This is a genomic window from Fundidesulfovibrio terrae (genome assembly GCF_022808915.1).
GTDB classification, from domain to species: domain Bacteria; phylum Desulfobacterota; class Desulfovibrionia; order Desulfovibrionales; family Desulfovibrionaceae; genus Fundidesulfovibrio; species Fundidesulfovibrio terrae.
The window spans coordinates 512513-625122 of record NZ_JAKZFS010000002.1 but is presented as its reverse complement, the minus strand read 5'-3'; the positions used below and the strand labels follow the sequence as shown (position 1 = coordinate 625122).

The following is a 112610-nucleotide window of genomic DNA, read 5'->3' as shown; positions in this document are numbered from 1 at the left end:
CGGCCTCGGCGCAGAAACGGTCCAGATCCTCGCGCTCCATGCCGTAGAGCTTGTTCTCGAAAATGGTGTTGTAGGCCCAGCGTCCGGTGAACCCGATCTTGCCGAAGGCCTCGCCGACCACCATGCGCCCGTGGCTGGAATCGGCCGAGGCGTACCCCTTGTTGGGATCGAAGGGCAGAGCCCACTCGGCGGTGTCCTCCACGAACACCACGTCGTGCCCCAGGCGCGCGAGCCCCTCCAGGTAATGCATGAACATCCACACCTGACCGCCCAGGGGGAAGCTCACCACGTAGCCGCCGACCACGATTTTGAGCTTGCGCATTCTTTACGAACCCTTTTTCATGATGGATTTGGACTGCGCGGCGGTCTGCTGCTTCTTCAGATCGTCCATGAGTTTCGCGCCCTCGCGCGCCGTCACCACGGGGATCTTCTGTTCGTCCACGAAAGCGCACACGGCGTCGAGGCTCTCCGCGGGGTAGGGTTCCCACCCGATGTTCTCGCCCACTCCGTGGAAACAGAACACGACCCAGCCCCCGTGCTCCAGGGAATGGTCCTTGATGATGCGGATGAGCGACTGGGCCGAATCCTTGGTGTGGACCATGAAGCGCTTGATGGCGAAGGGGTCGAAGGAGCCGGGCCGGTTGTCGGAATCGCGGCCGGTGCAGGCGCGCGAGTAATAGCGCCGGCTGATGACCTCCACGTCGTCGGTCCAGTAGTTGTGCGGCGCGACATACGTGTCCACCTTGAAGCCAAGCTCCGTCAGGATGCGCTTGGAATCCTCCATCTCGCGCTGGTAGGAGCCGGCCCTGATGCCAAGCGTGGCGGGGTCGCCGCTCCTGAAAGGGTGCACGTGCAACTCAGCGATGGTCAGGTCGAGCCAGTAGGTTCCGGGTGTGGCCCGCAGCTGTTCCAGGTTCTCGACTTCCTTGAGGGGCTTGCCGTCCTGGAAGAGCGCGGCCACGCGATCATAGTCGTATTGCGCCTGGTAGTGATCGGGATCGTTCTCGTCCAGGCGCCATCCGGTGATCACTTCCTGCTCGAGGGTCTTGGGAATCTGGACGGGACGGCTGTGGGTCATGCTGTGGGAGGCGATCTCCCAGCCGCTCTTCTCGAGCTCGCGAACCTGGTCCAGGCTCATGTAGTCGCTGTTGCCCGAGAGCATCCTGTTCACGACGATGGCGGCCGTGGCCAGCTGCCCCCGTTTCTTGAGGATCGGTAAGGAATACGTATAGTTGGTCACGATGCCGTCATCGAAAACGAACGTGACCATTCCCTTGGGCAGGCGCTGCTCTCCGGCGTAGAGCTGCATTGGAAAGGCGCAAGCCGCGCCCATTGCGGCCAGAGCCCCGAGAAAACTCCGTCTGTTCATGCAAATGAACCCCTCAAATCCGTACTCCCCCGCCCTGACACACGATCATTCCGCGAGACCACGCAAGCAAGGACCGGGCCATCCCGGTCGTCCCCTTCGCCCACTTGTCTTCGCGCGCGCCGGAACGGACCCTTTATAGGAAATGAGCCCCAAAATCAAACCGTCCACCCGGGCCCGGGCACGCAAATTGCCCACTCCGGATGAAAAAACCGTAACCGCCAAGCCCTTGACCACATCCCACAACCTGTTAGGAGCCCCTTCTCGGAGGTTCGCATGCACACTCCCAGACTCGCCGCCCTGCTCGCAGCCTGCCTGCTCGTCACCCTGGCCGCTGCGCAGGCCCGGGCCGAGGCCAAGCACTTTTGGGCCTCCCAGCGCCATTTCGAGGAGCTGGCCACCAAGGCGGCCACCCTGGCCGCGGACATGGACGCTCCCGGCGAAAAGAACGCCTGCAACTATTTCACAGCCACCGCCATGACCTACGCCGTACGCGCCCACGCCATGGCCCAGCTCTCAGACGTGGCCGCCCAGGTGAGCCTTCCGGGCGACAAGGCCCTGCTCCGGCAGAAGCTGGCCGAAACCCGGTCCTACGCCGACAGCTTCATCGAGGGCGATCTCAAAGTCATCGAGAGCCTGGCCTCGACCAGCAAGAACTCCCGCATCCGCGAAATCGGCTTGCGGCTGGCCAACGAGCTGCGCGTGTTCGAACGCAACTTAGCGGCGGCAGTTGGAAAGAACTGATCCCAAGGGGCAGTGTTTCGAAGATAGGATGGATTCGCGCCTGCGCAAGGGGGGGCTCCCGGCGGCCAAAGGAACTGGGGCCCTCTGGGCTCCCGCTCAGTGCGGGCGGGCTAGCGCGAAAGCCCCGGTCCGGCGATCCAGACGCCCAGCGCGCGGTAATCCTTGATACCCGACGTCAGCGGGAAATACAGCCTGGACGCGGTCAGGAAGACGCGCTCCCCGGACTTCACCGCGTCCCTCCCGATTTCGAAGGACGCCTCGCGCCCGGTGGAGGCGTCGAAGACCTTCTCCCAGAGCACCCTGCCCCTGGCCGACAGCGCCACCCGCACGGGCCGCGTGGTCATATCCGGATGGGGCACCCCCGCCGTGAACCGCCACGGCCCCTCCCCCCGCAGAAGAAACGAGGATGCGCCGGAACTCCACAGCACCTCACGCCCGGACACGACCTCCGGCCCCGAGAGCCCCTGGACGTCCTGGGAACCGGGCGCGGGGTAGGCGTCAAGTCCCAAGCGCGCCGCCATGGCCGCGAATCCGGCGTTGGAGAGGTTCAGGCCAAGCGCCGCCAGCACGGCCAGGGCCACGGCCCGCCCGGCCCGGCGCTCGGTGAAATCTGCGATCCAGCCGCCATGGGCGTCCTCCAAGCGCAGGCACCAGGCCAACACCACGAAGAACAAGAGCCACACCGCCGGGATGTAGATCATCTCCTGGAAGAAGCCGAAACCGTGGAAGGCGGCCAGGGAAAAGAGCGCCGCCAGGCTCATGGCGTCGGCCCGGAGCCGGTGGGCGCGCAGGGCCAGCTGGGCCGCCCGAAAGGCCAGGAAAACCCAGGCCGCGAGGCCCAGGAGGCCCGCTCCGGAAAAAATCTGGATGAACAGGTTGTGGGTGGCCTCGAACATCTCGGCATCGCGGGGAATCTCCCGGGCCATGCGCCCGGCCGGGGCATCCATGAGGTGCGGATAATGCCAGGCGTACGTCTCGTAGCCCATGCCGGACACGGGGGACTCAAGCCCGATCAGCACGCCGCTCTTGAACACCAGCGGGCGCGGGGTCTCGGAGAATTTCTCCAGGCGCTGGGCGATCATGGTGGCCAGGGGGAAGTTGAGGAGCGACACCCGCGTGGCGGACAAGGCCCCGTACACCCCCACCCCCACCACGGCCACGGCCGCGAGCCCCAGAAGCGCGCCCTTGGCCATGCGCCGGTAGTCCAGCGAGAACAGGTCGAAGCCTCCCGTGGCGGCCACCACGCAGCCCATGGCCAGCACGCCCGAGACCAGCCAGGCCGCCCGGGCCATGGTGAGCACCATGGCCGCCAGGGCCACCGCCAGCAGGGCGAAGAGAAACCAGCGGCCACGCCCGCGCCCCAGAAGAAAGAGCAGCGGGAATCCCACGCAGACGTATTCCGCGAACCAGCCGGGGTTCAGAAACAGCGAGGTGAGCCGGTCGCTCATGGCGTAGGCCGTTCCGCGAGCCAGGAAGTATTCCGCCAGCCCGAAGGCCAGGGCGGCCGGGATGGAGGCGGCTACGCCCCGGGCCATGGCCATCAGGGGTTCGTCTTCGCGCGTGCGCGAGAGCTCCCAGGCGAACAGGGCGTAGAGCGCCAGCCGGTCCAGGGCGGCCACGGCGTAGAAGGAGCTGGCGGCCACCGAGTAGGCCAGCATCCGGGCCAGCCCCAGAGGGCCTGTCTCGCGCAGGGCGGAGGCCATCTCGCCGAAAGGAAGGAGCGGCAGCCCGGCCAGCATCACCCCCACGAAGCCCATGAGCCACAGCCGAAGCGGCCCGAAGCCCTCGGCCGGGCGCCTCTCGCCGGTATCCAGCAGCAGGGCCAGGGCGGCCACGCTCACCAGGAAGTGCATCACCTGGGCATGGGCCGAGTAGGACTGGAATCCGAAAAAGGGCAGCGACGCGCCCAGGGCGGCAAGCACCAGGGGCAGGGACCTGCGCCACAGGCAGACGGCGCAGGCCAGGGGCACGGCCAGGGCGAACAGCTTGGCGCGCCCGCCCATGTCCCAGAGGAGCATGCCGGACATGGTGGCGTTGGCCGCCAGGAAGACGATCTTGGACGAAAAAATGGCGCGCTGAAATTTCATGCAGGGGCCTTCTAGCCCAGTCGCTCCCAGAAATCGAGCACGGCCTGGCGCTGAGGCTCGAGCCCGTAGGCGGTCGCCGTGGCGGCCAGGGCCCGGCGCACCCGCGCAAGCTCCTCCCCGCCCCGCTGCCACAGTTCCAGGGCGTTCTCCAGGGCCAGGGCCGCACCCATGACGTCGTTGTCGGGCACGAAGAAGCCGTTGCCCTCCCAGGGGACCGGGTCCATGGGGCACGGCGGGACGTAGCCGCCCGGTTCGCCCCCGGAAGCGCCGCCTGGCGGCGCGGCCTGGCGCATGTAGTCCCAGCCGCCAAGTCCCGCGAATCCGGCCGGGATGGCCCCGCTGGCCATGGCCTCCAGGGGCGGCAGGGGGCAGCCCTCGGGAAAGCCCGTGGCCAGGAAGGCGTGGGATCGGGCCAACGCCTGGGCCACTCCCTGGCGGTCCAGGCCGCTTATCTCGACCCACTCGGGGGAGAAGCGCCCTCGGGCGCGGATCACGGCCCGCACCTGGTCGGCCAGCGCCTTGTTTTTGCGGGGCATGTAGGCCACGGCCAGGGTGTCCGGCTTGGCGGACGGGGCCGAGAACACGTCCAGGTCGATGCCCGGGCGCAGGATGGGCGCGGTAGCGCCAAGGCTCTGCCCAATGAACCAGGCCACGGGTCGGGACACCGCCAGGAAGGAGACGTCAAGCGAGCGCCACTCCACGCCCGGGGGCAGGCCGGTGAACAGGTAGGCCCAGTTCTGCACATACACCAGGCAGCGCGCCCCGGCCCGAAGCCCGGGGGCGAGCGCGTTCACCCACCCTTCCGGCACAACCCAGACGTCGCCGCGCGTGAGCCCTGCCCGGTCGAAGTCGAGCTCCGGCACGCCCTCGCTGTCGGGACGCCAGCCGGAGCGCTCGCGCAGCACCAGGGACACGTCGCGCCCGGCCTCGCGCAGCACAGCGGCCATGCGGCACAGCACGGCCACACCTCCGGCGGCCTTGCGCACGGGGGGGATGAAAAAGAGGGTTCTCGCTGGTCCTGCTTGCATCTTGTCACACCGCCTTGATACGGGCTAGAGAACGGATAAATACCGAACATGCCGCCAAAGGGGCCCCATCATGCACGAAAGCGAGCACCCAGGCCAGACCTCGCCCGACCCGGCCGACCCGGCGGATCTGGACACCCGCATCCCCACCCTTGGCCCGGCCAAGATTCCCAACCCGCGCAAGAATTCCCTGTTCGTGGATGATGAGCAAGGGGTTTCGGTGAACATCCTGCGGACCGTCCACGGCAAGGCCCCCCGCACCGCCGTCATGGAGCAGGCCGGGCCGCGCAGCCACATCTATTTCGACCCGCCCAAGACGAAATGCGCCGTGGTCACCTGCGGCGGGCTCTGCCCCGGCATCAACGACGTTATCCGCTCCATCGTGATGGAGGCCCACCACGGCTACAAGGTGTCCTCGGTGCTGGGCGTCCGCTACGGGCTGGCCGGATTCATCCCCAAGAACGATCCGGACGTGGTGGATCTCACCCCGTCCTACGTCGCGGACATCCACGAATTCGGCGGCACTGTGCTTGGCACCTCGCGCGGCCCGCAGGACCCCCAGGACGTGGTGGACGCCCTGGAACGCCTCAACGTGGGCGTGCTCTTCATGCTGGGCGGGGTGGGCACCATGCGCGCGGCCCGGGCCATCCACGAGGTCATCGCGAGACGCAGCCTGCGCATCGCCATCGTGTGCATCCCCAAGACCGTCGACAACGACATCCACTACGTCTCCCGCACCTTCGGCTTCGACACGGCCGTGGAAAAAGCCATCGAGGCCATCCGCTGCGCCCACATCGAGGCCCTGGGCGTGCCCTACGGTATCGGCGTGGTGAAGCTCATGGGCCGTGAATCCGGGTTCATCGCGGCGGCAGCGGCGCTCTCCATCAAGGAGGTCAATTTCGTGCTGGTGCCCGAGCAGGCCTTCGTCCTGGACGGACCGGGCGGCTTCCTGCCGGAGCTCGAATCGCGGCTGAGAAGGCGCGGCCACGCCGTGGTGGCGGTGGCCGAGGGGGCCGGGCAGCACCTGCTGCCCCAGTCCGGGCTCACGGACGCCTCGGGCAACACGGTGCTGGGAGACATTTGCGGCCTGCTGCTTTCACGCATCAAGAGCCACTTCAAGGACGTGCTGCCCGTCACCGTGAAATACATCGACCCCAGCTACATCATCCGCTCTGTCCCGGCCGGGGCCGCCGACCGGGCCCACTGCAACATGCTGGGGGCCATGGCGGTGCACGCGGGCATGGCGGGCAAGACCGGGCTCATGGTCAGCCCCCTGCACGAGGTGCCGGCGCACATCCCCCTGCCCCTGGTGACGGCGGGGCGCCGGCAAATGGACCTTCAGTCGAGCTTCTGGCAGCAGGTGATGGACTCCACCGGCCAGAGCCAGCCCAAGTCCTGCTGAGGCTCGCTGTCGAGCGGCGCCAAGCGGGGGCGGAGATGGCTCCGGGGGCCAAACGCTTAAGCCCGGGCCCTCCGGGGACCGCCCTTGACCCAAGGCGCGCTCCAGAGTAGCAGGGGCGCACCATATCCGGCCGTTACGGAACTACGGTGCAAATCCGTGGCGGTCCCGCCGCAGTAAGCGATGACGAAGCCCGAAACGCCACTGTCCCTTGGGGATGGGAAGGCCGGGCCGAGGATGACCCGCGAGCCTGAAGACGGACGGCCGGAACCGTTTCGCGGATTGGACCCATGGTAAAGGCAATCCCTTGACCTTCCTTTCGAAGGCCAAGGGATTTTTTATTTGCGCAACTCAACCGATTCAAAGGACATATCATGCGCGACGCCTTCGACGCCCTCCTCGCTCGCATCTCCCCCGTGGACGCCTCCCTGGCGCCCAAGGCCCAGGCCCATCTGGACGACCTCACCAAGCCCCAGGGCAGCCTCGGCCGCCTGGAAGAGATCGCCAAGAAACTCTTCCTCATCGGAAACGGCCAGCCCCCGAAGGTGGATCCGGCCGTGATCTTCACCTGCGCAGGGGACCACGGCGTGGCCACCGAGGGCGTGAGCCTCTTCCCCCAGGAAGTCACCCGTCAGATGGTGCTCAATCTCGTGAACGGAGGCGCGGGCATCAACGTGCTGGCCCGCCAGGCCGGGGCAGAAGTGACGGTGGTGGACGCCGGAAGCGCCGGCGGAACCTATCCCGAACACCCGCGCCTGGTGCAGGCCAAGGTAGCCCCGGGCACGGCCAACATGGCCAAGGGACCGGCCATGACCGAGGAGCAGTGCCTCAAGGCCCTGTTGCTCGGCGTCCGGCTGGCGGACGAGGCGGCCCAAAAGGGCTGCAAGGCGCTGGGCACAGGCGACATGGGCATCGCCAACACCACCCCTTCCACGGCCCTGTACAGCGCCTTCCTGGGCCTCGAGCCCCAGGGCATCACCGGCCCCGGCACCGGCTTGGACGCAGGCGGCGTGTCCCGCAAGGCGGCCGTCATCGCCAAATGCCTCGAGGTCAACCGCACGGCGGTGGAGTCCAAGGACCCGCTCAAGATACTGGCGGCCCTGGGCGGCTTCGAGATCGCCTGCATCGCGGGCCTGATCCTGGGCGGCGCGGCCAACAAAATGGCCGTGCTGGTGGACGGGTTCATCTCCACGGCGGCCTTCGTGGCGGCGGCTTCCTTCGTCCCGGCCGTGGCGGACTACTGCTTCTTCAGCCACGCCTCGTCCGAACCGGGACACCAGGCGGTCATGCGCGCCCTCGACGCCAGGCCGGTGCTGGACCTGGACCTGCGCCTGGGCGAAGGCACGGGCGCTGCCCTGGCCCTCATGATCCTGCGGGCCTCGGCCGCCATCTACAACGAGATGGCCACTTTCTCCCAGGCCGGAGTGAGCACGGCGGACGCCTAGACGGCACTCGACAAAGGCTCCGGGCGGGCATATATGCTCTAAAGGGCGGCCGGGCTATCCGGCCGCCCAAGGCGATCCCCTGGAGCCCGGTCATGAACGACAACCTGGTTCACATCGCCACCTACGACGGGCTGGTGCATTCCCCGGACGCTCTCACGGCGCATCCGGCGGGAGATCCGTTCGCCCAGCCCCCCGGACACGTCATCATCCCCACCCCGCCAGCCGACCAGGTGATCCACGTCATCCAGGAAGGCATGGTCGGCCACGTCATCAACGAACTGGTTTGAATACGGCCCCGGACGGGACCGTTCGGACAAGGGCGCGACGCCCTATCTTGGGATCGCGGCCAGCCCCACGGCCGTGAACGACCACATGGACATGCCCCACATGACAAGTCCCGCCGCCCAGAGCGCCGGGGTGAGCCGCCCGAAGCCGTCGCGGCAGCGCACCATCACGCAGGCGGCCATGCCCAGGATCGGAAAGAGATAGCGCCCCTGGGCCTGGAAGTCGTTGTTCCAGGAGTGCCACACCGACTGGAAGATGGTCAGGGCCGCAAACAGCGCCAGCAGCCCGGCCAGGACCCGCCCCTGCGGCCCCGCCCGCAAGAGCGCGGCGAACAGGACGAGAGCGAACACGTCCAGGGCCCAGGCCATGTAGCGGTAGAAGATGAGCGGGGCTTCTATGTCCATGGCCCCGTACTTGCCGAAGGCGCTGCGGAAGGTGAAAATGTGCCACTTCCACTCGCCGGTGAACATTTCCGTGAACGTGACGCCCTTGCTGCGCATGCGCGAGCCCCAGAACCCCCCCCCCTTCTCCAGCGTCGAGGGCTTGAACTCCTGCGGGGCCACCTGCTCGGCCACCTTGGCCGCCGCGTCCGGGGGCTGCTGGCGTTCGATCCAGACGTTCGCCCCGTAGCGCAGGCCGAACACCGCCGCCGCCAGGGCCAGGGCCAGCCCTGCCTGACGCAGGGTCACGGGGGACGCCACCCTCCCCGGCCAGGCAATCACCACCCACAGGCACAGGAAAAAAGCCAGAAAAACGTAGTAGTTCTGCTTGGATATGGCCAGGAGCCCAAGCGTCAGCCCCAGGCCCGCCAGACGCCCGGCCTGGGACCGCTTCGGCCCGAGCCCCGGCCCGTCCTCCAGCAGGCGCGCCAGGAACCAGGCCGCGATGAATGTAAGCGCAAGGGGCAGAGCGTCGCCGTTGAAATAGCTGAACACGTACCAGACCTGCGGCGAGATGAAGAGCGGCAGGAACCCCACGCGGGCTCGTCCCGGCAGACACCAGCTCAAGACCGCCAGCAGGGCGAACAGGGACACATTGAACAGGCGCAGGGACAGGTAGTCCGACCCGGCCAGAGGCTTGACCGCGCGGGCGAACTTGCCCGCGAAGAAATAGACCGCGTCCAGTTGGTTCAGGTAGGACACGCCGTAGTTGCTGTAGGCCCCGGCCGCGCGTTCGTCTCCTATTTTCGGGGGGTCCCAGTACTCCATGTAGTACTGCCCCGCGCCCACGTGGTCCTTTTCGTCGGGGTGCGCCCTGTAGGCGCTCACCAGGGCCATGGCCGCGACCACGGCCAGAGTGGTGGCAGTCACCAGGAACCAGAGGACATCGCCCCAGGGCGCGAAGCGGAAAGGGAGTCCAGAGGGCGAAGCCCCTTGGCCGCCGGAGGCTCCCCCCACGACCATCCCCTCTCCCACTATGCCTTCACTCCGGCCCCATAAACAGCAGCCAAAATCTCCGCGCCGCCCTGGGCCAGCACATCCTCGGCCACTTCGACGCCCAAAGTGCCGGCTTCCACGCGCGGTCCCGAACGCTCGGCCCGGATGATCTTCTTCCCGTCGGGATCGGCCACCAGTCCGGTCAGCGTGACCATGCCTCCCTCCACGCGCCCGTAGGCCGCGATGGGCACCTGGCAACCGCCCTCCAGGCGGGCCAGGAAGGCCCGTTCGGCGGTGACGGCGTCTCGGGTCTCCATGTGGTCCAGGAAGGCCGCGAGGTCCTGGGTGCGCTTGTCGTCGGCGCGGTACTCCAGGCTGAGCGCGCCCTGGGCCACGGCGGGGATGAACTGCGGCGGGGCCAGGCGGGCCATGCGCGGGGTGGTGATGCCCAGGCGGTTCAGCCCCGCTGCGGCCACCACGATGGCGTCGTACTGGCCGTCCATGAGCTTCCCTACCCGGGTGTCCAGGTTGCCTCGCAGCATGCGGATGTCCAGGTCCGGACGCACGGCCAGGAGCTGGGCCTGGCGGCGCAGACTGGAGGTGCCCACGGTGGCTCCCCGGGGGAGCTCCTCAAGGCTCGAATAGGAGGTGCTTAGGAGCATGTCCGCGAAATCCTCGCGCTCGGGAATGGGCCCCAGGGCCAGTCCCTCGCGGCGCTCCACGGGCACGTCCTTCATGGAGTGCACGGCCAGGTCGGCCCGGCCGTCGGCCAGGGCTTCCTCGATCTCCTTCACGAACAGGCCCTTTCCGCCCACCTTGGCCAGGGGGACGTCCAGGATCTTGTCGCCCTGGGTCTTGAGGACGAGCAGCTCCACGGCGAGACCGGCGTGGCGGGATTCCAGCAGCGACTTGATGTGATTGGCCTGCCACAGGGCCAGCTTGCTGCCCCGGGTGGCGATGGTGATGGTCATTTGCACGTGGCGCAACTCCCGCCCGAGCATCCGGCGCATCCGCCGCCACCGGAGGGCGCGGGCACGGTACCGCCCTGGTAGCCGCCGGGGTTGTGTCCGGCGGTGTGGCGGCAGGCGCTCATGAGCTTGTGGGTGTTGTCCGAGGAGCACTTGGGGCAGGCGGGCGCCTGGTCGCCAAAGACCAGCTCCTCGAATTCGCAACCGCATTGTTCGCAGCGGTATTCGTAGATCGGCATGTCGAAAACTCCTTCAAGCGCGGTATCAGACCGTCGCGTCGAGGTAGGGTTTGAGCTCCACGACGGCCTCGAACAGATAATGGTCGGTCAGCTTGCACATGAGGTGGCCGCAGGCGATGTGAATCTCCTGGATGAGGGCGGTCACGGTGTGCGGCACCAGGATGGCCAGGTCGCTGAACTGGACGATCTCGCCGTTCTTGCCGGTCAGGCCCACGGTGGTCAGGCCCTTTTCGCGCGCCAGGCGCATGGCGGCCACCACGTTTGGGCTGTTGCCGGAGGTGGTGATGCCCACCAGCACGTCCCCGGGCCGTCCCAGGGCCTGCACCTGCTTGGCGAAGACCTGGTCGAAGCCGTAGTCGTTGCCAATAGCGGTAAGTATGGACGTGTCGGTGGTCAAGGCGATGGCCGGAAGCGGCGGACGCTCCAGTTGGAAGCGGTTGACGAACTCGGCCGCCAGGTGCTGGGCGTCGGCGGCTGAGCCCCCGTTGCCGCAGAAGAGTATCTTGCCGCCCTTGGCCAGGCACAGCGCCAGGGTGCGTCCGGCGGCCACCACGGTCTGGGCGTTCTCGTTGAAGAACAACTCCCGCAGCCTGGTCCCTTCGCCGGCGTAGTCGAGCACGAGCTCCAAGGCATCGCTGGACATGGTGGAATCTCCTGGGGTCATCGATCCGGCGGGGCAAAGTAACGGAAACGACCGGGGAACACAACGCCGGGCAAATGTTCTGGCGGATGTTGCGTTGCGAAGCAATCCAGGGTACTTACCTCCATTGTTTTTTTCCAGACCCGTACGTCGCGGGACGCCAAGTTTATAGATGCCAGCAGGCGTTGGGCTGCAAGAGTGTTGTTCCGCAAAGCGGAACGACGCAACGTGAGAGTTCCGCTCAGCGGAATGCGGCACTTTTGAAGGTCCGCTCAGCGGAACGCAGTCTTTTTTGCAATTTTGTACTTTTTTTTCGTTGCCGATTGCGCTATTTCAAAGCCGCTACGCGACGCGTGGCTTTGTGTTTTGGGGAGATGCCCGGCATGGGCCGTCACGCCAACCCTAACCACTGGAGCGGTCAATGAAAAAACTCCTCGTTGCCTTGCTTGTCGCGGCCTTCGCCTTTCCGGCGGCCGCCTTTAGCGCCGACACCATCAAAATCGGCTTCAACATCCCGCTGACCGGCGACATCCCCAAGGTCGGCGAGATGAGCAAGGACGCCGCCGAGATGCTGAAGGAAAAGATCAACGGCGCTGGCGGCCTGGAAGTGGGCGGCAAAAAGTACATGCTGGACTTCGTGTACGTCGACAACGAGGCCAAGCCTGAATCCGCGGTCAACGCGGCGCTCAAGCTCATCGAGGGCGAGAAGGTGCTGGCCATGGTCGGCCCCCAGGGCTCCGGCCGCGCCATCCCCGCCGGCGAGATCGCCAACAACAACAAGACCGTCATGATGTCCGCCTGGTCCACCAACCCCAAGACCACTCAGGACCGCCCCTACGTGTTCCGCGCCTGCTTCCTGGACGACTTCCAGGGACCCGTGGCCGCCAAGTTCGCCACCGAGCAGCTCAAGGCCAAGACCGCCGCTGTGCTGTACGACGTGGCCTCCGACTACCCCAAGGGCCTGGCCGAGTTCTTCAAGAAGGACTTCGAGAAGCTGCACGGCGCCGGCTCCGTGGTGGCCTTCGAGACCTTCACCACCAAGGACGTGGACTTCTCCGCTCAGCTGACCAAGATCCTCAAGGCCAAGCCCGACGTCCTGTTCACCCCCCAGTACTACAACGAGGTCCCGCTGATCGTGAAGCAGGCTCGTGAGCTGGGTTACAAGGGCCCCATCCTGGGCTCCGACTCCTGGGGCTCCGCCGAGCTCATGGCCCTGTGCGGCGACGACTGCAAAGGCCAGTACTTCGTGACCCACTACGCCGCCGCCGGCGCCAAGGGTGCCACCAAGGAGTTCATCGACGCCTTCAACGCCAAGTTCAAGCAGATCCCCGACGACGTTGGGGCGCTTACCTGGGACGCCACCGGCATGGTTCTGGCCGCCATCAAGAAGATGGGCGCCATCTCCGGCGACCTGGCCAAGGACCGCACCGCCCTGCGCGACGCCATGGCCACCATGCGCGACTTCGACGGCATCACCGGCAAGATGAGCTACGACGGCAAGACCGGCGACCCCGTCAAGTGCGCCGTGATCGTCAAGATCACCGACAAGGGCGAGTTCGCTTTCCACGAATCCGTCTGCCCGTAGGCGACAAGGTTCCAAGGGCGCGGAAGGGCACACCTTCCGCGCCCGTCTCTTCGTTCCGGACTTCTTGTGGTCTTCAATTAACAAGCCTCGGGACAGGTCATGCTCGACACCGTCATCCAACAGGCGCTCAACGCCTTGCAGCTGGGAAGCTACTATTCCCTCATCGCCCTGGGCTACTGCCTGGTCTACGGCGTGCTGCTGCTCATCAACTTCGCCCACGGCGACATCTTCATGGTGGGGGCCTACATCGCCTTCTTCGCCGCCACATTCTTCATGGGCCAGCATGCGCTGATCCCCCCGGCCTCGCCCATCTCGGTGAAGCTGGTCTTCGCGGGGTTCTTCGCGCTGATCCTGACCGCCGCGCTCTCCTTCGCCATCAAGAAGAAGCCGCAGGCGGCGGGCCAGAAGAGTTACAGCTACCCGGCCACCCTGGCGGGCATCTTCATCGCCTTCACCGCCATCGTCTACGTCTGGGGACAGGACATCAAGCTCGATACCGGAGCCGACAAGCTCATGGTGTTCGCGGCCACCCTGCCCCTGACCATGGTGCTGACCTCGGTGGTGGGCGTGTTCATCGAGCGCGTGGCCTACAAGCCGCTGCGCCTCAAGGGTGCCAACCGCCTCTACGTGGTCATCACCGCGCTCATGATGGGCATCATCCTTGAGTACGGCAACCTCTCGCTCCTGGGCGCCAACAGGCTGTCCTTCCCTACGCTTCTGCCGCGCGTCATCTTTGACGTGGGCGAAGCCAAGATTTCCATCACCAAGCTCTCGGCCATCCTAGCGAGCTTCCTGGTGTTTTCCCTGCTGCAGTGGATCGTCACCCGCACCAAGCTGGGCATGGCCATGCGGGCCGTGTCCTACGACAAGTTCGCGGTGCCGCTCATGGGCATCCCGCTGGACGCGGTCATCGTGTTCACCTTCTTCCTGGGCTCCTCCATGGCCGGGCTGGCGGGCCTCCTCTACGCCATGAACTTCCCGGTGCTGGACCCCTTCATGGGCGCGCTGGTGGGCTGGAAAGCCTTCGTGGCCGCGGTGGTGGGCGGCATCGGCGACATCCGGGGGGCCTTCGTCGGCGGCTTCCTGCTGGCCTTCCTGGAGGTCATCGTGGCGGCGGTGTTCAGCTCCGAACTGCGCGACCTGATCAGCTTCACGATCCTGCTGGGCATCCTCACCTGGAAGCCCACCGGGCTCTTCGGCAAACCCAAAACCACGAAGATATAGCCATGGGAAACCGCATTACCGTACCTACGGCGCTTTGCGCCCTGCTCCTTCTCATGGTTGGCATGACCCAGGTCGGACTGCTCGGCCAGTACGGGGTTTCCTTCCTGTGCACCATGGGCATCTTCATCATCCTGTCCGCCAGCCTGAACCTGGTCAACGGCTACATGGGCGAGTTCTCCTGCGGCCACGCGGGATTCATGGCCGTGGGAGCCTACGCCTCGTCCATCGCGGGCGTGTTCCTCTTCGTGCCCGACAAGGTGTTCGGCCAGCCCTGGCTGCCCGTGAGCCTGGCCCCCTGGGCCTTCCCGCTCATCCTGGCCGTGGGTTTCGCGGCGGCGGCCATTGCCGGCCTGGTGGTGGCCATCCCCTCGTTCAAGACTCGCGGCGACTACCTGGCGGTCATCACCCTGGCGGCCGCCTACATCATCAAGAGCGCCATCGAGAACGTGGAGGCCGTGGGCGGCCCGCGCGGGTTCTCGGGCATGGGCAAGATCGTGCAGGGCATGGACGCCGTGGCGGGCATCCCCTGGATGCTCTTCTGGATATTCCTGGGCGTCGTGTTCGCCGTCTGGTTGTTGCGGCGCTTCGTGTACTCCACTTACGGCAAGGGCGTCATGGCCATCCACCAGGACGAAGTCGCCGCCGAGATCATGAGCGTGAACACCAACAAGATGAAGCTCATCGCCTTCATGCTCTCCTCGGGCCTAGCGGGCCTGGCGGGCGGGCTGTACGCCTACCAGATCAGCTTCGTGAACCCGGCCTCGTTCACCATCCTGCGCTCCACGGAATGCCTGGTAATGGTGTACCTTGGCGGCATGGGGTCGCTGACCGGCTCGGTGCTCTCGGCCATCGTGTTCGCCATCATGCTGGAGTTCCTGAAGCCCCTTGAACAGCTCAAATGGGTGGCCATTCCGCTGCTGCTCATCCTGCTCATGCAGTTCAGGCCCGAGGGCATCATGGGCAACCGCGAGCTCTCGGACGTGTTCCCCAAACTCAAGCGCTTCTACAGGTTCAAATAGCCATGGCCCTGCTCGAAATCAAAGATCTCACCCAGCGTTTCGGCGGGCTCATCGCGGTCAACGACTTCGAGGTCAGCCTCGAAGGCCGCGAGCTCAACGCCCTCATCGGCCCCAACGGAGCGGGCAAGACCACGGTGTTCAACCTGGTCAGCGGCTTCTACCAGCCCAGCTCCGGCTCCATCACCATAAACGGCGTGAACACCAAGGGCATGAAGCCCCACCAGGTGACCGCCCTGGGCGTGGCCCGCACCTTCCAGAACATCCGGCTCTGGAACGACATGACCGTGCTCGACAACATCCGGGTCAGCCAGCACTACCGCCTGGGCTACTCCCTGATGGACTCGCTCCTGCGCACGCGCCGTTACGCCGACCGCGAGCGGGACATCGAGCACACGGCCATGGAACTCCTGGAGTTCATGGGCATGAAGGACTTGGCCAACGAGTTCCCGCCCAACCTCTCCTACGGCATCCAGCGCAAGGTGGAGATCGCGCGCGCCCTGTCCACCAAGCCCAAGCTGCTGCTGCTGGACGAGCCCGCGGCGGGCCTGCCCTCCACCGACGTGGTGGAGCTCATCAAGCTCATCGCCTGGATCCACAAGGAGTTCGACCTGGCCATCTGGATGATCGAACACCAGATGACCGTGGTCATGAGCCTGTGCCAGTGGATCAAGGTCATCGATTTCGGCGCCACCATCGCCGAAGGCAACCCCGAGGACATCCGCAACAACCCCACCGTCATCAAGGCGTACCTGGGAGACGAGGCCATCTGATGCTTTCCGTCAGCAATCTCAAGGTCAAATACGGCAACATCGAGGCCCTGCACGGCGTATCCTTCACCGTGAACAAGGGTGAGATCGTCACCCTCATCGGGGCCAACGGCGCGGGCAAGACCACCACGCTACTCAGCATCGCCCGCCTGGGGCCCCCCGAAGGCCCCAAGGTGATCCAGGGCGACATCACCTTCGACGGCAAGAGCCTTCTCTCCGTGCCCGCGCACCAGGTGGTGGCCGACCTGCACATGGTGCTTGTGCCCGAGGGGCGACACATCTTCGGCAACCTCACGGTCATGGACAACCTGACACTGGCCACCTATGCCCGGCAGGACAAGGACAAGCTCCCCAAGGACCTGGACTTCGTCTTCGAGCTGTTCCCCCGCCTGGGAGAGCGCCGCAAGCAGCGCGCCGAATCGCTCTCGGGCGGCGAGCAGCAGATGCTGGCCGTGAGCCGCGCGCTCATGAGCGGCGCGGAGTTCATCCTGCTGGACGAACCCAGCATGGGCCTGGCCCCGCTTCTCATGTACGACATGTTCCGCACGCTCAAGAAGCTCAACCAGCAGGGCATGACCATCCTCTTGGTCGAACAGAACGCCCGCCTGGCGCTGGACTTCGCGCACCGGGGCTACGTGCTGGACACGGGGCGCATCGTGGCGGAAGGACCCTGCGACGAACTGCGCGACAACCCGGAAGTGAAGAAGGCCTACCTGGGCGGCTAGCGCCCGGGGCGCTGTTTGCCCGGAGCACCGGCCTGGGTGTCGGCGCGAGCACTGGCCGGGGCATCCTCCTGTTGCGCTCGGCCGGGACATCCGCCATTATGGCGTCATGACTTCAGGACCCGTGCGGGCAGGCATGTCCGCGCGGGCCTCACCCGACAACCGCACCGGGCGCGGCCCATCCGGCGAAACATGAAGAACCAGGAACCACGCAGCGCAGCCACCGCGTCCTTCGCCCCCATGGGGCGCATCACGGACGAACAGTGCGTCAGCCTCATCGGCATCGCCGGGGCGGGCAAGTCCACCCTGGGCAAGGCCCTGGCGGAGCGCCTGGGCTGGGCGCACCTGGACACCGACCGGCTCATCGAGGCCACCTGGGGCCAGCCTTTGCAGTCCATCATGGACGAACGGGGCCTCAAGGGCTTCCTGGCCGTGGAGGAAGCCGTGGTGTCCACGCTTGGGGTCAAGCGCACGGTTGTCTCCACGGGCGGCAGCGTGGTGTACAGCAGGGCGTGCGTGGAGCGGCTCAAGTCGCTTGGGCCGGTCATCCACTTGCGCATCGAGCTGGACACCTTCCTGGACCGCGTGCAGGGCGCCACGGGACGGGCCTTCGTGCGCCCGGACGGGCGCAGCCTGGCCGACGTGTACGCCGAGCGAGAGCCGCTGTACCTGGAAGCCTGCGATTTCCACGTCTCCACCGACGCGGCAGGCCTTGACGAGTGCGTGGAGACGTGCGCCGGAAAGCTTGCGGAGATGCTGCGCCCGGACTAGGTTAGCCTGCCCGCCTCCTCCTGCCTGGATATACCCTTTCCGGAATCTACGGCTTCGCGCCCACCTCCCCCACCAGCATCGGAAGAAATATTGACAAAGACAACCAGAAGAGCGTAATCATTTCGGAACTTTAACTGTAAAATCGCAGAAGGCCCGACAATGAATAAACTCTCCTGGCTGTTTTTGCTGCCCTGCCTTCTTTTTACCGCCTGCAACCCCTACCAGTACCACTACAAACCAGTCGAAAACGGTACGGCCGGGGTGGATTATGACCTTTGCGACACCGCCAAGATTGAACAAATTGGCAAAACGCAGGATCTCCAGGCGGAAATGTTCAAGAAAGGCTATATGCTGATCGGTTATTCAGCCTTCAACATCGACCAGGCTCCTATGTTCTACCTTGAAAACCAAGCCAAGCAAGTCAAAGCGTGCTTGGCGCTGGTGCAGAAACAGTACACCCACACCGAAAACGGCTACATCCCTATTACGGACTACCATCAGGGACAACAGTTTACCCTGAATACGACTGGATCTGCCACGGGAAATTCTACGTATTACAACAAAAACAATACCCAGATTGGAAGCAGAAATTCTACCTACGGGTACAACAGCACGACAACGGTCCAAACCCCCGACTATACGACGACGACCTTGATGCCGTACCAACAACGGATGCATGATTTCATAGCCTCGTTCTGGGCCAGGATGAGGCCCTCCCGGATCGGAATACTTCCGAGCAAGATCCCTGACGAGACCAAGCTCAAGCTCAACATCGAAAAAGGTGTCCTGGTCCGGGCCGTGCGTGACGGGTCAGCCGCCGAAACCGCCGGATTCATCGCCGGGGACATCATCGTCGGCTATAATGACGGCCCCTTCGTTTCCGACGACGACCTGGCCAGTTACCTCAAGAACAACATGGACCAGACGCTCAGTTTCACCGTGCGCAGGTTGGACAAGGAGCTGAAGAAGTCCCTGACGCCGGCACCGGCTGGGCAATAGCCTCCCCTCCTCCAGGACACGAAACGCCCGGCTGCGCAACGGCCGGGCGTTTTTGTTTTCCGCGCCCCCCGATTGGTGTATGATGCGCGCACCCGGGCCGTTCTCGCAGTGCGTGGCGCCTCTCCGGGCTGCCCCACAGGCGCGAAGGGAGGGCGTGCAGAGCGCGCTGGGCGAGGGCCAGGACGACCCGAGATAACCCTTTGGCCGCCGGAGGCTTCTTCCCATGCGAACCGTCATCCTCGCCCTGGCCGTCGTTTTCCTGACGGCGTCCCTCTGCCCGGCGGCCACGCCCTCTCCCGACGCATACTCCGCCATGAAGACCCAGCTTCCCACATACATCCGCAAGGAAATGTCGCTCAACTCGGTCAAGGGCCTGTCCATCGCCGTGGTGGACGGCCAGCGGGTGGTCTGGTCGCAGGGATTCGGCTACGCCGACGAGGCCGCGAAGGTCCCGGCCGGTCCGGACACGGTCTACCGCGCCGGGTCCATCTCCAAGGTGGTCACGTCGATGCATGTCCTGCAACTGGTCCAGGCCGGGCGCCTGGGGCTGGACGACGACGTGCGCGCGCACGTGCCTGAATTCTCCATCCGCAACAGGTTCGCGGACACGCCCCCCATCACGCCGCGCATGATCATGAGCCACCATTCCGGGCTGCCCACGGACGTGGTGGCCGGCATGTGGGCCGAGCACCCCATGACCCTCGCCGCGTACATCCCGACGCTTGCGCGAGAGTCCATGGCCAGCCCCCCGGCTACCGAGTGGCGCTACTCCAACGTGGCCTTCAGCCTGCTCGGGCGCATGATCGAGAACATCGAAGGCCGCGATTTCGCCGAGGCCATGCGCCTGGGACTCCTCGAGCCGCTTGGCATGCGCGACTCCAGCTACGTGCTGACCGCGCCCCTGGCCCGGCGCTTCTCCACGGGCTACCGGGGGGGCAAGCCCGCCCCGAGCCCCACCCTGCGCGACCAGCCCACGGGCTCGCTCTACTGCACCGTGGAGGACCTTTCCCGATTCATATCCGCCGTGCTCGCGGACGGCGCGGGGGTGATCCCCCCGGATGGCCTGCGCGAAGCCCTGCACGCCCCGTTCGAGGGCCTGCCGCTGGACTTCGGCCACCGCCAGGGCCTGGGTTGGATGCTCTCGGGCCTCACCCTTGCCGACGGACGCCCCGTGGCCTGGCACGGCGGCACGGCCATCCCTTTCCAGGCTTTCCTGGCCGTTGAGCCCGACCTGAAGCTCGGGGTGGCCATCTTGGCAAACTCCGAGGAAGCCTCCCGCTTCGCGTCCACCCTGGCCGTCAAGGCCCTGGACATGGCCATGGAGGCGAAGACCGGACAGGGCGCGCCGTTCAAGCCCAGGCCCAAGGCGCCCAAGGCGGCGGACGTACCCCGGGAGGAACTGGCCGGATACGCCGGAAACTACGCCACGCTGGCGGGGCAGCTGGGCTCCGTATGGCTGGACGGCGGCGACCTCAAGATGTGGCTGTGGGACCGCACCGTGGACCTTCTGCCTTTGGGCAACGGGAAGTTCCTTCCCCGCCAGGAGGCCCTGTTCGGGCTGGCCACGCGGGCCATGCCGGAACTGTCCTTCGAATACCGGACGGTGGACGGGCGCGAGGCCCTGGTCCTCTTCGGCCATCCCATGCCTCTCCCCTTCGAGAAGATTCCCCACCGGACGGTGCCGGAGGCATGGCTTCGCAGGCTCGGCGCGTACTCCACGGACGCCCCCGGCGAGGGCATCTGCTACAAGGGCATCGAACTGGCCCTGAAGGACGGCCTGCTGACGGCGGCCATCACCGTATCCACGGGAGTCGAGGGAGCCCCCACGGCCAAGGCCGTCTTCCCCCTGGTCCCCGTGTCGGACGACGAGGCCGTGATCGGCGGCATGGGCACGGGGACCGGCGCCGTGGTGCGCGCCGAAGGGGGCGGTCTTTACCACTCCGGCTACGATTTCAGGCCTGTGCGGTAGCTGCTGCTTCGCGGAAGGGGGCCTCAATCCCAGGCGTCGGGCAGGTTCCTGACCGCCAGGGGCGCGAAGAACTCCCGCGCGGCCTCCATGAAGGCCCCTGCTGCCGGGGAGAGCCAGCGGTCCTCGTGGCGCGTGAGCACCACCTTGGCCGTGAGCGGCTCCCCGGCCCAATCCAGGAGCACCAACCCGCCCCGCTCCACTTCGTCACGCACGCTGAAGGCCGGGACCACCGACACCCCGAGCCCGGCCATGACGCAACGCTTGACGATCTCGACGCTGGAGCATTCCACCAGCCCGCCGAGCCCCACGCGGGCCTCGAGCAGGGCCTCCTCGATGAGCCTGCGGGCGCTCCAGACGTAGCGGGTCAGGAACAGGGCCGAACCGGCCAGGTCCGACGGAGACACGCTGGCGCGGCCGGCGAAGCGCGACCCGGGCGGGGCGATCACCGCCAGTTTCTCCCGGCCGAGGACCTCCACGCGCAAGCTCGCGGACACGAAGGGCTCCCCCACCAGCAGGGCCAGGTCTGTTGCGCCGTGGCGCAGGTCGTGGGCCAGGTCCCGGCGCGAGACCGTGCTCAGGGAGAGGCGGACCTCGGGGAAGCGTTCGCGGAACCGCGGCAGCAGGCTTGGCAGGCAGTGGATGCCCAGGCTCTCGGAGATACGCACGGAGAGTTCGCCCACGCCCGCTCCCGAGCGGGAGAGGAGTCCGCGCGTCTCGGCCTCCAGGTCCACCATGCGCCGGGCGTGGTGCAGCAGGCGCTGCCCCAGTTCGGTCAGAAGCACCGAACGCCCCACCCGGTCGAAAACCGGCGCGCCCAGTTCGTCCTCCAGCGCCTTGATCTGGACCGTCACGGTGGAGGGGGCCAGGTGCAGGGACTCGGCGGCCTTGCGGAAGGAGCATCCGGCGGCCACGGCCAGGAAGGTCTTGAGCAGGCGCACTTCGAGCATGGTTTTGTTTTCCTGAACGAACGGTTCACGTTTAATCGCTTGTTCGCAAGCATGCCAGAGGATATCTCTCCCATCAAGCACCGGATGCTTGCGTCTTTCATTCGAATTTTCCGAACGACCGGAGACGGCCATGAACGACACCCTTCGCCAGCTCACCATGCAACGCAAGAAAGCCCACAAAACGCTCACGGACCTGAAATCGCCCGTGTACGACGCGTTCCTGGACATGGAGCGGGCCGCCTACGCCGACGGACACCTGCCGAAGATGTCCAAGGAGCTCATCGCCGTGGGCATATCGGTGGTGATCGACTGCCGCTCCTGCATGCAGTGGCACATCGAGCAGGCCAAGGCCGCGGGCGCGGGCCTGCGCCAGGTGCTCGAAGCGGTGGAAGTGGGCATCGAAATGGGAGGCGGCCCGGCCACGGTGTCGGCCCGGTTCGCCCTGGAGGTGATGGAGGAGGTCTTCGGCACGGACGCCCTGCGCGAGGCCGCCCGGGATTCCTCGATGCCTTAGCGTTTGAGTTCGCTCACGACTTGCAGTAGTGGGAGCCTCTCGCGCCATCTCGCATCCCCCGTCAAGCTTGGCGGGCTCGAAAGCGAAGCGGCGTAAAAGTTTTTGAGAGAGTCCAGAGAGAACTTTTTTCAAAAAGTTCTCTCTGGCCGCCGGAGGCATCTTCCATGAAATTCGTGAGCAAGCGCACCCTGAGCCGCCGCCTGGCCGCCCTCTACGCCAAGATGGGCAAGGCGTTCGACAAGGCCGCGCCCGAGGGCTTCACCTGCGAGGGCTGTCAGCAGAACTGCTGCGTGAGCTACTTCCAGCACCACACCCACATCGAGTGGTATTACCTGTGGGAAGGACTCAAGGCCCTGCCCGAAGCCAAGCAGGCCGAGTACCTGGCGCGGGCGCGGGAGAACGTGGACCGCACCCGCGAGGCGTTGGCGCGCGGCGAGGTGCCCAAGGTGATGTGCCCGGTGAACGAGGACGGCAAGTGCGGCCTCTACGAGCACCGCATGATGATCTGCCGCATGTACGGCGTGCCCAACGTCCTGCTCGGCCGGTCGGGGCTCAGGCAGTTTCCCGGGTGCCCCGTGTGCATGGAGAAGGTGGAGGGCCGCGAGCACGACCGGGTGGATCGCACCCCGCTCTACCGCGAGCTCGTCGAACTGGAGATGGACTTTCTCGGCAGCAGGCGCAACCAGGTGCCGCGCGTGGACCTGACCCTCTCCGAAATGATCGTGGCCGGACCGCCCAAGCCGTAGCGCGAGGGGATCGACGGGGGAAGAGAGCCTCCGGCGGCCAAAGGGACGAGTCCCTTTGGAATCCCCCATCGCTTCGCGTCCGAGGGCGGACGCGAAGCTGAGGGAGGCGGACGACGAGTATGATCTGGGAAGGCGTTTGGGCGCTGTGCAAGGTTCTGGCCGTGTTCGGCTGCATGCTCACGGGCATGCGCCTGAAGTTCGGCATCGGCCCGTCCATCCTGGCGGGCGGGTTCATCCTGGCGCTTCTGTTCGGCATGGGGCCTTCGGCGTGGCTCAAGGCGGCGGCCTCCTCGGCCATCACATGGGACTGCCTGTCCCTGGCCATGATCGTGGTGCTCATCCTCATGCTCTCCCACGTGCTGGAGCGCACGGGGCAGTCGATCCGCCTCATGGAAGCCCTGGCGGGATTCCTGCCCAGCCGAAGGCTCCGGCTCATCTTCTTTCCCGTGCTCATCGGGCTTCTGCCCATGCCAGGCGGAGCGGCCTTTTCCGCGCCCATGGTGCGCCAGACCGGCGAGCCCCTGGGGCTCACCGACCCCGAACTGGCCCTGGTGAACTACTGGTTCCGCCACGTGTGGGAGCTGGCATGGCCCCTCTATCCCGGCATCATCATGACCGCCGGGCTCCTGGGGCTGCCGCTGTCCACGGTGGTGGCCCACACCGGGCTGGCAGCGGTGTTCTTCGCATTTCTGGGGTGGATGTTCATCCTGCGCCCGCTGGGCCCCAGGCTCAAGGCCCTGGAGGAACTCCCCGCCGCAGGCCCCTCTGCGGGCGCCGGCTCCGCACCGGTGCAGCCTCCCCGCGACATCCGGCTGGCGCTTCGCCTGGGGTTGCCTCTGATCATCGCCATCGCCGGGTCCTTCGGGCTGGAGACGGCCATCGAATCCTCCTTTCCGGGCGTATCCTTCGAGCTGGGCATCATGGGGGCGCTGACGGCGGCCATCATCTGCGTGTTCGTCCAGAACAGGGCGGACCGCTCCTTCCTGTGGCAAAGCCTCATGCAGAAGGAGCTGCGCCAGACGCTCTTCCTGGTGGGGGCCATCTTCGCCTTCAACGCGGTGATGGAGCAGGCGGGCGTGGTGCGGGAGATGGTCAAGCTCGGCGGCGAGGCGGCCCTGGTGTGCGCGGCGGTGTTCGTGCCCGCGCTGGTGGGCATGGTGGCCGGTGTCACCATGGCCTTCGTGGGCGCGTCGTTTCCGCTGATGCTTGGGCTTCTGGACCAGCTGGGGCTGCAACACCAGGCCACGGCCTGGGCCGTGCTTGCGCTGGTGTCCGGGTTCGCAGGGGTCATGGCCTCGCCCCTGCACATCTGCTTCGTGATGTGCTGCCAGTACTTCAGCGTGGAGATGACACGCTTCTGGCGGGTGGTGCTGCCGCCGTGCGCGCTCATGCTGATGTTCGGCTTCGGATGGTTTTTCGTGCTCCGGGGATTCTGATCCTCGTTGACCTTGAGTCCTGTTCCCCGTAAGAGAACGCCGCATGAGGGCTGTCTTTGTTTGGCGTTTGGCTGGCGCGCGACTCTTATGCTTCGCGCTGTGCATGTTGCTTTTGATGTCGTGGCAGTCCGGGACCGTGCACGCGGCCTCGGAACAGGGCCATAAAAAGGCGCATGTTTCATCCAACACCTCGAAATCAAAGCATGGCGAGAAAAAGAAACGCCATGGACGCTCCTCGCGCCGTAAGGCGGCCGTTCCGGATGACGCCAGCGGACTGCACCTCAACGTCAAATCCGCCTTCCTGATAAACGCCAGCACCGGCAAAGTGTACTTCTCCCAGGACCCCGACGAGCGAATCCCCCCCGCCTCCATCACCAAGATTCTGACCCTCTTCCTGGTGCGCGACGCACTGGCCCAGGGCAAGATCAAGGAAACGACGCCCATCCCGGTGAGCGCCCTGGCCATCCGCACCGGCGGCTCCACCATGAGCCTGTACAAGGGAGAGAAGGTGCCCTTGTCGGAAATCATCAAGGGCATAAGCGTGGTATCGGCCAACAATGCCTGCGTGGCCGTGGCCGAATACCTGGGCAAGGGCGACTCGCGGCGCTTCGTGGGCATGATGAACGCCAAGGCCAAGAACCTGGGCATGAGCCGCAGCGTCTTCCGAAACCCCAACGGACTGCCCGCCACCGGGCAGGTGTCCACGGCCCGGGACATCGCCAAGCTTTCCGCCAGCTACCTGAAACGCTACCCGGAATCGTTGGCCATCCACTCCATGACCTCGCACACCTACCACGGCGTGGCCCACCACAACGCCAACTCGCTGCTCGGCCGCTACGAAGGCGCGGACGGCCTCAAGACAGGCTTCGTCTGCGCCTCGGGGTACAACATCACCGCCACGGCCAAGCGCGGCAACACCCGGCTCATCGCCGTGCTCATGGGCGCGCGCAACCCCATCATCCGCGAGGTGGAAGCCTCGCGCCTGCTGGACTTCGGCTTCGCCCAGGCAGCCAACGAGCCCGCCCCCGCGCCCAAGGAGCCGCATCCCTCGGGCAAGCGTTCCAAGAAAGCCAGAAGCTCGTCCTGACGGCCTCGCAGTCCGGAGTTTCCCGCCCGCGCCTTCTTGTCTTCCGCTCCGGCGCCCCCCATATCCCGATCCTCGCGCTGATTTCCCGGCGCCTCTCCCAGATGCAGGTGCCGCCGTCGCACGGCCGCCTCCCGCATCGTCACCGCACACGCGTCTTCCGTGACCAGGCAATTTCGGGAGCCGCCTCTTTCATTTTTCCCGAAACTCTGTAGGCTTTTCCCAAACCATTGCGGATCGGCCATTCCTGTCGTCTTTCGTCGCCTCGACCATCCGGGTTTTGTTTCACAGATATTGACATCTTCGTCACATTGAGCGATTTGCTTTTCCTGTTGACGGCGCATGGTTTTCGCTATGCAAGTTCGTCGTTCCGCTCATAGGAACAATAGGCCCTCCCGGTTCCACCCTCAACAAGGAAAGACCATCATGATCATCGGCATTCCCAAAGAGATAAAACCCCAGGAGAACCGGGTGGCCATGACCCCCGGCGGAGTCGCCTCCCTCGTGCGCGCCGGACACACTGTTCTGGTGGAAGACGGCGCGGGCGTGGGCTCGGGCCTGACCAACGACGAATACGCCAAGGCCGGAGCCCAGCTCGTCTCCGCGGACAAGGCCTGGGGCGCCAAGATGGTCATCAAGGTCAAGGAGCCCATCCCCTCCGAGTACCAGTACCTGCGCCCCGACCTGCTGCTCTTCACCTACCTGCACCTGGCCGCCGCCGAGGAGCTCACCCGGGCCCTGCTGGCCTCCAAGTGCACCGGCATCGCCTACGAGACCGTGCAACTGCCCGACGGCAGCCTGCCCCTTCTGACCCCCATGTCCGAGGTGGCCGGCCGCATGGCCACCCAGGTGGGCGCGCACTACCTGGAGAAGTACCAGGGCGGTCGCGGCGTGCTGCTGGGCGGCGTGCCCGGCGTGGCCCCCGGCAACGTGGTGGTCCTGGGCGGCGGCGTGGTGGGCACCAACGCAGCCAAGATGGCCCTGGGCCTGGGCGCCAACGTGACCCTGCTGGACGTCTCCCACAAGCGCCTGCAGTACCTGGACGATGTGTTCGGCGGCCGCCTGACCACCATCACCTCCACCGAGCCCAACATCTGGGAAGCCGTGGCCAAGGCCGACCTGGTCGTGGGCGGCGTGCTCATCGTGGGCGCCAAGGCCCCCAAGCTGGTGACCCGCGAGATGCTCAAGGTGATGAAGGAAGGCTCCGTGATCGTGGACGTCTCCGTGGACCAGGGCGGCTGCGTGGAGACCATCAAGCCCACCACCCACAAGGACCCCACCTACATCATCGACGGAGTGGTGCACTACGGCGTGGCCAACATGCCAGGCGCCGTGCCCCGCACCTCCACCTTCGCCCTGACCAACCAGACCCTGCCATACGCCATGAAGCTGGCCGCCAAGGGCCTGGACGCTCTCAAGGACGACAAGAGCCTGATGCTCGGCCTGAACACCCACAACGGCCTGCTCACCTGCAAGGCCGTGGGCGACGCCTTCAACATCGCCTGCGTGGACGCCGCCGACGCCTTCTAGGCCGCCGGGAGATCCAATAATGACCAAGCCCCCTCGCGACACTGCCGCGAGGGGGCTTTTCGCTTTTCAGCGCCGCGCGCCGAAGTGGGCCCGACCCGCGGCCCCGGTCATTCCTCCCGGACCGCAAACTGTTTTCGAGCACATCCTCGTCGCCCCCAGTGTCAGATCGAAAGCAAGGCCCCATCCTTTGACGCTGGCGAAGCGCCACGCTAGAGGCGCACCATGAACGAAAGTGGAATGGACCGTCGCGGCACGACCATGGATGCAAGACGGCTCCCGGCCTTCTGCGGGCTGGGGCTGTGCGTGGACGCCGCCCTGTTCCGGGCCGTGCGACTGGAGAGAAGCCTGACGAGGCATGCTCCGGACGCGCGGCTTCGGCCTGTTCCCGCTCCCCAAAGACCCTGGGGGATCGAGCTCCTGGTAACACTTGGCCGCCAGACACGGGCCGGCTGAGGCAACCTCTTCTCAGGAGGACACGTATGTCATTGGAAAGGCGAGACTTTCTCAAACTGACCGCTGCCACGGCGGTGGTCACGGCCTTCGGGGGCCTGGGCCTGGACCTGACCACGGTCCACGCAGCCGCCGAACTGGCCAAGCTCAAGGGCTGCAAGCAGACCACCTCGGTGTGCTGCTATTGCTCCGTGGGCTGCGGCCTCATCGTCTCCACTGCGCAGGAAGGCAAGGGCCGCGCCGTGAACGTGGAAGGCGATCCGGACCATCCCATCAACGAGGGCTCCTTGTGCCCCAAGGGCGCGTCCATCTGGCAGCTGGGCGAGAACGACAAGCGCATCACCAAGGTGCTCTACCGCGCCCCCAACTCCGACAAGTGGCAGGTCAAGACCTACGAATGGGCTCTTGAGCAGATCGCCCAGCGGGTCAAGAAGGTGCGCGACGCCGCCTTCCAGACCAAGAACGCCAAAGGCCAGGAAGTCAACCGCCTGGAAGCCATCGCCTCCGTGGGATCGGCCGCCATGGACAACGAGGAGTGCTGGATCTACCAGTCCATGCTCCGAGCCTTGGGCCTCACATACATCGAACATCAGGCCCGTATCTGACACAGCGCAACTGTAGCGGCTCTGGCAGAGTCGTTCGGACGCGGCGCGATGACCAATCACTGGATCGACATCAAGAACAGTGATGCAGTTTTAGTAATCGGCTCCAACCCTGCCGAAAACCACCCCATTTCCTTCAAGTGGATCATGCGGGCCAAGGACGCGGGCGGCAAGCTCATCTGCGTCGACCCCCGCTTCACCAAGACCGCCAACAAGGCAGACCTCTACGCCCCCATCCGTTCGGGCTCGGACATCGGCTTCTTCGGCGGCTTCATCAACTACATCCTGGCCAACGACATGACCTTCAAGGACTACGTGGCCAACTACACCAACGCCGCCTTCATCGTGGGCGAGAAGTACGACTTCAAGGACGGCATGTTCTCCGGCTTCAGCGCCGAGAAGAAAGCCTACGACAAGTCCGCCTGGTCCTTCGCCAAGGACGAGAACGGCCTGGTGAAGAAAGACCCCACCCTCCAGGACCCGCGCTGCGTGTACCAGCTCATGAAGAAGCACTACGAGCGCTACACCCTGGACGCGGTTTCCAAGATCACGGGCTGCCCCGTGGCCAAGCTCGAGGAAGTCTACAAGATGTACGGCGCCACCGGCGCGCCTGACAAGACCGGCACAGTGCTCTACGCCATGGGCCAGACCCAGCACACCGTGGGCGTGCAGAACATCCGCGCCATGTCCATCGTGCAGCTGCTGCTGGGCAACATCGGCGTGGCCGGCGGCGGCATCAACGCCCTTCGCGGCGAGGCCAACGTGCAGGGCTCCACGGACCAGGGCCTCCTGTTCCACATCCTGCCCGGCTACATCCCCGCTCCCACGGCGTCCATGACCGACCTCAAGATCTTCAACGAGAAGAACACCCCGGTCACCAAGGACCCCAAGAGCGCCAACTGGTGGGGCAACCGGCCCAAGTACATGGCCAGCTTCCTCAAGTCCATGTACCCCGACGTCGACCTGGAGACCGCCTACAAGTGGCTGCCCAAGCTCGACGACGGCAGGGACTACTCCTGGCTGACTCTGTTCGACGACATGTACAAGGGCGCCTTCAAGGGCTTCTTCGCCTGGGGCCAGAACCCGGCGGCCTCCACGGCCAACTGCAACAAGGTCCGCCAGGCCATGGCCAAGCTGGACTGGATGGTCACGGTGAACATCTTCGACACCGAGACCGCCTCCTTCTGGAAGGGCCCGGGCATGGACCCCAAGAAGATCAAGACCGAGGTCTTCTTCCTGCCCTGCTGCGTGTCCATCGAGAAGGAAGGCTCCATCTCCAACTCGGGCCGCTGGATGCAGTGGCGCTACCCCGGCCCCGCGCCGCTTGGCGGCACCAAGCCCGACGGCGACCTGATCTATGAGCTCTTCGAGAAGATCAAGGGGCTCTACGAGAAGGACAAGAAGGGCGTCTTCCCCGAGCCCATCAAGAAGCTGAAGTGGGACTTCGCCACCAACCACGCCTTCGACCCGCACAAGGTGGCCAAGCTCATCAACGGGTACTTCCTCAAGGAAAAGACCATCGGCGACAAGACCTACAAGGCCGGCGACCCGGTGCCCGCCTTCGGCCTGCTGCAGGACGACGGCTCCACCTGCTCGGGAACGTGGATCTACTGCGGTTCCTACACCGACAAGAACATGGCCGCCCGCCGCGACAAGACCCAGACCCCCATGCAGGAGAAGATCGGACTCTTCCCCGGCTGGACCTGGTGCTGGCCGGTCAACCGCCGCATCATCTACAACCGCGCCTCCGTGGACCCGCAGGGCAAGCCCTACCAGCCCACCAAGCCGGTCATCGAGTGGACCGACGGCAAGTGGGTGGGCGACGTGCCCGACGGCCCGTGGCCGCCGATGGCCGACGACAAGGGCAAGAACCCCTTCATCATGACCACCGAGGGCTTCGGCCAGATCTTCGGCCCCGGCCGAAACGACGGCCCCCTGCCCGAGTACTACGAGCCCCTGGAGTGCCCGATCCCCGAGCATCCGTTCTCCAAGGTGCTGCACAACCCCACGGCCCTGGTGTTCCAGGGACCGACCGAAACCCGCGCCGTGTGCGACCCGCGCTTCCCGTTCGTGTGCTCCACCTACCGGGTCACCGAACACTGGCAGACCGGCGTCATGACCCGCTGGACCCCCTGGCTGCTCGAATGCGAGCCTCAGATGTTCGTGGAGATGAGCCCCGAACTGGCCAAGCTGCGCGGCATAAACGGCGGCGACAAGTGCACCGTGGAGAGCGCGCGCGGCTCCCTGTGGGCCATCGCCATCGTCACCGAGCGCCTGAAGCCCATGCAGGTCATGGGTCAGACCGTGCACATGGTGGGCATCCCCTGGCACTACGGATGGGTGTTCCCCAAGGACGGCGGCGACTCCGCCAACCTGCTCACCCCGTCCGTGGGCGACCCCAACACGGGCATCCCTGAAACCAAGGCCTTCATGGTCAACGTGAAAAAGGCCTAGGGAGGTAAACGAACATGCCAGGCAAGACCTTCTTCGTGGACCTCGCCAGGTGCACCGCCTGCCGCGGCTGCCAGATCGCGTGCAAGCAGTGGAAACAGCTCCCCGCGGAGCAGACCAAGAACACGGGTTCCCACCAGAACCCGCCGGACATGTCCTTCGTGACCCTCAAGGTGGTGCGCATGAAGGAAGTGGGGGAAGGCGGCGACCTCAAGCTGCTCTTCCTGCCCGACCAGTGCCGCCACTGCGTGGACCCGCCGTGCAAGGACGCGGGCGACGGGGTCATCAAGGACGCCATCACCCAGGACAAGGAGACCGGCGCGGTGGTCTTCACCGAGAAGACCAAGGGGCTGCCCTTCGACGTCATCAAGGGCGCTTGCCCCTACGACATCCCCAGGCAGGATCCCAAGACCAAGGTCATGAGCAAGTGCGACATGTGCAACGACCGCGTGCATGCCGGACTTCTGCCCGCCTGCGTCAAGACCTGCCCCACCGGAGCCATGAACTTCGGGGAGCGCGACGAGATGCTGGCCATGGCCAAAAAGCGCTTCGAGGAACTCAAGAAAACCAATCCCAAGGCGGTTCTCGTGGACTATGAGCAGGTGCGGGTCGTCTTCCTGACGGAACAGGCCCCCAGCCTCTACCACAAGACCCTCATGTCGGACGCGGGCGGAACGGACACGCTCACCCGCTTCGCCGCCCTGGACAAGCTGCTCGCTCCGTTGCGCCAAGCGCGGAGTTAGCGGGAAACCGGCAACATGCCCCGGCCGCCTCGGAGGCGGCCGGGGTTTCGACCCCCCATCGAAGGCTGGTCGGTTCCCTTTGATCAAGCGGCGGGCCGGTCATCCGGCCGTTTCCCGGCGGGACTGGACCTCCCGCGCCGGAAACGGCGGAACCGGTCCGCCGCTTACTTTTTTTCGTCTCCGAAGGCATGTCCCCCGGGCATGCCGGACCGGCACTACCGGAAGCGTTCCCGATGGGCTTTACGCGTTCCCGTCCTCCGGGCTAAACGGAGGCGTCTGCTTAATCTCTTCGGCGGTCCGCTCGGGCCCGGTTGCCGAGCGAAATTGTGGCGTCCTCACCTGTTTCAGCGCTTCGGCACTATCACGCTCGGGCCAGTCGGCGCTCAGCTTCTTGTAGAGCACCGCGCCCACGAAGGTGGAAAGCACGCCGGCAGCGATGTCGAGCGACTGGGCAAGCACCACGGCGGCGGGATGGCGCGTCCAGGAGACGTTCCACCCCAGGACAACCGCCAGCTGAATGGCCGTCCCGCACACGTAGGGAACGCACCACACCAGGGCCAATGTCTTGATGACGTTCCAGCGGGCGTAACCGGCATACCTGCTCAACCTCGAAAACGACGCCGGACCGTCGACGGACACCTCGGGGAATATAAGGACCCACTGTTCCGCGAACGTCATGAACGCCGCGTATGAACAGAGCAGACCGACAAGGCTGAACAGCAGATTCTCTTTCCCTTTCAAGTCCAGCACCCCGGCGAGCTTCGATTCAAGCAGGAAGCCAATCAGAGCTGGAATGATCACCATCAAAAGCGAGATGAAGCCCCATTTCATGCCCATGACGAATCCGTTGCCGATGTAGTTCCAGGTCCGTCCCGTGAAGATCTGCCGGACTATGCTGGCATCCGGGCTCGCCCCCAGGATGACGTGCCGGTAGACCCGGATGTTGAACACCGTCAGCAGCAACGCCTGGAGGATCAGGATGGCCCAAGCCCCAGCGGGCTCAGTCCAGTGCGTCTTACCCCATGCCCGCGCGTCCAGTGGAACGAACAGCGAGCCTATCCAGATGGCGATGGGGACTGCGGCCCACGCAAGATATGTTTTCCACTCAATGCGCGCCATCGAAATAGCCTCTGCAACCACGGCCAGAGGCTCTACCCGCACATTACCCGTGCAAAATTCGTCATTCATATTCCACACCCCGCGTTACAACATGCAATAATATCTCATTACCAAATATCATATCTACTTGTACATATGACAAGGCAAGCCTCCTTCGTCAAGCAAAACTTCACGTGCTCGCCGCTTTGTCCCGCACGCCGGACAGTCCGGGAGGTTTTCCCGGCGCCGTGCCGAAGCTTTAGGAAGCTCGAAAGAACTGGAATCCCGACGGACTTCACGGTACGAGAAACGATCACTCCAAGGCAGGTTCCACGATGAAAGCCCTCGCCCTTTCGCTGGTCCTCGCGCTGTCCGTTCTCGCGCATTCCCAGGCCCTGGCCGCCCAGGCGTCCGAATCACCCTTCATGAAGCCTCTTCCCGCGGGCCAGGCCTTCCCGGACCTGACTTTCCCGAGCCCGATTTCGGACAAGGAAGCCCAGGACCTCGGGGCCGGATCGGGTGGCAAGCCGGTGCGCCTGGCCGACGTCAAGGCGCAGGCGGTCATTTTCGTGGTCTATTCCATGTATTGCCCCTTCTGCCAGCGCGAAGCACCGGAGCTGAACAAGCTCCACGCCCTCATCAAGTCCCGGGGGCTTTCGGACAATCTCAAACTGGTGGGCATGGGGGCGGGCAACTCGCCCTTCGAGGTGAACGTGTTCCGAGAGAAGTTCTCCACGCCCTTCACCCTGCTGTCGGACCAGGATTTCAACGCCTACAAGGCGCTGGGGCAGGTGGGCACGCCCTACTTTTACGTCCTGAAGCGCCAAGGGAACGGCTTCGTCATCGCGGACGGCCAGCTCGGCTGCATGACCTCGGCCGAGGCGTTCCTGGACGGAGTGGTGGAAAAAACCGGTCTGCCCAAGGGGAAATGACATGGCCGCGAAACTGCTCTCCGCTCTTGCGCTGGCCCTTTTGCTGCCGGTCTTCGCTCTGGCCCAGGGGTCCATCCCCCAGCAGCTCATCTGGCAGCCCGGAGCCCTCAAGCCCACGGACAGCACGCTCAAGGTGGCCGTGGGCGACAAGGCTCCGGACTTCGACCTGCCGGGCATCGACGGCAAGCGCGTGCGCCTGTCGGACTACCTGGGCAAAAAGAATGTGGTGCTCTCCTTCGTCCCGGCGGCCTGGACCCCGGTGTGCTCCGGACAGTGGCCGGGCTACAATCTGGCCCGCGACGTCTTCGATGGCCGGGACGCGCAACTCATCGGCGTCTCCTGCGACAACCTGCCCTCCCTGAACGCCTGGGTCGTGGAGATGGGCGGGGTGTGGTTCCCGGTGGCCTCGGACTTCTGGCCCCACGGCGGCCTGGCTTCCAAGCTCGGCATCCTGCGGCCCGATGGCGTCTCCGAACGGGCGCTCTTCGTGATCGATAAGAAGGGGATCATCCGCTACATCGACGTCCACGACATCAACACGCGCCCCGACCTTGGCCAGCTGGCCAAGGCCCTGGACGCACTGAAATGATCCAGACCGCCTGGGCCGCCAGGATTGTCTGCTCCGTCCTGCTGGCCGCCCTTGCGGCATGCGGCTCCCCCGCCCCGCCACCCCAGCAGACCGGGCGTATGGGCGTGTCGCAGACCGAGGTGCGCATCGGGGCCAGCCTGCCGCTCACGGGGCACGCCGCCTACCTGGGCCAGGAGACCCTGCGCGGAGCCCTGGCCTACCTGAGCCACGTCAACGCCCAGGGCGGCGTCCACGGACGCAAGGTGGAGCTTGTTGCCCGGGACGACGGTTACGACCCGCCCCGCTGCGTGGACAACACCCAGCGCCTCATCGTGGAGGATGAGGTGTTCGCCCTGTCCTGCTACGTGGGCACGCCCACCACCACCAAGATTCTGCCCATGCTGGTGGATGCCAGGATTCCCCTGGTGGGGGCCTTCACCGGGGCCTACGACCTGCGTGAGCCCTTCCAGCGCTACGTGATAAACGTGCGCCCCTCCTACTACCAGGAGACCTCGGCGGCGGTGAAGCACCTGGTGGAGGACCTGGGAATCGGAAGCATCGGGGTGTTCTACCAGTTCGACGCCTACGGCTTCGACGGCCTCAAGGGCACGGAACTGGCCCTGCGCGGCTACAACCTCGCCCCGGTGGCCCGTGGGTCCTACGCGCGCGGCACCCTGGAAGTGGAGGAAGGCCTGGCCAAGCTCCTGGACAGCGACGCCCAGGCCGTGGTCATCATCGGCACGTCCGCGCCCTCTGCCAAGTTCATCCGCATGGCCATGGAGAAGAAGCCCGACCTGATCTTTTACGCCGTGTCCTTCGTGGGCGCGGAAGAGATCGCCAAGGCCCTCGGCCCGGACGAGAAGGCCCGGGTGATCATCTCCCAGGTGATGCCGCCCCCGGACATGCCCGAATCCCGGGCTCTCCTGTGGGGCGTGAGCGAATACGAGGAGCTCTCGCGCAAGTACTTCCCAGGCCACCCGGTCACGGCGGTGGGCCTGGAGGGTTTCGTCAACGCCAAGGTGTTGGTGGAGGGACTCAGGCGCGCCGGGCCGGACCTTGACCGGGAGCGCTTCATCGACGCCGTGGAAACCATCAGGGATTACTCCCTGGGCCTGGGCAACACCCTGGCCTACGCCCCCGGCGACCACCAAGGCCTGGAACGGGTCTATTTCACCCGCCTGGAGAAGGGACGCTTCGTGCTGGTCACGGACTGGTCGAGGCCCTTCGCCCCACGCGACTGCCAATGACCTCCCCCAACCGGGCCACCCCGCCGCGAAGGCCGGACTGAAGCCGCCATGCTGGACCGTTTCCGCAAGCTGAGCCTGCGCAACAAGATGTTCCTGTCCACGGTGGGCGTGGTGTTGCTCATAAGCGGGGCCATCGCGCTCCTGGCCCGGGGCATCCTGGTGAGCAGCCTGTCGCGCGAACTGGAGATGCGCGGCATGGCCATCGCCCAGTCCATCGCCGAGCGCGGCGGCGGCTTCATCCTGGACAAGGACCGGGCCGGCCTCGTGTCGCTTCTTTTCGATACGGCCCAGTTGGGCGAGCGAAAAGCGCTCGTGGCCTACATCTTCCTCACCGACAACGAAAACAAGCTCCTGGCCCACACCTTCATCCGCCCGTTCCCCCAGGAGCTGCTCGACTGGAACACACCGGCGGACAGCCAGGAGATCCTCTACCGTCCGGTCAGTTTCGAGGGCAGCGACGCCGTGGACATTTCCGTACCCGTCCAGGAGGGCATATATACCCTGGGCCGGGTGCACGTGGGCCTGCGCCAGAGCCACATCGACAACCTTGTCGGCAAGCTGCGCCTGACATTCCTGGGATTCATCTCGCTGGTGGTGGTCATCATCTTTTTGATCGTGCTCATCCTGTCGGGCTACGTGGCCACGCCGCTCACCCGGCTCACCCGCGCGGCCGAGTCCATCAGCCGGGGCAGGCTCGACCAGCCCCTGGACCTGGGCGGCCCGCCATGGAATCCGGGAGAATGCCCGGCCTACAACGACAACGACCTGCCCTGCTGGCACCTGGACGAACTGGCGCGCGGCGAAAAGCGCCGCCCCGGCAACTGCGATCCCTGCAAGTTCTATCGCGAGCGCCCCGGCGACGAGGTGGTGCAGCTGGCCGACGCCTTCGCCAACATGGTCTGGTCCATCAGGCTCTACCGTCACCGCCTGCGCGAATCCGAGGAGCGCTACCGCCCGCTCTTCGACGCCAACCCCGACCCCTTCCTGGTGCTGAACGCCTCCTCCATGCGCTTCCTGGACGCCAACCCCCGCGCCCAGGAGCTCTACGGCTACTCCAAGGAGGAGTTCTCGGTCATGACCATCTCCGACATCGAGCCCGCCGACAGCCAGGCCGGCGTGCAGCGCTTCCTGAGCGACGTGAACTCCGAGGCCCACGTGCTCTACACCAACGTCAAGCACACCGTGCGCGGCGGTCGCTCCATCTTCGTCAACATCCACGCCACCAAGACCCACTACCGCGGCAAGGAGGTGGTCATCTTCTCCGCCGCCGACGTCACCGGGCTGGTGGAGAAGGACGCCCAGCTCATCCAGGCCAGCAAGATGAAGACCCTGGGCGAAATGAGCGCCGGCATGGCCCACGAACTCAACCAGCCCCTCAACGCCATCATGCTCGGCAGCGACTTCCTGAAGCTGGCCGCCGACAACGGCATCGACATCCCCAGGGACCGCTTCCGGCAGGTGGCCGACGAGATCTGCGCCCAGGTGGAACGCGCGGCGGGCATCATCACCCACCTGCGCGAGTTCGGCCGCAAGTCGGACCTCATTCCCGACGAGGTGGACATCAACGTGCCCATCCGGGGGGTGTTCGCCATCATAGGCAAGCAGCTGGCCCTGCAGAACATCGAGGTGGAACTGGAGCTGGGCGAGGGGCTGTCCCCGGTGCTGGCCCACTCCAACCGCCTGGAGCAGGTCTTTTTCAACCTTGTGGTCAATGCCCGTGATGCCATACAATCCGGACCGCGCGGGGGCGGCGAGATCACCATCCGGTCGTGGGCGGAAGACGGGACGGTGGCCGTGAGCGTTTCCGACACCGGCGGCGGCATCGCACCCGAGGACCTGCGCAAGATATTCGAGCCTTTTTTCACCACCAAGCGGGCGGGCGAGGGAATGGGCTTGGGCCTGGCCATCTCCTACGGCATCGTCAAGGATTACGGGGGAGACATCCAGGTGGGCAGCGAGCCCGGCGAGGGCACCACCTTCAAGCTTTTGTTTCCGCCCGCGCACTCGTGAGGCATTATGACGGATGTCCTGGTCATCGATGACGAGCGGCCCACCCTGGCCATGTTCGAACTGTTGCTGCAGGCCATGGGCTACAAGCCCAAGGCCGCCGATTCCGGCGAGCGCGGCCTGGAACTCTTCGAGCAGGGTGATTTCCCCATCGTGCTCACGGACATCAAGATGCGCGGCCTGGGCGGCATGGAGGTGCTCTCGCGCATCAAGGCCAGCCGCCCCGAGACCGAAGTGATCGTCATCACCGGACACGGCGACGTGGAGCTGGCCCTGGCCGCGCTCAACCTCAAGGCCGCCGACTTCATCGACAAGCCGATCTCCCAGGAGGCCTTGGCCAGCGCCCTGCGCCGAGCCGAAGGACGCATCAGCCGCCGGGCGGACTCCAAGCCCGTCACCGTGCTGCGCGACGCCGACGGCGTCACGGTGCTGGACATCGCTGGCAACCTCTCGACCGACCTGGACCAGTTGGCCGAGGACATCGACGCCGCGCGCCCGCAGGCCGGGCTTCTGATCACCGTGTCGGAATGCGCCTCCATCAACGGAGCGGGCATCGAGGGCCTTTCTCGGATCATCAAGGAGCAGACGGCCAGGGGCGGGGCCTCGGCCATCGCCTGCAAGCCGGAGAACTTCCGCAGGGTTTTCGAGGCGGCCGGGCTCACCGCCCTGGCCTCCCTGCACGAGAGCGAAGAGGACGGACTCAAGTTCCTGCTGGCCAAAAAGGCTTGACGAAATCGTGAAAGCGCTTGTTTCGCCAAATTTTTTTTGTTGACGCTCCTTCCAAATCCAGCTACCGCCGCCTGTAATCAGTTCATGTTTCCAGGCCGTATGCTATGCGGGGGGGACAGGCCAGGAAACCGGTTTTATTCACAAGGCGCGCGTCCCGTGAACCACGGACGCGGGCCTGAGCTGGATGAAACGGCTGGGCAGGGTGCCCGGTCGATTACGGTAACCTCTTGCAGGAGCATTTGTGAGTATGTTGACGAACATTTACGTCGGGAATCTACCTTTCAGCGCCACCGATGAACAGGTGCGCCAGATGTTCGAGGCCTACGGCCAGGTCAACTCCGTGAAGCTCATCAATGACCGTGAAACCGGCCGTCCCCGCGGCTTTGGCTTCGTGGAGATGGAAGAGGCAGGCGCCAAGGAGGCCATTCAGGCCTTGAACGGCGCGGACTGCGGCGGCCGTACCATGAAGGTGAACGAAGCCCGCCCCCGCGAACGCCGCCCCGCCCGCTGGTAGTTCCCGGCGTTCCAACGTTTCAGGCGACGGCCCCCTTCCCTCCCGGGAAGGCGGGCCGTTTTTTTTCGTTGCGAGCCACCGCGTCCGGACGCGCTAGGACCGGCAGCAGGCCTCGCCGTTTTGCGGCATGAACCCCAGGCCCACCCGGGCGAGAAGGCCGGCAAGGTCCTGCCCGCGATGGTTCCAGCGGTATTCCAGCTCTTTCAGGTACAAGGGGAACTTCTCGGCCGACACGCCCTGGAGCCGCTCCAGGCGGGATTTCAAGTAGGGCCAGAACCCGCCGTCCTCGTCCAGGGGAAGCGCCGAATCCCGGGCCTTGAGCGCGGGCGTCAGCCACTGCGGGCCGCCGCAGCTCACAAGCCCCAGATACCCCCGGATGGGGCCGGTATACACCACCGAACCCACCCGCGAGGTCTTCAGGCGGAAGTGCATTTTGAAGATCGTCAGGTCCGCGGCGTCCACGTCGGGCACAAGGTCCACGAATACCCAGTCCCCGCGCGCCATGATGCCGAACACCGGCGGCCTGGCTCCGGCGGCCTGGTCCTTGAGGGCCTGCCTGATCTGCCCGGCGTCGATGGCCCGGCACACGATGGCCTGGCGCAGGGCGTCGTAGGCCTTGTAGACGGTGTTGTAGGCCACGCCCATGGCCTGGGCGCACTCCTTGACCGCGATCTCGTCCGCGAACAGCCGGATGAGCCTGAGCCACTGGGCGCAGCCAAGCCCGCCCACGCCCATGAAGCGCCCGGTCAACTCATGGAAGGTGTAGCCGCACGCCTTGCAGCGCATGCGCCCCGATCCCAGGCGGTAGACCTTCTCGCCCCGGCAGCGCGGACACCCGTCGCCCCCTATGTCCCGGCACAGGGAGGCGATCTGCTCTCTGGCCTGCGATTCTTCGGCATCGGTGATCGGGGCGTCCATAGGCCGCCAGAGTGCGCTATTCCCCGGGCCGGCGCAAGACCCCCTAGAACCCCCAGGCGGAGGCCGTGGGCCGGGTGAAGCCCCGCTTCATGGCCAGGATGTCCAGGGACATGGATTCCAGGTCGTCCAGGGCCGGCAGGCTCGGACGGTCGAACTCCCGGAAGTCGGTGGTCTTGATGTAGCCCTGGCAGCTCAGGCAGGCGTCCACCCGGTAGCCCGGCTCTTCGTCGGCGGTGAAGTACGGCAGCTTGGCAGCGTCGCGCTCCTCACAGTAGGGGCACTGCAGCCGCACGGTGCGGTAGGCCGCCCGGCAGAACGAGCAGCAGTTCACCCGCACGCCCTCCTTGCCTGAGAGCACCGAATGAAAGGCCAGGCTGCCGCAGATGGGGCAGGTCCCCTGGTCCCAGGTCCGGTCCTTGGGCAGGGATGCGGAAAGGCTCTCGGCCAGGGCCGTGATGGACGGGGTCAGGCTGGACTGAGCCAGGAAGGACAGCGCCCTGGGAGCGTTCGGGGTACGCTTGGCGAACTCCACGAACACGGAGGAGTCGTTGGCCATGAAAGCGTCGAAGGCCGCACGCATGAGGGTTTCGCCCTCCTCGCGAACGATTCCGGCCGACTGGGCCATGGGGCCGCCCATGCCCGAAAGGAGTTCCTGGAAGCGACCGAAAAGCTGCCCGGCCTGGGCCGCGTCGTAACTGAAGCGCTCGCGCGCCAGAAGCGGCGCACCCTGGATCACCTGGTCCACGGAGGCAAGCCCGGACCCGGGCCCCGCGAACACGGTCGGCACCACCGCCTGCCCCCTGGCCTGGCTCTGGATGCTCCTCACCTGCTCCACCAGATCGACGAGCTGGGCCGGGATGTGGGGCTTCTTGCGCAGGTCCGCGAACTTGCGCGCGGCCAGCTTGTCCTCGCGTTCCATGGATTCGAACATGATCACCTCGTTACTTTGCGCTTGGGGCCGGAGCCTGTGAGCCGGTGGCCACCGCGGAGTAGGTGGCCGCCCCGGCGGGCGGTTTGCGGAATACGGCCATGAACGCGGTCTCGCCGCCGGGAGCCACCAGGGTAGCCCGGCAGGGGTCGGAAACATCGGGAGCCAGTTTCGCCGTCAGCTCGTCCCAGCCCAAAAATTTCAGTTCCGAGATCGAGACGGACGGTCCGGCCTCGGTGAGCGCTTGTGCCAGTTCCTGGCCGTTTGCGTCCAGCAGGGAGACCTTGATTTGAATCCGGCACCGGGGAGCGGCCATGTCGTTGGCCACGGTCCCCTCGATGACGTAGAGGGGACCGGTGTGGCGGTTTTCCACGCCGTAGCCCTTCAGCTCCTTGAGGGTGAATTCCGGCGAGGCAGGGGGGGGGACCGGGCGTTCCCGGAAAAGCGCGTACAAGGCCGCGATCGAGAGCACCGCCGCCAGCAGAAGAAGGATCGGTTTGCGCAGTCTCATCGCCCCTCCTTGGCCGCGAATTTCACGGCCACCTTTTGTCCGGCCGAAAGCCCCGAGAGCACCTGGGTGCGGCTTCCTCCACGCGGACCGAACTCGGGCCGGACCTCCCTGGCCCCGCCGCGCCCGTCGTCCACGTAGACCACGCGCCTGCCGCCCTTGGACACCACCGCCTCGTTGGGCACCGACAGCACGCCTGGGAGGCTGTCCGTGAGCACGAAGCACTGCATGTTCATCTCCGGGCGCAGGTACAGCCAGGCATCCGGTTCCACCGTGGCGATGGCCGGATAGTAGAGCACCCGGTAGACGGTCTCCGGCGAGGGGGAGACGCGCTCGACCTGGCCCGAGAGCATCCGCCCGGGGCTCGACGGCTGGAAGAAGCGGACCTGCATGCCCGGCCTGATCCCCGCCGCGTCCGCCTCATTCACGTATATCCACAATTCGAGGAAGCGGGGATCGATGACCGTCAGAATCTTCACCGCCTCCAGTTCGGCCACCACCTGCTCGCCTTCCTGGGTCAGCACCTGTCCCACGATACCGTCGATGGGGCTCTGGATGCGGGTCATGGAAATGTAGGCGTCCACCTGGGCCAGGGCGGCCGAGGCCTGGTCCACGGCCTTCCGGGCGCTTTCCCGGTCGTGCAGGGTCTCATTGGCGACGCGGGACAACGCGGCCTTGTCCTGGGTGACGGACTGCTCGGCGGTCGAGGCGTCCCGACGCGAGGCGTCCACGTCGTTCTGGGCAACGTAGCCCTTCTCGCGCAATGCTTGGCGTTTCTGATTCAGCCGCCCGGCGTATTCGCTGCGTCCCTGGTCGGCGGACAGCGCAGCCCGGGCCGCCTCCAGGCGCGGGACCACCTCGGCCTCGGCCCTGGCCAGCTCGTTCCGGGCGGATTCAAGCTTGGCCACGGCCTGGCGGCGCTGCGTCTGGAGCTCGCGGTCGTCGAGCTCGACCAGCAATTGTCCGGCTCGCACCACGTCGCCGGTGCGCACGTGCATCTTGAGGATCTGCCCCGCTATGCGGCTGCCCACACGGATGAAGGCGTTGTCCCTGGCCCGGACCACCCCCTGCGCCTCCACCACCCGGAGCACGTCTCCGGGCCCGGCTTCGGCCCACTCCAGCACGCGCGGTCCGGCCGAAACGGCCTGCTCTTCCCGGTCGCCGCAGGACGCACAGGCAAGACACAAAAAGGCGATGACGGCGCGCGCCAGGGCGGCGGCGAGGTCAGGCTGGCCCGGACGGACGGGCTCGTATCGGCGGGGATGGCTGAAAATGGGGGGACTCCCGGAAGAATGCGGCCTCAAACCATGATCCGGACGATACGGCCCTTGTCGCCCATCTCCACGGGCAATCCGGCCTGGGACTGATGCAGGGCGCTGTAGGATTGTTCCACGGGCGCATGCGCCACGCTGCGCGCCGCGTTGGCCGCCCCGCGGGGCACGGGCGCGGGGGCGCTCGCTGCTTGAGGGGCCGCAGCCCCTGCTGTCCTCGGATCGAGCGGTTGCACCGCCATGGCCTTCTCCCGGAGTTTGCGGCTATTGTCCCCCATCAGCCAGCACTTGGCAAGCCCCGTTCCATCGCTTGCCTAAGCGCATACTCCGCGCTAAAGAAGCCGCCGACCGTCCCACCGGGCGGGCTGGAGCCTCCATGTTCGATTTTCTGCGCACTCTCGGAGAAAAAGATATCAATTCCATGCAGCTGGGCAAGCCGCGCAAGTACAAGCTGGCCCGGGGCGATCGATCCATGCTGTTCAAGGGGAAGCTCTTGAGCTTCTACCACGCGTCCGGCGACTGCCTCGAACCGGCCGCCCAGAACCAGACCCACCTGGCCACCATCGCCATCTTCCGGACCCAGACCCGCTATCTCATTTACTACGTACTCGAATACATCAACAACGAGCACATCTCCGGCAAGCAGGTGCACGTCCACGCGACGGCCACCATGGACGAGACCGCCCGCTTCATCGACGCCATGGCCTACGTCAACAAGAAGTCCTTCGCGCACGCCGTGGTGGATGACGCACGCAACCAGGACCGCTAGCGCCGCGATCTCGATAAACATATCCCTGTTTTTCGAAAATCAAGACCAAGATTGCTCTTGTGTTGCGGGCCGGCCCCTTCGAGACGGGTTGCGCGGACGCAACCCGGGTGGTGTGCGTTCAGACCTTTCGGCGCATCGCACCGGGCGGGACATTCTGCAGCCCCGTGGTGCCCGAGAGCTTGGTGATCTTGAGTTCGCCCGTGCCGGACAGGAAGAACACCTTGCGCCCCTTGGCCCCTCCGGTGTCCACGAAAACCGGCTTGACGTGGTATTTTTCCAAGGCCTCGTAGGCAGCCTCGATATTCCTGGCCCCGACGCCCGCCGAGTCGCCCACCAACCCATTGGCGCCGCCCATCAGGCTGACCGTCAGGTCGGCCGCGTGAATCCCCTTGCGGGCGAAGGCCGTGAAGACATGGTCGAAGGCCGTATCCACGAACTTGAAGACGCTCTCCCCCTCGAACTGCGGATACTCGGCCAGCCGGGGCAGGAAGGCGTGGAAGAAGGCCCCCATGGCCCTGGCGGGAGCATGGAAGGAGGCCCCCAGACAAGACCCCAAAACCGTCTGCACCAGGGTGGGCGCAACGTACAGTCCGCCTTCAGATACCTTGAGATACACGCTCTGAATCTGCGGATTGAGCTTGAGGATGTCCTTCATGGGAATGCCGCCCCTGCCAACGGCTCAGATGGTGAGAGTAAAGCGGACAAAATAGGTATGAATCCTAAATACAAGATTACCACTTTACCCATGGAGATACAACCGCCTTGACGGTTCCCTCGAATTGCGGCCTATTCAGGCGCTGCTTTCCGCATGAACCAGCCGTCAAGGGAGGGGACTTGTTCCATACCACACAGTCCGTCTCGTTCAAACGAAATCCCGCTTTCACCAAAAAAGGCTTTGCGGGAATCCCCGAAGCCCTGATGGCGTCCCTGCTCGTCCTGCTGGTCGCTTCCTGCGCCCCGGACGTCTACCGCGCCCGCGTCGAGGCTTCGGCCGCCGCCCCGCTCGACCCCACCGAATTCTCCATCGTGCGCGGCCAGGAGGACATCGATCCGGGCAGCCTCGACTTCCGACGGTATTCGGCCGCCCTGGCGGAAGAACTGCTCCGTCGTGGGTTCGCCCAGGCCAAGTCGGTGGAAGCGAGCCACATCTTCGTATACCTGCGCTTCGGCCTGGTGGGCGAGGAGGTCCCCCATCAGGGCGCTGGCCTGGAACACCTCTTCGTGCTGGAGGTTGAAGCGGTGGACGCCTTCTCCCTGCGGGCCGGACGCGCCCCTGCAAGCCTCTGGAAGGTGACCGCCACGGCCCACGGCCATCTGGACCACCGCCACAAGGTTTTCAAGGTGCTGCTGGCCGCCTGCGCCCCGTTTTTCGGACAGAACGGGGAGAGGGACGTGCGCGTGCACCGCAATCCCGTCACCGGGGCGTTCGGGTTTTTCGGGCAGTGAACGTGTTGGGAGGGGGAAGCCTCCGGCGGCCAAAGGGCTGCGCCCTTTGGAATCCCATATAGGGGCGGAAGGCCTGGCTTCCGAGCGGTGGCGTCCCGGCTCGATTTGGGCTAGAAAGACTTGATGGACGCAGTGATCGAGGCCGTAGGGCTTCGCAAGACTTTCGGGGATTTCACCGCCGTGGACGGCCTGGACATGCGCGTCGCGCGCGGCCAGGTCTACGGACTGCTCGGCCCCAACGGGGCGGGCAAGACCTCCACCATCCGCATGATCTACGGGTTCTCCCCCAAAACCGGCGGGGAACTTCGGGTGTTCGGGCTGGACGTGGCCACCCGTTGGCGCGACATCCGCGCCCGCATCGGTGTCTGCCAGCAGGACAACGCCCTGGACCCGGACCTCACCGTGGAGCAGAATATCTGGGCCTTCGCGGGCTATTTCGCCATCCCCCGGCAGGAGGCCAGGCGCCGCGCCGAGGAACTGCTCGGCTTCTTCGCCCTGGAATCCAAGACCGCCGCCGACGTGCGCGACCTCTCGGGGGGCATGGCCCGAAGGCTCATGCTGGCCCGTTCGCTGGTGAACCATCCGGAGCTGCTCATCCTGGACGAACCCACCACCGGGCTCGATCCCCAGTCCCGCCACCAGCTCTGGGACCGGCTGCGCGACCTGCGCGAACGCGGACTGACCATCCTCATCACCACCCACTACATGGAAGAGGCGGCCACCCTCTGCGACGAGCTGCTCATCATGGACAACGGGCGAGGACTGGTGCGCGGCACCCCGGCCGAACTCATCGGCTCCCATGCGGGGCGGGCCGTGCTGGAACTGGTGGACCCGGCCCAGGAAGCCCGCGACAAGGCCTGCTCCTCCGGGCTCGACACCGAAGATTTCGGACGCAGGATGCTGGTGTTCGCCGATTCCTTCGACGAGCTGGAGGCCTTCCGGCAGACCTTGCCGCCGGGGCAATACGTGGCCAGGCCTTCGTCGCTTGAGGACGTGTTCCTGCGCCTTACCGGCAGGGAGCTGCGCGAATGAGCATGCTGGACAACCTCTCCTGGCGCCTGTGGCGGGTCTGGGCGCGCAACCTGATGGTGTACATGCGCACCTGGAAGGTGAACTTCATCCCGCCCCTGGCCGAACCCGCCCTGTACATCCTGGCCTTCGGCGCGGGACTGGGCGGCATGGTGGGCAGCGTCACCGTGGACGGCCAGGCCGTCAGCTACACGGCCTACATCGCCCCGGGCTTGGTGGCCGCGTCGGTAATGTGGCAGAGCTTCTACGAGAACACCTACGCCTCGTTCGTAAGAATGTATTATCAAAAGACTTTTGACGCCATGCTGGCCACGCCGCTCTCCCTGGAGGACGTCATCACGGCGGAAATCCTGTGGGGGGCCACCAAGGCCGCGGGCGGCACGCTGCTCATGGGGGCGGTGATCGCGGCCTGCGGCCTGATCCGTCTGCCCGAGGCGCTGTGGCTTTTGCCGCTGGCTGCCCTGGGCGGGCTGGCCTTCGGCAGCGTGGCCATGTGGATGACCGGCATCACGCCCACCATCGACATGTTCAACCTGCCGATATTTCTGTTCATCACCCCGATGTTTCTGTTCTCGGGCGCGTTCTTCCCGGTGGACGGCCTCCCGGCCTGGGCCTCGGGGTTGGCCATGGGGCTGCCCCTCTACCACCTCACCCAGGCCTGCCGGGCGGTGAGCATGGGCAGGATCGGCTCCGGGATTATCTGGAACGTGCTGTATCTGGCTGGATTCGCGCTCGTGTTCTATCCGCTGGCCATCGGGGCCATGAGGAAGAGGCTGATCAAGTAGAAACTACCCCATCACCCGCTTTTCCGTCAGGTCCAGAATCTCCTTGGCCTCGGCCAGGGTCTTGTCCCGGTCGTAGGCGGCGCGGGCAGCGTCGTAGGCTTGGTCCCAGCGCCCCATCTGATAGAGCACCCGGGCCAGCGACACGTAGGTCTTGGGATGGGCTCCGAAATTCTTGAGCGCCCCGCGCAGGATCGTCTCGGCCTTGGTCAGCTCGCCGATCTGCTTGCAGGCTTCCACGGCCAGGCTGAAGGCTTGGGCGTCCTTGGGATTGAGTTCAATGGCCTTTTCCGCGAAAGGAACCACGTCGGCCATGAGCCCGGCCTCGGCCAGCATCTTGGCGGCATTGGTGAAGATGCCGGGCTCCTTGGGGTTCTGCTCGCACACGGTGTTGAGCACGCGCCTGGCCGAGGGCAGGTTCTTTTCCCGCAGGGATTCGCGAGCCTTCTCGAAAGCCTGGGCGATACGCCCGAGCCTGTCCTGGAGGGCTGCGTCCTGGGCGCGCTTCTCCATCTTTTCCAGGTGCAGGGCCAGGGCGGACAAGGCCAGGGCGAACTTGCTCTCCGCACCCTTCTGGAACCTGAACGGGCCGCGTATCTGCATCTTGATGTCCGGCACCAGCTCCAGTTCGCGCAACATGTCCATGAGCAGGACCTCAAGCTCGAACTTGGCTCGCCCCATGATGGCGGTGCTGGTGGCGTACGACTCGAACGCGCTGGCCCCGGCCTGGAGCGCCCTGACCGCCATGAAGCGCCGGGCGTAGCCGATGGCCCGCGAGATGTCCTCTTTGACCGCTTTGGCGGAAGGCCCGCTCATTGGCGACTCCTCTCGGATTAAGTCAACACCCTAAGTTTTATTTATAACTCGACCCGCCTTCAAGGGCAAGCGCCTGGCCGAGCTTGTCATTTCTCCCGGCATTTGCCACAACCGCCTCAAGGGAAAATCCCCCGGAAACCCCATGAGCACCCCAGGCGCACTCAACGCGAAAATTCTCATCCGGACCTACCTGCGCTGTTATTTCGTGGGAGCGGCCTTCACCACGCGCGGCCTGCAGACCATCGGCCTGGCCCTGGCCATGGAGCCCGGCCTGGCGGCGCTCTACCCCGATCCGGCCGACCGCCGCCAGGCGTGGAAGCGTTATCTCAAGATCTACAACACGCACCCCTTCTGGACCCCCTTCCTGGTGGGGATATTCCTGGCCCTGGAATCGCGCATCGCCCGCAGGCAGTTTCCCGACTCCATGCTGGACCAAGTCAAGAGCACGGTTGTCTTCACCCTGTCCGCCGTTGGCGACTCCTTTTTCGGCGGCAGCCTCACCGTGTTCTGGGCCCTGTGCACCGCCTGCCTGCTCACGGCCGGGCAGGCGTGGGCGGCCTTCGGGCTGGGGCTCACGCTGTTCGTCGCCCTGAACGCGTTCAAGATCGGCACCTTCGTGCTGGGCTACCGCCAGGGCTTCGCCGCACTCACGAGCATCCGCAGCTGGGACCTGGTCAACTGGGGGCGCAGGCTCAAGGTGCTCAACGCGGCGCTTCTCGTGGTGCTCTGGGCCCAGGTGTGGCCCCGCGACATGGACCCCCTGGCCTGGGCTGCGGGCGTGGCGGTGGTGCTTGGATTGGCCTACGCATCCGGCAGGCTGCGCTGCAACAGAGAGCTCCTGGTGGGACTCGCCCTGGCGGCAGGTTTGTTTTTTCTCTGGATTCGATTATAATGGTTGGGTTTGCACGGTGAACAAGATGCCCGAAACGATATCCTCCTGCGAAAACGAACCCGAGTGCGGCGGCGAGAGCGTCCGGATCGTGTGCGTCCTCAACGAACAGGGACTGCACGCGCGCCCGGCCGCGCGCCTGGCCCAGACCGCACAGAAGTTCGACGCATCCATCACCATCGCCATGGGCAGCCAGTCCGTGGACGCCAAATCCATCCTGGACATCCTGACCTTGGCGGCCGGACACGGGGCCAACCTGGAGCTGCGGGCCAAAGGCTGCGACGCCGGTACGGCCCTGGAGACCCTGGCGGACCTGTTCAAAAAACGTTTCCAGTAAGGCGGCCCGCATGGCCTTAGCCACCATTTCAGGCATCCCCATCTCAGCCGGCATCGCCATCGGCAAAGCCTACTTCATCAACCGATCCAATTTCGGGCAGGTGCCGCGCCAGACCCTGGCCGACGACATGGTGGACGCCGAGGCCCAGCGCCTGCGCGACGCCTTCGCCGAGGCCAAGGCCGAACTGGGCGCCATCCGCGACCGCGTGCCCGCGGAACTCAAGGACCACGCCCTGATCATCGACTCCCACCTGATGATCATGAGCGACCCCAAGCTCCAGGGCTCGGCCCTGAACCACCTCACGCAGCTTCGCATCAACGCCGAATGGGCATTGGAAAAGGCCGTTTCCGACCTTGAGGAAGCCTTCAACGCCCTGGACGACCCCTATTTCCGCGAGCGCGCCCAGGACGTGCGCCTGGTGGCCGACCGCGTGCGTGCCCTGCTCATGGGCCGCAAAGTGGACTTCAAGGCCCTGGGCAGCCGGGCCGTGCTCATGGCCCACGACCTCACCCCCGCCGACACCGTGGAACTCCAGGTGGACAAGATCATGGGATTCGCCACCGTCCAGGGAGGCAAGACCTCCCACGCGGGCATCCTGGCCAAGTCGCTGGGCATCCCGGCCGTGGTCGGCGCGGCGGGAATCGAGGAGACCGTGCAGGACGGCAACCTGGTGGTGGTGGACGGGCTCAAGGGCATGGTCGTGGTCGAGCCCGACGAGGACGAACTGGCCCGCTACGGCGACCTCAAGTACCAGTTCGAGTCCTACCGCGCGGGCATCATCAAGAACTGCCACCTGCCCGGCGAAACTATTGACGGCTACCGGGTCAAGGTGAAGGCCAACATCGAGCTCTACGAGGAAGTGGCCCAGGTCATCGACAACGGCGGCGACGGCATCGGCCTGTTCCGCACCGAATACACCTATCTCAACCGCACCAGCCTGCCCACGGAAGAGGAACTGCTGGAGCACTACCGCGACCTGGCGGACATCCTCTCCCCCAGGCCGGTGATCCTGCGCACGCTCGACCTGGGCGCGGACAAGTTCATGGCCCACTTCGGCCGCCTGGAGGAGCAGAACCCGGCCATGGGGCTTCGGGCCATCCGCTTCTGCCTGCGCAACCGCGAGCTCTTCCGCACCCAGCTGCGGGCCATCCTGCGCGCCTCGGTGGTGGGAAACATCTCCATCATGTTCCCCATGATCTCGGGACTGAAAGAGCTGCGCCAGTCCGTGAACCTGCTGCGCCAGTGCCAGGCCGAACTCTCGCGCGAGGGACTGCCCTACCATCCCGAGATGCCCGTAGGCATGATGGTGGAGCTGCCGTCGGCGGTCATGACCGCCGAGATCATGGCCCGCGAGGTGGACTTCTTCTCCATCGGCACCAACGACCTCATCCAGTACAGCCTGGGCATCGACCGCACCAACCGGCACGTGTCGTATCTGTACCAGCCGCTGCACCCGGCCGTGGTGCGCTCCATCAAGCACGTGGTGGACGCCGCCCACCAGGCCGGCATCGAATGCAACCTCTGCGGCGAGATGGCCTCGGACCCGTTCTGCGTGCCCATCCTCATGGGCATGCAGATGGACGCCCTCAGCCTGAACCCCCAGACCATCCCGGGGATCAAGCATCTCATCCGCCAGGCCACCATGGACGACTGCAAGAAACTGCTCAAGCAGGTGCTGGACAGCCCCACCGTGGCCCGCACCAACCAGCTCGTGCGCGAAACCATCTTCGAAAAATTCCCGGACCAGCTGGCGTTCTTCTATTCGCTGCTGGATTCCGAGGAGGGACCCTCACAGTGAGCGCACACGCGGGCGAAGCCATCAAGCTCATCGCCGTCAACAGAAAAGCCCGCCACTTCTACGAGGTGCTGGACACCATGGAGGCGGGCATCTCGCTTACCGGCTCCGAGGTGAAGAGCCTGCGGGCCGGAAAGGTCAACTTCAAGGACAGCTACGTGAAGTTCACGGGGCGCTTCGAGGCGTTCGTCTCGGGGCTGCACATAAGCCCGTACGAGAATGCGGGCTACGCCCAGCACGAACCCGAGCGCGACCGGAAGCTCCTGATGCACGAGCACCAGATCCGCGACTGGAAAGCCAAGGTGGAGCAGAAGGGGCTGACGGTTGTTCCGCTGAAGCTCTATCTGAAACGCGGCAAGATCAAGATGGAGATCGGGCTGTCGCGCGGCAAGAACGTGCACGACAGGAAGGATGCGCTGAAGGAGCGGGATCTGGATAGAGAGGCGAAGAGGGAGAGGGATAGGTATTGAACGCCGGGACGCGCGTTCGGCAGCAATCAAGAACAGCTCCCGGCAGGCATGCAATGCGTTGGAAATTCCTTCACGTCTTATCGAGCGCCCTCTTCATACTCTTCATATCGTCCTATCTCGCTGTAGAAATTCTCATAAGGACGGACGTCCTGCCATTCAACCGGCTTCCCTACCCCAAATTCTACCGGAACGTCGCCGGCAACCTCAAACCCGGCATTCGGGCCACCGCATGGTGGAACCCCCTCCTGCCTTACAGGTATTCGACCGACTCTAACGGCTTCAGGACCAACGGGCGAAGTGGCGGTCCTGACACGGTCCTCTGCATCGGCGACTCCTACACCTTCGGCCTGGGCGTGAACGACAACGAGACCTTCCCCTTCATCCTGGGACGGCAGCTCGGCGGCGCGGGGAACATCTCGGTGGTCAACGCGGGCTCCATGGACGTGGGCATCGAGGAGCATCTCGAATTCTACAGGACAAAGGGACGCGCGCTCAAGCCGCGCCTCGTCATCGTCCAGTTCAACATCTACGACATCGAGATCATAAGCGGGAAGCGGGGCGACTCCGCGAGAAAAGCACCCATCTACTCCCCGGTTAAAGACGACTCCCTGGAGAACGACATCACCGTCAACGCCGTGCGGTCCATGACGAAGAGCGCCCCGGTGGCGGCCCTGTTCGGATTTCTCAACAGCACGCCACCGCTTGAGCCCCCGAAGCCCGCCCCGGCCTCGGATGCCGACGCCGACCCAGCGTTGCGCCAAGTGCTCGGCAGCCGGGACAAACTCCTGGACGAAAGGAACCTCGAGACCATGCGCGTACCGTGGGAAAAATACCGCGCCAAGCTCAAGGAGTTGCACGACGCCGTGGTGGCCGACGGCGCCGACTTCCTGCTACTCATCGTTCCCGATCCGCACCAGGTACATGAGTACGCCAATGCTCCCAGCGCAGCCCTGTCCGGATTCTGTCGGAAAAACGGGATCAAGTTCGAGGACATGACCGCCCCGTTTCGCACATTGCTCGCCGATCTCGACACCAACCCCTTTCTCGAACCTCTCGACATCCATTGCAACGCGACGGGGAACACGCTCATCGCGCAGCACATCGTCGGGAGGATAAGGCAAGCGTCCGGCGACGGCTCCGCCAGGCTCGAATTCACGGACAACACGCAATCGCCGTCGTACACGGCCCCGGTTTCCTTTGAATTGAAATTCACCAATGACGGCAAGATCGTCATCCCGGACAACGCCATCATCGGATCGTATTCGGTCTCCCAAGAGAACACGGCGACAAGAAGAGAGGGCGGAGGAGGAATAAAATACCTGACCACGGATGCCGCCGGTGAAGCATTCGCCCGCACCACCATCGACCTTAGCTTCACCAGGGATATCGGCCAGGCGAGCTTGGTGTTCTTTCCCCATGCCAATCCGGGATCGACGCAGGGCGACAGGGTGGATATCACATTGCGCACCGGGGACAGCGCCGCTTCAACCTCCACCGCGCTCGCACGCACACAGGACAGATGGCGCGGCTTCGACACCATCGCCTTCCTCGAGAATCGGTTCAGGACGCCGTCACGGTCCCTGAGCGTGGACATCGCTTTCCTGCGCGACGCCGGGCTGGCGTCCGAGGACGCGCACGGCTCGGGTCCGCACCGGCGGATAGAGCTGTACCTGTATCCGACGGCCCCATGAACTCCGGCCCCGGCATGGGCGCACCAACTCTTCCGGCTAGGAGCGTCCATGGGCATCCGGATCAGGAATGAACCTGTACCCGCACTCGCCCCCGCAGGCCCGCACCTCCTCGATGTCCTTCTCATCGATGGGGAAGGCCCGGCACGCCAGGGGCCGAAACGTCCCATAGACCGCGCAGAGCCTGTCTTTCGTCAACAGCGGGCAGGAGAACGCCAGGCTGCAGCACACCGCGCACTGGCTGCAGTCCCCTTGCCGGGCCTTCAGCTGCCCTTCCACGTATTTCTTCCGGAAATGCACGGCGAAGAAACGCCTGACCTTCCCCGTGAAGAGCCGGAACGCACTGCCGGGTTCTGTCATGGCTCATCCTGCGGGTTCCGGTTGTCCCGTTCGGGGGCAACCGAATGCCCGGCCTCCCTGAAGAACGACCAACCGCGCGCCGCCCGGCGGCAAACCGCCTCCCTCCTGCGTCCGGACAGCAAACGGACGGGGGCGCCACCATAGCAGCTCCCAACGATTTCCGGCAACCTCCTGACGCGTATTTCCTTCCATCAGCCCGACTCCAGCGCTCCTGCGGCTCCAACGCCTTGTTGCGGCTTCATTTTTGTCGTAATTGTTCGTTCTGGTGGGTGAAGCCCGGCCGGTGCGGGACCGCACCGGCTTCGGCAAGACATCCGGCGGGAGTCAGGCCGCCATTGGAGGAAGAATGAGCCAGCGTTTCGACGTGCTCGTCATCGGTTCCGGCGCTGCCGGGGGCGCGTGCGCCCGCATCCTCAAGGCCGAGGGCTTGGACGTGGCCATAGCAGAGGGCGGCCCCTTCGGCGGCACCTGCGCCCTGCGCGGCTGCGAACCAAAGAAGGTCCTGGCCGAAACGGCCCACGCCGTGGCTCGCGTGCGTGAGATGGCCCAGGCAAACGGCGTGCGCGGCGACCTGTCCATCCACTGGCCAACCCTGGCCGCTCGCAAGCAGTTTTACGTAGACCGGGTTCCACCCTGGTCCGAGGACAACTACCAGAGCCTGGGCATCACCCTCTTGCGCGGCCGGGCCCGCTTCACCGGCTCCAATACCATGTTGGTGGGCGACACCCCGGTGGAGGCCGCGCGCATCGTTCTGGCCACTGGATCCAAGCCCCAACCCCTGTCCTTTCCCGGCGCGAAGCTCCTGGCCGTCAGCGATGATTTTCTGAACCTGAAGGAACTGCCTCCCCGCATCGCCTTCATCGGCGGCGGCTATATTTCCATGGAGTTCGCCCATATCGCGGCCATCGCCGGGGCAACCGTCACCATGGCCGTGCGCGGCGACCGCTGCCTGAAACGCTTCGAGCCGGACCTGGTGTCACAACTGTGCGCGGCAACCGCGAGCCTCGGCGTGGAAGTGCTCTACCACTCGCCGCCGCACTCCCTTGAAAAAACCGAGTCCGGCTTCGTCCTGCGCGTGGGAGCCCTTGGCGAGCACGCTGTGGAGGCGGACATGGTTTTCCACGGGGCCGGACGCGTGCCGGACCTGGACGGGCTCGACCCGGCGGCAGCCGGGATCGCTGTGGAGGACGGCAAGCTCACGCTCGACTCATTCCTCAAGACCACCAATCCTGCCGTCTACGCCGCCGGAGACGCGGCCTGGCGCTACCAGCTCACCCCGACAGCCGTCATGGAGGGCCGCGCCGTGGCCGCCAACATCCTGCACGGCGACCACGTCAGCCCCGACTATGCATACGTCCCCAGCGCAACCTTCACGCATCCCACCCTGGCCGGCGTGGGGCTGACCGAAGAGCAGGCCAAGTCCGCCGGGCTGGCCTACGAAGTGAAGGCCAAGACCGGCCTTTCCTGGTCGGAGCTGACCCGCCTGGGCATCCGCCACAGCGGCTACAAGGTGATCCTGGAGCCCGGCGGCGGCAAACTGCTCGGGCTCTTCTACATGGGCGAGGACGCCGAGGAGGTGGTCAACCTGGCCGCCCTGTGCATGCGCCAGGGATTGACCGTGAGCCAGATCATGGACATGGTGTGGGCCTACCCGTCCTTCGGGTACACGCTGCGTTACATGCTGGCCTAGACGGCCGTACCCACATGCCCGAACTTCCCAAATCCTTCCTGCGATCGCTTGCGTCCCTTTTCCCGGGCGACGCGCTGCTTACGGCTCCGGCCGAAACGCTCATTTTCGGCGCCGACGCCAGCCGCAGGCACGCCCTGCCCTGCGCCGTGGTGCGCCCCGAGAGCGCTGAGCAGGTGGCCGAGCTTCTGCGCCTGGCCCATGCGGAACGCGTGCCCGTGTACCCGCGCGGGCGCGGCACCAACGTGGTGGGCGGCTGCGTGCCGCTCTCGGGCGGCGTGGTGGTCTCCACCGCGCGCTTGAACCGCATCCAGGATATCTCCGGCGAAGATTTCGTGGCCGTTGCCGAGCCCGGCGTGGTCACGGCCGAGCTCCAGGAGGCTTGCGCGGGCAAGGGCCTGCTCTACGCGCCGGACCCGGCCAGCGCCAAGTTCTCCACCATCGGCGGCAACCTGTCCCAGAACGCCGGGGGCATGCGCGCCGTGAAGTACGGCACCACCCGCGACTGGGTGCTGGGGCTCACCGTGGCCCTGCCCGGCGGGCGCATCCTGAAGACTGGTTCGCGCTGCCACAAGGACGTGGCGGGCCTTGACCTCACGCGCCTGTTCGTGGGCTCCGAAGGAACGCTCGGCTTCATCTGCGAGGCAACTCTCAAGCTCCTGCCCAAACCCGAAGCCAGCGCGTCGCTTTTGGCCGTGTTCGCCGCCGAAGAGGACGCCCTGGCGGCTGCCCGCATGGTCTTCGCCGCCGGAATCCTGCCCACGGCTCTGGAGTTCATGCCCGCCGAGGTGCTGGCCGGCCTGGCCGGTCTCGGCCCCGTGCCCTGGCCCAAGGGGTCCGGCGCGGCGCTCCTTTTCCGCATCGACGGCTCGGCCGAGGCAGTCAGCGCCGATCTCTCCCGCCTGCGCCGGGCCGTTACGCCCGCCCGGCCCGCACATCTGGACGAGGCCCGCACCCCCAAGGAAGAGGAAAACCTCTGGGAGCCGCGCCGCCAGATAAGCCAGGCCGCGTTCACCTTCGGACCGGACAAGCTCTCCGACGACATCGCCGTGCCGCGCGGCCAGGTAGGGCAGGCCGTGCGCCGCATCCGGGAGATCGGACGCGAATTGGGGCTTACCATCCTGGCCTTCGGCCACCTGGGCGACGGCAACCTGCACGTCAACGTCATGCACGACGCCGCTCTCCCCGGCGAGGCCGAGCGCGCCCTCAAGGCCAAGGAAGCCGTGCTGGAGTTGACAATTTCGCTTGGCGGCACCATCTCCGGCGAGCACGGAGTGGGCCTGACCAAGCTGCCCTGGCTCGAACGCATGCGCGGAGCCGGACAGGTCGAAGCCATGCGGGCCGTCAAGGCCGCCCTGGACCCGCACGGCATCATGAACCCCGGGAAGGGATACTGAAGTGAAACAACTTTTTGCCCGAACCACCGGAGAAACCAAACCCCATACGGGATTCCAAAGGGCGTAGCCCTTAGGCGCCGGAGGCTCCCCTCCTGCCGCCCCACACTTCTTATGAATATCGCCGACAAACCCCAATCCCCGCGCTGCGACCACAAGGGCGGCAAGGCGGCCTGCCGCGCCCAGTCCTGCGTGCTCTGCGGCAAATGCCTGGAGGTCTGCCCGCTGTTCGCCGCCACCGGGCGCGAGGAACTCTCCCCCAGAGCCAAGTTCTTCCTGGCCAGGACTATCGAAGGGCAAGAGGTGGAGATATCCGAGAAAGTCGCCGTGGAGCTGGCCGCCAAGTGCCTGGGCTGCGGCAAGTGCGAAAAGGCCTGCCCCTTCGGGCTGTGCGCCCCGGAACTGGTCTCGGGCCTCAAGGCCGCGCATCAGGGCCTGGAAGCCAAGCTCTGGCAGACCTGGGTGGAGAAGGCGGGCGTGCTCTGGCCCATGATGGCCACCCTGTCCCGCCTGGTGCCGCGCCTGAACACGGGAGGCTACGCCGGGCTGCTCTCGGGCCTCAAGGCCATGGCTCCCGGCGCGCGCCTCACGCCCTGGCTTCGTCCTGTGGCCTACGACGCTTGCGGGACCGGGCGCAAAGCCGTAGTGTTCCCCGGCTGCGTCGCCTCCCACGTGCAGGATCACTGGACCGCATCCGCCGAGCGAATCCTCACGGGCCTCGGGTTCACCGTCCTCCCCCGTCCGGATTTCGCTTGTTGCGGCTGCACCCTGGGCCACGCGGGCTTGAAAGACGCCCAGCTGTCCATGCAGCGTAAGAACCTGCAGGCCTGGCGGGACGCTGGGCGGCCCGAACTCATGAGCTTCTGCGCCACCTGCCGCTGCGGCCTGCGCGGCTACGCCTCCCGCGACCTGGGCTGGCAGCCCGGCGAACAGGACCTGTGGCTTCAGGGCCTGGCCCCCTTCGCGATTCTGGCCGCGCGGGCGAGTTACGAGATTTTGCCAGGCGCTCCGGAGAGGGTGCACTACCACACGCCCTGCCACGGGGCGGGCGGAGGCCACGACGCCGAGCTCCTGCGCACCGCCGCCGGAGACCGGTTCCAGGCCCGTACGCACAAGAACCTGTGCTGCGGCTTCGGCGGAGCGCTCAAGCTTTCCGCCCCGGAGCTCTCCGACGCCGTGGCGAAGCGCTGCCTGGATTTCTATGGACCAAAGCCCGGCGAGCAGATACTCACCGGCTGCTCCGGTTGCGTCATCCAGCTGAGGGCCAATGCCCCAGCCGGGGTCAGCGTCGGCCATTGGCTCGAAATCATTGGCGAATAACGTCCATGAGAACATGAACATGTTTTCATGAACAAAATACGCGCCATAGCATACTTTGCGCCCCCGAGGGTTACGGTCCGCGATCGCGGACATGCCCTGATTTGAAGGAGATACAATGTTCGGTTCCATCATCAAGATGATCGTTGGCTCCAAGAATGAGCGCTACCTGAAAAGCCTCACCCCCACCGTCGACAAGATCAATTCCCTCGAGCCCCAGATCCAGCAGCTGGACCAGGGTCAGATGCAGTCCCGCGTGGCCGAGCTCATGCAGGAGGCCGCAAACGGCCGCCCCCTGGACGAAATGCTCCCCGAGACCTTCGCCCTGGTGCGCGAGGCAGGACTCCGCTCCCTGGACATGCGCCACTTCGACGTGCAGCTCATCGGCGGCATGGTGCTGCACCAGGGCAAGATCGCCGAAATGAAGACCGGTGAAGGCAAGACCCTGGTGGCCACGCTGCCCGCAGTGCTGAACGCCCTCTCCGGCAAGGGCGTGCACCTCATCACGGTGAACGACTACCTGGCCCGTCGCGACGCCGCCTGGATGGGCACCCTCTACAACTATCTGGGCCTCACCGTGGGCACCATCCTGCACGGCCTCACCGACGAGGAACGCCAGGTATCCTACGGCGCGCACATCACCTACGGCACCAACAACGAATTCGGCTTCGACTATCTGCGCGACAACATGAAGTTCTACAAGGAGCACCTGGTCCAGCGCGAACTCAACTTCGCCATCGTGGACGAGGTGGACTCCATCCTCATCGACGAGGCGCGCACGCCGCTCATCATCTCGGGCCCGGCCGAGGAATCCACGGCCCAGTACGCCCGCGTGAGCGCGCTCATCCCCATGCTCAAGAAGGACGTCCACTTCACCGTGGACGAAAAGGCCCGCACGGTCCTTCTCACCGACGAAGGCGTGGCCCGCTGCGAAGACATCTTCAAGATCGACAACCTGTACGACCAGGCCAACATCTCCCTGCAGCACCACATCATGCAGGGCTTGCGCGCCCACCACCTCTACGCCCGCGACGTGGACTACATCGTCAAGGACGGCCAGGTGGTCATCGTGGACGAATTCACCGGCCGCCTCATGCCGGGCAGGCGCTACTCCGACGGACTGCACCAGTCCCTGGAGGCCAAGGAAGGCGTCACCGTGGAGAGCGAGAACCAGACGCTCGCCTCCATCACCTTCCAGAACTACTTCCGCATGTACAACAAGCTCGGCGGCATGACCGGCACCGCCGACACCGAGGCCGTGGAGTTCAAGCAGATCTACGGCCTGGAAGTGGCCGTCATACCCACCCACCGGCCCATGGTCCGCAAGGACCACCCGGACATGATCTACAAGACCCAGCAGGAGAAGTACGCGGCTATCGCCGAGGAACTCAAGGCGCTCCACCAGAAGGGCCAGCCCGTGCTGGTGGGCACCATCTCCATCGAGAAATCCGAACTGCTCTCCCAGCTCCTCAAAAAGGCCGGAGTGCCACACGAGGTGCTCAACGCCAAGCAGCACGAGCGCGAGGCGCAGATCGTGGCCGAGGCCGGACACACGGGCCGCGTGACCATAGCCACCAACATGGCCGGCCGCGGCACGGACATCAAGCTGGGCGAGGGCGTGCGCGAACTGGGCGGCCTGTTCATCCTGGGCACGGAGCGCCACGAGTCGCGGCGCATCGACAACCAGCTGCGCGGCCGCTCCGGCCGTCAGGGCGACCCCGGCGAATCCCGCTTCTACCTGGCCCTGGACGACGACCTCATGCGCCTGTTCGGCTCCGACCGCTTGAAGGGCATCATGGAGCGCCTGGGCATGCAGGAGGGCGAGGCCATCGAGAACCGCATGGTCTCCAAGGCCATCGAGAACGCCCAGAAGCGCGTGGAAGGCCACAACTTCGAAATACGCAAGCAGCTGCTGGACTTCGACAACGTCATGAACCAGCAGCGCGAGGTCATCTATTCGCGCCGCCGCCATTACATGGAGGCCGGGAATCCCGAGGACTCGTTGCTGGAATTCGTGGACGACCTGCTCGACGACATCTACGAGCCCCTGACGCTCTCCAAGCAAGGCCCCGACCCGGAATCCATTGAGATTGCGGCCGCCCGCTTCGAGGAAGTCTTCAACCTGCGCGTGGACTTCGCCCAGGGCGTTCCCACCAAGGAGCAGCTGCGCGAGGCCGTCACGGGGCGCTTCGAATCGCTCAAGAGCGCCGCGCCCGCCCACTATGTGGAGATACTGCGCTACTTCCTGCTGGAAGCGCTGGACAAGCACTGGAAGGAACACCTGCTCAACATGGACCACCTGCGCGACGGCATCGGCCTGCGCGGCTACGGCCAGAAGGACCCCAAGCAGGAGTACAAGCGCGAAGGCTTCGAGATGTTCCAGGGCCTGCTCGAGATGATCGCGGACACCACCGTGCGCCACCTCTCGCGTCTGCAGATCAAGGCCGAAGTGCGCGAGGAGGAGTTCACCCACAAGGAGAAGGCCTCCGACCTGCAGTTCCAGGGGGCCGACGACGGCACCGACAAGAAGACCCAGCCCAAAAAGCGCGCCGCGCCCAAGGTCGGCAGGAACGATCCCTGCCCCTGCGGCAGCGGGAAGAAGTACAAGAAGTGCTGCGGGGCCAAGGTGTAGCGTATCTCAAGAACAATTGAAAAAAGGGGGGCTAAGCCCCCTTTTTTATTGGCGCCCCCTGGTCCTTGGGGAGTCCCTCCAGTGCGGCCGGCCTGTAAGCCCTTTCGGCGCAAGAGAGGGAGATCGTGTACAGGCGCCGTGCATCCTGCTACAGGGGGGCTGGTCTCTCCCGGAAGGACTTGGCCTGTCAGGGCGCCGTCTCGCCGGACGCTCCACGCCGGTGTCTCGTCGCCTGCAACGGCCTGTTGGCCGGTATCCCTGTGAAAACGATTCCACCCAACCGTGCATGTTATGGGAAAAAACCGACTCGAAGCTTTCAGCGATGGCGTCATAGCCATCATCATCACCATCATGGTCCTGGAGCTGAAGGTACCTCACGCCGACACTCTGGCCGCGTTGCGCCCGTTGCTTCCCATATTTCTGAATTACGTGCTGAGCTTCGTGTACCTGGGCATCTACTGGAACAACCACCACCATATGCTCCACACCGTGCAGCATGTGCGTGGGGGCATCTTGTGGGCGAACCTGCACCTGCTGTTCTGGTTGTCGCTGATTCCTTTCGTGACGGCCTGGATGGGCGAGAACCATTTCGCCGCCGCTCCCACCGCCCTGTACGGGGTGATTCTTCTCATGGCGGCCTTCGCCTACTGGATCCTGCAGCGGACGATCATAGCCGCGCAAGGCCGCGACTCCCTCCTAAAAGCCGCGGTGGGCAGGGACCTCAAGGGGAAATTGTCTCCGCTGCTCTACCTCGCAGCCATACCGGCAGCCTTCTTCGAGCAGTGGATCGCTGACGGGATTTATGTTCTCGTGGCGCTGTTATGGCTCGTTCCGGACCGCCGCATCGAGCGCGCTTTCAAGAATCAGGACAACTGACCGGAACAAATTTTTCCAGCCAACAAGTGCTCTTCTCGCCAGAACATCCGACCCGGGCGCGTGAATATTTTCGCTTTCGCCCTTTGCGGCTTCTGGACACCGCCCATATCCGGCTTATTTCATGGTTGTGTCCCAGGCGACTTGGAGAACCTCAACGGAGGGAAGACCATTGGGCCAGAAGACCGAGCAGACGAGACTACTGAGGTAGCGCACCCAAAGAGGCCTTGGAAACAGGGAGCACAATAAGCCCTCCCTCCAGGCAAACCAGACGGAGTAACCGTCACCAATGCGCTACGGATGAGACAGAGGCTCAGGAAACCGGACATCAGTAAATTTTGAAAGCCTTAACGAGAGATACGGAACACAGTGTTCCTTGAGTTGAAGCAACCAGTCGAAACAAACGAGCGCCTCGTCCTCCCGGGACGGGGCGCTCTTCTTTTGCCCATATTCACATCGATCGACGCGAAGCGACAAAGGATTCCAAAGGAACTTGTTCCTTTGGCCGCCGGAGGCATCTAAAACTCTTCCCCTCTTCCCTCTTTACCTTCTCTGAATCGCGCCCGGGTATCCCATCTCAGCCAGCTTCTGCCTGAACGCGTCCGGGCTGCCCTTGCCCTTGGCCAGTACCCGGAACACTTCCTTGCCGTTCACATCGGTGCGCTCGAAGCTGGACTCGATCCCCTTGGCCGAGAGCCTGTCGGCCACGGTTTCTGCCTGAACGAGGCTCGGAAGGGCCGCCACCTGCATCAGTATCTCTCCCGGGGCCAAGGCGGGGGCGGACGGCGGAGGGGCCGTCTGGGCCTGTCCCGCAGGGGCCTGGACTCCCGGTCCGGCAGACACCGGTGAAGCCAGGGCCGAGACCGCCGGGGCAGATGCCGCCAGCGCCTGTCCCGCATGGGAAGGCGGGGCGCTCTGCGCCGCAGGCTTGGGGGGCGCGGGGGCGGCGGAGGTCGGGGAGGAGGCCTGCTTGCCCGGCGCCGCGCTCGCGGTTTCGTGCGGCCCGGCGATCTGGTCCACGGCGTATTTGGCGGCCGCCTTGGGATCGTTTCCCGCCATGGGCAGCATGTCCGGCAGCTGCACGAAGGCGTAGGTCAGCTCGTACCCGGCCACGCCCTGCCCGTCCGGCCGGACGGCGTCGCCCTCGGCCGCGCCGCACTTGATGACGGCCAGCAGCGCGCCCTCCCGCCTGGCCCGGGTGGTCATTTCCCGCAACACCTTCATGAGCTTCAGGCGGCAGGCGGAGTCGTCGGGGGCCGTGTCCGAGAAGCCCTCGCGGCAGACCAGGGCGGTGAAGATCTTGTCCTTGGGGATGGTGAGGATTTTCTTGGAGACGAAGGCGTAGCGGACGGTGTAGGCGGAATCGGGACAGTGGGCCTGGTCGCGGCAGGGCGCGTCCCAGTTGACCCCGGCTTTTTCGATGTTGTCCGTGAACTCGGCCAACACGGCGAAATTGCCTGGCCCGGCCTTCTCCGGCAGAAGCATCAGCACTTCTGCGGCCAGTTGGGCGCATTCGGCGGCGCGTCCGGACGCCCCTCCCCCCTTGCGCAGATCGCAGATGGCCCGGACCTGCCAGTCCTGGGCGATGGCCTGCGTGGCGGCGAGCACGACCAGCAGCGACGCGAACAACAGTCTCATGGCGATTCCCTCCGCCGCCCCCCTACGCCTATCCGCGCCGCTCCACAAGATGCGCCGCGGCCTCGCGGCCGAGCAGCGGGCCTTGCCAGGGGAGCGGCCAGCGTGCATGCTGACCTCCATGTCGCAATCACTTGAACTGACCATCGAGCGCGCCGTTTTCGGAGGAGCGGGCCTTGCCCGCCACGACGGCCGTATCGTCTTCGTGGAGGGCGGACTGCCCGGTTCCGTGGTGTCCGCCCGCATCACCCGGGAAGAAAAGAGCGTCCTGCGGGCCGTTGCCGAACAGGTGCTCACCCCCTCTCCCCATGCGGCTGAGCCCTTCTGCCCTCATTTCGGCGTCTGCGGCGGCTGCACCTGGCAGGACGCCTCCTACGCCGCCCAGCTCGACTGGAAGCGCGACATCGTCTCCGAGCAGCTCAGGCGCCTGGGCGGCCTGGAGGCCGAGGTCGCGCCCACCGTGGCCTCGCCCGAGGAGCGCTTCTACCGCAACAAGATGGAGTTCGCCTTCGGGCCGGGCCAGGGCAAGATACTGAACCTGGGCCTGCGCGAGCGGTTCAACCCGGGCCGCGTGCTGGAAGTTCGGACCTGCTTCCTCATGCCTGAACCGGCCATGGACATCGTGGACGCCGTGCGCCGCCTGACCGTAGGGTTGCAGCTGCCGCCCTACTTCGCCCGTACCGGCACGGGCGCGTGGCGGCATCTGGTGCTCAGGCGCTCGGAAGCGTCCGGCAAGTGGCTGGCGCAACTGATCGTAGGCCCCAAGACGCCCTTCAAGCGCCTGCGGTCCCTTGGCGAAACCTTGATGAACGAGTTCGACCAGTTGGCCGGGGTGGTGCTGGACCTCAGGCGCGACCGCTCGGATTTCGCCATCTCCGAGGCCCGTATCTGGGCAGTGGGCGAGGAGCACCTCGAGGAGGAGCTGGACGGCCTCACCCTGCGGGTGAGTGCCGAGGCGTTCTTCCAGACCAACACCCGCGCGGCCGCCCTGCTCTACGCCAAGGCCGTGGAGGCCGCGAGGCTCACCGGCTCCGAGACCGTGTGGGACCTGTACTGCGGCGCGGGGGGCTTGAGCCTTTTCCTGGCCCGGGCGGCGAAACACGTGACGGGCTACGAGATATCGCCCGCCGCCGTGGAAGACGCCCAGGCCAACGCCCAGGCCAACGCCGTCTCCAACTGCGCCTTCGTGGCCGGCGACCTGAAGGACGCCGTGGCCCGCAAGAAATCCACCCCCGACGTGGTGGTGCTGGACCCGCCCCGGGCCGGGCTGCATCCGGATACCGCCGAGGCGCTCTTGCGCCTTGCCCCCGCGCGGCTGGTCTACGTCTCCTGCAACCCCTCCACCCTGGCGCGCGACCTGGGCAAGCTCGCTCGCGGCTACGACGTGGCTTCGGTCACTCCCGTGGACCTCTTCCCGCACACGCCCCACATCGAATGCGTGGCGGAGCTCGTCCGGCGCTAAGACAAAACAAGCGGCGGCCGGAAGGGACATCCCCTCCGGCCGCCGAAACGATCCCGCCAGGCCCGCGAGCCTAGTCGGCCGAGGAAAGCCTCTCGCCCGTGGAGCCCACGGTGTCCACAACCTCGTACTGTTCGTCGCCCTGCCAGGGCGGGTTGGACTTGCCGGTCAGCTCATCCAGGTCGATGCGCACCACGCAGGTCACGTCCAGCACCTTGTCCTCGTACTCGCGCACAGGGCCGTCGTAGTGGCTCATGATCAGGTCCAGGGCCGCCCTCTTCTCGGCCCGGTCCGTGACGAAGCTCGCCCGGCCCACGCCCACCACGGACTTGAAATGCGCCGTGTAGTCGCAGGGCTTCAGCTGGCGCGACAGGCTGTATTCGATCACCGCGTCGAAGCTCACCCGGTTGCAAGCGCGCAGGCAGTCGGCCTTGCGGCCCTTGAGCGAGCTGTGGAAGTACAACGCGCGGTCCTTGTAGCCGAAGCTTACCGGCACCACATACGGGGACGCCCCATCCCACATGGCTAGGTGGATGTACTCGGCCCGCATGAGCATGGCCTCGACCAGCTTGAAATCCTTCACTTCACGTTCGGCCTTGCGCACTGATGCTTCTCCTTGAGGTGGAAGAGTAAGAGAAAAAGCCTCCGGCCGCCAAAGGGAGAAGTCCCTTTGGAAACCCCTCTTGCTTCGCGTCCGAAACCGGCGATACGTCCGTGAGCCCTTAAATTTCGCGGGCCATGTTGTCCATGAGCCGGTGCAGCATGGCCTTGAGCCCGTCCAGGTGGGCCGCCCCGGCACGCATCTCGTCCGGGGTCTGCACGTATGGGCCGGGCACAAGGTCCGCAGCGCCATTGGCGATCAGCCGCTCCATGCTCTCGGCCGTGGTCTCGAAATGGAACTGCAGCCCCACCAGCTTTGCGCCCACGGCGAAAGCCTGATGGGCGCAGGCGTCGGACTCGGCCACCAATGCGGCCCCGCGTGGGATGGAGAACGTCTCGCCATGCCAGTGGAAGGCCGTGAACTCCCCGGGGATGCCCGCGAACGCAGGGCTGGCCGATGCCCACGGGGTCAGGCGCACCGGATGCCAGCCGATCTCGCGATTGGCCCCCTGCGTCACCTGCCCGCCCAGCACCTCCGAGAGCATCTGCGCCCCGAGGCACACGCCGAGCACACTGCGGCCACGGGCAACGGCCAGCTTCACGCATTCCTTCTCGGCCCGAAGCCAGGGGAATTCCAGTTCGTCGTGAACGCTCATGGGGCCGCCCATCACCACAAGCAGATCGAAATCCGCCGGAGCAGGCAGGGGATCGCCCAGGTACATGCGGGCGCGGGTCAACTCATGGCCGCGCTGGGCGGCCCAGGCCGAAATTCCGGCCGGGTCCTCAAACGGAACGTGTTCGATGGAATGGATTCGCATAGGACAACTCCTGGCAGGGTGTTGGACCGCTTTGCCTTTTTCGTCAAGGGGAAAGCCCGACCGCGCATTTGCGCCCGCCCGGACGTCCTGATAGACGGGGCGGGCATGGCTCTCACCTTCTCCGTCATCGTGCCGGTCCTGGGCGAAGAGGACCTGGTCAACCGGCTGGTGGATCACATCCGGACGGTGGGCTACGGCCGAAATCCGGAAATCATCATCGCCGACGGCCATCCGGAGCGGACAACCCTGGCGGCGCTCGCCCGGCCGGGCATCCTGGCCGTGCCCGCTCCGCGGGGACGCGCCCGGCAGATGAACGCCGGAGCCCGCCACGCCACTGGAGACGTGCTGGTTTTCCTGCACGCCGACAGCAGCCTGCCCGCCGGAGCCTTCGAGGCCATGGAACGCGCGCTGGCGGGCGGTGACACGGCCGGAGGAGCCTTCGACCTGGGCATCCGCTCCAAACGGTGGTCGCTGGCCCTGATCGCGCGGGTGGCGTCGCTTCGGTCGCGCATGACCCGCATCCCCTACGGCGACCAGGCCATCTTCCTCACCCGCGAGGCGTTCCAGGCGCTGGGCGGCTACCAGGACATGCCCATCCTGGAGGAGGTGGACCTCATGCGGCGGCTGAAGCACGCCGGGATGCGCATCGGTTTCGCCAAAGGGCGGGCCGTAACCTCGCCCAGGCGCTGGGAGTCGGAAGGCGTCTGGCGGCGCACGCTGGCCAACTGGGCCATCATCGCGCTGTACCTGCTGGGGGTCGATCCGGAGCGGCTCGCGTGCCTGCACCGCCCGGCGAGATCGACCGGAGAAGGGGCGGGACGGTGCAAGCCGTGAATCGGCCATGCTCAACCGCGCTCCGCGAACGGGATCTTCCGGCGGGAAGATTCTTCCGCCGATATTCCGATCGTACCCTTTTCCCAGCCGGAACATCCTGTCACAAGCATTTCCCATGAGGACCGCATGACCAGCAGCGCCTGCATACTGTATTTCCTGCGCGCGCCGCGCCTGGGCCGGGTGAAGACCCGCCTGGCCAGGGACCTGGGCGACGAGGCCGCCCTGGCCCTGTACAAGGCGTTCGTGGAGGACATGCTGGACTCGCTCGCCGGTTGCGGAGCGGACGTGGCGCTCTGGGTGTCGCCCGGCGGGGATGTGGGCATGGTGCGCCACTGGCTGGGAGGCGATCGCTTCTATTTGCCGCAGCCTGAGGGCGACCTTGGCCACAAGATGGAGCACGCCTTCGGCTGGGCCTTCGCACAAGGGTATGTGTCGGCGGCGGCCCTGGGGTCGGACGTGCCAGGGCTCACGCCGAAACTAGCCCGGTCGCTCACGCGCCTGATGCGCTCGGAGCCCGCGCTCGTAGGCCCGAGCCCGGACGGCGGCTATTGGACCATCGGATTTCAGAGCGCAAGCTACCTGCCGCAAGTATTCGAGGGCATGCCCTGGAGCACGTCGGAACTCTTCGGGTTGACCATGGACGTGCTTGCGCCGCTGCAACCGGCGCTGCTGCCGGAACTTATGGACATGGACACGGTGGAGGATTTGAGGCGGCTGGCGGCGGGCTGCCCGGAAGGCGTGGCGAAAAGGACGCTTGCGATCGCGCGGGGGCTCGGCCTCGGTTCGTGAGAGCGAAGGGGGAAGCCTCCGGCGGCCAAAGGGACAAGTCCCTTTGGAATCCCATACGGCTTCGCGGGTATAAGCGGCAGGCCGGACTCAAATCTTTTCGATCTTCACCGCCGTCCCATAACACAACACTTCCGTAATCCCCGCCGCCACTTCGTTGGCGTCGTAGCGCATGCCGATGACGGCGTTGGCTCCCAGTTCCATGGCGTGTTCCCTCATGAGGTCAAAGGATTCCTGGCGGGTGCGTTCGCACAGCTCGGTGTACACGTTGATCCTGCCTCCGAAGATGGCTTCGAGCCCGGCGACGACGTTCCCGATGATGCTCCTTGAACGCACGATGATGCCGCGCACCACGCCCAGGTTTTCCACCACGCGGTAGCCCTCCAACCCGAACGCCGTGGTCACGAACGCGCTCTTCATCCCCGTATCCTCCAAATGAAAAAGGGAAGCGCGGCCTTGCGCGCTTCCCTTTCAATTCTCACACATCGTGCGATATTTCCATCCGAATCCCGCGCCAATTCCGCAGGACAGCGGAATTGGACGCTGCGTAGCAGCGCCCGAAGGGCGAGGGCCAGGATGGCCCGAGTCTAGCAATTGGCGGGGCCAGGGGGGCCTCCCCCCTGGCGGGTGCAGGGCAGCGCCCTGCCGGGTCCGGGGCAGCGCCCCGGTTCTTCTATGACCTGTAGTCCCCGTTGATCTTCACGTAGTCGTACGTCAGGTCCGCGGCCAGCAGCACGTATTCGCCGTTGCCCGCTCCCAGGTCGATGTCCACGGCGATCTCGGCGCGGCGCATGTGCGGGGCGAGCAAGCTGTCCAGGTCCCCGGCCACGGGCGTGCCGTTCATGAAAACCGGAATGCCCCCGATGGAGACGCTGACGTTTGCCGGGTCGAACTCCGCGCCGCTGCGGCCCACGGCGGCCACGATGCGGCCCCAGTTGGCGTCGCGGCCGAACATGGCGGTCTTCACCAGCGGGGAGTGTCCCACGGCGCGGGCGCAGACCTCGGCCTGCATGTTGTCCTCGGCCCCGGTGACGCACACGCGGATGATCTTGGTGCCGCCTTCGGCGTCCTCCACGACCATGTAGGCCAGAGCTTGGCAGAGCTCGTTCAGGGCGGCGGCCAGGGCGGCCAACTCCTCGTCGGAGCGCACCTTCACGCCGGAGGCGCCGTTGGCCATGGCCAGCACGCAGTCGTTGGTGGAGGTGTCGCCGTCCACGGTGACGGCGTTGAAGCTGGCGTCCACGGCGGCGGCCAGCATGGCCTGCCAGCGGGCCTTCTCCACGTCGGCGTCGCAGACGATGAAGGAAAGCATGGTGGCCATGTTGGGGCAGATCATGCCCGCGCCCTTGGCCATGCCCAGAAGGCGCACCTCGCGCCCTTCGATCTCCACCGCGCCCCAGGCCATCTTGGGGAAGGCGTCGGTGGTCGTGATGGCCTTGGCCGCGTCCAGAGGGCTGGACTGGCCGAGCTTGGCGGCCAGTTCGGGCATTTCGGCGCGCCAGATGTCCATCTTGAGCTGCGGGCCGATGACCCCGGTTGAGGCCGGAAGAATCTCGGAGGCGGCAAGGCCCAGGCGTTCTGCGGCAAGGGCCAGGGTCTCGCGGCAGTTGGCCTCGCCCTCGGCCCCGGTGCAGGCGTTGGCCTGCCCGGCGTTGGCCAGGAAGGCCCGGATCACGCCGGACTTCTTGAGATTTTCCTTCGAGACCACCACGGGCGCGGCCTGGAAGAGATTTTTGGTGAACACGCCCGCCCCGGCCGCCGGACGGTCGGAGACGATGAGCGCCACGTCGTCGCGGCCCTGGTAGCGGAAGCCCGCGGCGTGGGCTGCGAAAGAGAATCCCTTGGGCACGGGGACGATATGGTCCATGTTAGTCCTCCCCCCTGGACTCACGGACGACGTCCATGAGGTACTGGCCGTAGGAGTTCTTGAGCATGTCCTGGGCCAGGTGTTCGAGTTCGGAATCGGAAATGTAGCCCATGCGGAAGGCGATTTCCTCCAGGCAGGAGACCTTGAGGCCCTGGCGGTCCTGGATGGCCTGCACGAACCCGGCGGCCTGGTGCAGGGACTCGTGGGTGCCGGTGTCGAGCCAGGCGAATCCCCGCCCGAGGAATTCCACCTTGAGCTGGCCGCGTTTCAGATAGACGTTGTTGACGTCGGTGATCTCCAACTCGCCGCGCGGGGACGGCTTCAAGTTCTTGGCGATCTCCACCACCTGGTTGTCGTAGAAGTAGAGGCCGGTGACCGCGTACTTGCTCTTGGGCTTGGACGGCTTCTCCTCGATGGAAATGACCTTCTTGTCCTGGTCGAACTCCACCACGCCGTAGCGCTCGGGGTCGCGCACCTTGTAGCCGAAGACCACGCCGCCCTGGTCCAGTTGGGCGCAGCGCTGCAGCACCTTGGCCATGCCCTGGCCGTAGAAGATGTTGTCGCCGAGCACCAGGCAGACCTTGTCGCCGCCGATGAACTCCTCGCCCAGGATGAACGCCTGGGCCAGTCCCTCGGGCTTGGGCTGGACCTTGTACTGCAGGCGCAGTCCCAGCCACGATCCGTCGCCCAGCATCTCCTCGAAGCGGGGCAGGTCGTGGGGGGTGGAGATGATCAGGATATCCCGGATGCCGGCCAGCATGAGCACGGACAGGGGATAGTAGATCATGGGCTTGTCGTAGATGGGCAGGAGCTGCTTGCTGACGACTCTGGTAATAGGATAAAGCCTGGTGCCGGAGCCGCCGGCCAGGATGATGCCTTTCATGCATGTCCTCGCATGTGCGTTTTTTTTCAGTAGTGGGCTTGTGGCCCATGCCCGCCAAATTTGCAACAGTCAAGGTGGTTTCACATGAACGCCTCGATGCTTCTCGCCGTGACCCAGGATACGACCATCCTTCCGGGCCAGCGCGTCTTCATCTCTTCGGGGGCTCCCTCGGGGGGCCTCGCGCCTGTTCTGCCCGCCGTGGGCGCGCTGCCGGAGCTCGGCGCGGGGACCTACCTGGGCAGGCAGGACGCCATTCCGCTCTTCCAGGTGGCCGGGCGCATGCGCTGGCCCGAGGGCGGCGCGGCCCCGGCCATGGACGTGATCCTGGCCGACGCCCTGGACGAGGTCTACCTGCCCACCGGCGCGGCTAGCTTCAAGGCCTGGACGGGCGGCTACAGCCTGGCCTGGGTGACGCTCTCCGACAAGGGCTCGGCGGGCCTGCGCGACGACTCCTCGGGGCCGCTCATCGGCGACATGGTGGCGGCGGAGCTGGGGCTTTCGGTGATCCAGGGGCACATCCTGCCCGACGACCAGCGCCGCCTGAAGGCGCTGCTCATGGACCTGGCCCTGACCCAGCGCTTCGACATCGTGGTCACCACCGGCGGCACGGGGGTGGGCCCGCGCGACATCACCCCCGAGGCCACCCAGGCGGTGATCGAGAAGCGCCTGCCCGGCTTCGAGGCGGCCATGACCCTGGCTGGGATACAATCCACGCCCAGGGCGGTGATCTCCCGGGCGGTGGCGGGCTTTCTGGGCGGCTGCCTGGTGGTCAACCTGCCCGGTTCCCCCAAGGGCGTGCGCGAGACGCTGGCCGCCATCCTTCCGGCCATGGAGCATGCCCTGGAGAAATGCCACGGGGACCAGTCCGACTGCGGCGCGGGCTAGCGTCGCCCCCGGGCCCTCCGGGAATACGTTTCAAGCGCCATCAGGCTTCAATCATTTCTGGTGTTTCCGGAAAACATGAACCTGTTTTCCGGAAACAAGCCGCCATGTTCGCGCGAGTTTCGCGTTTCCGCTTGGAGAGCCGTTTTCCTGGTCCTGCCCCCACTGTCGGAAAACTTGCCACTTCACGCATAAATGATTACCCAGAGCGAGCTGTTCTGGAGTAGTCGTTGTGAGCATGCGTCTTTTCGATATGGTCGGGTGTCTGTCCAGCGCCATGGACCTGGTCAGCCCCGAAGTGGCCGGGCACCACATCCGCGTGGGGGCCGTGGCCTTCAAGCTCGGCGAGACCGTGGGCCTGCCGGGCCAGCGTTGCGCCGATCTTGCCCTGGCGGGCATGCTTCACGACATGGGCGCCTTCGCCCTCAAGGACCGCCTCTCCACCCTGGCCTTCGAATCCGACGACCAGACCCACCCCGAGATCGGCTACCGCCTGCTTCTCAGCTATCCCGAATTCGCCAGCGCCGCCGGGCTGGTGCGCAGCCACCACGCCGCCTGGAACAACGACAGCCGGCCCAAGACCGTCTTCCTGCCCGACCTGGAGCTGGGCAACCTGCTCTGCCTGGCCGACCGCGTGGAGACGCTGCTGCCCAGGTCTCCCGGCGAAAGCGTGGACCGCGACTTCATCCTGGCCAGGATACGCTCGGGCACGGGCCGCATGTTCAACCCCTGGTGGGTGGACGCCCTGGAAGAGTTGGTGGACACCGGCTTTCTCGAGCAGGTGTCGGAGTCCGACGCCATCGACCTGCGCATGACCATCCCAGACGAGAACAACCCGTTGCTCGGGGGCAAGGACGTCTCCCGCCTGGCGCGGCTCTTCAGCCAGGTGATCGACTTCCGCTGCCGTTTCACCGCCACCCATTCGCGCGGCGTCTCGGCCACGTCCATGGCCATCGCCCACGAGCTGCGCATGAGCGGCGACAACCGCGACGCCCTTGAGGTGGCCAGCGAGCTGCACGACCTGGGCAAGCTGGGCGTCCCCAACGAGATCATCATGAAACCCGCCGCCCTGGACGAGAAGGAGACGGCCACCATGCAGCGCCACGCCGAGCACGGCTACAACGCCTTAAGCGCCGCGCCGGGGCTTGAGGAAGTGGCCGAGCTGGTGGGACAGCACCACGAGCGCCTGGACGGCACGGGCTATCCGCACGGGCTCAAGGGCGCAAGGATCGGGCTGGCCTCGCGGGTGCTGGCCGTGTCGGACGTGTTCACCGCCATGGGCGAGGACCGCCCCTACCGCGCGGGCATCGAGCTGCACAAGATCGTCGAGTCCCTCCAGGAACTGGCCGACCGCAAGGCCCTGGATCCCGACGTGGTCAGCACTGTGTCCGCCAGACGTCACGATCTGGACGGGATCCGGCGCCACGCCCAGGCGCAAGCCCTCAAAGATTTCGATCACTTCTCCGGGACTCTTGCCCCCTAGGGCCGAAGACGCTAGGTTGTCCCCATCATCTTGAGCGGGGCGACATGGATCAATACCGGGCCGACCTCCACGTACATTCGCGTTTCTCCAGGGCCACCAGCAAGGGCCTGACCCCGAGGCATCTGGCCGCGTGGGCCAGGGCCAAGGGCATCGATGTGGTGGCCACCGGGGACTTCACCCATCCCGCCTGGCTCGAGGAGCTCAAGGACCTGCTGGCCCCCGACGGCCAGGGCCTGCTGCACCTCAAGGACCCCACGGGCCTGGAGCCGGAAATCCCCTGGCTCACCGACTACCCCCTGCCGGGGCGCGCCAAGTTCATCCTCTCGGCCGAGATCAGCTCCATCTACAAGCGCGGCGGCAAGGTCCGCAAAGTCCACAACCTGGTCTACGTGCCCACCTTCGAGGCGGCCGAAAAACTCAACGAAAAACTTTCGCGCGTGGGCAACCTGGCCTCCGACGGCCGCCCCATCCTGGGCCTGGACAGCCGCCACCTGCTGGAGATGGTGCTAGAGACCGATCCGCTGGCCTTCCTGGTGCCCGCCCACATCTGGACCCCCTGGTTCTCCATCTTCGGCTCCAAGTCGGGCTTCGACTCGGTGGAAGAGTGCTTCGGCAGCTACGCCCAGCACATCTTCGCCCTGGAGACGGGGCTCTCCTCCGACCCGGAGATGAACTGGCTCAACTCGAGCCTGGACCGCTACCGGCTCATCTCCAACTCCGACGCGCACTCGGGGGAGAAGCTGGGGCGCGAGGCCAACCTGTTCTCCGGCCCGGTCTCCTACGAGGGCATCTACCGGGCCCTCCGGGGCGAGGGCGTGGGGCACGATTTCCTGGGCACCGTGGAGTTCTTCCCCGAGGAAGGCAAATACCACATGGACGGCCACCTGGCCTGCGGCGTGGTCATGGACCCCCACGAAACCAAGGCCAAACGCGGCATCTGCCCGGTGTGCGGCAAGCCCCTCACCGTGGGCGTGCTGCACCGGGTGCTGGACCTGGCCGACCGCGAGCAGCCCGTGCGGCCCCAGGGCCAGCCGGGATTCGTCTCGCTCATACCCTTGAGCGAAGTACTGGGCGAGATCCACGGCGTCGGCGCCGGCTCCAAGAAGGTCCAGGCGTCCATGGCCCGGCTGCTCGGCAAGCTCGGGCCGGAGTTGCACATCCTATCGGATGCGCCGCTGGAGGACATCGCCAAGGAGTCCGCCGTGCTGGCCGAGGCCGTGGGGCGCATGCGCCGGGGCGAGGTGTTCCGCCAACCCGGATTCGACGGGCAGTACGGGCGCATCCGGGTGTTCAGCCCTGAGGAGCTGACGCGGCTTACGCGCGGCACGGCCCTGGTGAGTTCCCCGGCGGGTTCCCGGAACTCCCCGGGCTCGAAAAAGGCCGGAAAGGCGAAGGCAGCCGGGAACACAGCCGAACCGGCGGATATTTCGGGGGATACCGGGGCGGGCGCGCCACCGGCCGTCGCACCGGTCGTTGCCCTGGCCGCGCTCAACGGCCGCCAGCACCATGCGGCCACCTCCAAGGACCCGCGTCTACTTGTGCTGGCCGGTCCCGGCACGGGCAAGACCCACACCCTCATGGCCCGCATCCGCCACCTGCTCGACACAGGAGCCGACCCGCGCAGCCTGCTGGTGGTCACCTTCACCCGGCGCGCCGCCCAGGAACTCCAAGAACGCCTGGGCGAGGCTCCGGTGCGCGCCGACACCCTGCACGCCCTGGCCCACGAGTACTGGACCGAAGCCTACGGGGAGAAACCGGTGCTGCTCTCCGAGGAGGCCGCCCGCAGGCTCTTCGCCGAGGTCAACCCGGAACTCACCGGCCCCAAGCTCAAACAGGCCTGGCAGCAGCTCACCCTGGACCGCGAGCGCATGCGCCGCCGCCCCCTGCCCGTGTGGCCCAAAGCCCCCGGGGAGGCCCGGGACATCCCGGGAGAGGCGGCCGACAAAACGCGCGGCGGGGCCTTGGGCGCTGCCTCCGCGCCGAACATCCGGTCCGGGACTCCGTCCGCCCCGCTTCCGGCCGCATCTCCCGGAACATCCGCCGGAACTTCAGGCCAGCCCGGAAGCGGCACCGGGACAGGGGCCACCCCGGCCCAGCCCCCCACTCCCGAGGATCACGCCGCGCGTTACGCCAAGCAGAAGGCCTCCTGGAACCTGGCCGACTACACCGACCTGCTGGAATTCTGGCTGGAGAAGATCGAGGCGGGCATCTACGAATCCGGGTTCAAGCACGTGCTGGTGGACGAGGTGCAGGACCTCTCGCCCCTGCAGCTGTCCATCATCCGGGCCCTGTCCGACGGCCCCCTGCGCACCTTCTTCGGCATCGGCGACCCCAACCAGTCCATCTACGGCTTCCGGGGCGCGGTCAGCGACGTGGCCCGCGAGCTCCAGGGATTCTGGCGCGAGCTCGTCATCGTCACCCTGGACGAGAACTACCGCTCCACCCAGGCCGTGCTGGACTTGGCCCACGGCCTGTTCCCGCGCTCGACGCGCCTCACCGCCAGGCGCGTCCGGGACCAGGGCGAGATCATGGAGTTCACCGCGCCCCAGGCGTTGCGCGAGGTCTCCTGGATGGGGGAAAAGATCAGGCAGCTGCTCGGCCCCACGTCGCTCACCCTGACCAAGGGCCACGGACCCGTTCTTTCGCCCGGAGACATCGCCATCCTGGTGCGTTTCAAAGGGCTCATGGACCCCATCCAGAAGGCGCTCAACCGCTACGGCGTGCCCTGCTCCGTGCCCGAGGCCGAAGCCTTCTGGGCGGATTCGCGGGTGAAGGCCATCCTGAACGCCGCCGGGCGCTTCCTGGGCATGGCCGGCATGGAGGGCGCGCTCACCCTGGCCTGCCCGGACCGGGTGCTGGCCAAGGGCCCCAAGGAGATCGCCTTCTACCTTCGCGACGTGCCGCCCTTCGACCACCTCTTCTGGCAGAGCCCCGAATTCGGCGAACTGGTGGACGGCTACTCCAGGCACGGCGGCTGGGCAGGGCTCCTGACCTTCGTCAACGCCCAGAGCGAGCTCGAGCTCGTGGGGCGCAGGTCCGAGAAGGTGCGCATCATGAGCCTGCACGCGGCCAAGGGGTTGGAGTTCGAGGTGGTGTTTTTGCCGTCGCTGGAGGACGGCATCCTGCCTTTCGCGGGCATGGGCATGCTCACGGGAAAGCTCTCCCCGGCCGAGGCCCCGCCCGACGAGGCCGAGGAGGAGCGCCTGTTCTACGTGGGGCTCACCCGGGCCAAGTCGCGCCTGTACTTGAGCCACGCCGAGAAGCGCGAGCTCTACGGCAGGCTGCTCATGCTCAAGCCCTCACGGTTTTTGAAGAAGCTCGACCTGGACGAGGCCCGGCGCTCCCACTTGGTGGCCCGCACCGTGCGCAAGGAAAAGCAGCTGGACCTGATCTGATTCCTCCCGTTGCGGTCGGACTTGCCGAAAGCCGCCCGGATGGCTATCTGCTTCCGGTACTTCGCAAAATCCCGGAGAGAACATGTCCCAGACCTACACCATCCACCCCATCGTGGCCGGTTCCAAGCGCTTCGACAAAGGCTTCATGACCTATCAGCAGCAGATGGGCACGCCCTATGTGATCCCCCTGTACGCCTGGCTGATCCTTGGCGGCGACAAGAAGATCCTGGTGGACACCGGGGAGCTTAAGCCCATCGTCAGCCCGGACCGCGAGGAGTTCATCGGGGCCAAAATCGAGACCATCGAGGAAGGGCTGGGGCGCTTCGGCCTGACCCCGGAAGACATAGACATCGTCATCCACACCCATCTGCATCGCGACCACTGCGAGAACGACTACAAGTTCGTCAACGCCAAGTTCTACGTGCACGAGAAGGAGCTGGAGGTGGTCCACGACCCGCACCCCATGGACTACCGCTACCAGGAGGACTTCATCCTGGACGTGGAGGAGAGCGGGCAGATCGTTGCCTTGACCGGAGACACCGAGGTGGTCCCGGGCATCAAGATGATCCACACCCCGGCCCACACCGAGGGCACCATGAGCGTGCTGGTGGACACAGCCAAGGGCAAGGCCCTCATCACCGGGTTCTGCTGCATCCTGGAGAACTTCTACCCGCCCAAGGAAGTCAAGGGGTTGGGCATGGAAGTGATCCCGCCCTCCACCTGCCTGGACATCAAGCAGGCCTACGACATCGTGCTCAAGTGCCGGGACATGGCGGACATCATCATCCCCATCCACGAGCCGAAATTCGCCCGTGAAGGGCAGATCGGGTAGCCGCCGCCGGAACCGGGATCGGCTGCATACCGCAAACATTCGAACGGCCGGGGAGACCCGGCCGTTTCCATACCAAAGGACACGGGCCGGACATGCGCCCGGCCGGGCCGTTTCAAAGTGTGAAGCCTTGAGGAGGACACCACCGTGCGCACACGTTTCATCCTTGGCTGCCTTCTGGCCCTTCTCGCCGCCTGCGCCCGGCACCCGGCCCCGGCCGTCTACCAGTACGCCGCGTTCGACGATTTCGCGGCCGGGCAGTACGCCGGGAGCATCCCCCTTTCGGCCTTGAAAACCCACGGCGACTTCGGCCTGGGCACCTTTAGCGGCCTGGACGGCGAGATGATCGTGCTGGACGGGACCATCTACCGCGCCCAAGCGGACTGCACGCTCACCCGTCCGGATCCCGCCACCCTCTCCCCCTTCGCGGAGCTGGTCTTCTTCAAGCCCGAGGCGTCGTCCTCCATCTCCATGCCCGGCGACTCGGCCGCGCTGGGCAAATGGCTGAACGCCAGACTCCCCGAGGGGAGCTTCGCCGCCGTGCGCGTCAAGGCCACCATCAAGCACCTCAAGATCCGCAGCGTGGCCGGGTTCACGCCCCCCTACCCGGCCCTGGGCGATGCCCTGAAATCCATGAACATCCGGGACCTGACGGACGCCACGGGCACCATCGTCGGGCTTCGCGGCCCGGCGCAGCCCACGGGCGTATGGGTGCCGGGCTGGCACTTCCACTTCGTGAGCGCCGACGGCAAGACCGGCGGGCACGTGTTGAACGCGGAAGGCATCGAAGGAGACGCGGCCTGGATGTCATCGACGCGCTACGAGCTTGAGCTGCCGCCCCCCGCTCCCGGCCGGCCCTGACCGGCGCGGCCGCCCGCTGCAGCCTGTCCGGCATCGCGCATGACCAGACTAGGCGTGAAAGCGCTTTTTCGCCGAGGCCGCAAGAATCGGGTGGCTTGCGGCCCCGGCGCGTCCTATTCTCTTGCGCAAGCGCGGTCCTCGCAGGCCGCGCTTGCGGGAGAAACGCCATGACGACGCCGGAACAGCAGTCCAAAGCCTACGAAACCGTGGCCGAGGCCATCCGCTACGTGCGCGGCCACGCCCGGGTCCAGCCCACCCTCGAGGACGTGGCCGCCCACGTGAGCCTCAGCCCCCACCACCTGCAGCGGGTCTTCTCCGCTTGGGCGGGCATCTCCCCCAAGCGGTTCCTACAGTTCCTGACCAAGCAGAGCGCCAGGGAGCTCTTGCGAGCCTCCCGCGACGTGCTGCGCGTCTCGACGGAAACCGGCCTGTCCGGGCCCGGGCGGCTGCACGACCTGATGGTCTCCTGCGAGGCCATGACCCCGGGCGAGGTCGGGGCTCTCGGAGCGGGCACCGCCATCGCGTACGGATTCTCGGAATCCCCGTTCGGGCGCTTTTTGGCTGGGGCGACCCCGCGCGGCGTGTGCCACCTGCGCTTCGTCGCGCAGGGGGAGGATGAGGCCGCCGAAGCGGAGCTTCGCGCCGAGTGGCCGCGTGCCGCGTTCATCCGCGACGACGCCCAGGCCCGCGCGCTTTCCGGCGAGATGTTCGGGGACATGCCCGGAACCGGTGACGCCCAGCGTTCTCCCCTGCGGGTGCTCCTCAAGGGCACCAACTTCCAGATCAAGGTGTGGGAGGCGCTCCTGCGCATCGCCCCGGGGCAGGTGACCTCCTACTCCGGGCTGGCCTCGGCCATGGGCATGGCCTCCTCGCACCGGGCCGTGGCCGGAGCAGTGGCGAAGAATCCCGTGGCCTTTCTCATTCCCTGCCACAGGGTGATCCGCGAAAGCGGCGATTTCAACCAGTACCGCTGGGGCATCGAACGCAAAACAGCCCTGTTGGCCTGGGAGCACGGCCTGAATCTGCAGGCGGATGACTCCCGGCAACATTCCCGCCTGCCCTCTTCCGGTTAAAATACGTTGCCCAGAACGCTGCGCATGCATTAGGCATTACATATCATCTCATCCTTCGACAGGAGGAGCTCCGATATGCGCCTTTTCAGCCTGATCGCCTGCGCGCTGCTTCTCGCGGCCTCGCCGTGCCTGGCTGGCGACACGTCCACCACCGTCAAGAGCCGGGGGCTCGTGCGCTGCGGAGTGGCCAGCGATGTCCCGGGCTTCGCAGTCCGGGACGCATCCGGGCGTTGGGCGGGTTTGGATGTGGATTTCTGCCACGCCGTGGCCGCGGCCGTCCTGGGCGACCCGGCCAAGGTCTCCTTCCTGCCCCTGGCTACGTCCGCCCGGTTCACGGCGCTCATGGCCCGGGAGGTGGACCTGCTCTCGCGCAACACCACCTGGAGCCTGAGCCGCGAGGCCATGCTGGGGGTGGAATTCTCCGGCCCCATGCTCTTCACCGGACTGGCTTTCATGGTCCCGGCCATGGCGGCGGGCGGCGGGCTCAAAGGGCTGGACGGGGCCACGGTGGGCGCGGTCAGGGGAACGACGCACGTCCAGAACCTGGACGAAATGGCCGTGACCCATGGGATGCGCTTCAAGATCGTGCTCTACGACTCCGTGGAGCAGGCCCGCGACGCCTTCTTCGCCGGCCAGTGCCAGGCATTGTCCGAGGACGCCGTGCTGCTGGCGGCCTTTCGCTCCCAGGCCCCCGGAGGCCCTGACGAATACACCATCCTGCCCGAGCGTCTCTCCAAGGAGCCCATATCCCCGGCGGTGCTGCGCGGCGACGCCCAGTGGAGCCTGACCGTCAAGTGCGTGCTGGCTGCCCTGATAACCGCCGAGGAATGCGCCATCACCAGGGAGGCGGCGGCGAACGGCGTCACCCCCTCGTCCAATCCGGCCGGGGCGCTGTTTTTGCGACGCGCCGACGCCCTGGCCAAGCCTCTTGGGCTGGAGCCCGGCTGGGCGCTCAGGGCCATCCGGGCCGTGGGCAACTACGGCGAAATATACGAGCGCAACCTGGGGTCAGGGAGCCCGCTCAAGCTCGAGCGCGGCGTGAACAGGCTGTGGAGCCGGGGGGGCCTTCTGTTCGCCCCGCCCTTCTAGAAGTATTCCCCGAACCCCAAGCCCGCAGGGGGACATCCCATGCCCGAGATACACGCCTATGCCATCTACGCAGTCTTCGGAGCGGTCATCGCGTGCATCGCCCTAAACCTGATGGACATGACCCTGGCCGCTCTCTTGGGGCTTTGCGCGCTGACCCTGCTCGGCATCGTCAACCAGCCGGACGTCATGCGCGCCGTGGCCGCTTCCGAGGGGGCCCTCTCGCTTCTCTTCGGCGGCATGGTGGTGGCGCGGGTGCTCGCGCCCACGGGCATCTTCGAAAACGCCGGGACGCGCATGCTCATCCTGACCCGGGGCAGCGGCAGGAGGTTCCTCCTGTATCTCACGGTGCTCGTCTCCGTGGTGTGCGCCATCCTGCCCAACGCCACGGCGGTGATTCTCGTCGCCCCCATCATCATCCGGGTCTGCCGGGAGCTGGACGTGGACATCGCGGGCCCGATGATCCTGACGGCCATGCTCAGCAACGCAGCGGGGCTGCTCACCCTGGTGGGGGACCCGGCCACATTCCTGGTGGGCCAGGCCGTGGGCCTAAGCTTCACTGAATATCTCGGGAAGGTCAGCCTGGGGGGCGTGCTGGCCATCGCCGTGCTGGTGCCGCTGATGCCGCTGCTTTTCGGCAAGGTGTGGCGAACCAGGCGGGAACTGCCCCCCGGACTGGCCCCGGCCCCCATCGAACGCCCGTCCTTCTGCGCCTTCGCCGTCCTGGCCCTGGCCTTCATGGTGGGCATGTTCCTGGTGGGGGAGAGCATGCCGACCCCGGTGATTCCCCCGGCGGCGGCCATCATGGGGGCGAGCCTGGCGCTCCTGGCCATCCAGTCGTCAAAGGTGGAGCCCATGGAGAACGTGTTCAAGGACATCGACTGGAAGACGCTCATCTTCATCTTCTGCATGATGTGCTACGTGGAGGAGATCACCAAGACCGGCATCCTGGCGGGATTCTCCCGGTCCCTGCACGGGGCGTTCGGGGACAACCTGCTGCTGGCCGGATTCGTGCTGCTGGGGTGCATCGGGCTCGCATCGGGATTCTTGGCCAACATCCCGGTGGTGGCCGCGGCGGTGCTCATGACCAAGGGCTATTTCGTGCTGCTGAACATGGTGCCGGAGGAGGCTCTTGGCGCGTCCTTCACGGACTGGCCGGACACGTCGCTGCCGGTGTTCGTGGCCATGATGTTCGGGGGGACGCTGGGCGGAAACGCCACGCTCATAGGTTCGTCGGCCAACCTGGTGAGCGTGGGCATCTGCGGGGCCAACGGACGTCCGGTGCGCTTCGTGGAGTTCTTGCGCTACGGCGTGCCCGTCGCGTGCTGCCAGCTGGCGGCCTCGGCGGCCTACGTCTGGATGCTCTCCAAAACGCTCTAGCCCCTGCCCGCTCACGAATCCCGCGAAGCTAACGGCCGGGTCCAGGGGGAGGCTTCTCCCCCTGGCCGCCGGAGGCGTCTTACTCTTCTCTTGATCTTGCGGGGGAGAAGCCTCCGGCGGCCAAAGGGACAAGTCCCATTGGAATCCCGTATAATTAAGCCTCTTCCTGCTTCAGGGGGTCCAGCCCGCTCTGCTTGAGCCCGGCCATGCCGCCGTGAACGTTGAGCACGTCCTTGAACCCGGCCTGTTCCAGGGTGATCTGGCCCTCATAGGAGCGGATGCCCGTGTTGCAGATGAGCACCACGGTCTTGTCGCGGGGAATCTCGTCCAGGCGGTCGCGCAGCTGCCCCTGGGGGATGTTGTGCCATTTGCCGGGGTGGCGCGTCAGGTATGGTCCGGCGTTGTCGGGTTCGCGGCAGTCCAGGAAGAAGCAGGAGTCCTGTTTGCCCTCGAAGTACGCCTCGAACTGTTCGGCGCTGATGCCCTGGTTCAGGCCCGCCAGCATGTTCTCGGCCACGGTGCCCACGGTGTTGACGATGTCCATGGCCGAGGAGAACGGCGGCGAATACGGGTATTCCAGCACGGAGAGGTCCTCCGCCCTGCAGCCCTTCTGCATGAGGGCGGCCACGGCCCCGACGCGCCCCACCAGGGCGTCGCCGGAGGGCCCGAAGCCCTGGATGCCCAGCACCTTCCGGGTGGCGCGGTCCACGGTGACTTCCAGGCTCATGAGCTCCTTGCCGGGGAAGAAGTGGGCCCGGTCGAACTGGATGACCAGGGCGCTGACGGCGTCGAACCCGGCCTGCTTGGCCTGCTCGGGGGTGAGCCCGGCGCCGGCGATGTTTCTCTCGAAGAGCTTCACCGCGAACGATCCCACCGCGCCAGGGAACACGGCGTCCCCGCCGGCCAGGTTGGTGCCGATCACCCGGCCCTGGCGGTTGGCCATGGAACCGAGGGGCAGGTGCATCGAGCCGCCGGTGATCACGTTTTTGATTTCCACGCAGTCGCCGCCGGAGAAGATGTCCGGGTCGGAGGTGCGCATGGTTTCGTCCACCTGCACGCCCCCGCGAGGGGACACGGCCAGACCGGCATCCCGGGCCAGCTCGCCGTTCGGCACCACGCCCGCGGCCAGGACGACCAGATCGGCCTCAAGGACGCGCTTGTCCGTGACCACGCGCTCGGCCTTGCCGTCGCCCTCGATGGAGAGGACCTTCTCGCCGAAATAGAGCTCGACGCCCTTCTCCTGCAGATGGTGGGAAGCCATGCGCGCCAGGAGCGGGCTTAAGTTTCGCGGCAGCAGGTGGTCCATGAGCTCGACCACGGCCACTTCCAGGCCCCACATCTCGGCCAGGGCCTCGGCCACTTCCAGGCCGATGAAGCCCGAGCCCACCACCACGGCCCGCCCGGCCTTGCCGGTGCTGATGAGGCCGCGCACGGCCTCGGCGTCGTGGAGGTTGGCCACGGCGTGCACGCCGGGAAGGTCCACGCCCGGGATGTCCAGCTTGCGGGGGGACGCGCCGGTGGCCAGCACCAGCTTGTCGTAGGGGATTTCGGTCTCGACTCCGGTATCCAGGTTGCGCGTTGCCACGACCTTGCGCTTGCGGTCGACTCGCACGGCCTCGGTGCGGGTGAGGACGTCGATGTCCTTGCAGCCGTGGAAGAAAGCCTCGTCGCGCACCAGCTTGAAGCTGGTGGTGCGCAGCTCCTTCAAGTCTGAGACGTCGCCGGAGATGAAATAGGGAATGCCGCAGCCGCCGTAGGACACGATGCGGTCGCGGTCGATCATGGTTACTTGTGCGCCTGGGCGCAGGCGTTTGAAGCGGCAGGCGGCCTTGGGGCCAAGCGCTACCGCCCCGACGATCACGACGTGCTCGGACATTGGCTAAGACTCCTCATATGGTTTGAGGGTCTTGTACGGCACTTGAGCCGTCAAGCCAAGGTCCGCGAGCGCGGACGACGGGGTTTAGTTGCCGCCTGCGGTGATGCCGGAAAGGACCTTCTGGAGCAGGGTGATGTCCAGGGGCTTGTTGATGAAGGCCAGGGGCTTGGCCGCACTGGCGCGGCTTACGGTGGAGTCGTCGGAATAGGCGGTGACGAATATCACCGGCACGTCGCGGTTCTGCTTCATGAGCATGGAGGTTTCGATGCCGTCGAGTTCGCCGTCCAGGCGGATGTCCATGATGACCAAATCGGGGCACTCCTCATCCATGGTCTCCAAGGCTTCCTCGCCGGACGTGACGTTGCCGCAGACCTCGAAGCCGAGCTTCTTGAGCATCCGCTCCGTGGCCATGGCCGCGATGACCTCGTCCTCTACTATCATTGCCTTGGCAGCTCCCATTGAGCTACGCCTCCTTGACCGGAAAAGTTACAATGAACGACGTGCCCGGACCTTTCCCGATCGACAGGGAGCCCCGCAACTGCCTTGTCAACTGCACAACCAATTGCATGCCCAGTGTCGGCGTATCCTGAACGTCGAAACTTTCAGGCAACCCTACGCCGTTATCGGATACACCCGCTTCCAGGGCTCCGTCAACACGCCGGACAAATACCGTGATGACCCCGGACTCCAGGCCGATAAAGGCGTGCTTCACCGAATTGGTCACCAGTTCGTTGAGGACGAGCCCGAACGGAATGGCCTGCTCGATGGACAGGGACGTGTCCTGCACGTCCACGGAGCAGCGCATGTCCCGGCCGCAGCTGAAGGCCGACGCCAGCCTCGGCACGAGCTTGTTCACGTATTCGCGGATGCGCACCCGGGACATGCCCTCGGACCGGTACAGCTCCTCATGCACCAGGGCCATGGTGGAGATACGGTTGCGGCTCTCCACGAACATGTCCAGGTACTGCTTATCGGACACGCGATCGGCCTGGAGGTAGAGCAGGCTCGATATGATCTGCAGGTTGTTCTTGACCCGGTGGTGGATCTCACGCAGCAGGACATCCTTTTCGTGCAGGGATTCGCGAAGCCTGACCTCGCTCGCGGCGATGCGCCCGGCCATCTCCTCCACGGCCTTCTCGAGGCTGGCGAGTTCTTCGAAGACGGGGGTCTCCCGGCGGGAAAAACCGTCCAAAGAGGGCATCGCCTCGAGTTTTTTCACCGCCTCGGCCATGGGCCGGGCTATGGAGTTGTTCAGTTCGCGCCGCAGCGAGAGTGTCAGGGCGATGAACACCACGGCCATGAGGCCGGTGGCCACGGCCACGGGTGCTATGGCCGGGGCGAAGGCGTCCACAGCGCCGGTGCGCACCAGCACGAACCAGCCCGTGCCGGGAACCCGGGCGTACGCCCCCAGGTACAGCGTCCCGTCCTCGTCGTGCACGCAGGAGCGCATCCCCGACATGGCCGCCAGGAAAAGGGGCGAATCCCCGATGTTGCCATGGGTGGCCACCATGCCGGGATCGGGATGGATGATGACGTTGCCGAAAGCGTCGCACAGGATGACGTCTCCGATGCGGGTTTTCGACATGGCCGCGATGTGCCCGGCCAGCTCCTTCAGGTTGAGCTCGGCGGCCAGGGTGGAGCCCCCGGCCCCCCTGACGCCGATGAGCACCGCGGTGTCCCCGGACTGGGGGGAAGGAAGCGGCCGCGACAAAAGAAGCCTGCGCTCGGAAGAGCTGTCAAAACCGGTGGTGAAGTTAAGCCCCTTGCCGCCCGGCGGCGCGGCCGCCACCACGGTGTTGCCCGCGTCGACCTGGAGCAGGCGGTCGATCATGGGCATGACCACGAGCATATCCTCGAGCGACTTGTGGGTGGGATCGTCCGTGAAATGCTCCAGGGAATGCCACACTCCGTCCATGTAGCCTTGGGTGAACGTGGCCAGAGTCGCGGCGAAGTCCTGGTTGCGCCGTTCCACGGAGCGCTTGCGCTCCGCGCCCAACACCAGGGTCAGGACCGCCAGGCAGACCACGGCCGGAACCATGGAGCGCAGAACGAGTCCATTGCGGATGATGGTCGCGATGGGCTTGAAATTCATTGTGAATCCGACGAGTTGAGTACGGTCTTGAAACGGCCGTTGCGGATGGTGACGCTGAAGTGGTCCGGGACCGCATCACCGCACCGGTCCAGGCCGAACGTGCCACACTGAGCCTGCACGGTCTCGGAGGGGGACAACCCGCCCAGGATAAAACCACGCCGCATCAGGCAACCGCCTCGTGTTGGGATAACCCCCCCGGGCATGGAACATCTTGATCCCGGAATCACTTCCGGGCTGGATCAATACGGCATTTGCCGCATCCTGACAATCGCCAGAAGGAACTTCCTGCGCATCTGTGAACCGGTTTACCGGCACACGCTTTCGAGGATGGAAGACGGCGAGGAGGTCGCCAGCATGCCGTCCGGACAAGCCACGGCCAGGGCAAGGGCCGCGATTCGCCATGGATCGGAGCGCCGCTTGAGGCCTCCCCCGGCCGGAAACCATCCCGGCCGGGGGAGGCGTGAACAGGCTAGGCCGCTCCGCCGCCGAGGGCAAAGCCCTTGGAGAAGCCGCCCGTGCTGGACGGAGTCCCGGCGATCTTGGAGAGGTACGTGTCGCCGAGAGTTTTGATGTGTTCGTCCACGTTGTCGAAATGATTGAAGTGCGCCTGCTCTTCATCAATGATTGTCTCAAGGAGCTTCGCGCTGATGTTGTCGCCCATTTCGCGGCACATGCCCAGGAACTGGTTGTACTTGTCGATGGTGTCGTCTTCCACAGCGCTGTCATAGGGGAAGACGGCCCGGACGTCCTGGCCCTTCACCACCGTGCCCACCAGGGTGGTGGTGGGTTCGCCGCCCAGCTCCTTGATGCGGTCGGCGAACATTTCGGCGTGGCGCATCTCGTCGATGGCGATGAGCTTCATGTTCTTGGCCAGCTCGCCATAGTCCTTGTTGTCCAGGTTGTAGTGCTGGTTCATGTACTGGCTGATGGCGAAGAGCTCCATTCCCCTGGCGGTGTTCAGCGCCTCGATCACCTTCTGCTTACGCGCTTCCTTGTCCGGCATCGTCGTTCTCCTTGTTGCTTCATTTCAGGGCCCCACGCGCCCGGGAAGGCGCGTGGGGCACGAGGTTTCGGATTCCTGAATCCAATACACGATCTTCACGGCAAACCCAAGACTGAATGCCTCCTTCGCCACCCGTGCGTTCAGGCGAGGTCGAAGCGGTCGAGGTTCATTACCTTGGTCCATGCCGACACGAAGTCGTCCGTGAACTTCTCCTGGGAATCATCGCATCCATAGACTTCCGCAATTGCGCGGAGTTGGGAGTTCGAACCGAAGACCAGGTCGATACGCGTGCCGGTCCATTTGAGTTCGCCCGTCGCGCGGTCGCGCCCCTCGAACAGGTTTTCGTCCGGGGTTGCTTTCCACTCGGTGCGCATGTCGAGCAGATTCATGAAGAAGTCGTTGGTGAGCGCTCCCGGCCGACGGGTGAAGACGCCGTGCGGGGACTGGCCGAAGTTGGCGTTCAAAACGCGCATGCCGCCGACGAGAACCGTCATCTCGGGCGCGGTCAGCGTCAGCAGCTGCGCGCGGTCCACCAGCAGTTCCTCCGCCGTCACGGAGAACTTGCCCTTGAGGTAGTTCCGGAACCCGTCCGCCACCGGTTCCAGCACCGCGAACGAGGCCGCGTCGGTCTGCTCCCGCGAAGCGTCTGTGCGCCCCGGTGAGAAGGGTACCGTCACGTCGTGTCCGGCGGCCTTGGCCGCCTTCTCCACGCCCGCACAGCCGCCCAGGACGATCAGGTCGGCGAGAGAGACCTTCTTGTTTCCGGACTGCGCGCCGTTGAACTCCTTCCGGACTGCCTCGAGGGTCGCAAGCACCGCCGAGAGCTGGTCCGGCTGGTTGACCGCCCAATCCTTTTGCGGCGCCAGGCGGATGCGCGCCCCGTTGGCCCCGCCGCGCTTGTCGGAACCCCGGAACGTGGACGCCGAAGCCCAGGCGGTGGAGACCAGCTGGGAAACGGACAGCCCCGAAGCCAGTATCCTGGCCTTGAGGCCGGCGATATCCTTCCCGTCGATCAATTCATGGTCGACCGGGGGCACGGGGTCCTGCCAGATGAGGTCTTCCTTGGGGACCAGCGAGCCGAGATAGCGCGAACGCGGCCCCATGTCGCGGTGCGTCAGCTTGAACCAGGCCCGAGCGAAGTCGTTGGCCAACTTCTGGGGATTCTTCTGGTAGTTGCGCGCGATGGGTTCAAAAATCGGGTCGAACCGGAGGGAGAGGTCCGCGGTGGTCATCATGGGACGCAATCTCTTGGACTTGTCGTGCGCGCCGGCCACCATGTCCTCGGGGGCCACGTCCTTGGCCAGCCATTGGTTCGCCCCGGCCGGGCTCTTCACCAACTCCCACTCGTATTTGAACAGCGTGTTCAGATAGCCCATGTCCCATGTGGTCGGGTTCGCCTTCCAGGCGCCCTCGATGCCGCTGCCGATGGCATCTCCACCCTTGCCGCTGCCGAAGCTGCTCTTCCAGCCGAGCCCCTGCTCCTCGAGGCCCGCGCCTTCCGGCGCAGGTCCGACCAGCGCGGCGTCGCCGGCGCCGTGGCACTTGCCGAACGTGTGCCCGCCCGCAACGAGCGCCACAGTCTCCTCGTCGTTCATGGCCATGCGCGCGAAGGTCTCGCGCACGTCGCGGCCCGACGCCACCGGATCGGGATTGCCGTTTGGCCCTTCCGGGTTCACGTAAATCAGGCCCATCTGCACCGCAGCCAGGGGATTGTCGAGTTTCCGATCGCCCGTGTAACGGTTGTCCCCCAGCCAGGTGTCCTCAGACCCCCAGTAGATATCTTCTTCGGGCTCCCAGACGTCCTCGCGACCGCCGCCGAAACCGAACGGCGTAAGCCCCATGGATTCTATGGCGCAGGTGCCCGCGAGGACCATGAGGTCGGCCCAGGAAATCTTCCTGCCGTACTTCTGCTTGATGGGCCAAAGCAACCTGCGCGCCTTGTCCAGGTTGACGTTGTCGGGCCAGCTGTTGAGGGGAGCAAGGCGCTGGCTGCCGGACCCTGCCCCGCCGCGTCCGTCGCCGGTGCGGTATGTCCCGGCGCTGTGCCAGGCCATGCGGATGAAAAGAGGGCCGTAGTGGCCGTAGTCCGCCGGCCACCAGTCCTTGGAATCGGTCATCAGGGCGAAGAGATCCTTCTTCACTGCTTCAAGGTCGAGCTTCTTGAACTCCCTGGCGTAGTTGAAGTCCGCGCCCATGGGATTGGACTTGCAGGAATGCTGGTGCAGAATGTTGAGGTTCAGCTGGTTCGGCCACCAGTCACGGTTGGAAGTGCCGCCCCCGGCCACCTGGCTGCCGGATCTGCCCGTCACCGGGCACTTCTTATCGTCACTCATAATGCAACCTCCCGCAGTTTATGTATTCTTCGCTGCTGCGTTCCCGGTCGAAACGGGCCAGCTTCTCCATGGGATGCACGTTCTGCACGAGCGCGGGGCCGCGACCTCCGGCGGGCATGCTGTTCTGGTCGTCGCCCACGGGGATTGCGAAGGCTGTGGTCAGGGTCTTCTTTCCGGACATGGTCGCCCCCTCTGTTCCTGACCGGGCCGAACGGAAAAGCGCCCGGCCGGCAAGGATTTTACCGCAGCCTATACACGAACATGCGCAGGAGGAGAACTATGGGCCCGATCGAGAACGAGTCGGCCAGGACGCCGAAAAGATGGGGGTTTTCGGGATGCTGCGATTTTTGGGGGAGAATACGGAAGAAAGATGGATAAAATTTTATCTCTCGGTCGCGGAAAAGCATGAAGGGCGGCGGATTCCTCCGCCGCCCCATCATGACGCACGCCCGGACGTTCGGTCCGGGCAACGAAACACGGTCGAGGCGGGAAGCCCCCGCCCACGCCCCCAACTTTACTTGGCGGCCGTGGCGAAATACCAGTCAGCCGCCCGCTCGAGCCCCTCGCCGATCATGACCGCCGGCTTGTAGCCGAGCAGCGTCTCGGCGCGCGAGATGTTCGCCAGGGAGTGCCGCACGTCGCCAGGGCGCTCCTCGCGGTAGGTCGGCTGGGCCTTGGCGGCCTCGGGCCTGCGCCTGGCCACCAGGTCGCGGATGAAGCCGTAGAGCTCATTCAAGGTGGTGCGCTGCCCGCAGGCCACGTTGTACGCCTTGCCGGACGCTTCGGGATGCTGCGAGAGCGCGGCCAGCAGGTTGGCCCGCACGGCGTTCTCCACGAAGCAGAAGTCGCGGCTGGTCTCGCCGTCGCCGTTGATGAACACCGGCTCGCCGTTCAGAAGCGAGGCGAACCACTTGGGGATGACCGCCGCGTAGGCCCCGTTGGGGTCCTGGCGGGGGCCGAAGATGTTGAAGTAGCGCAGTCCCGCCACCTCCAGCTTGTAGCAGGCGGCGAACACGCGGGCGTAGAGCTCGTTGGCGTTCTTGGACACTGCGTAGGGGGAGAGTTGGTTGCCGATGGTGTCTTCGACCTTGGGCAGGGCCGGATGGTCGCCGTAGACCGAACTGGAGGAGGCGTACACGAAACGCTTCACCCCGGCGCCCTTGGCCGCGGTGAGCATGGTCACGAAACCGCCCACGTTGACCGCATTGGTGGTGACCGGATCGGCCAGGGAGCGCGGCACGCTGCCAAGCGCCGCCTGGTGCAGCACGTAGTCCGCTCCGGCGCAGGCGTCGCGGCAGGCGGCCGGATCCTGGATGTCGCCCTCGATGAAGGTGAAGCGCTTCCAGGCGTCCTCGCCCACGGACGCGCGCACGGACTCCAGGTTGGAGCGGTGACCGGTGGCGAAGCTGTCCAGGGCGGTGACCGTCTGGCCGAGGGAGAGCAGGCGTTCCACCAGGTTGGAGCCGATGAATCCGGCCGCGCCGGTCACGACCCATTTGCAGGAAGAAGACTGAAGGGACGATGCTGCCTGTTCGTACACGGGAAGAGCCTCCTTGGGCTTAAGCCGGAGGGCTCGGTGGAAAGAAGCCTCCGGCGGCCAAAGGGACTTCGTCCCTTTGGAATCCCCTATTCTGTTTTGATTGAAGCGCCACCCCGTGGATGGTCGGGGCCTGGACGCACGCGGCAGTGATGTGAACTACTTTCGCCGTATTGGCAATGCCGAGCCCGGGCGCGAAAGGACCGCGCCTCCGCGAAGCCGAAAGGGTGTCCAGAGGGCGAAGCCCTTTGGCCGCCGGAGGTTTCCTCCTGCCCGGCCTGCGCCCTACTCCACGGTCTCGAAGCGTCCGGCGTCGCGATTCTTGCGGACCTTGCCCGCCTCGAACACCACCCCGTTCATGCAGATGTACACGCCGGACGCAAGCGACTGCACCGCGCCCACGGCGCAGCCCACGTTGAACCCGGCGTCCGAGCCCTTGAAGCGGGCCGGGCTGAGCGCCCCGGTGAACACGATGGTCTTGCCCGGCAGGCCCATCAGGGCCTTGGCGGTGTCGGCCATGGTGTCGGTGCCGTGGGTGACCAGGATGAACGGGCAGGGGTCGGCCTCGATGCGGGCGCGCAGCATGGCCCGGTCCTCGTCGGTCAGGTGAAGGCTGTCCTTGCGCAGCACCTCGTGGACCTCGAAATCGAAGGCGCCGTGGGCCTCTTTGAGGATCTCGCCCACCTGGGGCGAACCCACCGTGTAGTCCGAGAGGTCGTCGAAGTAGATTTTGTCGATGGTTCCGCCCATCGTATAGATCGATATCTTCACGGTCTTATTCCTTGCCGTCCACGCCTTCGCAATCGTCCAGGCGCTCGGGGGTGAAACAGACGTATTCACGCCTGGGTTCGCTGGGCCGCAGCATGTGTCTGGGATCGAGAACGTCTTCCAGGCGCGCCTCGTCCCAGCCCAGCAGCTCCCTGGCCGCGCCCCGCACCGTGGCGCCCGTGCGCGCGGCGTGCTGGGCAACCTTGGCGGCCATGTCGTAGCCCACTTGGGGGCACAGGGCCGTGGCCAGGCCAAGGCTCTGCTCCACGTAGCGGCGGCACTGTTCCTCGTCGGCCTCGATGCCCTTGACGCACTTCTCGGCCAGCACCACGCACCCGCGACGCAGAAGCATCAGCGAGTTGAACAGATTGTGGGCCAGCACCGGCTCCATGGCGTTGAGCTCCAGCTGTCCTGCCTCGGCGGCCATGGTGACGGTGAGGTCCGAGCCGATCACCTGGAAGGCGATCTGGTTGACCACCTCGGGGATCACCGGGTTGACCTTGCCGGGCATGATGGACGAGCCGGGAGCCATCTTGGGCAGGCGTATCTCGCCCAGGCCGCAGCGCGGCCCCGAGGAGAGAAGGCGCAGGTCGTTGCAGATCTTGGAGAGCTTGACCGCCGTGCGCTTGAGCACGCCCGAGAACTGCACGTAGGCTCCGGCGTCCTGGGTGGCCTCCACGAGGTTTTCGGCCAGGACCATGCGCTGTCCGCTCACCTGGTTAAGGATGGCCACTACCAGGGGGGCGTACTCGGGCGGGGCGTTGATGCCCGTGCCGATGGCCGTGCCGCCCAGGTTGATCTCGCGCACCAGGTCCAGGGCCTCCAGCAGGCGCTGCCGGTCCTCCTCCACCATGACCGCCCATGCCTTGAACTCCTGGCCCAGGGTCATGGGCACGGCGTCCTGCATCTGGGTGCGCCCGATCTTGATGACGTGGGCGAACTCAGTGGCCTTAGCGTCGAAGGCGGCGCTCAGGCGCCCCATGGCCTTGTGCAGGGCCTGGCCCATGGTGATGAGCGTCAGGCGGATGGCCGAAGGATAGACGTCGTTGGTGGACTGGGACAGGTTGACGTGGTTGTTGGGGTGCAGAAAGGCGTAGTCGCCGCGCTTGCGGCCCAGGATTTCCAGGGCCAGGTTGGCGATCACCTCATTGGCGTTCATGTTGCTCGAGGTGCCCGCCCCGCCCTGGATCACGTCAACGCGGAAATGGCCCCGATGCTTGCCCGCCAGAAGGAGATCGCAGGCCTCGCGGATGGCCTTGGCCCTGGTGGAGTCCAGGAGGTCCATGCGCTCGTTGGCCATGGCCGCCGCCTTCTTGATGGCGGCCAGGGCCTTCACGAACTCGGGGTAATGGGAGATGCGCACCCCGGTGATGGGGAAGTTGTACACCGCGCGCAGGGTCTGGATGCCGTAGAGGGCCCCGGCGGGCACGGCCATCTCGCCCAGCGAGTCGGACTCCATGCGCACGGGCCCGGAGGGCGCGACGAACGCGAGGGTATCCACGCTTTATCCTCCCAGGTAGGCTTCGCAGACGCGCTTGTCCGCGATGAGTTCCTCGCCCGAGCCCTGGAGCACGATGGCGCCGGTCTCCAGCACGTAGGCGTGGTGGGCCACCTTGAGCGCGGCGTAGGCGTTCTGCTCGACGAGCAGCACGGTCATGCCCTTGGCGTTGATGGTCTTGATGATCTCGAACACGTCGCGCACCAGTAGCGGCGCGAGGCCGAGGCTCGGCTCGTCGAGCATGACCACCTCGGGGGCGCTCATGAGGGCGCGCCCCACGGCCAGCATCTGCTGCTCACCGCCGGAAAGGGTGCCGCCCCGCTGCTGCTGGCGTTCGCGCATGCGCGGGAAGAGCTCGTACACCCAGGCCAGGTCCTTCTCGATGCCTTCCTTGTCGGAGCGGCTGTAGGCCCCGAGCATGAGGTTCTCGTACACCGACAGGTGGGGGAAGATGCGCCGCCCCTCCGGAGACATGACCACTCCGGACTTGACGATCTCCACCGGGTTCATGGCCCCGATGTCCTTGCCGTTGTAGGTGATGGAGCCGGACTTGTTCTTGATGAGCCCGGCGATGGCCCGTAGCGTGCTCGACTTGCCCGCGCCGTTGGCCCCGATGAGGGTGACGATCTTGCCCTGGGGCACTTCCAGGGAGACGCCCTTCAGGGCGTGGATGCCCCCGTAGTGCACGTGGAGGTCCGTGATCTTAAGCATCGCAGTGGGCCTCCTCGCCGAGGTACGCCTCGATGACCTTGGGGTTGGACTTGATGGCCTCGGGGTTCCCGTCGGCGATGGTCACGCCGTAGTCCAGCACCCACATGTGCTCGCAGATCTCCATGACCAGCTTCATGTCGTGCTCGATGAGGAACACGGTGAGCCCGAACTGATCGCGGATGTCGCGGATGAAGCGGATGAGGTCCTGGGTTTCCTGGGGGTTCATGCCCGCGGCGGGCTCGTCGAGCAGGAGAAGCCCGGGCTTGGTGGCCAGGGCGCGGGCGATCTCAAGGCGACGCTGGGCTCCGTACGGAAGGCTCGCGGCCTTCTCGCCCGCCAGGTGCTTGAGTCCCACCACGTCGAGAAGCTCCAGGGAGCGCGCGCGCATCTCACGGTCTTCCTTGAGGTAGGCCGGAGTGAAGAACACGGCCTGCATCCAGTTGGTCTTCTGGCGCACGTGCCCGCCGATCATCACGTTTTCCAGCACGGTCTCGTTGCCGAAAAGCCGGATGTTCTGGAAGGTGCGCGCGATGCCGGAGCGGCAGTTCATGTGCGGGGGCAGCCCCGTGATGTCGCGGCCCATGAAGGAGAGGCTCCCTTCAGTGGGCTTGTAGAAGCCGGTGATCATGTTGAAGCAGGTAGTCTTGCCCGCCCCGTTGGGGCCGATGAGCCCGGTGATGCTCCCGGCGGGCAGGCTGGCGCTGAACTGGGAAACGGCGGTGAGGCCACCGAAACGCATGGTCAGGCCGTTCACTTCGAGGACGTGGTCTTTGTTCATTTGGACTTCCCCATCTTTGCGGCCAGCGCGCTCCAGGAAAACTCGCGCATGCCCATGAGCCCTTCGCGCCTAAAGAGGATCACGAAGATGAGCGCCAGCGAGAACACCACCATGCGCATGCCCGGGATGCCCGCGATCTCGAACCCGCCGAACTCGATGGGGTTCTCCACCACGCGCAGCCACTCCAGCAGCACCGTGATGCCGATGCCCGCCAGCACCGAGCCGGTGATGGACCCGAGCCCGCCCGTGACCACGATCATGAGCACGTTGAAGGTCAGGGTGAACAGGAACATCTTGGGGTCGATGGTGGTGAGCAGGCTCGCCAGAAGCGCGCCGCCGATGCCCGCGAAGAAGGACCCCACCGTGAAGGACAACAGCTTGTAGCGGAACACGTCGATGCCCATGGCCTTGGCCGCGTACTCGTCGTCGCGGATGGCCTTGAGCACGCTGCCGGTGTTGGACTTGAGCAGGCGCACGATGACGTAGAGCGTCACCACGCACCAGCCGAAGTTCCACCAGAGGTTGGCGTGGTCCGGGATGCCCTTGAGGCCCAGTGACCCGTTGGTGATGGAGGTGAAGTTGGTGGCCAGGATACGCACGATCTCGGCGAATCCGAGGGTGGCGATGCCCAGGTAGTCGTCTCCCAGGCGCAGAAGCGGTATGCCGACGAGAAGCCCGAACAGGGCCGCCACAAGGCCGCCCGCCACTACCGCCACCAAAAACGGGGCCTGGGCGTTCTGGACCCAGTCGAAGGCCCCGCCCAGGATGAACAGGGTGTCCTTCTGATCCGGGGTGAGGATAAGCAGCGAGCACACGTAGGCCCCGATGCACATGAACCCGGCGTGGCCCAGGCTGAACATGCCCGTGAAGCCGTAGATGAGGTTCAGGGACAGGGCCAGGATGATGTTGACGGCGATGAGGTTCAGGATCTGGATCTTGTAGCCGTCCAGCGACCCACCGGCCCACCAGATGAAGAGCCCCAGGACCCCAAGGGCCAGGACGTTAAACAGGAGCAGGGTTGTCTTGCTCATTTAGACCTTCACCTCCATTCTTTCGCCGAACAGGCCCGTGGGCTTGTACATCAGGACCACGATAAGGATGACGAAGGCGAAGGCGTCGCGGTAGCCCGCCAGGTCAGGGAAGAAGGCCACGGTCATGATCTCCACGAAGCCAAGCACGATGCCGCCCACCACGGCGCCCTGGATGGAGCCGATGCCGCCGAACACCGCCGCGATGAACGCCTTGAAGCCGGGGATCGCGCCCATGATGGGCTGCAGCTGCGGGTACCTGAGGGCCCACATGATGCCGCTGGCCGCCGCCAGGCCCGATCCGATGCCGAAGGTGATGGCGATGACCCGGTTGACCGGCACGCCCATGAGGTAGCTGGTCTCGATGTCCTTGCTGATGGCCCGCATGCCAAGGCCGGTCTTGGTGCGGTAGACGATGTAGAGAAGGCCCAGCATCAGGAGCACCGAGAGCACGGGCACGAAAAGCGTGATGGGCAGAACGCGCACATTGCCCATGAGGATGGGGCTCTCCATCCATTCGGGGCGGTAGACCGCGCGGGGAATGGCCTGGAAGAACACGATAGTCACGTTCTGCAGGAAGAACGACACGCCGATGGCGCTGATGAGCGCGGATATGCGTGGCGCGTCCCGCAGGGGCTTGTAGGCCACGCGGTCCACTGCGATGCCCAAGAGGGCGGTGAAGACGATGGAGACCGCGATGGCCACGGGCCAGGGCAAGTGGAGCACCGTGAAGCCCCAGAAGACGAAATAGGCGCCCAGCATGAATATCTCGCTGTGGGCGAAGTTGATCAGGCGCAGGATGCCGTAGACCATGGTGTAGCCGATGGCGATGAGCGCGTAGAGGCTGCCCAGGGTCAGGCTGTTGAGCGCGTGCTGGATGAACGTTTCGACATTCATTTGGGAAAGTCCTTTTGTGGTGCCGTAAGTGGGCGGGGAGGCTTTCGCCTCCCCGCCCGGATGCTCGTCAACGGCGCGGTGAGCGCACCTGATTACAGCTCAGGAGCGACTTCGCCTTCGTAGACCTTCTTGCCGTCCTTGATCTCGATGAGGCCGATGGGCTTCACCGCGTCGTGGGTCTCGTTGATGGTGGTGTCGCCGGTCACGCCCTGGAAGCCCTTGGTCTCGGCCAGGGCCTTGGTGATGGCTTCGGGCTCGGCCTTGCCGGCGCGCTTGATGGCGTCGATGATGATCATGTAGGCGTCGTAGCCCAGGGCCGCGTTGACGTTGGGATCCTTGTCGGCGGCGTGGGTCTTCTTCCACTCGTCGGTGAACTTCTTGGCGGTGGGGTTCATGTTCTTCATGGACGGGTCGTAGGGGAAGGTGGTCTGCACGAAGCCTTCCACGGCCTTGCCGCCGATCTTGGTGATCTCGGGGTTGTCCATGGCGTCGCCGCCCATGATCTTGAAGGTGGCGCCGAGCTCGCGGGCCTGCTTCATGATGATGGCGCCTTCGGCGAAGTAGGAGGGGATGAACAGGACGTCGGGCTTCTCGGCGATGATCTTGGTCAGCTGGGCGGTGAAGTCCTGGTCGCCGGACTGGTAGTTCAGGGTGGCCACGACCTGGCCGCCCATCTTGGTGAAGGACTTCTTGAAGAAGTTGGACAGGCCCACGGAGTAGTCGTTGGCCACGTCAACCAGCATGGCGGCCTTCTTGAAGCCCAGGGTCTTGGCGGCGTAGGTGGCCGCGCCGGCGCCCTGCAGGGGGTCGATGAAGCACACGCGGAAGATGTACTTCTTGCCCTGGGTCACGAGGGGGTTGGTGCAGCTGGTGCCGACCTGGGGGATGCCGGCCTTCTCGGAGACTTCGCCGCCGGCCATGGCCAGGGAGGAGCCGTAGGTGCCGATGATGGCCTGGACCTTCTCTTTCTCGATCAGGCGCTTGGTGGCGTTGGCGGACTCGACCTTGTCGGACTTGTTGTCCACCACGAAGAGCTCGACCTTCTTGCCGAGAACGGTGCCGGCTTCCTTGTGAGCCATCTGCACGCCCTCGAGCTCAAGCTGGCCGCCGAAGGCGTTCTGTCCGGTCAGGGGCAGGAACACGCCGATGCGGACGGTGTCGTCCGCGGCCCAAGCCATGCCCGCGAAAGCGAAGATCATGGCCATGCACAGTGCTAGAATCCTTTTCATCGACATCCCTCCACGTTGTGCGTTGTTTCCGGCCCATCGGAGCCGGACGGGTTACATGACAACCGGGGCCTGGCTGCTTGCGGCGCGGGCGGGCCCGCGCCCATCATACCTGTCGCCGAGAGGACCGGCCCGCGTCCTGTTCGCGAACCGGCCCAATCGACACATCGACAAATTTGAACGGCGCGGATGCTACAACGAGACGACCGCCGAAATCTTCTTGGCCAGCTCCACCAGATAGCCCGAAAAGCGGGCTTCGAATTCCTTCATGGAGTACTGGTCCGTGGTGGAGTCGAAGCTGACTCCGCCGACGACCCTGCCGGTGCGCAGGGAGAAAAGGGGCGCGCCGATGGCGATGAGCCCGGGCACGAATTCCTCGTTGTTCACCGAATAGCCCTTTTCCTGGGCTCTCTTGAGTTCCGCGAGCAGCTCTTCCCTGTCCACGATGGTCTTTTCGGTCTTGGCGGAGAGGTCGAGGCGGTCGAGCAGCTGGCGCAGTTCCCCGGAATCCATGAAGGCCATGGCGGCCTTGCCGGTGGCCAGATAGTAGGGCTCGGAGGAATAGCTGAAGGAACGGAAGACCTGGGTGTCCTTGGATTCGTGCCGGTAGATGAGATAGATGGCGTCGCCCGCCACGATGCCCACGTCAACGTGGACCCCATGCTTGCGGTAGGCCTCTTCCACGAAGGGTTTGACCTGCTGCACCATCTCGCTTTTTTCCATGATGGCGTGTGCGAGCGACAACGAGCGTACGCCCAGGTGGTAGAGCCCGGTGCGCTCGTCGCGGCGGAGGTATCCCAGCTCGCGGAACGTGTTGACGTAGCGGTAGACGGAAGTCTTGTTGAGGCCCACCCGGCCGGAGATCTGGCTCAGCGTGAATCCGGCATCCTCGACCCCGAAGATGTCCAGTATCCGCAAGCCCTTGGCGAGAGTTTCCGAGGCGTTGTCCTTCCCCTTCACGGGCACGCTCCTGAAGCCGGGTGTTGTCTGTCTGGTATGCAGATGCCTCGCGGGCTGGTCGCCCTGTCCGTTTCGCTCAGAGAAACGTTTCATTCGAGGCAGGAACGATCTATGCTTTCAGAGTGTGATTGTCAACATTAATAAAATTTACAATTCTGCTAAACGATCTCGCCATTTAGCATCTGAAACCCTCATCACGCCAACTCCTCGCCCCTCCCTGCGCATCCCGCAAGACCGACCATCCCCGATATTCAAACCTGTCGGAAATCATTACACTATAAGTAATGGCATTCTTTACACTCATCTGATTTGAAACACATTTCTTCCAGTCCAACGGCTGGCGACCCGCGCCATTCATTTATCAACGCAATTTTATAAGGCTGGAATATATTTTGCTATCTCATGCCCCTGAAAATATCGTTAGGACCACAACATATCACCGGAGTCTCAGATGAAAAAAGCATTTCTCCTTCTGGCATTGCTCTTCTGCCTTCCCGGCGTCAGTTTCGCTGCCTCGATCATGCCCGACTTCGCGGATGTCCCAACCGGCTGGACCACCGACAGGTATGCCCCCGCGACTTTCGCCAACATCGGCATATATCAGGGAAGGGACAACGTGCTGGAAATCGGTATCAGCCGCGCCGACGGGTTGACCGCCCGGCCCGCAGCCTATCAGAGCATGTTCTACAACACCCAGGGAGAAAATCACGAGCTTAACGCGGGTTCCGGCTCGATCCTTTCGGCCGCCCTGTGGATTTCCGAGGACTGGTCGGATGCCGCGACGGCCGGCAACGTGCGCACGGACATGTGGGCCGTCATGTCCGACGGTTCGGCCGTCACCGATTACCCGATCATCGGCTTCACCAACTACGGCGGTGCGGCGCGATACCGGATCTGGGACCAGGACACCATCAACGGATGGGTGGATATCAACACCCCCGTGCAGTACGACGCCTGGAACGACTTCGCCATCGACTTCACGGGATCGTCCTACATCTACTCGATCAATGGAACCACCGTCTACACCGACACGACTCTCGGCGGCAGCACCAAGTTCAAGGGCACGATCATGCAGGCCTACAATTTCTTTGATCCCGCCCTGGCCGGCGCCAACCCCGAGCAGTACAGCGTCCATTGGTCGAACACGGTGGCCACTCCCGAGCCCTGCACCATGGGTCTGATGGGCCTGGGCGCGGCGGGCATGGCTTTCATGCGCAGACGCGCCAGGAAGTAGCGGAGCAGTTGCATTCAAATAAGCGCCGCCCCGGCGACCGGATATCCGGTCGCCGGGGCGGCGCTTATTTGCAGGGCCGGCAACGAGCCCCTTCGGCTCACGAATCCCGCGAAGCGGTAACGGGTCCAGGGAACTTCGTTCCCTGGTGGGAGAGTCCAGAGTGGGCGGCACCCTCTCTGGCCGCCGGAGGCATCTTCCTCTACTTCGTCCAGTCCAGGATGACTTTCCCGCTCTGGCCGCCGATCATCACCTCGAAGCCCTTTTCGAACTCCTCCACCGGGAAGTGGTGGGTGATGACGGGGCTTATGTCCAGGCCGCTCTGGAGCATGGCGGTCATCTTGTACCAGGTCTCGAACATCTCGCGGCCGTAGATGCCCTTGATCACCAGCCCCTTGAAGATGACGTGGTTCCAGTCCACGCAGGTGCCGGAGGGCGGAATCCCCAAAAGCGCGACGCGGCCGCCGTGGTTCATGTGGGCGAGCATGTCCGTGAAGGCCACGGGAGCGCCGGACATCTCCAGCCCCACGTCGAAGCCTTCGGTCATGCGCAGGTCGGCCATGACGTCCTTCAGGTCCTCGCGGGAGACGTTCACGGCCCGGGTGGCCCCCATCTTGCGGGCCAGGTCCAGGCGGTAGTCGTTGACGTCGGTGATCACCACATGGCGCGCGCCCACATGGCGGCAGATGGCCACGGCCATGATGCCGATGGGACCGGCCCCGGTGATGAGCACGTCCTCGCCGGTCAGGTCGAAGGACAGGGCGGTGTGCACGGCGTTGCCGAAGGGGTCGAAGATGGAGGCCAGATCATCCGAAATGTCGTCGGGGATCTTGAAAGCGTTGAAGGCCGGGATGGACAGGTACTCGGCGAAGGAGCCTGGGCGGTTCACGCCCACGCCGAAGGTGTTGCGGCACAGGTGCCTGCGCCCGGCGCGGCAGTTGCGGCAGAAGCCGCAGGTGACGTGGCCCTCGCCGGAGACGCGGTCTCCGATTTCGAAGCCGCGCACCTCCTGGCCGATCTCCACGATCTCGCCCACGTATTCGTGTCCCACGTGCATGGGCACGGGGATGGTCTTCTGGGCCCATTCGTCCCATTTCCAGATGTGGATATCGGTGCCGCAGATGGCGGTCTTCTTGATCTTGATGAGCACGTCGTTGTGCCCGACCTCGGGCTTTGGCGTGTCGATGAGCTTGAGCCCGGGGCCGCGTTCGGTTTTTGCCAGCGCTTTCATGTGTGTCTGTCGCCTTATGGTTATGCGATCGCGCCCAGGGCCTTGCCGACCTTGGCGAAGGCCGCGACGCAACGGTCGATCTGTTCGGGGGTGTGGGCCGCGCTCATCTGGGTACGGATGCGGGCCTTGCCCTTGGGCACCACGGGGAAGGAGAACCCGATGACGTAGACGCCTTCCTTCAGGAGCTCCTCGGCCATGCGCCCGGCCAGCACGGCGTCGCCCAGCATCACCGGGATGATGGGGTGGTCGCTTCCCGCCAGGGTGAAGCCGTGGGCAGCCATCTGGGAGCGGAAGCGCGCTGCGTTCTCGCGGACGCGTGAACGCAGATCCGCGCCCTCCTCGCCAGAGAGCAGCTCCAGCACCTTGACCGAGGCCGCAGCGATGTTGGGGGCCAGGGTGTTGGAGAAGAGGTACGGGCGCGAGCGCTGGCGCAGAATCTCCACGATCTCCCGGCGCCCGGAGGTGTAGCCGCCGGACGCGCCGCCCAGGGCCTTGCCCAGGGTGCCGGTGATGATGTCCACCCTGCCCTGCACTCCGCAGTGCTCCGGGGTGCCACGCCCGCCCTGGCCGATGAAGCCCACGGCGTGGGAGTCGTCCACCATGACCAGGGCTCCGTACTTGTCGGCCAGGTCGCAGATGCCCTTCAGGTCGGCGATGATGCCGTCCATGGAGAAGACGCCGTCGGTGGCGATGAGCTTGAAGCGCGCCCCTTCCGCGTCGGCTTCCTTGAGCTTGGCCTCCAGGTCGGCCATATCGTTGTTTTTGTAGCGGAAGCGCTTGGCCTTGCACAGGCGCACACCGTCGATGATGGAGGCGTGGTTGAGTTCGTCGGAGATGACGGCGTCCTCGGCGGACAGAATGGTCTCGAAGAGCCCGCCGTTGGCGTCGAAGCAGCTGGTGTAGAGGATGGTATCCTCGGTGCCCAGGAAGGAGGAGACGGCGGCTTCGAGGTCCTTGTGGATGGTCTGGGTGCCGCAGATGAAGCGTACGGAGGCCATGCCGAAGCCGTAGCGGTCCAGGCCGTCCTTGGCCGCCTGGATCAAGCGGGGATCGTCGGCCAGGCCCAGATAGTTGTTGGCGCAGAAGTTGAGCACGTCCTGTCCGGCGGACAGGTGGATGCGGGACGACTGCGGGCTGGCGATGACCCGCTCGGCCTTGTAGAATCCGTCCGCACGGACCTGTTCGACGGTCTCGCGCAGGTGGGACAGGAATTTTTCTCTCATGGAAGGCTCCTTTCGGGGCCGGGAGGCCCTCGCAAGCCCCATCGTGTATCCCTGTCGGTCCGCAGTGGCAACTCCCCTCACGCGAGCGAGCGTTCACGCGGCGTCACGTCCGTTCCTTTCGCAGGAACGCTCCTACGCTATCCCGCCTTGCCCGGCTTGAACCAACGCAGCTTGCGCAGGCCGTCCACGGTATAGAGGGCCACGCCCGCCCAGATGAGCCCGAAGGTGGCCAGCCGGTCCGGGCCGAAGGGCTCGCCGTAGACCATGACGCCGAGAAACAGCATGCCCGTTGGGCCGAGGTACTGCAGCACCCCCAGAGTGGTCATGGTGATGCGCCGGGCGCCGAAGGCGAAGGCCAGGAGCGGCAGCGTGGTGACCACTCCCGCCCCGGTCAGGAGCACGTCCGTGCCCAGTCCCGCGCGGCCCAGGCTCCCCTCGCCCGTAAACGCCAGCCAGCCCAGCCAGCCTCCGGCCGGGACCGCCAGCACCAGGGTCTCAACGAAGAGGCCCGGCAACGACTCCAGGGACATGAGCTTGCGCACCATGCCGTAGAGCCCAAAGGTCACGGCCAGAGCCAGGGCGATCCAGGGGAGCCGTCCCTGGGCGGCAAGCTGCACGGCCACGCCTGCGGCGGCCAGGGCCACGGCGACTCCCTGGGTGCGGCCCAAGCGGTCGCCGAACACGGCCATGCCCAGCACCACGTTGACCAGGGGGTTCAGGTAGTAGCCGAGGCTGGCCTCCAGCACGTGGCCCGCGTTGACGGACCAGACGTAGAGGAACCAGTTGATGCCGATCAAGCTGCTGGAGCAGGCCAGGAGCAGGAGCGTGCGCGGGGTGCGCAGGGCCTGCCTGATGCTGGCGAAGCCTCCGGCGAAGGCCAGGAGAAGGCCCGTGCAGGCCAGGGACCAGACCACGCGGTGGCAGATGATCTCCAGGGCAGGGACGCCGGAGATGGCCTTCCAGTAGAGGGGCAGGAGCCCCCAGCACACGAATGCCGAAGCGGCGGCCAGGACTCCCGATGCGGAACTTTCTTGCTTCATGGTTGCACCCGGTGAAAAAGGGCGCACTGTGCTCCCTTTGTCCGGGTTTGTGAAGCCCCGCGCGCCAACATCGCCACGTTCGGCAAAGCTCGGCGAAGCCTCTATGGGATTCCAAAGGGAGGCACTCCCTTTGGCCGCCGGAGGCTTCTTCCCCGCCACGCCCCCGCGCCTGGCCTGTCAGGGCCGAACCGCCTTCATCCTGCGCCACAGGGTCGACCGGCTCACCCCGAGCAGCTTCGCGGCATCGGCCATGCGCCCGTTCGCTCGAGCCAGCGCATCGACGACGCGCTCTTTCTCGCCGGGCGCGGCGGATTTCACCCGGGCCGGGGGCGAGTCGGCCAGCAGTTGGCGCACCAGCCCGCCGGGCACCTCCTCCTCCCTGAGCAGCGCGGCCACGCGGGCCATGGCGTTCTGGAGCTCGCGCACGTTGCCAGGCCACTGGTGGGCGCGCAGCTCCTTGAGGGCCGCGCCCGAGAGCGTATGCCCGCCCGGGCGCGTGGCGGCCTGGGCCAGGAACCGGGCGGCCAGGGCCGGGATGTCCTCCAGGCGCTGGCGCAGGGGAGGCAGGCCCAGGCGCAGCACGTTCAGGCGGTAGTAGAGGTCGTCGCGGAAGGCCCCCGAGGCCACGAGCGCTCCGAGGTCCTTGTTGGTGGCGGCCACCACGCGCACGTCCACCGGGATCACCTGATCGCTGCCCAGGCGCATGACCCGCTTCTCCTGCAGGACGCGCAGGAGCTTGCCCTGTGTCGGGGGGTCCATCTCGGCGATCTCGTCCAGAAAGATGGTGCCGCCGTGGGCCAGCTCGAAAAGGCCCGGCTTGCCCTTCTGGCTGGCCCCGGTGAAGGCCCCGGGCACGTAGCCGAAGAGCTCGCTCTCCAGGATCTGGGCGGGCAGCGCGGCGCAGTTCACGGCCACGAACGGCCCGGCCCGCCGGGCGCTGGCGTTGTGGATGCCCTGGGCGAAGAGCTCCTTGCCGGTGCCGGTTTCGCCGTGGATAAGCACCGTGGCCGAGGTGCGGGCGTAGTCCATGCCCATGGCGATGGCCTGGCGCACGGCCGGGCTCGCTCCCAGGATGTCCTGGAAGCGGGAGGCGGCCACGTGGCCCGAGGCCAGAATGCGCTTGCGCACCGTGGCCTCCATCTTCTGGATCTGGCGCACGTCGTGGAAGGTGGCCACGGCCCCCACCGTTTCGCCCCCCACGGAGACAGGGGTCATGGAGCACATGATCTCCTGGTCGAAGACCCGCTCGATGCGCCCGGCCTCGCCCTGCCCCGACTCCAACACCCGGGGCAGGCCCGAGCGGTGCCACACGTCCGACACCGGACGCCCCAGCGCGTCGGCCTCGGTCATGCGCAGGAGCCTGCCCGCCACGGGGTTGAACACCGTGACCTGGCCGCGCCGGTCCACGGCCACGATGCCGTTGTCCGTGGAGGTGAGCACGGCCCGCATGAGCGAACTCTTGGCCTTCTCCACGCCCCTGCCGTGGGCGATGCGCTTGGCCTCGCGCACGGCGGCCAGGATGGACTGGGGGCTGCTCTCCACGGGCTGGCAGGGCACGCCGAGCCGTCTGGCGATAAGGGCCATGATGTAGCCGCCCACCACGATCCCGGCCCCGTCGGCCCGGGCCTCGAGCACGGCCCGGGCGATGTCCTCCTCCCGGTCCCACTGGTAGACGCCCACGTCCGCGCCGAGCATGTCCCCGATCTCGCGCGCCCCGTCGGACATGGGAGGGAAGGCCACCACGGCCACGCGCTCCGCCTTGGCCTGGGCCTTGTGGATGGCCGAAAGGAGGTCCAGGCTGGATGTGGACATGTCCACCACGGAGAGGTCCGGCAAGGCGGCCTGGACGCACCGGGCCGTGGCCCCGCGCGAAATGACGACCTCCACCCCCGCCGCTGCGAAGTTGCGCGCCACGTCCACGGCCCCGCCCATGAGGCCCACAGCCAGCCGGACATCATCGTGAGCGCCTTTGAGCACATCGCGGGCACACTCGAACATGGTTTCGTTCAAGGCCATGAAGGCAATGGAGGTCATCAGGAACTCCTTGTATGCGACACAATGAAACATGATGAAACCATTTGAGACATGGTGAAACATATTCGTTTCACACGAACAACACAACTTGTTAACATATCGATATAATTAAGTGTTATTTTTGGAACGTTTTCTGCTTTTCAAAATTGAAAGCAACGGAGGCCGATCAATTTTCGTCCGGTTCAAAGGAATCGGGCAGCCAAACGCAAAGGAGCAAGCCGCATGAAACTCGACTGGAAGGCCATACTCCCACTGGCCATCGGGGCAATCCTCTGGTTCATTCCCACGCCCCAGGGACTGCAGCCCTACGCCTGGCACTATTTCGCCCTGTTCGTCGCCGTGATCGCGGCCTTGGTCATCGAGCCCATCCCGGCCGCCGCCGCGGGCTTGATCGGCGTCACCCTGGCTGCGGCCCTCAACCTGGTGCCCGCCCAGGCCGACAAGGCCCCCCTTCCGGCCGACGCCGTGCGCTGGGCCCTGTCCGGATTCTCCAACAGCACGGTGTGGCTCATCTTCGTGGCCTTCATGTTCGCCATGGGCTACGAAAAGACGGGCCTGGGCAAGCGCATCGCCTTGTTCCTCATCAAGACGCTGGGCAAGAGCACCCTGGGCCTGGGCTACGCCGTGGCCCTGGCCGACCTGGCCCTGGCCCCCTTCACCCCGTCCAACACCGCCCGGAGCGGCGGCGTGATCTTCCCCATCATCAAGAACATCCCGCCTCTCTACGGCTCCACGCCCGAGAGCGGCGCGCGCAAGATCGGCGGCTACCTCATGTGGACCGCCCTGGCCACCACCTGCGTCACCAGCACCATGTTCCTGACGGCCCTGGCCCCCAACCTGCTGGCCCTGTCGCTCTTGGAAAAGACCACCAAGCTCACCATCGGCTGGACCGAATGGTTCGTCTCCCTGGCGCCGGCCTGCATCCTGCTGTTTCTGGCCCTGCCCTACCTGATCTACATAATCTATCCGCCCGAAATCAAACGCAGCGAGGACGCTCCCAAGTGGGCCGGCGCGGAACTGGCCAAGATGGGCTCCATCACCGCCAGGGAGCTCACCATGGCCGGGCTCGCCGTGTTCGCCCTGGTGCTGTGGATTTTCGGAGGCAAGCTCTTCGACGCCACCGTCGTGGCCCTCATGGCCCTGTCGCTCATGATCCTCACCAAGGTGGTCAGCTGGGAGGACATCATCAGCCATAAGACCGCCTGGAACGTGCTCTGCTGGTTCGGCACCCTGGTGGCCCTGGCCGACGGGCTGAGCAAGGTGGGCTTCCTCAAGTGGTTCGCCGCCCTGGCCGCCGGAGCCATGTCCGGCTTCTCGGTGAACGCCCTCATGGTGGCGCTCATCCTTCTGTTCTTCTTCATCCACTACATGTTCGCGAGCCTCACCGCCCACACCACGGCGCTCCTGCCGGTGATCCTGGCCACGGCCATGGGCATCCCCGGAATCCCGCTCAAGACCTTCTCCATCCTCATCTGCGCGACCTTGGGCCTCATGGGCATCCTGACCCCCTACGCCACGGGCCCGAGCCCCGTGTACTACGGGTGCGGCTACATCACCCGCAAGGAATTCTGGACCCTGGGCTTCATCTTCGGGGTGATCTTCATCGCCGCCCTGGTGGGAATAGACTTCCCCTACATGATGACGATCTCGCACTAGGCGCCCGCAAGGCCATTTGAAAAGAGGTTCGACCACATGAATGGAAAAATCACCGTATTCGGAGCCGGAAACGTAGGCGGGGCCGTGACCCGCAGGCTCATCGAGCGTAAGCTCTGCAAGAAGGTGGTCCTGGTGGACCGCAGTCCCGGCAAGGCCGAAGGCATCGCCCTGGACATCCTGGAGGCCAGCCCAGTGGACCTTCTGGAGCCGGTCTGCGTCTCGGGTGACGACCTGGAACAGACCCGCAACTCCGAGATAGTGGTCATCACCGCCGGGGCCACCCGCAAGGAGGGCATGACCCGCGACGACCTCCTCAAGATCAATGCGGACATCGTGCGCCAGTGCGTGTCCAAGGCCGCCCTGTACAGCCCTTACGCCTTCTACATCATCGTAAGCAATCCGCTGAACCTCATGTGCCACGTGGCCATGCGCGCGGGCCAGATACCGCGCACCCGCATCTCCGGCATGGCCGGAATCCTGGACGCCTCGCGCTTCCAGTACTTCCTCTCCAAGGAGCTCAACATCTCGGTGGAGAACGTGCAGGCCATGGTGCTGGGCGAGCACGGGGAGGACATGGTGCCCGTGCCCCGCTACTCCACGGTGGCGGGCATCCCGGTCACGGAAATGATGCCTCCCGGAAAGATCGACGAGCTCATCGCCCGCACCCGCGACGGAGGGGCCGAGATCATCCGGCTCATGCACACCAGCGCATTCTACGCCCCGGCCTCGGCCGTGATCCAGATGGTGGCCGCGGTGGTCATGGACAAGAAGAAGATCCTGCCCTGCACCGCCTACCTCACCGGCGAATACGGCATCGACGGCGCGTTCGTGGGCGTGCCGGTGAAGCTCGGGGCCAACGGCGTGGAGGAGATCAAGGAGATCGAACTCACCGACCAGGAGCGCACGGCCCTGCACGCCAGCGCCGACAAGATCAAGAAGCAGCTGGCGCTCATCGGCGAGAGCTGCTGACCGAACCGGAATGAACATGCCGCACGCGGCATACAGACGACAAAGGAGCTTGCGAATGGACAAGCGCGAGGCGAAAAAATCCCTGACGGACATCATGGCCAGGTTCACCGGCTACGTGGGGAAGCGCCTTCCCCAGGACGTGCTGGACAAGCTGGCCCAGCTCCGCGAAGGCGAGGACAGCCCCCTGTCGCGGGTGGTTTACGATTCCATGTTCGAGAACCTCGAGGCCGCCGACCGCCTGGACCGCCCCTGCTGCCAGGACACCGGCGTGATCCAGTATTTCATCCGGGCCGGAGCCGGGTTTCCGCTGCTCGGCGAACTCAGGGAAATCCTGGGGGACGCCGTGCGCGAGGCCACCCGCGAAACGCCCCTTCGCCACAACGCGGTGGAAACCTTCGTGGAAAAAAACACCGGCGACAACACCGGCACCCGCGTGCCCTGGATCGAATGGGACATCGTCCCGGACAGCGACTCGGCCGAGATAGAGGTCTACATGGCGGGCGGCGGCTGCAGCCTGCCAGGCGCGGCCAAGGTGCTCATGCCTGCAGCCGGATACGAGGGCATCGTGCAGTTCGTGTTCGACGTCATCACCTCCTACGGCGTGAACGCCTGCCCGCCCTTGCTGGTGGGCGTGGGAGTGTCCACGTCCGTCGAGACGGCGGCCATGCTTTCCAAGAAGGCCATCCTGCGCCCCATCGGCACCCGCAACCCCAAGCCCCAGGCCGCCGAGATGGAGCTTCTGCTGGAAAAGGGCCTGAACGAAGTGGGCCTCGGCCCCCAGGGACTGTCCGGCAATTCCACGGTGCTCGGGGTGCACATCGAATCCTCGGCCAGGCACCCCTCCACCATCGGCGTGGGCGTGTCCGTGGGCTGCTGGGCCCACAGGCGAGGCACCATCCGCATCGCCCCGGACCTGTCCTACGAAATTCTCTCGCACAAGGAGGCCGTGCTGTGAAAAAGGTCCTGACCACACCAATACAAGACGAGGACCTGGAATCCTTGCGCGCGGGCGACGTGGTGTACCTCGACGGCCTGCTGGTCACCTGCCGCGACGTGGGCCACCGCAGGCTCATCGAACTTGGCCGCGAGCTGCCCGTGAATCTTACGGGCCTTGCCATCTTCCACGCCGGGCCCATCGTGGCCAAGGACGGCGACGCCTGGAAGATGATCTCCATCGGCCCCACCACCAGCATGCGCATGGAGCGCTTCGAAAAGGACTTCATCGAGCAGACCGGGGTCAAGCTCATCGTGGGCAAGGGCGGCATGGCCGGGGACACCGCCGAGGCCTGCAAGCGCCACAAGGCCGTGCACGCCGTGTTTCCTGGGGGCTGCGCCGTGCTGGCCGCAGTCGAGGTGGAGGAGATCGAACGGGTGGAATGGCTGGACCTGGGCATGCCCGAAGCCCTCTGGGTGTGCCGGGTCAAGGAGTTCGGCCCGCTGATCATCTCCATCGACACCCAGGGAAACAACCTCTTCGAGAAGAACAAGGCCCAATTCAACGAGAAGAAAGGACCGGTCATCGAGGACATCAACCGCCAGGTGCGGTTCATAAAATAGCCCCCGGCAAGGAAAAACATCATGAAGCAGTACAGCATCGCGGTCATTCCCGGCGACGGCATCGGCAAGGAACTGGCCCCCCACGGCGTGCGCGTCCTCGACGCCGCAGCAGCGGCCTGCGGCAACTTCGGCCTGAAGTACGAATACTTCCCCTGGGGCTGCGAGTATTACGTCGAGCACAAGGAGATGATGCCCGCCAATGGCCTGGACATCCTGAAACCCTTCGACGCCATCTACTTCGGCGCCGTTGGCTACCCAGAGCTGGTGCCCGACGACATCTCCCTGCACGGGCTGCTCATCAAGATCCGCCTGGGCTTCGACCAGTACATCTGCCTGCGCCCCTGCTCCCTGCTGCCGGGCGTGCCCACGCCGCTCTCCGGCAAGAAGCCCGGCGACATCAACTTCATCACCGTGCGCGAAAACACCGAGGGCGAATACGCCGGCGCTGGCGGGCGCATGCACCCCGGACAGCCCATGGAGCTGGCCATCGAAACCTCTGTGTTCACCCGCGTGGGCGTTGAGCGCGTCATCCGCTACGCCTTCGAGCTGGCCCGGTCGCGCCCGCGCAAGCTCCTGTCCCACGCCACCAAGTCCAACGCCCAGAAGCACACCCTCACCTTCTGGGACCAGATCTTCGACGAGGTGGCCAAGGAGTATCCGGACGTGAAGACCGAACGCGTGCTGGTGGACGCCATGGCCGCCCGCTTCGTGCTCAAGCCCGAGTCCCTGGACGTGGTGGTGGCCTCCAACCTGTTCGGGGACATCCTCACCGACATCGGCGGAGCCATCACCGGAAGCCTGGGCCTCTCGGCCAGCGCCAACATCGACCCCGAGCGCCGCTACCCGTCCATGTTCGAGCCCGTGCACGGCTCGGCCCCGGACATCTACGGCAAGGGCATCGCCAACCCCATCGCCATGGCCTGGAGCGGAGCCATGATGCTGGATTTCCTGGGCGAGAAACGCGCGGCGGCCCTCATCGAAGAGGCCATCAAGGCCGTCACCGCCGAGGGAAAGACGCTGACGCCGGACCTCGGCGGCACCGCCACCACCACCCAGGTGGCCGACGCCCTGATTGAGAAGATCACCAAGTAGCACCGAGATTTTGAAAAAACACGAATGTGTTTTTCAAAATCGACTTTACCGGTTTTTATCAGCGCCGGAGAGGAAGAAGCCTCCTTAGGCCTTAGGGGCCAGTCCCTTTGGAATTCCCTGTAGCTCTCGCGGCGAGCGGCGAAACGGTAAACCCAGCCCAAAGACTGAACGGCGAGAAAGAAGGCCCCCGGAGCGATCGCTTCGGGGGCCTTCTGCGTTTCCGCGGTCATGCGCCCCAGCCCAGACTGACCCACCACCCCCCTTTCGCGTATCCAAATATGACCCAGAGCTCAGGCCACAGGAAATATCTCCGCTATTCCAATTATATGCACGAAAGACAGGAACGCTTGCCGCACCATGGGCGCCCAAGGCTCTTCCGAAATGCCCCATTGCCGCATCCCATCGGGACCATATTATTCGCTATTACGATGAAATAACTGGATTTTAATTTTGGCATGGAACTTGTTCTCAAGCGCCGTCCCCGCGCGCGCCAACCCGGGCAACGCAGGGTCAACCCCGTCCGAGAGGAACAGGATGAGCCTCGCTGCTCAAGCGGGCCACCCAGACCGGATAAGGCGTGCGGGAAAAAACCGTGGAAAATGAGTGTGAAGCGAGAAATAGGGCTTGCATAACTTTGCGCCATCGTGCAATGTATGTGAACCTCCCAAACAGGAAACTCATGGCCGGTTCTTGAACCGAGCTAGTTATCCGTCTCGTTGAATATATTGAGTGCATTTATGTGGTCGTCGCCTGCATTACGGCCGTTATTGAGTGCTCAGTTACCAGACAATACGATATTCTTTTCGAGCCTCTACTGTATTTTACGCATTAAGTAGCAATTCTGCGACTGCGAAGGAGTTGGTCTCGTGGCACAAAACGCAACGATCGACATTCTCTATGTGGCAGGTTTTTTCCTTGGCGGACTTGGGTTCGCCGTGGGACCGTTCATTATCGCGCTCCTGCTTGCGCCACGCTCCACAAGAAACACGCAAGAAAAGACCACGCAACTAATCGAATGCGGCATCCCGCCCATTGGTGACGCCTGGATCAAGTTCGGCGTGGTCTACTACCTGTACGCGCTGATGTTCGTGGCCTTCGCAGTGGACATCCTGTTCCTCTTCCCTGCAGCCCTGGTCTACAACAAGCCGGGAGTCGTGGACGGCCTCACCGCGTTTCTTGAAATTCTGCTTTTCGTCGCAATCCTCTCGCTGATCATTCTCTATGCTTGGAAAAAGGGAGTTTTTAAGTGGGAACGCAAGATCTCGTACAACCGATAGTCCATTTTTCACGGCTCGAGAAACTTCTTGAGCTGTGCCGGGCCAACTCCCTGTGGCCCATGACCTTCGGCCTGGCCTGCTGCGCCATCGAGATGATGGCCACCGGAGCCTCGCGCTTCGACCTGGCCCGCTTCGGCGCGGAAGTCTTCCGGCCCTCCCCCAGGCAGAGCGACGTCATGATCGTCAGCGGCACCATCAGCAAGAAGATGGCCCCCGCCGTCGAGACCCTCTACGACCAGATGCCCGAGCCCAAATGGGTCATCGCCATGGGCAACTGCGCCATATCCGGCGGCCCCTTCGTGTTCGAGGGCCAGTACGGCATCGTGGAAGGCGCCTCCAAGCTCTTCCCCGTGGACGTGGTCATCCCCGGATGCCCGCCCAGGCCCGAGGCCCTCATCGAAGGCATCCTGGAGCTGGAGGAAAAAATGACCGGGACGCGCAGGTGGCCCCGGGTGAAGGCAGGTTGACCATGAAGCTCGACGAAGTCAGGCAAGCCATGGCACAGGCCGCTCCCCTGGCCATGGCAGAAACGGAGCACTCGAAAACGGGATACCACCTGGACGTCTCGGTGACGCCGGACCGCCTGCTCGACGCGGTAAACGTCCTCGACCGGCTGGGATTCTTCATCGAAACCATCACCGGCGTGGACTGGCTGGGCGAGAAAGCCGAAAAGCATAAGGACGCCCTGGCCAAGGCCGCAGCCCTGGCCAAGGCCCGCGCAGCCAAGGCCGCAGAAGCCGCCGCCGCGGCAGAAGGCGAAGACGCCGCCCCCGCCGAAGCTCCCGCTCCCGAACCCGTTGCCGAGCCCATCCCGGAACCCATCCCCGAACCTTCGGGCCCAGACGACCTGGAAGTGGTCTTCGACTTCAACCGCTACGACGAGCTCTGCCGCGTGGTGGTCCGCACCAGAACCCCGCGCGACAACCCGCGCGTGCCCACCATCGCGGACATCTACCCCGCCGCTCACTGGCACGAGCGCGAGACCCACGACTTCTTCGGTGTGGTCTTCACCGGGCACCCCTACCTGGTGCCCCTGCTCCTGCCCGAGGACGCCGATTTCCACCCGCTGCTCAAGGATTTCAAAGCATGAAAGCCTTCGCCCAAAGCTCAAACAACGAGACCTTCGTCCTGAACCTGGGGCCGCAGCATCCGGCCACGCACGGCGTCTTGCGCGTGAAGCTCGTCATGGACGGAGAGTACATCGTCGAGGCCGAGCCCGTGCTGGGATACGCCCACCGCATGCACGAAAAGATGGGCGAGAACCGCAACTGGATCCAGTTCCTGCCCAACACCGCGCGCATGGATTACCTGCACGCCCTGGCCTACAACCACAACTACGTCGGGCTTGTGGAAAGGATGATGGGCCTCGAGGTGCCGGAGCGGGCCGAGTACATCCGGGTGGTCACGGCGGAGCTCAACCGCATCTCCAGCCACCTGCTCTGGTTCGGGGCCTTCATCCTGGACCTGGGCGGTTTCTCCCCCCTGCTCTACGCCTTCGACGACAGGGAAATGATCCTGGACCTGCTGGAGAGCGTGACCGGATCGCGCCTCACCTACTGTTACTTCCGCTTCGGCGGGGTCTACAACGACATCGATGAGAACTTCGCCGCCGGGGCCAGGGCCTTCGTGGCCCGCATGCGCGAACGCATGCCCATGTACCACGCCCTGGTCACCAAGAACATCATCCTCATGAAGCGACTGACGGACATCGGCTTCGTCCCGGCCGAGATGTGCCGCAAGTACGGGGCCACCGGGCCGGTGGCCAGGGGCGCGGGCATCAACTTCGACGTGCGCAAGCACGAGCCCTATTCGATCTACCCCCGCTTCGACTTCGACATCCCGGTCTACCCCCAGGGCGACTCCATGGCCCGCTACATGGTGCGCATGGACGAGATCGAACAGAGCCTGCGCATCATCGAGCAGGCTCTGGACCAGATGCCCGAAGGCCCGGTCATGCATCCCAAGGTTCCCAAGAGCCTGAAGCCCCCCAAGGGGGATTTCTACCACGCCGTGGAGACCGCGCGCGGCTCCTTCGGCATCCGGGCCGTGAGCGACGGGAGCAATTCCGCCTACCGGCTGAAGATGCGCACCCCGAGCTACTCCAACCTGATCGTGTTCGGCGAGGCGTGCCGGGGCATGCTGCTCCCCGACGCCCTGGCTCTCTTGGGCAGCCTGGACCTCGTGATCCCCGAGATTGACCGGTGAGGAGCAAGTCCACATGAGCATAGATTATGAAGTGATCCGCCTGGCCGCGTTCATCGTGGGCATCATCGGCTTCGTGGCCCTGAACGCCGCCTACCTCGTCTGGCTCGAGCGCAAGGAAGCCGGGCACATCCAGCGCCGCATCGGCCCCAAGGAAGTGGGCCCCTACGGCCTCTTGCAGCCCATGGCCGACGGCCTGAAGCTCATGAGCAAGCAGCTCCTCGTGCCCGACGGCGTCGATCCGGTGCTTTTCAAGATCGCCCCCATCCTGGTGATGACCCCGGCCATCATGAGCTTCGTGACCATCCCGTTCAGCGAGACGCTGGCCCCGCGCAACCTGGACGTGGGCCTGCTCGCCGTGTTCGCCTTCGCCTCGGTGAACG

General features: G+C 65.4%; 106 protein-coding genes and 1 riboswitch (2 of these 107 running past the window's edge). Of the genes, 62 read left to right on the top strand and 44 right to left on the bottom strand.

Annotated features, from left to right (window positions below):
* Positions 1 to 322 carry the start of a glycosyltransferase gene (locus ML540_RS09960; RefSeq protein WP_243360477.1) on the bottom strand. Its footprint begins 839 nt before the window's first position, so the window shows 322 of its 1161 coding nt (coding positions 1–322); it begins with the start codon at positions 320 to 322; its stop codon lies off the left edge, out of view.
* 3 nt (positions 323 to 325) lie between these two features.
* On the bottom strand, positions 326 to 1369 hold the full coding sequence (locus tag ML540_RS09955; RefSeq protein ID WP_243360475.1) for a polysaccharide deacetylase family protein: 1044 nt from the start codon (positions 1367 to 1369) through the stop codon (positions 326 to 328).
* Positions 1370 to 1642: 273 nt separating this feature from the next.
* On the opposite strand from ML540_RS09955, the gene ML540_RS09950 reads away from it, so the two are divergent.
* Positions 1643 to 2110 carry a hypothetical protein gene (locus tag ML540_RS09950; protein ID WP_243360473.1) on the top strand — a complete coding sequence of 156 codons (468 nt, stop codon included), beginning with the start codon at positions 1643 to 1645 and terminating at the stop codon, positions 2108 to 2110.
* A gap of 110 nt (positions 2111 to 2220) precedes the next feature.
* On the opposite strand, the gene ML540_RS09945 is transcribed toward ML540_RS09950, so the two are convergent.
* Complete coding sequence (locus ML540_RS09945; protein ID WP_243360471.1) at positions 2221 to 4197, bottom strand: O-antigen ligase family protein; 1977 nt, start codon at positions 4195 to 4197, stop codon at positions 2221 to 2223.
* An 11-nt stretch (positions 4198 to 4208) separates the two neighbouring features.
* Positions 4209 to 5225 carry a glycosyltransferase family protein gene (locus ML540_RS09940; RefSeq protein ID WP_243360470.1) on the bottom strand — a complete coding sequence of 339 codons (1017 nt, stop codon included), beginning with the start codon at positions 5223 to 5225 and terminating at the stop codon, positions 4209 to 4211.
* Positions 5226 to 5295: 70 nt separating this feature from the next.
* On the opposite strand from ML540_RS09940, the gene ML540_RS09935 reads away from it, so the two are divergent.
* From ML540_RS09935 to ML540_RS09925, 3 genes are all read left to right on the top strand, one after another.
* A complete protein-coding gene (locus ML540_RS09935; RefSeq protein ID WP_243360467.1) occupies positions 5296 to 6624 on the top strand; it encodes an ATP-dependent 6-phosphofructokinase in 1329 nt (442 codons plus the stop codon).
* A 137-nt stretch (positions 6625 to 6761) separates the two neighbouring features.
* Positions 6762 to 6879: riboswitch (cobalamin riboswitch) on the top strand.
* A gap of 116 nt (positions 6880 to 6995) precedes the next feature.
* Positions 6996 to 8066, top strand: coding sequence for a nicotinate-nucleotide--dimethylbenzimidazole phosphoribosyltransferase (gene cobT / locus ML540_RS09930; protein WP_243360464.1), 1071 nt, complete (start codon positions 6996 to 6998; stop codon positions 8064 to 8066).
* Positions 8067 to 8158: 92 nt separating this feature from the next.
* Positions 8159 to 8353 (top strand): hypothetical protein, encoded by a 195-nt coding sequence (locus ML540_RS09925; protein WP_243360462.1) that lies wholly within the window; start codon positions 8159 to 8161, stop codon positions 8351 to 8353.
* Positions 8354 to 8395: 42 nt separating this feature from the next.
* Here the strand turns inward: ML540_RS09925 and ML540_RS09920 are convergent, their stop codons facing one another.
* From ML540_RS09920 to ML540_RS09905, 4 genes are all read right to left on the bottom strand, one after another.
* Complete coding sequence (locus ML540_RS09920; RefSeq protein WP_243360460.1) at positions 8396 to 9661, bottom strand: DUF2142 domain-containing protein; 1266 nt, start codon at positions 9659 to 9661, stop codon at positions 8396 to 8398.
* 104 nt (positions 9662 to 9765) lie between these two features.
* Entirely contained in the window at positions 9766 to 10704 is a 939-nt protein-coding gene (hemC, locus tag ML540_RS09915; RefSeq protein WP_243360458.1) for a hydroxymethylbilane synthase, read from the bottom strand.
* Positions 10695 to 10934, bottom strand: coding sequence for an FmdB family zinc ribbon protein (locus ML540_RS09910; protein ID WP_243360455.1), 240 nt, complete (start codon positions 10932 to 10934; stop codon positions 10695 to 10697). The genes hemC and ML540_RS09910 overlap by 10 nt, the downstream gene beginning before the upstream one ends.
* A 25-nt stretch (positions 10935 to 10959) precedes the next feature.
* Positions 10960 to 11577 (bottom strand): D-sedoheptulose 7-phosphate isomerase, encoded by a 618-nt coding sequence (locus ML540_RS09905; RefSeq protein WP_243360453.1) that lies wholly within the window; start codon positions 11575 to 11577, stop codon positions 10960 to 10962.
* Positions 11578 to 11995: 418 nt separating this feature from the next.
* Between ML540_RS09905 and ML540_RS09900 the strand changes: the two genes are divergently transcribed.
* The 8 genes from ML540_RS09900 (at position 11996) to ML540_RS09865 (ending at position 20630) form a co-directional block, all read left to right on the top strand.
* Positions 11996 to 13159 (top strand): ABC transporter substrate-binding protein, encoded by a 1164-nt coding sequence (locus tag ML540_RS09900; protein ID WP_243360450.1) that lies wholly within the window; start codon positions 11996 to 11998, stop codon positions 13157 to 13159.
* Positions 13160 to 13258: 99 nt separating this feature from the next.
* On the top strand, positions 13259 to 14383 hold the full coding sequence (locus ML540_RS09895) for a branched-chain amino acid ABC transporter permease (protein ID WP_243360447.1): 1125 nt from the start codon (positions 13259 to 13261) through the stop codon (positions 14381 to 14383).
* Positions 14384 to 14385: 2 nt separating this feature from the next.
* Positions 14386 to 15402, top strand: coding sequence for a branched-chain amino acid ABC transporter permease (locus tag ML540_RS09890; RefSeq protein WP_243360445.1), 1017 nt, complete (start codon positions 14386 to 14388; stop codon positions 15400 to 15402).
* 2 nt (positions 15403 to 15404) lie between these two features.
* Positions 15405 to 16172 carry an ABC transporter ATP-binding protein gene (locus ML540_RS09885; RefSeq protein WP_243360443.1) on the top strand — a complete coding sequence of 256 codons (768 nt, stop codon included), beginning with the start codon at positions 15405 to 15407 and terminating at the stop codon, positions 16170 to 16172.
* Positions 16169 to 16894: an ABC transporter ATP-binding protein gene (locus ML540_RS09880; protein ID WP_243360865.1), complete on the top strand. Its 726-nt coding sequence runs from the start codon at positions 16169 to 16171 to the stop codon at positions 16892 to 16894. The genes ML540_RS09885 and ML540_RS09880 overlap by 4 nt, the downstream gene beginning before the upstream one ends.
* A gap of 189 nt (positions 16895 to 17083) precedes the next feature.
* Positions 17084 to 17662 carry a homoserine kinase gene (gene thrB, locus ML540_RS09875; protein WP_243360441.1) on the top strand — a complete coding sequence of 193 codons (579 nt, stop codon included), beginning with the start codon at positions 17084 to 17086 and terminating at the stop codon, positions 17660 to 17662.
* A gap of 159 nt (positions 17663 to 17821) precedes the next feature.
* Positions 17822 to 18661: a PDZ domain-containing protein gene (locus tag ML540_RS09870; protein ID WP_243360439.1), complete on the top strand. Its 840-nt coding sequence runs from the start codon at positions 17822 to 17824 to the stop codon at positions 18659 to 18661.
* A 223-nt stretch (positions 18662 to 18884) separates the two neighbouring features.
* Positions 18885 to 20630 (top strand): serine hydrolase domain-containing protein, encoded by a 1746-nt coding sequence (locus tag ML540_RS09865; protein ID WP_243360437.1) that lies wholly within the window; start codon positions 18885 to 18887, stop codon positions 20628 to 20630.
* A 23-nt stretch (positions 20631 to 20653) separates the two neighbouring features.
* Here the strand turns inward: ML540_RS09865 and ML540_RS09860 are convergent, their stop codons facing one another.
* Positions 20654 to 21577, bottom strand: coding sequence for a LysR family transcriptional regulator (locus tag ML540_RS09860; protein WP_243360435.1), 924 nt, complete (start codon positions 21575 to 21577; stop codon positions 20654 to 20656).
* A gap of 130 nt (positions 21578 to 21707) precedes the next feature.
* On the opposite strand from ML540_RS09860, the gene ML540_RS09855 reads away from it, so the two are divergent.
* From ML540_RS09855 to ML540_RS09820, 8 genes are all read left to right on the top strand, one after another.
* Positions 21708 to 22091, top strand: coding sequence for a carboxymuconolactone decarboxylase family protein (locus tag ML540_RS09855; RefSeq protein ID WP_243360434.1), 384 nt, complete (start codon positions 21708 to 21710; stop codon positions 22089 to 22091).
* 164 nt (positions 22092 to 22255) lie between these two features.
* Entirely contained in the window at positions 22256 to 22837 is a 582-nt protein-coding gene (locus ML540_RS09850; protein WP_243360432.1) for a hypothetical protein, read from the top strand.
* Between the two features lie 119 nt (positions 22838 to 22956).
* The gene (locus tag ML540_RS09845; RefSeq protein ID WP_243360430.1) at positions 22957 to 24273 is read left to right on the top strand and encodes a DUF401 family protein; all 1317 of its coding nucleotides are present in this window, start codon (positions 22957 to 22959) and stop codon (positions 24271 to 24273) included.
* Between the two features lie 103 nt (positions 24274 to 24376).
* The gene (locus tag ML540_RS09840) at positions 24377 to 25360 is read left to right on the top strand and encodes a D-alanyl-D-alanine carboxypeptidase family protein (RefSeq protein ID WP_243360427.1); all 984 of its coding nucleotides are present in this window, start codon (positions 24377 to 24379) and stop codon (positions 25358 to 25360) included.
* A gap of 423 nt (positions 25361 to 25783) precedes the next feature.
* A complete protein-coding gene (gene ald, locus ML540_RS09835) occupies positions 25784 to 26887 on the top strand; it encodes an alanine dehydrogenase (RefSeq protein ID WP_243360425.1) in 1104 nt (367 codons plus the stop codon).
* A gap of 222 nt (positions 26888 to 27109) precedes the next feature.
* Positions 27110 to 27340, top strand: coding sequence for a hypothetical protein (locus ML540_RS09830; RefSeq protein WP_243360422.1), 231 nt, complete (start codon positions 27110 to 27112; stop codon positions 27338 to 27340).
* A gap of 26 nt (positions 27341 to 27366) precedes the next feature.
* Entirely contained in the window at positions 27367 to 30393 is a 3027-nt protein-coding gene (gene fdnG / locus ML540_RS09825; RefSeq protein WP_243360419.1) for a formate dehydrogenase-N subunit alpha, read from the top strand.
* Positions 30394 to 30407: 14 nt separating this feature from the next.
* A complete protein-coding gene (locus tag ML540_RS09820) occupies positions 30408 to 31133 on the top strand; it encodes a 4Fe-4S dicluster domain-containing protein (RefSeq protein ID WP_243360417.1) in 726 nt (241 codons plus the stop codon).
* Between the two features lie 240 nt (positions 31134 to 31373).
* Here ML540_RS09820 and ML540_RS09815 read toward each other — a convergent pair whose 3' ends face one another.
* Positions 31374 to 32321: a hypothetical protein gene (locus ML540_RS09815; protein WP_243360415.1), complete on the bottom strand. Its 948-nt coding sequence runs from the start codon at positions 32319 to 32321 to the stop codon at positions 31374 to 31376.
* 245 nt (positions 32322 to 32566) lie between these two features.
* Between ML540_RS09815 and ML540_RS09810 the strand changes: the two genes are divergently transcribed.
* The 6 genes from ML540_RS09810 to ML540_RS09785 all read left to right on the top strand — a co-directional run bounded on the left by ML540_RS09810 (position 32567) and on the right by ML540_RS09785 (position 38228).
* Positions 32567 to 33163, top strand: coding sequence for a peroxiredoxin family protein (locus ML540_RS09810; protein ID WP_243360414.1), 597 nt, complete (start codon positions 32567 to 32569; stop codon positions 33161 to 33163).
* A gap of 1 nt (position 33164) precedes the next feature.
* On the top strand, positions 33165 to 33752 hold the full coding sequence (locus ML540_RS09805) for a peroxiredoxin (RefSeq protein WP_243360411.1): 588 nt from the start codon (positions 33165 to 33167) through the stop codon (positions 33750 to 33752).
* Entirely contained in the window at positions 33749 to 34978 is a 1230-nt protein-coding gene (locus tag ML540_RS09800; protein WP_243360409.1) for an ABC transporter substrate-binding protein, read from the top strand. The genes ML540_RS09805 and ML540_RS09800 overlap by 4 nt, the downstream gene beginning before the upstream one ends.
* A 48-nt stretch (positions 34979 to 35026) precedes the next feature.
* A complete protein-coding gene (locus tag ML540_RS09795; protein ID WP_243360406.1) occupies positions 35027 to 36988 on the top strand; it encodes an ATP-binding protein in 1962 nt (653 codons plus the stop codon).
* Positions 36989 to 36994: 6 nt separating this feature from the next.
* Positions 36995 to 37714 carry a response regulator gene (locus ML540_RS09790; RefSeq protein WP_243360404.1) on the top strand — a complete coding sequence of 240 codons (720 nt, stop codon included), beginning with the start codon at positions 36995 to 36997 and terminating at the stop codon, positions 37712 to 37714.
* Between the two features lie 247 nt (positions 37715 to 37961).
* A complete protein-coding gene (locus ML540_RS09785; protein WP_243360402.1) occupies positions 37962 to 38228 on the top strand; it encodes an RNA recognition motif domain-containing protein in 267 nt (88 codons plus the stop codon).
* 93 nt (positions 38229 to 38321) lie between these two features.
* Here ML540_RS09785 and ML540_RS09780 read toward each other — a convergent pair whose 3' ends face one another.
* From ML540_RS09780 to ML540_RS09760, 5 genes are read right to left on the bottom strand one after another with little or no spacing between them, the layout of a single operon-like run.
* A complete protein-coding gene (locus ML540_RS09780) occupies positions 38322 to 39146 on the bottom strand; it encodes a transposase (RefSeq protein WP_243360400.1) in 825 nt (274 codons plus the stop codon).
* 43 nt (positions 39147 to 39189) lie between these two features.
* On the bottom strand, positions 39190 to 40077 hold the full coding sequence (locus ML540_RS09775; protein ID WP_243360397.1) for a formate dehydrogenase accessory protein FdhE: 888 nt from the start codon (positions 40075 to 40077) through the stop codon (positions 39190 to 39192).
* Positions 40078 to 40087: 10 nt separating this feature from the next.
* On the bottom strand, positions 40088 to 40585 hold the full coding sequence (locus ML540_RS09770; protein WP_243360394.1) for a DUF3426 domain-containing protein: 498 nt from the start codon (positions 40583 to 40585) through the stop codon (positions 40088 to 40090).
* Complete coding sequence (locus tag ML540_RS09765; protein WP_243360392.1) at positions 40582 to 41886, bottom strand: efflux RND transporter periplasmic adaptor subunit; 1305 nt, start codon at positions 41884 to 41886, stop codon at positions 40582 to 40584. The genes ML540_RS09770 and ML540_RS09765 overlap by 4 nt, the downstream gene beginning before the upstream one ends.
* Positions 41883 to 42095, bottom strand: coding sequence for a hypothetical protein (locus ML540_RS09760; RefSeq protein WP_243360390.1), 213 nt, complete (start codon positions 42093 to 42095; stop codon positions 41883 to 41885). Before ML540_RS09760 ends, ML540_RS09765 begins: the two co-directional genes overlap by 4 nt.
* A gap of 134 nt (positions 42096 to 42229) precedes the next feature.
* Here ML540_RS09760 and ML540_RS09755 point away from each other — a divergent pair, with 134 nt between their 5' ends.
* Positions 42230 to 42622 (top strand): hypothetical protein, encoded by a 393-nt coding sequence (locus ML540_RS09755; protein WP_243360387.1) that lies wholly within the window; start codon positions 42230 to 42232, stop codon positions 42620 to 42622.
* A 118-nt stretch (positions 42623 to 42740) separates the two neighbouring features.
* Here ML540_RS09755 and ML540_RS09750 read toward each other — a convergent pair whose 3' ends face one another.
* Positions 42741 to 43277 carry a chemotaxis protein CheD gene (locus ML540_RS09750; protein WP_243360384.1) on the bottom strand — a complete coding sequence of 179 codons (537 nt, stop codon included), beginning with the start codon at positions 43275 to 43277 and terminating at the stop codon, positions 42741 to 42743.
* Positions 43278 to 43540: 263 nt separating this feature from the next.
* On the opposite strand from ML540_RS09750, the gene ML540_RS09745 reads away from it, so the two are divergent.
* From ML540_RS09745 to ML540_RS09735, 3 genes are all read left to right on the top strand, one after another.
* Positions 43541 to 44068 (top strand): hypothetical protein, encoded by a 528-nt coding sequence (locus ML540_RS09745; protein WP_243360382.1) that lies wholly within the window; start codon positions 43541 to 43543, stop codon positions 44066 to 44068.
* 123 nt (positions 44069 to 44191) lie between these two features.
* Positions 44192 to 45100: an ABC transporter ATP-binding protein gene (locus tag ML540_RS09740; protein WP_243360379.1), complete on the top strand. Its 909-nt coding sequence runs from the start codon at positions 44192 to 44194 to the stop codon at positions 45098 to 45100.
* Positions 45097 to 45882: an ABC transporter permease gene (locus ML540_RS09735; RefSeq protein ID WP_243360377.1), complete on the top strand. Its 786-nt coding sequence runs from the start codon at positions 45097 to 45099 to the stop codon at positions 45880 to 45882. The genes ML540_RS09740 and ML540_RS09735 overlap by 4 nt, the downstream gene beginning before the upstream one ends.
* A gap of 3 nt (positions 45883 to 45885) precedes the next feature.
* Here ML540_RS09735 and ML540_RS09730 read toward each other — a convergent pair whose 3' ends face one another.
* On the bottom strand, positions 45886 to 46695 hold the full coding sequence (locus ML540_RS09730) for a tetratricopeptide repeat protein (protein WP_243360375.1): 810 nt from the start codon (positions 46693 to 46695) through the stop codon (positions 45886 to 45888).
* A 142-nt stretch (positions 46696 to 46837) separates the two neighbouring features.
* On the opposite strand from ML540_RS09730, the gene ML540_RS09725 reads away from it, so the two are divergent.
* Genes ML540_RS09725 through ML540_RS09705 form a run of 5 tightly spaced genes read left to right on the top strand, consistent with a single transcriptional unit; the run spans position 46838 to position 51877 of the window.
* Positions 46838 to 47587: a PTS system mannose/fructose/sorbose family transporter subunit IID gene (locus ML540_RS09725; protein ID WP_243360372.1), complete on the top strand. Its 750-nt coding sequence runs from the start codon at positions 46838 to 46840 to the stop codon at positions 47585 to 47587.
* A gap of 25 nt (positions 47588 to 47612) precedes the next feature.
* Positions 47613 to 47921 carry an HPr family phosphocarrier protein gene (locus ML540_RS09720; RefSeq protein ID WP_243360370.1) on the top strand — a complete coding sequence of 103 codons (309 nt, stop codon included), beginning with the start codon at positions 47613 to 47615 and terminating at the stop codon, positions 47919 to 47921.
* Between the two features lie 10 nt (positions 47922 to 47931).
* Positions 47932 to 49719 carry a phosphoenolpyruvate--protein phosphotransferase gene (gene ptsP / locus ML540_RS09715; RefSeq protein WP_243360368.1) on the top strand — a complete coding sequence of 596 codons (1788 nt, stop codon included), beginning with the start codon at positions 47932 to 47934 and terminating at the stop codon, positions 49717 to 49719.
* Positions 49716 to 50186 carry an SsrA-binding protein SmpB gene (gene smpB, locus ML540_RS09710; protein WP_243360367.1) on the top strand — a complete coding sequence of 157 codons (471 nt, stop codon included), beginning with the start codon at positions 49716 to 49718 and terminating at the stop codon, positions 50184 to 50186. Before ptsP ends, smpB begins: the two co-directional genes overlap by 4 nt.
* A gap of 53 nt (positions 50187 to 50239) precedes the next feature.
* A complete protein-coding gene (locus ML540_RS09705; RefSeq protein ID WP_243360364.1) occupies positions 50240 to 51877 on the top strand; it encodes an SGNH/GDSL hydrolase family protein in 1638 nt (545 codons plus the stop codon).
* 36 nt (positions 51878 to 51913) lie between these two features.
* On the opposite strand, the gene ML540_RS09700 is transcribed toward ML540_RS09705, so the two are convergent.
* The gene (locus ML540_RS09700) at positions 51914 to 52234 is read right to left on the bottom strand and encodes a hypothetical protein (RefSeq protein WP_243360362.1); all 321 of its coding nucleotides are present in this window, start codon (positions 52232 to 52234) and stop codon (positions 51914 to 51916) included.
* Positions 52235 to 52580: 346 nt separating this feature from the next.
* On the opposite strand from ML540_RS09700, the gene ML540_RS09695 reads away from it, so the two are divergent.
* The 5 genes from ML540_RS09695 (at position 52581) to ML540_RS09675 (ending at position 60140) form a co-directional block, all read left to right on the top strand.
* On the top strand, positions 52581 to 53924 hold the full coding sequence (locus ML540_RS09695; protein ID WP_243360360.1) for a dihydrolipoyl dehydrogenase family protein: 1344 nt from the start codon (positions 52581 to 52583) through the stop codon (positions 53922 to 53924).
* Between the two features lie 14 nt (positions 53925 to 53938).
* The gene (locus ML540_RS09690) at positions 53939 to 55318 is read left to right on the top strand and encodes an FAD-binding oxidoreductase (RefSeq protein WP_243360357.1); all 1380 of its coding nucleotides are present in this window, start codon (positions 53939 to 53941) and stop codon (positions 55316 to 55318) included.
* A gap of 111 nt (positions 55319 to 55429) precedes the next feature.
* Positions 55430 to 56635, top strand: a complete 1206-nt coding sequence (locus tag ML540_RS09685; protein ID WP_243360354.1) for a (Fe-S)-binding protein — start codon at positions 55430 to 55432, stop codon at positions 56633 to 56635.
* Positions 56636 to 56750: 115 nt separating this feature from the next.
* Positions 56751 to 59264, top strand: coding sequence for a preprotein translocase subunit SecA (gene secA / locus ML540_RS09680; protein WP_243360352.1), 2514 nt, complete (start codon positions 56751 to 56753; stop codon positions 59262 to 59264).
* Positions 59265 to 59555: 291 nt separating this feature from the next.
* Positions 59556 to 60140, top strand: coding sequence for a TMEM175 family protein (locus ML540_RS09675; protein ID WP_243360351.1), 585 nt, complete (start codon positions 59556 to 59558; stop codon positions 60138 to 60140).
* Between the two features lie 540 nt (positions 60141 to 60680).
* On the opposite strand, the gene ML540_RS09670 is transcribed toward ML540_RS09675, so the two are convergent.
* Complete coding sequence (locus ML540_RS09670) at positions 60681 to 61775, bottom strand: SPOR domain-containing protein (protein WP_243360349.1); 1095 nt, start codon at positions 61773 to 61775, stop codon at positions 60681 to 60683.
* A gap of 106 nt (positions 61776 to 61881) precedes the next feature.
* Here ML540_RS09670 and rlmD point away from each other — a divergent pair, with 106 nt between their 5' ends.
* Positions 61882 to 63234, top strand: coding sequence for a 23S rRNA (uracil(1939)-C(5))-methyltransferase RlmD (gene rlmD / locus ML540_RS09665; RefSeq protein WP_243360347.1), 1353 nt, complete (start codon positions 61882 to 61884; stop codon positions 63232 to 63234).
* A gap of 70 nt (positions 63235 to 63304) precedes the next feature.
* On the opposite strand, the gene ML540_RS09660 is transcribed toward rlmD, so the two are convergent.
* Both ML540_RS09660 and ML540_RS09655 read right to left on the bottom strand, forming a co-directional pair.
* Positions 63305 to 63835 (bottom strand): pyridoxamine 5'-phosphate oxidase family protein, encoded by a 531-nt coding sequence (locus ML540_RS09660; protein ID WP_243360345.1) that lies wholly within the window; start codon positions 63833 to 63835, stop codon positions 63305 to 63307.
* Between the two features lie 118 nt (positions 63836 to 63953).
* On the bottom strand, positions 63954 to 64649 hold the full coding sequence (locus ML540_RS09655) for a type 1 glutamine amidotransferase (RefSeq protein ID WP_243360342.1): 696 nt from the start codon (positions 64647 to 64649) through the stop codon (positions 63954 to 63956).
* A 105-nt stretch (positions 64650 to 64754) separates the two neighbouring features.
* On the opposite strand from ML540_RS09655, the gene ML540_RS09650 reads away from it, so the two are divergent.
* Positions 64755 to 65483 carry a TIGR04283 family arsenosugar biosynthesis glycosyltransferase gene (locus ML540_RS09650; RefSeq protein WP_243360340.1) on the top strand — a complete coding sequence of 243 codons (729 nt, stop codon included), beginning with the start codon at positions 64755 to 64757 and terminating at the stop codon, positions 65481 to 65483.
* Between the two features lie 126 nt (positions 65484 to 65609).
* Positions 65610 to 66272, top strand: a complete 663-nt coding sequence (locus ML540_RS09645; RefSeq protein ID WP_243360338.1) for a TIGR04282 family arsenosugar biosynthesis glycosyltransferase — start codon at positions 65610 to 65612, stop codon at positions 66270 to 66272.
* 87 nt (positions 66273 to 66359) lie between these two features.
* Here ML540_RS09645 and ML540_RS09640 read toward each other — a convergent pair whose 3' ends face one another.
* The 3 genes from ML540_RS09640 to rfbA all read right to left on the bottom strand — a co-directional run bounded on the left by ML540_RS09640 (position 66360) and on the right by rfbA (position 69019).
* Positions 66360 to 66689 (bottom strand): YbjQ family protein, encoded by a 330-nt coding sequence (locus tag ML540_RS09640; RefSeq protein ID WP_243360335.1) that lies wholly within the window; start codon positions 66687 to 66689, stop codon positions 66360 to 66362.
* Between the two features lie 253 nt (positions 66690 to 66942).
* Positions 66943 to 68136, bottom strand: coding sequence for a bifunctional glutamate N-acetyltransferase/amino-acid acetyltransferase ArgJ (argJ, locus tag ML540_RS09635; protein ID WP_243360333.1), 1194 nt, complete (start codon positions 68134 to 68136; stop codon positions 66943 to 66945).
* A gap of 1 nt (position 68137) precedes the next feature.
* Positions 68138 to 69019, bottom strand: a complete 882-nt coding sequence (gene rfbA, locus ML540_RS09630) for a glucose-1-phosphate thymidylyltransferase RfbA (RefSeq protein ID WP_243360331.1) — start codon at positions 69017 to 69019, stop codon at positions 68138 to 68140.
* A gap of 84 nt (positions 69020 to 69103) precedes the next feature.
* Between rfbA and ML540_RS09625 the strand changes: the two genes are divergently transcribed.
* From ML540_RS09625 to ML540_RS09590, 8 genes are all read left to right on the top strand, one after another.
* Positions 69104 to 69904, top strand: a complete 801-nt coding sequence (locus tag ML540_RS09625; protein ID WP_243360329.1) for a MogA/MoaB family molybdenum cofactor biosynthesis protein — start codon at positions 69104 to 69106, stop codon at positions 69902 to 69904.
* Positions 69905 to 70139: 235 nt separating this feature from the next.
* Complete coding sequence (locus ML540_RS09620) at positions 70140 to 71384, top strand: HD-GYP domain-containing protein (protein ID WP_243360327.1); 1245 nt, start codon at positions 70140 to 70142, stop codon at positions 71382 to 71384.
* A 44-nt stretch (positions 71385 to 71428) separates the two neighbouring features.
* Positions 71429 to 74779: a UvrD-helicase domain-containing protein gene (locus ML540_RS09615; RefSeq protein WP_243360324.1), complete on the top strand. Its 3351-nt coding sequence runs from the start codon at positions 71429 to 71431 to the stop codon at positions 74777 to 74779.
* An 82-nt stretch (positions 74780 to 74861) separates the two neighbouring features.
* Complete coding sequence (locus ML540_RS09610) at positions 74862 to 75611, top strand: N-acyl homoserine lactonase family protein (protein WP_243360323.1); 750 nt, start codon at positions 74862 to 74864, stop codon at positions 75609 to 75611.
* Positions 75612 to 75755: 144 nt separating this feature from the next.
* The gene (locus ML540_RS09605; protein WP_243360321.1) at positions 75756 to 76469 is read left to right on the top strand and encodes an acetolactate decarboxylase; all 714 of its coding nucleotides are present in this window, start codon (positions 75756 to 75758) and stop codon (positions 76467 to 76469) included.
* Between the two features lie 167 nt (positions 76470 to 76636).
* Positions 76637 to 77542, top strand: a complete 906-nt coding sequence (locus tag ML540_RS09600) for a bifunctional helix-turn-helix domain-containing protein/methylated-DNA--[protein]-cysteine S-methyltransferase (protein ID WP_243360318.1) — start codon at positions 76637 to 76639, stop codon at positions 77540 to 77542.
* Between the two features lie 75 nt (positions 77543 to 77617).
* The gene (locus tag ML540_RS09595; RefSeq protein ID WP_243360317.1) at positions 77618 to 78631 is read left to right on the top strand and encodes an amino acid ABC transporter substrate-binding protein; all 1014 of its coding nucleotides are present in this window, start codon (positions 77618 to 77620) and stop codon (positions 78629 to 78631) included.
* A 39-nt stretch (positions 78632 to 78670) separates the two neighbouring features.
* The gene (locus ML540_RS09590; protein WP_243360315.1) at positions 78671 to 80008 is read left to right on the top strand and encodes an ArsB/NhaD family transporter; all 1338 of its coding nucleotides are present in this window, start codon (positions 78671 to 78673) and stop codon (positions 80006 to 80008) included.
* A 154-nt stretch (positions 80009 to 80162) separates the two neighbouring features.
* On the opposite strand, the gene ML540_RS09585 is transcribed toward ML540_RS09590, so the two are convergent.
* From ML540_RS09585 to ML540_RS09510, 16 genes are all read right to left on the bottom strand, one after another.
* A complete protein-coding gene (locus ML540_RS09585; RefSeq protein ID WP_243360313.1) occupies positions 80163 to 81884 on the bottom strand; it encodes an FAD-dependent oxidoreductase in 1722 nt (573 codons plus the stop codon).
* 84 nt (positions 81885 to 81968) lie between these two features.
* Positions 81969 to 82325, bottom strand: coding sequence for a response regulator (locus ML540_RS09580; protein WP_243360311.1), 357 nt, complete (start codon positions 82323 to 82325; stop codon positions 81969 to 81971).
* A 22-nt stretch (positions 82326 to 82347) separates the two neighbouring features.
* Positions 82348 to 83976: a sensor histidine kinase gene (locus ML540_RS09575; RefSeq protein ID WP_243360309.1), complete on the bottom strand. Its 1629-nt coding sequence runs from the start codon at positions 83974 to 83976 to the stop codon at positions 82348 to 82350.
* On the bottom strand, positions 83973 to 84140 hold the full coding sequence (locus ML540_RS09570) for a hypothetical protein (RefSeq protein ID WP_243360307.1): 168 nt from the start codon (positions 84138 to 84140) through the stop codon (positions 83973 to 83975). Before ML540_RS09570 ends, ML540_RS09575 begins: the two co-directional genes overlap by 4 nt.
* Before the next feature lie 305 nt (positions 84141 to 84445).
* Positions 84446 to 84979, bottom strand: coding sequence for a bacterioferritin (locus ML540_RS09565; protein WP_243360304.1), 534 nt, complete (start codon positions 84977 to 84979; stop codon positions 84446 to 84448).
* A 140-nt stretch (positions 84980 to 85119) separates the two neighbouring features.
* Complete coding sequence (gene katG, locus ML540_RS09560) at positions 85120 to 87312, bottom strand: catalase/peroxidase HPI (RefSeq protein WP_243360302.1); 2193 nt, start codon at positions 87310 to 87312, stop codon at positions 85120 to 85122.
* Positions 87305 to 87493 (bottom strand): catalase, encoded by a 189-nt coding sequence (locus tag ML540_RS09555; protein WP_279343339.1) that lies wholly within the window; start codon positions 87491 to 87493, stop codon positions 87305 to 87307. Before ML540_RS09555 ends, katG begins: the two co-directional genes overlap by 8 nt.
* 333 nt (positions 87494 to 87826) lie before the next feature.
* Positions 87827 to 88852 (bottom strand): SDR family oxidoreductase, encoded by a 1026-nt coding sequence (locus ML540_RS09550; protein ID WP_243360299.1) that lies wholly within the window; start codon positions 88850 to 88852, stop codon positions 87827 to 87829.
* 282 nt (positions 88853 to 89134) lie between these two features.
* On the bottom strand, positions 89135 to 89620 hold the full coding sequence (locus ML540_RS09545; protein WP_243360297.1) for an asparaginase domain-containing protein: 486 nt from the start codon (positions 89618 to 89620) through the stop codon (positions 89135 to 89137).
* Positions 89621 to 89624: 4 nt separating this feature from the next.
* Entirely contained in the window at positions 89625 to 91076 is a 1452-nt protein-coding gene (locus ML540_RS09540) for an aspartate ammonia-lyase (protein ID WP_243360863.1), read from the bottom strand.
* Between the two features lie 45 nt (positions 91077 to 91121).
* Positions 91122 to 91826 carry an ABC transporter ATP-binding protein gene (locus ML540_RS09535; protein WP_243360295.1) on the bottom strand — a complete coding sequence of 235 codons (705 nt, stop codon included), beginning with the start codon at positions 91824 to 91826 and terminating at the stop codon, positions 91122 to 91124.
* Positions 91819 to 92604, bottom strand: a complete 786-nt coding sequence (locus ML540_RS09530) for an ABC transporter ATP-binding protein (RefSeq protein WP_243360293.1) — start codon at positions 92602 to 92604, stop codon at positions 91819 to 91821. The genes ML540_RS09535 and ML540_RS09530 overlap by 8 nt, the downstream gene beginning before the upstream one ends.
* A complete protein-coding gene (locus ML540_RS09525) occupies positions 92601 to 93635 on the bottom strand; it encodes a branched-chain amino acid ABC transporter permease (protein WP_243360291.1) in 1035 nt (344 codons plus the stop codon). Before ML540_RS09525 ends, ML540_RS09530 begins: the two co-directional genes overlap by 4 nt.
* Positions 93636 to 94529, bottom strand: a complete 894-nt coding sequence (locus ML540_RS09520; protein WP_243360289.1) for a branched-chain amino acid ABC transporter permease — start codon at positions 94527 to 94529, stop codon at positions 93636 to 93638.
* Between the two features lie 92 nt (positions 94530 to 94621).
* On the bottom strand, positions 94622 to 95758 hold the full coding sequence (locus tag ML540_RS09515; RefSeq protein WP_243360287.1) for an ABC transporter substrate-binding protein: 1137 nt from the start codon (positions 95756 to 95758) through the stop codon (positions 94622 to 94624).
* A gap of 189 nt (positions 95759 to 95947) precedes the next feature.
* Positions 95948 to 96715 (bottom strand): IclR family transcriptional regulator, encoded by a 768-nt coding sequence (locus ML540_RS09510; RefSeq protein WP_243360285.1) that lies wholly within the window; start codon positions 96713 to 96715, stop codon positions 95948 to 95950.
* A gap of 451 nt (positions 96716 to 97166) precedes the next feature.
* Here ML540_RS09510 and ML540_RS09505 point away from each other — a divergent pair, with 451 nt between their 5' ends.
* On the top strand, positions 97167 to 97949 hold the full coding sequence (locus ML540_RS09505) for a PEP-CTERM sorting domain-containing protein (RefSeq protein ID WP_243360282.1): 783 nt from the start codon (positions 97167 to 97169) through the stop codon (positions 97947 to 97949).
* 199 nt (positions 97950 to 98148) lie between these two features.
* Here ML540_RS09505 and tdh read toward each other — a convergent pair whose 3' ends face one another.
* From tdh to ML540_RS09485, 4 genes are all read right to left on the bottom strand, one after another.
* Complete coding sequence (tdh, locus tag ML540_RS09500) at positions 98149 to 99177, bottom strand: L-threonine 3-dehydrogenase (RefSeq protein ID WP_243360280.1); 1029 nt, start codon at positions 99175 to 99177, stop codon at positions 98149 to 98151.
* A gap of 20 nt (positions 99178 to 99197) precedes the next feature.
* Entirely contained in the window at positions 99198 to 100400 is a 1203-nt protein-coding gene (locus ML540_RS09495) for a glycine C-acetyltransferase (RefSeq protein WP_243360278.1), read from the bottom strand.
* A gap of 137 nt (positions 100401 to 100537) precedes the next feature.
* Positions 100538 to 101440, bottom strand: a complete 903-nt coding sequence (gene rarD, locus ML540_RS09490; protein WP_243360276.1) for an EamA family transporter RarD — start codon at positions 101438 to 101440, stop codon at positions 100538 to 100540.
* Between the two features lie 177 nt (positions 101441 to 101617).
* Positions 101618 to 103474, bottom strand: a complete 1857-nt coding sequence (locus ML540_RS09485; protein ID WP_243360274.1) for a sigma 54-interacting transcriptional regulator — start codon at positions 103472 to 103474, stop codon at positions 101618 to 101620.
* 222 nt (positions 103475 to 103696) lie between these two features.
* Between ML540_RS09485 and ML540_RS09480 the strand changes: the two genes are divergently transcribed.
* From ML540_RS09480 to nuoH, 10 genes are all read left to right on the top strand, one after another.
* On the top strand, positions 103697 to 105130 hold the full coding sequence (locus ML540_RS09480) for an anion permease (protein ID WP_243360272.1): 1434 nt from the start codon (positions 103697 to 103699) through the stop codon (positions 105128 to 105130).
* Between the two features lie 36 nt (positions 105131 to 105166).
* On the top strand, positions 105167 to 106099 hold the full coding sequence (gene mdh / locus ML540_RS09475; protein WP_243360270.1) for a malate dehydrogenase: 933 nt from the start codon (positions 105167 to 105169) through the stop codon (positions 106097 to 106099).
* Positions 106100 to 106154: 55 nt separating this feature from the next.
* Complete coding sequence (gene ttdA / locus ML540_RS09470; RefSeq protein ID WP_243360268.1) at positions 106155 to 107054, top strand: L(+)-tartrate dehydratase subunit alpha; 900 nt, start codon at positions 106155 to 106157, stop codon at positions 107052 to 107054.
* Positions 107051 to 107656: a L(+)-tartrate dehydratase subunit beta gene (gene ttdB, locus ML540_RS09465; RefSeq protein WP_243360265.1), complete on the top strand. Its 606-nt coding sequence runs from the start codon at positions 107051 to 107053 to the stop codon at positions 107654 to 107656. Before ttdA ends, ttdB begins: the two co-directional genes overlap by 4 nt.
* Positions 107657 to 107677: 21 nt before the next feature.
* A complete protein-coding gene (locus tag ML540_RS09460) occupies positions 107678 to 108748 on the top strand; it encodes a tartrate dehydrogenase (RefSeq protein ID WP_279343338.1) in 1071 nt (356 codons plus the stop codon).
* A gap of 866 nt (positions 108749 to 109614) precedes the next feature.
* Positions 109615 to 110025, top strand: a complete 411-nt coding sequence (locus tag ML540_RS09455) for an NADH-quinone oxidoreductase subunit A (protein WP_243360263.1) — start codon at positions 109615 to 109617, stop codon at positions 110023 to 110025.
* Positions 109995 to 110492: an NADH-quinone oxidoreductase subunit B gene (locus ML540_RS09450; protein ID WP_243360261.1), complete on the top strand. Its 498-nt coding sequence runs from the start codon at positions 109995 to 109997 to the stop codon at positions 110490 to 110492. The genes ML540_RS09455 and ML540_RS09450 overlap by 31 nt, the downstream gene beginning before the upstream one ends.
* 2 nt (positions 110493 to 110494) lie before the next feature.
* The gene (locus ML540_RS09445) at positions 110495 to 111115 is read left to right on the top strand and encodes an NADH-quinone oxidoreductase subunit C (protein WP_243360259.1); all 621 of its coding nucleotides are present in this window, start codon (positions 110495 to 110497) and stop codon (positions 111113 to 111115) included.
* Positions 111112 to 112230, top strand: a complete 1119-nt coding sequence (locus tag ML540_RS09440) for an NADH-quinone oxidoreductase subunit D (protein WP_243360256.1) — start codon at positions 111112 to 111114, stop codon at positions 112228 to 112230. The genes ML540_RS09445 and ML540_RS09440 overlap by 4 nt, the downstream gene beginning before the upstream one ends.
* Positions 112231 to 112243: 13 nt before the next feature.
* Positions 112244 to 112610 carry the 5' end (the start) of an NADH-quinone oxidoreductase subunit NuoH gene (gene nuoH, locus ML540_RS09435; protein ID WP_243360254.1) on the top strand. The gene runs 626 nt beyond the window's last position, so 367 of the gene's 993 nt are visible here — the first part of the coding sequence; its start codon is at positions 112244 to 112246; its stop codon lies off the right edge, out of view.

What these genes read in the sequence shown, in the direction of transcription:
- ML540_RS09955 (WP_243360475.1), bottom strand. Translation starts at nt 1,369, where the DNA reads ATGAACAGACGGAGTTTTCTCGGGGCTCTGGCCGCAATGGGCGCGGCT.
- ML540_RS09950 (WP_243360473.1), top strand. Translation starts at nt 1,643, where the DNA reads ATGCACACTCCCAGACTCGCCGCCCTGCTCGCAGCCTGCCTGCTCGTC.
- ML540_RS09945 (WP_243360471.1), bottom strand. Translation starts at nt 4,197, where the DNA reads ATGAAATTTCAGCGCGCCATTTTTTCGTCCAAGATCGTCTTCCTGGCG.
- ML540_RS09940 (WP_243360470.1), bottom strand. Translation starts at nt 5,225, where the DNA reads ATGCAAGCAGGACCAGCGAGAACCCTCTTTTTCATCCCCCCCGTGCGC.
- ML540_RS09935 (WP_243360467.1), top strand. Translation starts at nt 5,296, where the DNA reads ATGCACGAAAGCGAGCACCCAGGCCAGACCTCGCCCGACCCGGCCGAC.
- cobT (WP_243360464.1), top strand. Translation starts at nt 6,996, where the DNA reads ATGCGCGACGCCTTCGACGCCCTCCTCGCTCGCATCTCCCCCGTGGAC.
- ML540_RS09925 (WP_243360462.1), top strand. Translation starts at nt 8,159, where the DNA reads ATGAACGACAACCTGGTTCACATCGCCACCTACGACGGGCTGGTGCAT.
- ML540_RS09910 (WP_243360455.1), bottom strand. Translation starts at nt 10,934, where the DNA reads ATGCCGATCTACGAATACCGCTGCGAACAATGCGGTTGCGAATTCGAG.
- ML540_RS09905 (WP_243360453.1), bottom strand. Translation starts at nt 11,577, where the DNA reads ATGTCCAGCGATGCCTTGGAGCTCGTGCTCGACTACGCCGGCGAAGGG.
- ML540_RS09900 (WP_243360450.1), top strand. Translation starts at nt 11,996, where the DNA reads ATGAAAAAACTCCTCGTTGCCTTGCTTGTCGCGGCCTTCGCCTTTCCG.
- ML540_RS09895 (WP_243360447.1), top strand. Translation starts at nt 13,259, where the DNA reads ATGCTCGACACCGTCATCCAACAGGCGCTCAACGCCTTGCAGCTGGGA.
- ML540_RS09890 (WP_243360445.1), top strand. Translation starts at nt 14,386, where the DNA reads ATGGGAAACCGCATTACCGTACCTACGGCGCTTTGCGCCCTGCTCCTT.
- ML540_RS09885 (WP_243360443.1), top strand. Translation starts at nt 15,405, where the DNA reads ATGGCCCTGCTCGAAATCAAAGATCTCACCCAGCGTTTCGGCGGGCTC.
- thrB (WP_243360441.1), top strand. Translation starts at nt 17,084, where the DNA reads ATGAAGAACCAGGAACCACGCAGCGCAGCCACCGCGTCCTTCGCCCCC.
- ML540_RS09870 (WP_243360439.1), top strand. Translation starts at nt 17,822, where the DNA reads ATGAATAAACTCTCCTGGCTGTTTTTGCTGCCCTGCCTTCTTTTTACC.
- ML540_RS09865 (WP_243360437.1), top strand. Translation starts at nt 18,885, where the DNA reads ATGCGAACCGTCATCCTCGCCCTGGCCGTCGTTTTCCTGACGGCGTCC.
- ML540_RS09860 (WP_243360435.1), bottom strand. Translation starts at nt 21,577, where the DNA reads ATGCTCGAAGTGCGCCTGCTCAAGACCTTCCTGGCCGTGGCCGCCGGA.
- ML540_RS09855 (WP_243360434.1), top strand. Translation starts at nt 21,708, where the DNA reads ATGAACGACACCCTTCGCCAGCTCACCATGCAACGCAAGAAAGCCCAC.
- ML540_RS09850 (WP_243360432.1), top strand. Translation starts at nt 22,256, where the DNA reads ATGAAATTCGTGAGCAAGCGCACCCTGAGCCGCCGCCTGGCCGCCCTC.
- ML540_RS09845 (WP_243360430.1), top strand. Translation starts at nt 22,957, where the DNA reads ATGATCTGGGAAGGCGTTTGGGCGCTGTGCAAGGTTCTGGCCGTGTTC.
- ML540_RS09840 (WP_243360427.1), top strand. Translation starts at nt 24,377, where the DNA reads ATGTTGCTTTTGATGTCGTGGCAGTCCGGGACCGTGCACGCGGCCTCG.
- ald (WP_243360425.1), top strand. Translation starts at nt 25,784, where the DNA reads ATGATCATCGGCATTCCCAAAGAGATAAAACCCCAGGAGAACCGGGTG.
- ML540_RS09830 (WP_243360422.1), top strand. Translation starts at nt 27,110, where the DNA reads ATGAACGAAAGTGGAATGGACCGTCGCGGCACGACCATGGATGCAAGA.
- ML540_RS09820 (WP_243360417.1), top strand. Translation starts at nt 30,408, where the DNA reads ATGCCAGGCAAGACCTTCTTCGTGGACCTCGCCAGGTGCACCGCCTGC.
- ML540_RS09815 (WP_243360415.1), bottom strand. Translation starts at nt 32,321, where the DNA reads ATGAATGACGAATTTTGCACGGGTAATGTGCGGGTAGAGCCTCTGGCC.
- ML540_RS09810 (WP_243360414.1), top strand. Translation starts at nt 32,567, where the DNA reads ATGAAAGCCCTCGCCCTTTCGCTGGTCCTCGCGCTGTCCGTTCTCGCG.
- ML540_RS09805 (WP_243360411.1), top strand. Translation starts at nt 33,165, where the DNA reads ATGGCCGCGAAACTGCTCTCCGCTCTTGCGCTGGCCCTTTTGCTGCCG.
- ML540_RS09800 (WP_243360409.1), top strand. Translation starts at nt 33,749, where the DNA reads ATGATCCAGACCGCCTGGGCCGCCAGGATTGTCTGCTCCGTCCTGCTG.
- ML540_RS09795 (WP_243360406.1), top strand. Translation starts at nt 35,027, where the DNA reads ATGCTGGACCGTTTCCGCAAGCTGAGCCTGCGCAACAAGATGTTCCTG.
- ML540_RS09790 (WP_243360404.1), top strand. Translation starts at nt 36,995, where the DNA reads ATGACGGATGTCCTGGTCATCGATGACGAGCGGCCCACCCTGGCCATG.
- ML540_RS09785 (WP_243360402.1), top strand. Translation starts at nt 37,962, where the DNA reads ATGTTGACGAACATTTACGTCGGGAATCTACCTTTCAGCGCCACCGAT.
- ML540_RS09780 (WP_243360400.1), bottom strand. Translation starts at nt 39,146, where the DNA reads ATGGACGCCCCGATCACCGATGCCGAAGAATCGCAGGCCAGAGAGCAG.
- ML540_RS09775 (WP_243360397.1), bottom strand. Translation starts at nt 40,077, where the DNA reads ATGTTCGAATCCATGGAACGCGAGGACAAGCTGGCCGCGCGCAAGTTC.
- ML540_RS09770 (WP_243360394.1), bottom strand. Translation starts at nt 40,585, where the DNA reads ATGAGACTGCGCAAACCGATCCTTCTTCTGCTGGCGGCGGTGCTCTCG.
- ML540_RS09760 (WP_243360390.1), bottom strand. Translation starts at nt 42,095, where the DNA reads ATGGCGGTGCAACCGCTCGATCCGAGGACAGCAGGGGCTGCGGCCCCT.
- ML540_RS09755 (WP_243360387.1), top strand. Translation starts at nt 42,230, where the DNA reads ATGTTCGATTTTCTGCGCACTCTCGGAGAAAAAGATATCAATTCCATG.
- ML540_RS09750 (WP_243360384.1), bottom strand. Translation starts at nt 43,277, where the DNA reads ATGAAGGACATCCTCAAGCTCAATCCGCAGATTCAGAGCGTGTATCTC.
- ML540_RS09745 (WP_243360382.1), top strand. Translation starts at nt 43,541, where the DNA reads ATGGCGTCCCTGCTCGTCCTGCTGGTCGCTTCCTGCGCCCCGGACGTC.
- ML540_RS09740 (WP_243360379.1), top strand. Translation starts at nt 44,192, where the DNA reads ATGGACGCAGTGATCGAGGCCGTAGGGCTTCGCAAGACTTTCGGGGAT.
- ML540_RS09735 (WP_243360377.1), top strand. Translation starts at nt 45,097, where the DNA reads ATGAGCATGCTGGACAACCTCTCCTGGCGCCTGTGGCGGGTCTGGGCG.
- ML540_RS09730 (WP_243360375.1), bottom strand. Translation starts at nt 46,695, where the DNA reads ATGAGCGGGCCTTCCGCCAAAGCGGTCAAAGAGGACATCTCGCGGGCC.
- ML540_RS09725 (WP_243360372.1), top strand. Translation starts at nt 46,838, where the DNA reads ATGAGCACCCCAGGCGCACTCAACGCGAAAATTCTCATCCGGACCTAC.
- ML540_RS09720 (WP_243360370.1), top strand. Translation starts at nt 47,613, where the DNA reads ATGCCCGAAACGATATCCTCCTGCGAAAACGAACCCGAGTGCGGCGGC.
- ptsP (WP_243360368.1), top strand. Translation starts at nt 47,932, where the DNA reads ATGGCCTTAGCCACCATTTCAGGCATCCCCATCTCAGCCGGCATCGCC.
- ML540_RS09705 (WP_243360364.1), top strand. Translation starts at nt 50,240, where the DNA reads ATGCGTTGGAAATTCCTTCACGTCTTATCGAGCGCCCTCTTCATACTC.
- ML540_RS09700 (WP_243360362.1), bottom strand. Translation starts at nt 52,234, where the DNA reads ATGACAGAACCCGGCAGTGCGTTCCGGCTCTTCACGGGGAAGGTCAGG.
- ML540_RS09695 (WP_243360360.1), top strand. Translation starts at nt 52,581, where the DNA reads ATGAGCCAGCGTTTCGACGTGCTCGTCATCGGTTCCGGCGCTGCCGGG.
- ML540_RS09690 (WP_243360357.1), top strand. Translation starts at nt 53,939, where the DNA reads ATGCCCGAACTTCCCAAATCCTTCCTGCGATCGCTTGCGTCCCTTTTC.
- ML540_RS09685 (WP_243360354.1), top strand. Translation starts at nt 55,430, where the DNA reads ATGAATATCGCCGACAAACCCCAATCCCCGCGCTGCGACCACAAGGGC.
- secA (WP_243360352.1), top strand. Translation starts at nt 56,751, where the DNA reads ATGTTCGGTTCCATCATCAAGATGATCGTTGGCTCCAAGAATGAGCGC.
- ML540_RS09675 (WP_243360351.1), top strand. Translation starts at nt 59,556, where the DNA reads ATGGGAAAAAACCGACTCGAAGCTTTCAGCGATGGCGTCATAGCCATC.
- ML540_RS09670 (WP_243360349.1), bottom strand. Translation starts at nt 61,775, where the DNA reads ATGAGACTGTTGTTCGCGTCGCTGCTGGTCGTGCTCGCCGCCACGCAG.
- rlmD (WP_243360347.1), top strand. Translation starts at nt 61,882, where the DNA reads ATGCTGACCTCCATGTCGCAATCACTTGAACTGACCATCGAGCGCGCC.
- ML540_RS09655 (WP_243360342.1), bottom strand. Translation starts at nt 64,649, where the DNA reads ATGCGAATCCATTCCATCGAACACGTTCCGTTTGAGGACCCGGCCGGA.
- ML540_RS09650 (WP_243360340.1), top strand. Translation starts at nt 64,755, where the DNA reads ATGGCTCTCACCTTCTCCGTCATCGTGCCGGTCCTGGGCGAAGAGGAC.
- ML540_RS09645 (WP_243360338.1), top strand. Translation starts at nt 65,610, where the DNA reads ATGACCAGCAGCGCCTGCATACTGTATTTCCTGCGCGCGCCGCGCCTG.
- ML540_RS09640 (WP_243360335.1), bottom strand. Translation starts at nt 66,689, where the DNA reads ATGAAGAGCGCGTTCGTGACCACGGCGTTCGGGTTGGAGGGCTACCGC.
- argJ (WP_243360333.1), bottom strand. Translation starts at nt 68,136, where the DNA reads ATGGACCATATCGTCCCCGTGCCCAAGGGATTCTCTTTCGCAGCCCAC.
- rfbA (WP_243360331.1), bottom strand. Translation starts at nt 69,019, where the DNA reads ATGAAAGGCATCATCCTGGCCGGCGGCTCCGGCACCAGGCTTTATCCT.
- ML540_RS09625 (WP_243360329.1), top strand. Translation starts at nt 69,104, where the DNA reads ATGAACGCCTCGATGCTTCTCGCCGTGACCCAGGATACGACCATCCTT.
- ML540_RS09620 (WP_243360327.1), top strand. Translation starts at nt 70,140, where the DNA reads ATGCGTCTTTTCGATATGGTCGGGTGTCTGTCCAGCGCCATGGACCTG.
- ML540_RS09615 (WP_243360324.1), top strand. Translation starts at nt 71,429, where the DNA reads ATGGATCAATACCGGGCCGACCTCCACGTACATTCGCGTTTCTCCAGG.
- ML540_RS09610 (WP_243360323.1), top strand. Translation starts at nt 74,862, where the DNA reads ATGTCCCAGACCTACACCATCCACCCCATCGTGGCCGGTTCCAAGCGC.
- ML540_RS09600 (WP_243360318.1), top strand. Translation starts at nt 76,637, where the DNA reads ATGACGACGCCGGAACAGCAGTCCAAAGCCTACGAAACCGTGGCCGAG.
- ML540_RS09595 (WP_243360317.1), top strand. Translation starts at nt 77,618, where the DNA reads ATGCGCCTTTTCAGCCTGATCGCCTGCGCGCTGCTTCTCGCGGCCTCG.
- ML540_RS09590 (WP_243360315.1), top strand. Translation starts at nt 78,671, where the DNA reads ATGCCCGAGATACACGCCTATGCCATCTACGCAGTCTTCGGAGCGGTC.
- ML540_RS09585 (WP_243360313.1), bottom strand. Translation starts at nt 81,884, where the DNA reads ATGTCCGAGCACGTCGTGATCGTCGGGGCGGTAGCGCTTGGCCCCAAG.
- ML540_RS09580 (WP_243360311.1), bottom strand. Translation starts at nt 82,325, where the DNA reads ATGATAGTAGAGGACGAGGTCATCGCGGCCATGGCCACGGAGCGGATG.
- ML540_RS09575 (WP_243360309.1), bottom strand. Translation starts at nt 83,976, where the DNA reads ATGAATTTCAAGCCCATCGCGACCATCATCCGCAATGGACTCGTTCTG.
- ML540_RS09570 (WP_243360307.1), bottom strand. Translation starts at nt 84,140, where the DNA reads ATGCGGCGTGGTTTTATCCTGGGCGGGTTGTCCCCCTCCGAGACCGTG.
- ML540_RS09565 (WP_243360304.1), bottom strand. Translation starts at nt 84,979, where the DNA reads ATGCCGGACAAGGAAGCGCGTAAGCAGAAGGTGATCGAGGCGCTGAAC.
- katG (WP_243360302.1), bottom strand. Translation starts at nt 87,312, where the DNA reads ATGAGTGACGATAAGAAGTGCCCGGTGACGGGCAGATCCGGCAGCCAG.
- ML540_RS09555 (WP_279343339.1), bottom strand. Translation starts at nt 87,493, where the DNA reads ATGTCCGGAAAGAAGACCCTGACCACAGCCTTCGCAATCCCCGTGGGC.
- ML540_RS09540 (WP_243360863.1), bottom strand. Translation starts at nt 91,076, where the DNA reads ATGGAGTCCGACTCGCTGGGCGAGATGGCCGTGCCCGCCGGGGCCCTC.
- ML540_RS09535 (WP_243360295.1), bottom strand. Translation starts at nt 91,826, where the DNA reads ATGCTTAAGATCACGGACCTCCACGTGCACTACGGGGGCATCCACGCC.
- ML540_RS09530 (WP_243360293.1), bottom strand. Translation starts at nt 92,604, where the DNA reads ATGAACAAAGACCACGTCCTCGAAGTGAACGGCCTGACCATGCGTTTC.
- ML540_RS09525 (WP_243360291.1), bottom strand. Translation starts at nt 93,635, where the DNA reads ATGAGCAAGACAACCCTGCTCCTGTTTAACGTCCTGGCCCTTGGGGTC.
- ML540_RS09520 (WP_243360289.1), bottom strand. Translation starts at nt 94,529, where the DNA reads ATGAATGTCGAAACGTTCATCCAGCACGCGCTCAACAGCCTGACCCTG.
- ML540_RS09515 (WP_243360287.1), bottom strand. Translation starts at nt 95,758, where the DNA reads ATGAAAAGGATTCTAGCACTGTGCATGGCCATGATCTTCGCTTTCGCG.
- ML540_RS09505 (WP_243360282.1), top strand. Translation starts at nt 97,167, where the DNA reads ATGAAAAAAGCATTTCTCCTTCTGGCATTGCTCTTCTGCCTTCCCGGC.
- tdh (WP_243360280.1), bottom strand. Translation starts at nt 99,177, where the DNA reads ATGAAAGCGCTGGCAAAAACCGAACGCGGCCCCGGGCTCAAGCTCATC.
- ML540_RS09495 (WP_243360278.1), bottom strand. Translation starts at nt 100,400, where the DNA reads ATGAGAGAAAAATTCCTGTCCCACCTGCGCGAGACCGTCGAACAGGTC.
- rarD (WP_243360276.1), bottom strand. Translation starts at nt 101,440, where the DNA reads ATGAAGCAAGAAAGTTCCGCATCGGGAGTCCTGGCCGCCGCTTCGGCA.
- ML540_RS09485 (WP_243360274.1), bottom strand. Translation starts at nt 103,474, where the DNA reads ATGACCTCCATTGCCTTCATGGCCTTGAACGAAACCATGTTCGAGTGT.
- ML540_RS09480 (WP_243360272.1), top strand. Translation starts at nt 103,697, where the DNA reads ATGAAACTCGACTGGAAGGCCATACTCCCACTGGCCATCGGGGCAATC.
- mdh (WP_243360270.1), top strand. Translation starts at nt 105,167, where the DNA reads ATGAATGGAAAAATCACCGTATTCGGAGCCGGAAACGTAGGCGGGGCC.
- ttdA (WP_243360268.1), top strand. Translation starts at nt 106,155, where the DNA reads ATGGACAAGCGCGAGGCGAAAAAATCCCTGACGGACATCATGGCCAGG.
- ML540_RS09460 (WP_279343338.1), top strand. Translation starts at nt 107,678, where the DNA reads ATGAAGCAGTACAGCATCGCGGTCATTCCCGGCGACGGCATCGGCAAG.
- ML540_RS09445 (WP_243360259.1), top strand. Translation starts at nt 110,495, where the DNA reads ATGAAGCTCGACGAAGTCAGGCAAGCCATGGCACAGGCCGCTCCCCTG.
- ML540_RS09440 (WP_243360256.1), top strand. Translation starts at nt 111,112, where the DNA reads ATGAAAGCCTTCGCCCAAAGCTCAAACAACGAGACCTTCGTCCTGAAC.